The organism is Hyphobacterium sp. CCMP332, assembly GCA_014323545.1.
GTDB lineage: Bacteria > Bacteroidota > Bacteroidia > Cytophagales > CCMP332 > CCMP332.
The window spans coordinates 1,130,527-1,245,869 of sequence record CP058647.1 but is presented as its reverse complement, the minus strand read 5'-3'; the positions used below and the strand labels follow the sequence as shown (position 1 = coordinate 1,245,869).

The 115,343-nt window shown below is 37.5% G+C and carries 99 protein-coding genes and 1 tRNA gene (2 of these 100 only partly in view); 48 read left to right on the top strand and 52 right to left on the bottom strand.

Annotated elements, in window-relative coordinates; all coding sequences use genetic code 11:
• Window positions 1-706 carry the 3' portion of an HTTM domain-containing protein gene (locus tag HZR84_05415; protein QNL21396.1) on the top strand. The gene continues 662 nt to the left of window position 1, outside the view, so the window shows 706 of its 1,368 coding nt (coding positions 663-1,368); the start codon falls outside the window, past its left edge; it ends in the stop codon at window positions 704-706.
• On the opposite strand, the gene HZR84_05410 is transcribed toward HZR84_05415, so the two are convergent.
• The 5 genes from HZR84_05410 to gldJ form a co-directional block, all read right to left on the bottom strand.
• Entirely contained in the window at window positions 695-1,159 is a 465-nt protein-coding gene (locus HZR84_05410) for an AsnC family transcriptional regulator (GenBank protein QNL21395.1), read from the bottom strand. The two genes, HZR84_05415 and HZR84_05410, sit on opposite strands and share 12 nt — an antisense overlap.
• A gap of 278 nt (window positions 1,160-1,437) precedes the next feature.
• Window positions 1,438-2,964, bottom strand: a complete 1,527-nt coding sequence (locus tag HZR84_05405; GenBank protein ID QNL21394.1) for a sodium:proton antiporter — start codon at window positions 2,962-2,964, stop codon at window positions 1,438-1,440.
• Between the two features lie 107 nt (window positions 2,965-3,071).
• The gene (locus tag HZR84_05400; protein QNL21393.1) at window positions 3,072-4,298 is read right to left on the bottom strand and encodes an amino acid dehydrogenase; all 1,227 of its coding nucleotides are present in this window, start codon (window positions 4,296-4,298) and stop codon (window positions 3,072-3,074) included.
• A 1-nt stretch (window position 4,299) separates the two neighbouring features.
• Window positions 4,300-5,385 carry an anhydro-N-acetylmuramic acid kinase gene (locus tag HZR84_05395; protein ID QNL21392.1) on the bottom strand — a complete coding sequence of 362 codons (1,086 nt, stop codon included), beginning with the start codon at window positions 5,383-5,385 and terminating at the stop codon, window positions 4,300-4,302.
• 51 nt (window positions 5,386-5,436) lie between these two features.
• The gene (gene gldJ / locus HZR84_05390; GenBank protein ID QNL21391.1) at window positions 5,437-6,621 is read right to left on the bottom strand and encodes a gliding motility lipoprotein GldJ; all 1,185 of its coding nucleotides are present in this window, start codon (window positions 6,619-6,621) and stop codon (window positions 5,437-5,439) included.
• Between the two features lie 185 nt (window positions 6,622-6,806).
• On the opposite strand from gldJ, the gene recG reads away from it, so the two are divergent.
• Complete coding sequence (gene recG / locus HZR84_05385) at window positions 6,807-8,900, top strand: ATP-dependent DNA helicase RecG (protein QNL21390.1); 2,094 nt, start codon at window positions 6,807-6,809, stop codon at window positions 8,898-8,900.
• Window positions 8,901-8,930: 30 nt separating this feature from the next.
• Here recG and HZR84_05380 read toward each other — a convergent pair whose 3' ends face one another.
• The 14 genes from HZR84_05380 to HZR84_05315 all read right to left on the bottom strand — a co-directional run bounded on the left by HZR84_05380 (window position 8,931) and on the right by HZR84_05315 (window position 30,902).
• The gene (locus HZR84_05380; GenBank protein QNL21389.1) at window positions 8,931-9,467 is read right to left on the bottom strand and encodes a YceI family protein; all 537 of its coding nucleotides are present in this window, start codon (window positions 9,465-9,467) and stop codon (window positions 8,931-8,933) included.
• An 80-nt stretch (window positions 9,468-9,547) separates the two neighbouring features.
• Window positions 9,548-10,111, bottom strand: a complete 564-nt coding sequence (gene yjjX, locus HZR84_05375) for an inosine/xanthosine triphosphatase (protein QNL23199.1) — start codon at window positions 10,109-10,111, stop codon at window positions 9,548-9,550.
• Window positions 10,086-12,626, bottom strand: a complete 2,541-nt coding sequence (locus tag HZR84_05370) for a S9 family peptidase (protein QNL21388.1) — start codon at window positions 12,624-12,626, stop codon at window positions 10,086-10,088. The genes yjjX and HZR84_05370 overlap by 26 nt, the downstream gene beginning before the upstream one ends.
• Window positions 12,627-12,629: 3 nt before the next feature.
• Window positions 12,630-14,846: a copper-translocating P-type ATPase gene (locus tag HZR84_05365; GenBank protein QNL21387.1), complete on the bottom strand. Its 2,217-nt coding sequence runs from the start codon at window positions 14,844-14,846 to the stop codon at window positions 12,630-12,632.
• Window positions 14,843-16,993: a thioredoxin family protein gene (locus tag HZR84_05360; GenBank protein ID QNL23198.1), complete on the bottom strand. Its 2,151-nt coding sequence runs from the start codon at window positions 16,991-16,993 to the stop codon at window positions 14,843-14,845. Before HZR84_05360 ends, HZR84_05365 begins: the two co-directional genes overlap by 4 nt.
• An 89-nt stretch (window positions 16,994-17,082) precedes the next feature.
• Window positions 17,083-18,444 carry a dipeptidase gene (locus tag HZR84_05355; protein QNL21386.1) on the bottom strand — a complete coding sequence of 454 codons (1,362 nt, stop codon included), beginning with the start codon at window positions 18,442-18,444 and terminating at the stop codon, window positions 17,083-17,085.
• 170 nt (window positions 18,445-18,614) lie between these two features.
• Window positions 18,615-20,507, bottom strand: a complete 1,893-nt coding sequence (locus tag HZR84_05350) for a glycosyltransferase family 39 protein (GenBank protein ID QNL21385.1) — start codon at window positions 20,505-20,507, stop codon at window positions 18,615-18,617.
• 24 nt (window positions 20,508-20,531) lie between these two features.
• Window positions 20,532-21,029, bottom strand: a complete 498-nt coding sequence (locus HZR84_05345; GenBank protein QNL21384.1) for a methyltransferase domain-containing protein — start codon at window positions 21,027-21,029, stop codon at window positions 20,532-20,534.
• 10 nt (window positions 21,030-21,039) lie between these two features.
• On the bottom strand, window positions 21,040-21,753 hold the full coding sequence (locus HZR84_05340) for a glycosyltransferase family 2 protein (protein ID QNL21383.1): 714 nt from the start codon (window positions 21,751-21,753) through the stop codon (window positions 21,040-21,042).
• A 2-nt stretch (window positions 21,754-21,755) separates the two neighbouring features.
• The gene (plsY, locus tag HZR84_05335) at window positions 21,756-22,418 is read right to left on the bottom strand and encodes a glycerol-3-phosphate 1-O-acyltransferase PlsY (GenBank protein QNL21382.1); all 663 of its coding nucleotides are present in this window, start codon (window positions 22,416-22,418) and stop codon (window positions 21,756-21,758) included.
• Between the two features lie 76 nt (window positions 22,419-22,494).
• Complete coding sequence (locus HZR84_05330) at window positions 22,495-28,965, bottom strand: hypothetical protein (GenBank protein ID QNL21381.1); 6,471 nt, start codon at window positions 28,963-28,965, stop codon at window positions 22,495-22,497.
• Entirely contained in the window at window positions 28,962-29,804 is an 843-nt protein-coding gene (gene prmA / locus HZR84_05325) for a 50S ribosomal protein L11 methyltransferase (protein ID QNL21380.1), read from the bottom strand. Before prmA ends, HZR84_05330 begins: the two co-directional genes overlap by 4 nt.
• A gap of 1 nt (window position 29,805) precedes the next feature.
• Window positions 29,806-30,141 carry a hypothetical protein gene (locus tag HZR84_05320; GenBank protein QNL21379.1) on the bottom strand — a complete coding sequence of 112 codons (336 nt, stop codon included), beginning with the start codon at window positions 30,139-30,141 and terminating at the stop codon, window positions 29,806-29,808.
• Window positions 30,141-30,902 (bottom strand): triose-phosphate isomerase, encoded by a 762-nt coding sequence (locus HZR84_05315; protein ID QNL21378.1) that lies wholly within the window; start codon window positions 30,900-30,902, stop codon window positions 30,141-30,143. The genes HZR84_05320 and HZR84_05315 overlap by 1 nt, the downstream gene beginning before the upstream one ends.
• A gap of 78 nt (window positions 30,903-30,980) precedes the next feature.
• On the opposite strand from HZR84_05315, the gene hflX reads away from it, so the two are divergent.
• On the top strand, window positions 30,981-32,165 hold the full coding sequence (hflX, locus tag HZR84_05310; GenBank protein ID QNL23197.1) for a GTPase HflX: 1,185 nt from the start codon (window positions 30,981-30,983) through the stop codon (window positions 32,163-32,165).
• Window positions 32,166-32,199: 34 nt separating this feature from the next.
• On the opposite strand, the gene HZR84_05305 is transcribed toward hflX, so the two are convergent.
• Window positions 32,200-32,562 carry a four helix bundle protein gene (locus HZR84_05305; GenBank protein QNL21377.1) on the bottom strand — a complete coding sequence of 121 codons (363 nt, stop codon included), beginning with the start codon at window positions 32,560-32,562 and terminating at the stop codon, window positions 32,200-32,202.
• Between the two features lie 151 nt (window positions 32,563-32,713).
• Window positions 32,714-32,944 (bottom strand): hypothetical protein, encoded by a 231-nt coding sequence (locus HZR84_05300; GenBank protein ID QNL21376.1) that lies wholly within the window; start codon window positions 32,942-32,944, stop codon window positions 32,714-32,716.
• Window positions 32,945-33,061: 117 nt separating this feature from the next.
• Here HZR84_05300 and HZR84_05295 point away from each other — a divergent pair, with 117 nt between their 5' ends.
• Complete coding sequence (locus tag HZR84_05295) at window positions 33,062-33,343, top strand: rhodanese-like domain-containing protein (GenBank protein QNL21375.1); 282 nt, start codon at window positions 33,062-33,064, stop codon at window positions 33,341-33,343.
• A 1-nt stretch (window position 33,344) separates the two neighbouring features.
• Window positions 33,345-33,647, top strand: coding sequence for a thioredoxin (gene trxA, locus HZR84_05290; protein QNL21374.1), 303 nt, complete (start codon window positions 33,345-33,347; stop codon window positions 33,645-33,647).
• Between the two features lie 21 nt (window positions 33,648-33,668).
• Here trxA and HZR84_05285 read toward each other — a convergent pair whose 3' ends face one another.
• On the bottom strand, window positions 33,669-34,502 hold the full coding sequence (locus tag HZR84_05285) for a helix-turn-helix transcriptional regulator (GenBank protein ID QNL23196.1): 834 nt from the start codon (window positions 34,500-34,502) through the stop codon (window positions 33,669-33,671).
• 219 nt (window positions 34,503-34,721) lie between these two features.
• Here HZR84_05285 and HZR84_05280 point away from each other — a divergent pair, with 219 nt between their 5' ends.
• Window positions 34,722-35,297 (top strand): hypothetical protein, encoded by a 576-nt coding sequence (locus HZR84_05280; protein QNL21373.1) that lies wholly within the window; start codon window positions 34,722-34,724, stop codon window positions 35,295-35,297.
• A 57-nt stretch (window positions 35,298-35,354) separates the two neighbouring features.
• Here HZR84_05280 and HZR84_05275 read toward each other — a convergent pair whose 3' ends face one another.
• Window positions 35,355-35,984: a Crp/Fnr family transcriptional regulator gene (locus HZR84_05275; GenBank protein ID QNL21372.1), complete on the bottom strand. Its 630-nt coding sequence runs from the start codon at window positions 35,982-35,984 to the stop codon at window positions 35,355-35,357.
• A gap of 442 nt (window positions 35,985-36,426) precedes the next feature.
• Here HZR84_05275 and HZR84_05270 point away from each other — a divergent pair.
• Window positions 36,427-36,498, top strand: a tRNA-Arg gene (locus HZR84_05270).
• Window positions 36,499-36,584: 86 nt separating this feature from the next.
• Here HZR84_05270 and HZR84_05265 read toward each other — a convergent pair.
• On the bottom strand, window positions 36,585-37,310 hold the full coding sequence (locus HZR84_05265; GenBank protein ID QNL21371.1) for a hypothetical protein: 726 nt from the start codon (window positions 37,308-37,310) through the stop codon (window positions 36,585-36,587).
• Between the two features lie 135 nt (window positions 37,311-37,445).
• Between HZR84_05265 and HZR84_05260 the strand changes: the two genes are divergently transcribed.
• On the top strand, window positions 37,446-38,285 hold the full coding sequence (locus tag HZR84_05260; GenBank protein ID QNL21370.1) for a hypothetical protein: 840 nt from the start codon (window positions 37,446-37,448) through the stop codon (window positions 38,283-38,285).
• Between the two features lie 26 nt (window positions 38,286-38,311).
• Here HZR84_05260 and HZR84_05255 read toward each other — a convergent pair whose 3' ends face one another.
• The 3 genes from HZR84_05255 to HZR84_05245 are packed head-to-tail and all read right to left on the bottom strand — an operon-like array spanning window position 38,312 to window position 41,455.
• Window positions 38,312-39,733 (bottom strand): DASH family cryptochrome, encoded by a 1,422-nt coding sequence (locus HZR84_05255; protein QNL21369.1) that lies wholly within the window; start codon window positions 39,731-39,733, stop codon window positions 38,312-38,314.
• Complete coding sequence (locus HZR84_05250; GenBank protein ID QNL21368.1) at window positions 39,726-39,896, bottom strand: DUF2256 domain-containing protein; 171 nt, start codon at window positions 39,894-39,896, stop codon at window positions 39,726-39,728. Before HZR84_05250 ends, HZR84_05255 begins: the two co-directional genes overlap by 8 nt.
• 32 nt (window positions 39,897-39,928) lie before the next feature.
• Entirely contained in the window at window positions 39,929-41,455 is a 1,527-nt protein-coding gene (locus HZR84_05245) for a cryptochrome/photolyase family protein (protein ID QNL21367.1), read from the bottom strand.
• 52 nt (window positions 41,456-41,507) lie between these two features.
• Between HZR84_05245 and HZR84_05240 the strand changes: the two genes are divergently transcribed.
• From HZR84_05240 to HZR84_05230, 3 genes are read left to right on the top strand one after another with little or no spacing between them, the layout of a single operon-like run.
• On the top strand, window positions 41,508-41,942 hold the full coding sequence (locus HZR84_05240) for a hypothetical protein (protein ID QNL21366.1): 435 nt from the start codon (window positions 41,508-41,510) through the stop codon (window positions 41,940-41,942).
• Entirely contained in the window at window positions 41,939-42,349 is a 411-nt protein-coding gene (locus HZR84_05235; GenBank protein QNL21365.1) for an alkyl hydroperoxide reductase, read from the top strand. The genes HZR84_05240 and HZR84_05235 overlap by 4 nt, the downstream gene beginning before the upstream one ends.
• Window positions 42,336-42,833: a redoxin domain-containing protein gene (locus HZR84_05230; GenBank protein ID QNL21364.1), complete on the top strand. Its 498-nt coding sequence runs from the start codon at window positions 42,336-42,338 to the stop codon at window positions 42,831-42,833. The genes HZR84_05235 and HZR84_05230 overlap by 14 nt, the downstream gene beginning before the upstream one ends.
• A 5-nt stretch (window positions 42,834-42,838) precedes the next feature.
• Here HZR84_05230 and HZR84_05225 read toward each other — a convergent pair whose 3' ends face one another.
• The 3 genes from HZR84_05225 to HZR84_05215 all read right to left on the bottom strand — a co-directional run bounded on the left by HZR84_05225 (window position 42,839) and on the right by HZR84_05215 (window position 49,022).
• A complete protein-coding gene (locus tag HZR84_05225; protein QNL21363.1) occupies window positions 42,839-43,690 on the bottom strand; it encodes a methyltransferase domain-containing protein in 852 nt (283 codons plus the stop codon).
• 76 nt (window positions 43,691-43,766) lie between these two features.
• Window positions 43,767-46,169 (bottom strand): ABC transporter permease, encoded by a 2,403-nt coding sequence (locus tag HZR84_05220; GenBank protein QNL21362.1) that lies wholly within the window; start codon window positions 46,167-46,169, stop codon window positions 43,767-43,769.
• 135 nt (window positions 46,170-46,304) lie between these two features.
• On the bottom strand, window positions 46,305-49,022 hold the full coding sequence (locus HZR84_05215; protein ID QNL21361.1) for a T9SS type A sorting domain-containing protein: 2,718 nt from the start codon (window positions 49,020-49,022) through the stop codon (window positions 46,305-46,307).
• A gap of 163 nt (window positions 49,023-49,185) precedes the next feature.
• On the opposite strand from HZR84_05215, the gene HZR84_05210 reads away from it, so the two are divergent.
• A complete protein-coding gene (locus HZR84_05210) occupies window positions 49,186-49,665 on the top strand; it encodes a hypothetical protein (protein QNL21360.1) in 480 nt (159 codons plus the stop codon).
• A 50-nt stretch (window positions 49,666-49,715) separates the two neighbouring features.
• Complete coding sequence (locus tag HZR84_05205; GenBank protein ID QNL21359.1) at window positions 49,716-50,045, top strand: winged helix-turn-helix transcriptional regulator; 330 nt, start codon at window positions 49,716-49,718, stop codon at window positions 50,043-50,045.
• A gap of 149 nt (window positions 50,046-50,194) precedes the next feature.
• Here HZR84_05205 and HZR84_05200 read toward each other — a convergent pair whose 3' ends face one another.
• Entirely contained in the window at window positions 50,195-50,536 is a 342-nt protein-coding gene (locus HZR84_05200) for a redoxin domain-containing protein (protein QNL21358.1), read from the bottom strand.
• Window positions 50,537-50,610: 74 nt separating this feature from the next.
• On the opposite strand from HZR84_05200, the gene HZR84_05195 reads away from it, so the two are divergent.
• The 4 genes from HZR84_05195 to HZR84_05180 are packed head-to-tail and all read left to right on the top strand — an operon-like array spanning window position 50,611 to window position 54,802.
• Window positions 50,611-51,726 carry an FAD-binding oxidoreductase gene (locus HZR84_05195; GenBank protein QNL21357.1) on the top strand — a complete coding sequence of 372 codons (1,116 nt, stop codon included), beginning with the start codon at window positions 50,611-50,613 and terminating at the stop codon, window positions 51,724-51,726.
• Between the two features lie 4 nt (window positions 51,727-51,730).
• Window positions 51,731-53,698: a Na+/H+ antiporter NhaC family protein gene (locus HZR84_05190; protein ID QNL21356.1), complete on the top strand. Its 1,968-nt coding sequence runs from the start codon at window positions 51,731-51,733 to the stop codon at window positions 53,696-53,698.
• 28 nt (window positions 53,699-53,726) lie between these two features.
• Complete coding sequence (locus HZR84_05185) at window positions 53,727-54,110, top strand: RidA family protein (GenBank protein ID QNL21355.1); 384 nt, start codon at window positions 53,727-53,729, stop codon at window positions 54,108-54,110.
• Window positions 54,107-54,802 carry a DUF554 domain-containing protein gene (locus HZR84_05180; protein ID QNL21354.1) on the top strand — a complete coding sequence of 232 codons (696 nt, stop codon included), beginning with the start codon at window positions 54,107-54,109 and terminating at the stop codon, window positions 54,800-54,802. Before HZR84_05185 ends, HZR84_05180 begins: the two co-directional genes overlap by 4 nt.
• On the opposite strand, the gene HZR84_05175 is transcribed toward HZR84_05180, so the two are convergent.
• The gene (locus tag HZR84_05175) at window positions 54,791-55,402 is read right to left on the bottom strand and encodes a YigZ family protein (GenBank protein QNL21353.1); all 612 of its coding nucleotides are present in this window, start codon (window positions 55,400-55,402) and stop codon (window positions 54,791-54,793) included. The genes HZR84_05180 and HZR84_05175 overlap by 12 nt on opposite strands.
• A complete protein-coding gene (locus HZR84_05170) occupies window positions 55,392-56,303 on the bottom strand; it encodes a hypothetical protein (GenBank protein ID QNL21352.1) in 912 nt (303 codons plus the stop codon). The genes HZR84_05175 and HZR84_05170 overlap by 11 nt, the downstream gene beginning before the upstream one ends.
• A 62-nt stretch (window positions 56,304-56,365) precedes the next feature.
• Between HZR84_05170 and HZR84_05165 the strand changes: the two genes are divergently transcribed.
• The 4 genes from HZR84_05165 (at window position 56,366) to HZR84_05150 (ending at window position 59,595) form a co-directional block, all read left to right on the top strand.
• Window positions 56,366-57,304 (top strand): GNAT family N-acetyltransferase, encoded by a 939-nt coding sequence (locus HZR84_05165; GenBank protein QNL21351.1) that lies wholly within the window; start codon window positions 56,366-56,368, stop codon window positions 57,302-57,304.
• Window positions 57,301-58,383, top strand: a complete 1,083-nt coding sequence (locus HZR84_05160) for a DegT/DnrJ/EryC1/StrS family aminotransferase (GenBank protein ID QNL21350.1) — start codon at window positions 57,301-57,303, stop codon at window positions 58,381-58,383. Before HZR84_05165 ends, HZR84_05160 begins: the two co-directional genes overlap by 4 nt.
• Before the next feature lie 171 nt (window positions 58,384-58,554).
• Window positions 58,555-59,325, top strand: coding sequence for an enoyl-CoA hydratase/isomerase family protein (locus HZR84_05155; protein QNL21349.1), 771 nt, complete (start codon window positions 58,555-58,557; stop codon window positions 59,323-59,325).
• A gap of 114 nt (window positions 59,326-59,439) precedes the next feature.
• The gene (locus HZR84_05150) at window positions 59,440-59,595 is read left to right on the top strand and encodes a hypothetical protein (GenBank protein QNL21348.1); all 156 of its coding nucleotides are present in this window, start codon (window positions 59,440-59,442) and stop codon (window positions 59,593-59,595) included.
• Here HZR84_05150 and nhaD read toward each other — a convergent pair.
• Window positions 59,592-60,866, bottom strand: coding sequence for a sodium:proton antiporter NhaD (gene nhaD / locus HZR84_05145; GenBank protein ID QNL23195.1), 1,275 nt, complete (start codon window positions 60,864-60,866; stop codon window positions 59,592-59,594). The two genes, HZR84_05150 and nhaD, sit on opposite strands and share 4 nt — an antisense overlap.
• 247 nt (window positions 60,867-61,113) lie before the next feature.
• Between nhaD and HZR84_05140 the strand changes: the two genes are divergently transcribed.
• A complete protein-coding gene (locus HZR84_05140; protein QNL21347.1) occupies window positions 61,114-62,352 on the top strand; it encodes a 3-deoxy-D-manno-octulosonic acid transferase in 1,239 nt (412 codons plus the stop codon).
• A complete protein-coding gene (gene rsgA / locus HZR84_05135; GenBank protein QNL21346.1) occupies window positions 62,345-63,289 on the top strand; it encodes a ribosome small subunit-dependent GTPase A in 945 nt (314 codons plus the stop codon). The genes HZR84_05140 and rsgA overlap by 8 nt, the downstream gene beginning before the upstream one ends.
• Here rsgA and HZR84_05130 read toward each other — a convergent pair.
• Genes HZR84_05130 through HZR84_05115 form a run of 4 tightly spaced genes read right to left on the bottom strand, consistent with a single transcriptional unit; the run spans window position 63,280 to window position 67,862 of the window.
• Window positions 63,280-64,227: a glycosyltransferase gene (locus HZR84_05130; GenBank protein QNL21345.1), complete on the bottom strand. Its 948-nt coding sequence runs from the start codon at window positions 64,225-64,227 to the stop codon at window positions 63,280-63,282. The genes rsgA and HZR84_05130 overlap by 10 nt on opposite strands.
• Before the next feature lie 16 nt (window positions 64,228-64,243).
• Window positions 64,244-65,401 (bottom strand): glycosyltransferase, encoded by a 1,158-nt coding sequence (locus HZR84_05125; protein ID QNL21344.1) that lies wholly within the window; start codon window positions 65,399-65,401, stop codon window positions 64,244-64,246.
• A complete protein-coding gene (locus HZR84_05120) occupies window positions 65,394-66,620 on the bottom strand; it encodes an oligosaccharide flippase family protein (protein ID QNL21343.1) in 1,227 nt (408 codons plus the stop codon). Before HZR84_05120 ends, HZR84_05125 begins: the two co-directional genes overlap by 8 nt.
• On the bottom strand, window positions 66,621-67,862 hold the full coding sequence (locus HZR84_05115; GenBank protein ID QNL21342.1) for an oligosaccharide flippase family protein: 1,242 nt from the start codon (window positions 67,860-67,862) through the stop codon (window positions 66,621-66,623).
• Window positions 67,863-68,098: 236 nt separating this feature from the next.
• Between HZR84_05115 and HZR84_05110 the strand changes: the two genes are divergently transcribed.
• Complete coding sequence (locus tag HZR84_05110; GenBank protein QNL21341.1) at window positions 68,099-68,764, top strand: ABC transporter ATP-binding protein; 666 nt, start codon at window positions 68,099-68,101, stop codon at window positions 68,762-68,764.
• Between the two features lie 14 nt (window positions 68,765-68,778).
• On the opposite strand, the gene HZR84_05105 is transcribed toward HZR84_05110, so the two are convergent.
• The 3 genes from HZR84_05105 to rsfS are packed head-to-tail and all read right to left on the bottom strand — an operon-like array spanning window position 68,779 to window position 72,186.
• A complete protein-coding gene (locus tag HZR84_05105) occupies window positions 68,779-69,606 on the bottom strand; it encodes a UDP-2,3-diacylglucosamine diphosphatase (protein QNL21340.1) in 828 nt (275 codons plus the stop codon).
• Window positions 69,606-71,771, bottom strand: coding sequence for an ATP-dependent zinc metalloprotease FtsH (gene hflB / locus HZR84_05100; protein QNL21339.1), 2,166 nt, complete (start codon window positions 71,769-71,771; stop codon window positions 69,606-69,608). Before hflB ends, HZR84_05105 begins: the two co-directional genes overlap by 1 nt.
• Window positions 71,772-71,784: 13 nt before the next feature.
• Window positions 71,785-72,186 carry a ribosome silencing factor gene (rsfS, locus tag HZR84_05095; GenBank protein ID QNL21338.1) on the bottom strand — a complete coding sequence of 134 codons (402 nt, stop codon included), beginning with the start codon at window positions 72,184-72,186 and terminating at the stop codon, window positions 71,785-71,787.
• A 44-nt stretch (window positions 72,187-72,230) separates the two neighbouring features.
• Here rsfS and HZR84_05090 point away from each other — a divergent pair, with 44 nt between their 5' ends.
• The 11 genes from HZR84_05090 (at window position 72,231) to HZR84_05040 (ending at window position 83,979) form a co-directional block, all read left to right on the top strand.
• Window positions 72,231-72,977, top strand: a complete 747-nt coding sequence (locus tag HZR84_05090) for a biotin--[acetyl-CoA-carboxylase] ligase (protein ID QNL21337.1) — start codon at window positions 72,231-72,233, stop codon at window positions 72,975-72,977.
• 41 nt (window positions 72,978-73,018) lie between these two features.
• A complete protein-coding gene (locus HZR84_05085; GenBank protein QNL21336.1) occupies window positions 73,019-74,098 on the top strand; it encodes an NADH-quinone oxidoreductase subunit H in 1,080 nt (359 codons plus the stop codon).
• Between the two features lie 17 nt (window positions 74,099-74,115).
• Window positions 74,116-74,790, top strand: a complete 675-nt coding sequence (locus tag HZR84_05080) for a 4Fe-4S binding protein (protein QNL23194.1) — start codon at window positions 74,116-74,118, stop codon at window positions 74,788-74,790.
• On the top strand, window positions 74,787-75,275 hold the full coding sequence (locus HZR84_05075) for an NADH-quinone oxidoreductase subunit J (protein ID QNL21335.1): 489 nt from the start codon (window positions 74,787-74,789) through the stop codon (window positions 75,273-75,275). The genes HZR84_05080 and HZR84_05075 overlap by 4 nt, the downstream gene beginning before the upstream one ends.
• Window positions 75,272-75,907, top strand: a complete 636-nt coding sequence (locus HZR84_05070; GenBank protein QNL21334.1) for a hypothetical protein — start codon at window positions 75,272-75,274, stop codon at window positions 75,905-75,907. The genes HZR84_05075 and HZR84_05070 overlap by 4 nt, the downstream gene beginning before the upstream one ends.
• Window positions 75,908-76,213 (top strand): NADH-quinone oxidoreductase subunit NuoK, encoded by a 306-nt coding sequence (gene nuoK, locus HZR84_05065; protein ID QNL21333.1) that lies wholly within the window; start codon window positions 75,908-75,910, stop codon window positions 76,211-76,213.
• A 3-nt stretch (window positions 76,214-76,216) separates the two neighbouring features.
• Window positions 76,217-78,142, top strand: a complete 1,926-nt coding sequence (locus tag HZR84_05060) for a hypothetical protein (protein ID QNL21332.1) — start codon at window positions 76,217-76,219, stop codon at window positions 78,140-78,142.
• Window position 78,143: 1 nt separating this feature from the next.
• On the top strand, window positions 78,144-78,872 hold the full coding sequence (locus HZR84_05055) for a metallophosphoesterase (protein QNL21331.1): 729 nt from the start codon (window positions 78,144-78,146) through the stop codon (window positions 78,870-78,872).
• A gap of 29 nt (window positions 78,873-78,901) precedes the next feature.
• Window positions 78,902-80,536, top strand: coding sequence for an NADH-quinone oxidoreductase subunit M (locus HZR84_05050; GenBank protein ID QNL21330.1), 1,635 nt, complete (start codon window positions 78,902-78,904; stop codon window positions 80,534-80,536).
• 5 nt (window positions 80,537-80,541) lie between these two features.
• Window positions 80,542-82,011 (top strand): NADH-quinone oxidoreductase subunit N, encoded by a 1,470-nt coding sequence (locus tag HZR84_05045; protein ID QNL21329.1) that lies wholly within the window; start codon window positions 80,542-80,544, stop codon window positions 82,009-82,011.
• Window positions 82,012-82,086: 75 nt separating this feature from the next.
• Entirely contained in the window at window positions 82,087-83,979 is a 1,893-nt protein-coding gene (locus HZR84_05040) for an amidophosphoribosyltransferase (GenBank protein ID QNL21328.1), read from the top strand.
• 27 nt (window positions 83,980-84,006) lie between these two features.
• Here HZR84_05040 and HZR84_05035 read toward each other — a convergent pair whose 3' ends face one another.
• From HZR84_05035 to HZR84_05025, 3 genes are all read right to left on the bottom strand, one after another.
• Window positions 84,007-85,920, bottom strand: coding sequence for a T9SS type A sorting domain-containing protein (locus HZR84_05035; GenBank protein QNL21327.1), 1,914 nt, complete (start codon window positions 85,918-85,920; stop codon window positions 84,007-84,009).
• A 103-nt stretch (window positions 85,921-86,023) separates the two neighbouring features.
• On the bottom strand, window positions 86,024-86,350 hold the full coding sequence (locus HZR84_05030) for an iron-sulfur cluster assembly accessory protein (protein QNL21326.1): 327 nt from the start codon (window positions 86,348-86,350) through the stop codon (window positions 86,024-86,026).
• Between the two features lie 9 nt (window positions 86,351-86,359).
• Window positions 86,360-86,767, bottom strand: coding sequence for a hypothetical protein (locus tag HZR84_05025; protein ID QNL21325.1), 408 nt, complete (start codon window positions 86,765-86,767; stop codon window positions 86,360-86,362).
• Between the two features lie 75 nt (window positions 86,768-86,842).
• On the opposite strand from HZR84_05025, the gene mce reads away from it, so the two are divergent.
• Both mce and thiL read left to right on the top strand, forming a co-directional pair.
• Window positions 86,843-87,247, top strand: coding sequence for a methylmalonyl-CoA epimerase (mce, locus tag HZR84_05020; GenBank protein ID QNL21324.1), 405 nt, complete (start codon window positions 86,843-86,845; stop codon window positions 87,245-87,247).
• Between the two features lie 169 nt (window positions 87,248-87,416).
• Window positions 87,417-88,448, top strand: a complete 1,032-nt coding sequence (gene thiL / locus HZR84_05015) for a thiamine-phosphate kinase (GenBank protein QNL21323.1) — start codon at window positions 87,417-87,419, stop codon at window positions 88,446-88,448.
• Window positions 88,449-88,542: 94 nt separating this feature from the next.
• On the opposite strand, the gene HZR84_05010 is transcribed toward thiL, so the two are convergent.
• Together HZR84_05010 and rlmD are read right to left on the bottom strand one after the other, a co-directional pair.
• Window positions 88,543-88,917, bottom strand: a complete 375-nt coding sequence (locus tag HZR84_05010; GenBank protein QNL21322.1) for a hypothetical protein — start codon at window positions 88,915-88,917, stop codon at window positions 88,543-88,545.
• A 1-nt stretch (window position 88,918) separates the two neighbouring features.
• Window positions 88,919-90,310, bottom strand: coding sequence for a 23S rRNA (uracil(1939)-C(5))-methyltransferase RlmD (rlmD, locus tag HZR84_05005; GenBank protein ID QNL23193.1), 1,392 nt, complete (start codon window positions 90,308-90,310; stop codon window positions 88,919-88,921).
• A 185-nt stretch (window positions 90,311-90,495) separates the two neighbouring features.
• Here rlmD and HZR84_05000 point away from each other — a divergent pair, with 185 nt between their 5' ends.
• The 4 genes from HZR84_05000 (at window position 90,496) to HZR84_04985 (ending at window position 99,778) form a co-directional block, all read left to right on the top strand.
• Entirely contained in the window at window positions 90,496-93,507 is a 3,012-nt protein-coding gene (locus HZR84_05000; GenBank protein ID QNL21321.1) for a gliding motility-associated C-terminal domain-containing protein, read from the top strand.
• Window positions 93,508-93,623: 116 nt separating this feature from the next.
• The gene (locus HZR84_04995) at window positions 93,624-96,140 is read left to right on the top strand and encodes a gliding motility-associated C-terminal domain-containing protein (protein ID QNL21320.1); all 2,517 of its coding nucleotides are present in this window, start codon (window positions 93,624-93,626) and stop codon (window positions 96,138-96,140) included.
• 4 nt (window positions 96,141-96,144) lie between these two features.
• A complete protein-coding gene (locus tag HZR84_04990; protein ID QNL21319.1) occupies window positions 96,145-97,965 on the top strand; it encodes a gliding motility-associated C-terminal domain-containing protein in 1,821 nt (606 codons plus the stop codon).
• Window positions 97,922-99,778 carry a gliding motility-associated C-terminal domain-containing protein gene (locus tag HZR84_04985; protein ID QNL21318.1) on the top strand — a complete coding sequence of 619 codons (1,857 nt, stop codon included), beginning with the start codon at window positions 97,922-97,924 and terminating at the stop codon, window positions 99,776-99,778. The genes HZR84_04990 and HZR84_04985 overlap by 44 nt, the downstream gene beginning before the upstream one ends.
• On the opposite strand, the gene HZR84_04980 is transcribed toward HZR84_04985, so the two are convergent.
• Together HZR84_04980 and HZR84_04975 are read right to left on the bottom strand one after the other, a co-directional pair.
• Window positions 99,750-100,358 (bottom strand): DUF479 domain-containing protein, encoded by a 609-nt coding sequence (locus HZR84_04980; protein ID QNL21317.1) that lies wholly within the window; start codon window positions 100,356-100,358, stop codon window positions 99,750-99,752. The two genes, HZR84_04985 and HZR84_04980, sit on opposite strands and share 29 nt — an antisense overlap.
• Window positions 100,355-101,914, bottom strand: coding sequence for an AbgT family transporter (locus HZR84_04975; protein ID QNL21316.1), 1,560 nt, complete (start codon window positions 101,912-101,914; stop codon window positions 100,355-100,357). Before HZR84_04975 ends, HZR84_04980 begins: the two co-directional genes overlap by 4 nt.
• Window positions 101,915-102,301: 387 nt before the next feature.
• Between HZR84_04975 and HZR84_04970 the strand changes: the two genes are divergently transcribed.
• Both HZR84_04970 and HZR84_04965 read left to right on the top strand, forming a co-directional pair.
• Window positions 102,302-102,568, top strand: a complete 267-nt coding sequence (locus HZR84_04970) for a helix-turn-helix transcriptional regulator (GenBank protein QNL23192.1) — start codon at window positions 102,302-102,304, stop codon at window positions 102,566-102,568.
• Between the two features lie 47 nt (window positions 102,569-102,615).
• On the top strand, window positions 102,616-103,062 hold the full coding sequence (locus HZR84_04965; protein QNL21315.1) for a peroxiredoxin: 447 nt from the start codon (window positions 102,616-102,618) through the stop codon (window positions 103,060-103,062).
• Here the strand turns inward: HZR84_04965 and HZR84_04960 are convergent.
• Window positions 103,059-103,343 carry a hypothetical protein gene (locus HZR84_04960; protein QNL21314.1) on the bottom strand — a complete coding sequence of 95 codons (285 nt, stop codon included), beginning with the start codon at window positions 103,341-103,343 and terminating at the stop codon, window positions 103,059-103,061. The genes HZR84_04965 and HZR84_04960 overlap by 4 nt on opposite strands.
• 68 nt (window positions 103,344-103,411) lie before the next feature.
• Here HZR84_04960 and murI point away from each other — a divergent pair, with 68 nt between their 5' ends.
• On the top strand, window positions 103,412-104,218 hold the full coding sequence (gene murI, locus HZR84_04955) for a glutamate racemase (GenBank protein QNL21313.1): 807 nt from the start codon (window positions 103,412-103,414) through the stop codon (window positions 104,216-104,218).
• Here the strand turns inward: murI and HZR84_04950 are convergent.
• On the bottom strand, window positions 104,215-105,537 hold the full coding sequence (locus HZR84_04950) for an alkaline phosphatase family protein (GenBank protein ID QNL21312.1): 1,323 nt from the start codon (window positions 105,535-105,537) through the stop codon (window positions 104,215-104,217). The genes murI and HZR84_04950 overlap by 4 nt on opposite strands.
• Before the next feature lie 149 nt (window positions 105,538-105,686).
• On the opposite strand from HZR84_04950, the gene HZR84_04945 reads away from it, so the two are divergent.
• Window positions 105,687-106,661 carry a polyprenyl synthetase family protein gene (locus tag HZR84_04945; GenBank protein ID QNL21311.1) on the top strand — a complete coding sequence of 325 codons (975 nt, stop codon included), beginning with the start codon at window positions 105,687-105,689 and terminating at the stop codon, window positions 106,659-106,661.
• Here HZR84_04945 and HZR84_04940 read toward each other — a convergent pair whose 3' ends face one another.
• The gene (locus HZR84_04940) at window positions 106,662-107,150 is read right to left on the bottom strand and encodes a hypothetical protein (GenBank protein ID QNL21310.1); all 489 of its coding nucleotides are present in this window, start codon (window positions 107,148-107,150) and stop codon (window positions 106,662-106,664) included. It lies immediately after the preceding gene.
• Window positions 107,151-107,185: 35 nt separating this feature from the next.
• A complete protein-coding gene (locus HZR84_04935; protein ID QNL21309.1) occupies window positions 107,186-108,400 on the bottom strand; it encodes a TlpA family protein disulfide reductase in 1,215 nt (404 codons plus the stop codon).
• 332 nt (window positions 108,401-108,732) lie between these two features.
• Here HZR84_04935 and HZR84_04930 point away from each other — a divergent pair, with 332 nt between their 5' ends.
• The 3 genes in view from HZR84_04930 to HZR84_04920 are tightly spaced (at most 33 nt apart) and all read left to right on the top strand, a layout consistent with a single transcriptional unit that may run on beyond the window.
• Complete coding sequence (locus HZR84_04930; protein ID QNL21308.1) at window positions 108,733-114,204, top strand: PKD domain-containing protein; 5,472 nt, start codon at window positions 108,733-108,735, stop codon at window positions 114,202-114,204.
• A 1-nt stretch (window position 114,205) separates the two neighbouring features.
• The gene (locus HZR84_04925) at window positions 114,206-115,228 is read left to right on the top strand and encodes a type IX secretion system membrane protein PorP/SprF (GenBank protein ID QNL21307.1); all 1,023 of its coding nucleotides are present in this window, start codon (window positions 114,206-114,208) and stop codon (window positions 115,226-115,228) included.
• A gap of 33 nt (window positions 115,229-115,261) precedes the next feature.
• Window positions 115,262-115,343, top strand: partial view of a patatin-like phospholipase family protein gene (locus tag HZR84_04920; GenBank protein ID QNL21306.1) — the beginning only. Its footprint extends 683 nt past the window's final position; the window shows 82 of its 765 coding nt (coding positions 1-82); its start codon is at window positions 115,262-115,264; the stop codon falls past the right edge of the window.

Here is a 115,343-nt window from a genome sequence, read left to right as displayed (position 1 = left end):
TGTTGTTCCCGCTTTACTCTGGAGAAAAACTCGAAAATACGCTGTATTTGTAGCTTTCTTTTTTCATTTGTTTAACTCCGTTGTTTTTCAAATTGGCGTTTTTCCATACATGGCTTTGGCCTTATTGCTATTTTTCTATAATGGCCGGGAACTTCGCACATTTTTGAATCGAAGGCGAAATATTTACCCCAAATTTGAACAAAGCAATAACCTGCATATAAGTACTTCCAATCAAAGATTGATTTTAATGTCATTCACCCTTTGGTTCGCAATTCAATTGATTTTGCCTATACGTCATCATTTTATTGAAGGGGATGTCAACTGGACCGAAGAAGGGCATAGAATGTCTTGGAGAATGATGTTGAGAACCAAACAGGGAAGAATGCATATCAACGTAATTGACAATGAATCCGGCCAGCGAAAAGTAGTACAACCCTTGGATTATTTAACACCAAAACAATATGTTCGCGTTGCGACCCACCCGGATATGATGTGGCAGTTTGTTCAGATTATAAAAAAAGAATATTCCGGCCAGGACATCAGTATATTTATTCGGGGATGGGTCACCTTAAATGGAGGTAAAGCATATCCCTTATTTAAGTCTGATTACGATATGGCGCATGTAGATTGGGATCATTTCAGACATGCAGAATGGATATGGCCCTATCCGGGAGCAAACATTGAAGATATGCGTTCAGCGAAGTAAATATGGCCTGGATATACTTTCTTCCAAACTGATCATTGTTTCTGTTCTCTGAATACCTTTTATAGACTGAATTTTGTCCTGTACAATTTCCCGGAGATGGGCCGTGTCCCTGCATCGGATTAAAGCGAGTAATCCGTAAATACCCGTGGTGTAAAATAGATTGGTGATTTCCTCGACTTTTTCAAGATCGTTTTTAACATTCTTAAATAAAGCGCTTTTTTCAAGATGGATACCGATAAAAGAAGTAATATCTATACCCAATTTGGCATAGTCAATAAAGAGCTTTGAGTCCTTTACGATTCCCGCTTCTTCCATTTTGTGCATCCTCACATGAACTGTTCCTGGAGAAACATGGACGAGCCTGGCTATTTCACTGTAGGGTTTGCGGGCATCCTTCATAAGAATATTCAAAATAGCCTTATCCGTATTATCGATTCTGTAAAAATCATCCATAATTAATTAAAGAATTATATAATTAGTAAATTAATACAATTAAATTTAAATATACTGTATATATTACGCTAATAAGATAAATAATATATAATTAGTTTGTGTATTTATTACTTTTACATTCATACTGTGGGGTGATGAAATAGGCAGACATGCCCTCCTGTCTCGGGGGTGAAGAGTTTCGGATAAACTCCGTAAGATCAATTTAAGATCTTTTAAGATGCTAAATTGAGCTTCGGGGCTAACGACTTCTTGGAGGTTCGAATCCTCCCCCTACAGCTTTAAGCGAATGCAAAAAATATCAACCATACCAAAAGGAGGAGAGGTATGAGAATCGGAATCGAAAACCTAAGTATATAACCAAAAAATGAGGGCATTTTAATTCCGATTTGTTCTGAAATGGATTTTACCATAAAATTTGGACCATTTCCTATATATGTTAAGGCACCAAAAAATACTGCCGCTATAGAAATTGCCTTAAGTTGAAGCGTGGAATCTGTAAATCCATTGCGGGCAAATTCAACTACCGCATCGAAATCAGATATACTCGCTCCTTTAGAGGCCATTGCTGCTGCCAGGAAATTTAAATAAGTGGGGGCATTATCCAGAAATCCCGAAAGAAATCCCGTACCCCAATACAGAGTATTTGATGTAATAAGTTTTGCACCGGCAGGACTTTGAGCAAACTCACCAACCATTTGAAGGGCCGGCATCATGGTGGCAAAAATCCCAATGAAAATGAAAGCAACTTCCCTTATTGGTTCAAAGTCAAAATCATTTTCTTTCAAAAGTTCGGTATTTCCAAATTTATAGCTGAAGAAGGCGCATGAAAGCATTATCGTTTCTCTGACAAAAGAGAAGGTTGCTCCGTTTATCTCAACCCCGGGGACCCATTCAAAACCGGGCAAATTGGGATCGAGAAATACAGCAATAATTATAATTGCTAACCAAATAAAATTCTTTTTTCCCCTTATACTCAGTTTACCAGTATAGCTAATTTCCTCATCGGGAAAGTAATTCGAGGTATTGCGCCGATCGTACAAATAGAATAATATCAAAAGTAAACCAATTCCAAAAGCCCAGGGAAGAATATTATGAATTACTGTCCACTGGAAGGGTACACCCTTCAAGAAACCGAGAAATAGTGGAGGATCTCCAATAGGGGTCAATGATCCACCAATATTGCTGACAATAAATATGAAGAAAACGATATGATAGGGTTTGACCCGATTTCTGTTTAGTCGAATATAGGGTCTTATCAAAAGCATTGAAGCTCCCGTAGTCCCAATAAGATTGGCTATTACCGCACCGATCAGCAATAAGATAACATTGGTCAAAGGTTTACCTTCTTTATCGATATTGATTAAAATCCCACCTGAAGCAATAAACAGGGCAGAAAGTAAGCTGATAAATTGAAAATATTCGAAAAAAGCATGAACCGGTTCATGGGTATTGCCTAAAAACAGTAAATAATAGGCCAGAACTATTGCTGCCAGCGCTACTGCTACTTTGGGATAATTTTTATGCCAGAAATGTTCAAAGAGGAGCGGGCCTATTGCGATTAATGATAAAAGAAGCACAAATGGTATAACTGCCCAGCCTGCCGGTTCAAGAGCGCTGTGATGGGCATCTTCACCATGTTCGGATAATTCTTCGTGGACTTGTAATTCATTGCTCTCAGAATGCTCAGGATTATCCATAACCATTTCCTCGGCACTGATTTCATTCAAAGCACAAGCTTCGTTTATATCAGAAAAAAGAAATACGGATATCAGGAAAACAAACCCGAAAAGTGTTTTTAAATGCATTCTATGCTAATCAGGCTTTAAAAATAGATTTTGCCTTATCATTTATCAAAATAATGACTGTTAAATATAAAATATTGAGTTATTATATCGCTGTTGATGCGATTTTATTATATCAATTGTCTAAGAGAAATCTCAAATGCTTTCTCCGCCAGTTTGGTTCGATTACTGTTTTCGTCGTGAACCGCCGACAATGCTTTGTGAATTACTTTTCTGGTATCGTTAAATATCGACTGATCGGTAATCTCCTTGTTGGTTTCCATTAAATAGGCAAAAACCCGTGCCATACCACAATTTGCTATGAAATCGGGGATTAAAGCCAGATTCTGATCGGCGTATTTTCCAATTGGCCCCATAAAAATTTCCGGATCTGCAAAGGGAACATTGGCACCACTGGAAATAACTTCGAGGCCATTTTCAATCATTTTTTGCAATTCTTCCTGTTTGATCAATCTGGAACCGGCAGCCGGTATGAAAATGTCAGCTTTTTGATTCCAAATGATTTCATTAGCTTTTTCAAAAGGAATGAGGTTTTCGCCGATCAAAGTATTCCCAATTTTATTGACAAAGAGTTGCTTAATCTCCTCATAACTTAATCCATCACTTTTTATCACTCCACCCGCCTTGTCAATAATTCCAACTACGGATACACCCCATTTGGCAAGAAAATAGGCCGCAGCTGAGCCCACATTTCCCCAGCCCTGAATAATTGCTTTCTTATTTTGTAGTTCCCCTCCCCATATTTCGTAATAGCTTCTCACCGCCTGGGCTACGCCATACCCCGTGATCATATCTGCAACGTGGTATTTTTTATTTCCCGATGGAATAAATTCAGGATCTTCTATTACCTTGGATACCCCTTGTCTGAGCTGGCCGATTTTCCTGATTTTTTCAGGTTCGTTTGGATTAAAATAACCATTTACAACACCTTCCTGAGGATGCCATAGTCCCAGGTCTTCTGTTATTGGAATTACTTCGTGAATTTCGTCAACATTAAGATCGCCACCGGTACCATAATAATTTTTTAATAGAGGAATAACTGCTTTATACCATCTTTCGAGCACACCCTGTTTTCTTGGATCGTGCGGATCAAAATTGATTCCCGATTTCGCCCCTCCAATTTGCGGTCCGGAAATGGTAAATTTAATTTCCATGGTTTTAGCGAGGGATTCCACTTCTCTTCTGTCAAGCCCCGGTCGCATACGTGTGCCACCACCTGCAGCTCCATTTCTAAGGGAATTGATGACTACCCAGCCTACAGCTTCGGTTTCGTTGTCGTTCCACTCAAAAACGATTTCAGCCTGTTTATTTTCAAATTTCTTAAGAAGATCCCACATGTTAATTCTTATTAAAGTTACAGTTTCCAAAAAGCATCCCGCCAATGCTATCTCTTTTTGCCCCGGTTACTTGAGCAATACAATTGGGCATTCCCAAAGCCTTTAGCAATGCCAGGTAGGCAAAGATAATGGCTTCTTTATTATCTGCGATTGAGGCATCGGGAATAATTAAATTTGACTTAATCTTTGATTTTAGCAGCTCTGTAAAAAAGCCATTATGAGCTCCTCCGCCGCTAATCAGGACTTTTTCTTCTTTATTCAAATATTGGTTTAAAACAGCGGAGATTTGAATGGCCTGATGATTGTTCACAGTGTGAATGATGTCTTCAAGCTTATAATCATTATAAAAACGTTTAATAATTGGTTGAAATGTATTTTCATACCAGACCCTGTCTATACTTTTTGGTTTAATACTTTTATAGTATTCGATGGCGTTCAGTTCTTCGAGTAATGGCACAATAACTGAACCTTGTGAAGCCAAATTACCATCCTTATCGTATTCATATCCCTTTTTCTGAGCTAGTTCATTCAAAGCCAGATTAAAAGGACAAATGTCAAAGCCTATTATTGATTGCTCCTTTGTTTTGACACTAAAATTTGAAATTCCTCCTAGGTTTAAGAATCCTTTATAATCGGGGAAAAGATCCAAATCACCTTTAGGTGATAACGGAGCACCCTGTCCTCCGGCTTTGATATCGGCATTTCTAAAATCAGTAACAAGAGGCACTCCAACGATGGAATGAATGATCCGGCCATCACCCAGCTGAAGTGAAAACCCTTCATTGGGTTTGTGAAATACAGTATGCCCATGAATGCCTATTAGGGAAATTTCTGATCGTCCTTTTATAAATTGCTCCAATTTATCAGCGATCCATTCACTGTATTCGATGTCAAGTAATTTTAAATCTTTAGAGGATATTTGAGCTGCTTCCAATAAAGCACCTTGCAATTCTTTTGGGTAGGCTAAAGTAAGCGCGGTATTGATTTCAAATTTTACCTTTTCAGGATTGATCTTGAAAGTACAATCGGCAACATCTATTCCGTCAAGCGAAGAACCGGACATTAAACCCAAAACTCGAACTTCCATAAACAAAAAAAGCTGCCTTTTACAGCAGCTTTTAATTAATAATAATTTTAACTATCGGTTTCTACCTGCACTGATCATGGCACATCTAAATCCAAGTGTTGCCAATGCAGTATCCTGTTCCAGGTATCTTCTAGTACCTGGAGACATGAAATAAGCAGGATCATGCCATGAACCACCTTTATATACCCTTACTTCATTGCCGATAAGACTATTGGTAGGGTCGTAACGATCAGACTCATCTTTCCATCCGTTTCTTCTGATAGGGTTAAGATCATCCACCTGTTGAAAAGATAGTGGTCGGTATACATCCCATACCCATTCTGATACATTACCGGCCATATTATAGAGACCGTAATCATTTGGAGGATTAGCATATACATGATCGGTAATCATTGCGCCGTCATTTAACCTTCCGGCGATACCTGCATAATCACCTCTACCTCTTTTAAAGTTGGCAAGGAATGTACCCATTTCGGCACCATAAGGATTTCTCAATGCATGGCCATCCCATGGATAAATTCTTTTGTGAGATTGGTTTTCATCAAGGTATTGAGTTCCAATCAAAGCTATGGCTGCATATTCCCATTCGGCCTCGGTTGGTAATCTGAAACTTGGAACAACCACACCAGATTCCAAAGGAATTCTACCTTCGTATTGAATATCTTCTATTCCGCTTTCTTCTGCCAATTTTTGGTTTACCACTTTTGTTCTCCAAACACAGTAATCACTGGCTTGCTCCCATGTTACACCAACTACAGGGAAATATCTGAATCCAGGATATCTCAAATAGTGATCAACATATGGATCATTAAATGACAGCTCACTTTCCCAAACAAGTGTATCGGGTAAAGAGGCAACATAAACTTCTTCAGATGAATCTCTTTTGAGATAAAACAAATACTCCAACCAGTGAATATTTGCAATTTCGGTCATATCCATAAAAAAGGAGGCAACCGTAACGGTTCTCTCCACATTGTCATGACGATTAAGTATATCTTCTTCAGACGAACCCAAGGTTGTTCTACCACCTTGAATGAAGACCATATTTGGCGCTTCGGGTTGTCCGTTATAATCATTTACTTCAAATCCACCTTCTTCATTATAGCCCAAACCGGTTACAGAACTGTTGGAACCCGGATTACTCGCATCCCTGTATGCGCCTCCGCCTCCGCAGGCGTAAAGGAAAGATGATGCTACTATGGCCACTATTGCTTTAAAAGCAGTTGACTTTTTCATACCCTGATAATAAAATTCAAATGTGCACAAAATATTAAGTCGCTAATATATGTTTAATTGTAAATATCTACAAGACACACGTACCGCGGCTTAAAATTATAAAAATTAATTATTTCTATTGCTTTCGAACGAGAATAGAACGGCCAAGGTTGTAAAAAATTGCGAATTTTTCTTTGATTAGGCCAATGGGAGTGAATTTTGGCACGGAAATAAAATTTTTAAAGGGGATTGGACCCAAAAGGGCAGAATTGTTTCAAAAAGAGCTTGAATTATTCACTTTCGGCGATTTAATAACACATTACCCCTATAGATACGAGGATAGAACCCGTGTTTATAAGATTTCTGAATTACAGGGAAATGAGGAAATAATTCAATTAAGAGGACATTTAAGAAATTTTAAAACAGCAGGTCACGGAAGAAAAACACGTTTGATCGCTGATTTTAATGACAAAAGTGGAAACATCGAATTGGTGTGGTTTAAGGGCGTAAACTGGGTGTTAAATAAATTTAAGGTTGGTCAGGAAGTTATCTTATTTGGCAAACCAACCCTTTATGGTAATAAATTAAATATCGCACACCCGGAAATGGAATTGGCAAAAAATTATAATTCCGGAAAAGGCCAAAAACTAACGTCCCTGTATTCAAGTACAGAAAAATTGCGAAGAAATTACCTCGACAGCCGTGCCATTGAGAACATAATTGAACAAAATCTTGAGCAAATTGAATTGAATATTGAAATTCTTCCTGAGACTTTAATAAAAAAGTTTAAACTGATCCCGAGAAGAAAAGCGCTCATCGCCATTCACAAACCGCAAAGTTTTAAGGAAGCAGAAGAGGCCAGAAGACGATTAAAATTTGAAGAATTATTTCTCATTCAATTGAGAATACTTTTTCAGAAATCTGAAAACAAAGAAATTTTCCCAGGTCAGGTTTTCAAAAAACTGGACAAGCTCAATACATTTTATCGAGACCATCTTCCTTTTCAGCTGACAAATTCACAGAAAAAGGTGATAAAAGAAATCAGAAGCGATTTAATTTCAGGTTATCAGATGAACAGGTTATTACAGGGAGATGTGGGAAGTGGAAAAACAATGGTTGCCTTCTTATGCTCGTTAATGGCCCGCGATAATAAAGCACAAACCTGTATTATGGCCCCTACGGAAATACTGGCAGAGCAACACTATAACGGATTATCAGATTACAGTAGGTATTTGGGAATCAGAATTGCAAAACTCAGCGGATCTACTAAAAGCGCTTCTAGAAAAGAAATCTTAAAAAATCTCGAAGAGGGAAATATTGACATTATCATAGGTACACATGCCCTTATTGAAGACCGCGTGAAATTTAAAAATTTAGGTTTATGTGTCATTGATGAACAACATCGATTTGGAGTGGCACAAAGGGCCAAACTTTGGCAAAAAAATGAAAGTCATTTCCCACATATTCTTGTCATGACGGCCACCCCCATACCGAGAACTTTGGCCATGACCTTGTACGGCGATCTCGATATTTCAGTCATTGATGAATTGCCACCCGGGCGAAAAGAAATAAAAACAGTGCATCGCACAGATGCACATCGATTAAGCGTTTTTAAATTTTTAAAAGATGAAATATCAAAAGGGAGGCAGGTATATATTGTCTACCCGCTTATTGAAGAATCAAAGAAATTTGATTATAAAGACCTTATGGATGGTTTTGAGAGCATCAGCAGGGCTTTTCCTAAATATCCTTTAAGCATTCTTCACGGGAGAATGAAAGCGGCCGATAAGGATTATGAAATGCAGAGGTTTGTGAAAAATGAAACCAAAATTCTGGTATCGACAACCGTAATTGAAGTGGGAGTCAATGTTCCCAATGCTTCGGTGATGGTGATAGAAAATTCGGAAAAATTCGGACTGTCTCAATTGCATCAGTTACGCGGAAGGGTTGGGAGAGGGGCGGAGCAGTCCTTCTGTATTTTGATGACGGGTAATAAAGTGAGCAAAGATGCCAGGGTAAGGTTAGAGACCATGGTAAGAACTCAAAATGGGTTTGAAATAGCCGATGTAGATTTAAAATTACGAGGTCCAGGAGATTTGGCCGGAACACAGCAAAGCGGTGTTTTAAATCTTAAAATAGCTGATTTGGCTCAGGATTCGGGAATATTAATTGCTGCACGCGATTCGGTCAAAGCGATATTGGAAAAAGACCCGGGTTTAAATTCCTCTGCGCATAGACGTTTGAAATCATTAATACAAAGAAAAAACAGCAATGATCTGGACTGGAAGTTGATAAGTTAAGCCCGACAAGAAATGCCGGGCTTTTATGATTTAAGATTGTACTACCTGCACATTTAACTGCAATTTAACATCATCACCTACGACAACACCTCCTGCTTCTGTCACCATGCTCCAGGTTAATCCGAATTCCTTTCTATTAATTACACCAGCGACTTCAAAACCGGCTTTATTCTGACCATAGCCATCAACCATTGTTCCGCCCAACTCTACACTCAATTCCACTTCTTTGGTTGTTTCTCTAATTGTTAAAGGACCAGTCAATTTGTATGCATTGCCTGATACCTTAGCCAATATACCTTCAAAACTTATATTGGGATATTTCTCAGCAGCAAAGAAATCATCGCTCTTCAAATGCGCATCTCTGTCATCCACATTTGTGTCAATACTATTTACATCAAGAGTAAATGAGGCTTTAGCGCCGTCAAAATCTTCATTTTCAGATTCTAATTTACCTTCAAATTTGTTGAAAGTCCCTGTAACTGTTGAAATTACAAGATGTTTTACTTTGAACTGCACTTCAGAGTGCGTAGGATCAATATTCCAGATTGTTTTTGTAATTGTTTCCATAATTATTTATTTATATGTAATAACATTAACTGTATATACATATAATAGTTCAGAAATGATAAAATATTTTTTGCACAGTTTTAAAAATTAAGATTGGGGTTTAAAAAGGGGATTAAGGCAAGAAGTACAGCCTGCTCATAATAATCAGTTCTGTTTAAAAGTCCATTGGTAAGGATGCCTACAGAACCCAAGCTTTGTTTTGAATTTGATTTTCCAAAAATCATATCATCGGCATGTCCCAGTTCATGGCCTTCTCTCACAAGTTTTGAAACTTCTTTGGGAATATAAAAATTGGCTGTTTTAGCCTTGCCCTTTAAATTCAGGGACTTTATATAAACCCAGGCAAAAGCTTCCATATCCTCTTCTTCATCGATTTCAATGCCGCCTTCAATTCCAACCCAGTAATCTGCATTTGGATGTTTTTTAAAAATATACTCTGCGCGATTTACAGCTCCATGGAAAGTTTCCGAATCACCAACAGGTTGATCGGGAACTCCTGATTCTGAGTTAACCCCTTCCACTTCGAATGCAACAGTTGAGAAAGCCTTGGAAAAAGCCTGTTTTACAGAATTGATTTTTACCGGGTTTTTTGAACCTACAAGAATTTTCACAACAGCATTACTTATAAAGGTTATTCCACCAATCGTCTTTCTTCTTGAGGTGTTTATCAAACCAGCCGATTATAGAATATTTCCATTCAATGTATTGTTCATAATCCACCACCCAGTGATTTTGGCCAGGCACTTCAAGCATTTCCACTTCTTTTCCCAAAATCTTGAGGGCCGTATAGAATTGATAGCTTTCTCCCGGCGGTACATTTGTATCAGAGGTTCCGTGGGTTAATAATATTGGTGTATTTACTTTGTCCGCTTGAAAAAGAGGACTTTGATCGACGTAAATATCTTTGCGATTCCAGGGGAAAGCTGCCTCGGAAGCCACAGCAGAATAAGCATAGCCCCAAAAGCCTTCTCCCCAATAACTCGAGAGCGCCGATATCCCCGCATGGGAAACTGCGGCAGAAAATATGTTGGTTTGAGTTGTAAGATACATAGTCATAAAACCACCATAGGAGGCGCCAATACAACCAATTGCCGAAGTATCTATGAATGGATGTGATTTTGTAAACTTTTTCGTACCCATGATGATATCCTTGGCCGTGGTTTTCCCCCAATTGTTAACATGCTCAGCAGAAAAAGACTGCCCGTAACCGATGCTGCCTCGTGGTTGTAAAATATAAACTACATAACCCTGAGCTGCATACCAGTTGTAGGGATATCTACCGCCAAATGTGCGGCTAACTGGTGTAGTTCCACCATAATAATAGACGATCAGGGGATAGCTCTTTGTAGAATCAAAATCTGGTGGCAAATAAAAGCGCCCGTCTATAACATCGCCGTTTTCATTTTCAAATGTCCAGGATTTGATTTCCCCAAACTTCTTGTCTTTCAGGATTGAGTACGATGGATCATGGAGCGTCTCAAGCTTCATTTTTCTTGGGTCAAACAGGTACACAGCATTGTCCCCCTGTGCATTGGAAGCTATGATCAGACCTTTTTTAGTATCGCGGTTTAGATCAAGGGAACGGATTAAATCGGGAGCATCCATTAATTTTTCATAGCTCTTTTCTTCCAGGGTATATTTGTAAAGCGTTCTATAGTCTTTATCGGTGCAGATCAGAAATACCTCTTCACCATTGCTGGATATATCCATTGAATTGATCGATGGATCAAATTCTTTACTGACGGCAAGCACTTCTTTACTTTCCAAATCAAATACATAGGCCTGTCCGTCATAGCCATTGGGCTTTTGACCTTCTCGAACGTTTTCACCTATTCCTTCAAAAAGTGATGGCCCGCCACTGATCAATAATTTTTTTCCATCGGGAAAATATTCACAGCCGCCGCCCCAGTATAAAGTGAATAAGGAATCCGTATCGCCGTTGTTTAAATCCATTTCCCAATAGGTTGAATAGGAATAGGGCAATTGCAAATAATCTTCATCACCGGTAGTGAAAATAATTTTTGAACCATCCGGGGATATGTCGTTTAATGTAGTGCTGTTCCCCCCATAAGTTAGCTGAGTGATTTTTCCTGAGTTTATATCGAGTTTGTGCAGGTAGGAATAATTGTCATAACCCGGAAGGCGCGATGCCATTCCATCAAGAAGATTGGTTTTTTTATCTTTTTTATCGGGTATTTGTCTAATGGTATAAATGATAAATTCTCCATTGTCTGACCATTGATAGGAAGAAATATTTTCAATTTCCCCCAAAATAATATAGGGCTCGGCATTTAAAGGATGAATCCATATGGATTTCTTTTTGTCATTGGAACGCACATAGGAAATAGCCTCCTTGCCTGGCACCCAATCAATACTGGTCATTTCGGACAAACCCCTATAAGAACGGATAATTTTTTTTGCCTTTAAATCCCAAAACTCGAGCCAGGATTCAGATTTGCCTTTTGGTGAGGATTTTTTTGAAATTGTAATGGCCGCTTTGGTTCCTTCTGGATTAATACTGGCTGAGGAGACCCCTGTCATATTTGCTAAAGAGTAAAGATCGATACTGGGTTTTATTGTTTCGGGATGAAATACAACTTCGCTTAAAGCACTGTCCTTTTCAACCGTTAGTTTAAACTGAATTTCGCTTTGCTCAGCCGCACTCATTAATTTAATAGTTAAAGGATGAAATCCTTTGAGCATTTCTTTGTCGACTTCTTTTGAAACTGAACTATCGGGGAGATTGAGATTTTCCAAAAGGCTTTGGCCATTTTCAGAAATTCGAAAGATCGCATTGGAATTTACCTTTAGTTTCAGTTTGGAGAAATCAGGGTTTTCCAGATATACATTTTGAACAAAGACATGATAATTTTGACTGTCCGGGTTTTGGATGAGCAATCCTTTTTCTTTTTCAAATTTTGCTTTATAGCCTGAGAACTTATATTTAGGGAAGGCATTAAAATTATAAGCCTCTTCATCTATAGAGATATTATCCAAAAAACTACTCAGCTCAAAGCTTTTGTTTTCAGGACTTTTTTCTTCGCCGGCATATGGTTTGAAGAAAGAAAATGGCCCGTAAAATGATGTATTCTCCAGCACTGTTTGAGCGTAGCCACTCATTGAGAGAAGCAATAAAATTGTAGTCAGGATATGTTTCATAGTCTAAATAAATTTTCGATAATAAAGGTAGAGGCTGTTGAGTACAACAGATATGGAACTCAATGCCATTGCCGCTGCCGCAATCATTGGATTTAAGAAAATACCGGTGATAAAATATAATAGGCCTGCTGCAATAGGGATGCTTATAATGTTATAAATAAATGCCAGAAATAGATTGCTGCGGATGGCTGACATTGTAGCCTTGGACAAGACAAGGGCTTGAGCAATTTTTCGCAAATCCCCATTGACCAGTGTCACCGTGGCACTTTGAATGGCGATGTCCGTGCCCGTACCCAAAGCGATTCCAACATCTGCCTGAGAGAGAGCCGGTGCATCATTGATTCCATCACCGGCCATTGCTACTTTCTTTCCTTCTCTTTGGATTTCTTTTACTTTATCTTGCTTCTGATGCGGTTTTACATCGTAATACAGTTCTTCAATTCCAAGCTGGTGACAAAGTGGTTCCGCGGCCTGCTGTGAATCTCCGGTCATCATTATTACATCGATATCGAGATTGGATAATTTTCTAATGGCTTCATCTGCTCCAACGCGAATGGCGTCATATACTGAAATAATTCCCGCAACAATGCCTTCAAAAGCAAAATATATCAATGTTTTACCTTCATCTCTAAGTTCTCTTGCCCTTTGAGAAATGAATTTGCTTATCATAACATCCTCTTCCTGCATAAACCGATTATTGCCAACTAAAAAAATGCTGTTTTCGTATTCACATCGAATCCCTCTGGCCAGCACTACTTCAAAATGATTTATTTTGGAATCAAATACTTCGTCATATTCAGATTTCAAATGCTTGCATACGGCAAAAGCCAGAGGATGATCAGTCCTTTTTTCAACATGAAAAAGCAATTTTTTTAAAAAACTGTGATCGGATAAATTGTTTTCCCAGACAAAGTCAAATACTTCGGGTTCACCATTGGTTATGGTCCCTGTTTTATCCGTAATGAGGGCATTTATTTCACCCAGAGTTTGAAGGCTTTCTGCATTTTTAAACAAGACACCCAATTTGGCACCTTTTCCAATGCCGGCAATTACAGCGGTAGGAGTCGCCAAACCAAGCGCACATGGACAGGCAATTATCAATACTGAAATAGCAGGTGTCAAAGCAAACTGAAATGTTCCACCAGGGTTAATGAACCACCAATAGCAAAGTGTGAGAATTGAAATCAGTAATACGGCAGGAACGAATACAGAAGAAATTTTATCTGTGATTTTTTGAACCGGTGCCTTGCTGCCCTGAGCAACTCTTACCATTTCGATGATTTGAGCCAAAAGGGTTTGACCCTCTGCAACTTCTACCTTCATCTTAAATGAACCGGTCTTGTTGATTGTACCCGCATATACTTTCTCACCATTAAACTTTTCTACAGGAATAAACTCTCCGGTAATCATGGATTCATCGACATAACTATGCCCGCTTGTGATCATGCCATCGAGAGGTACTCTTTCGGCGCTTTTAATTAAAAGTATATCTCCGGGCTTTGCTTCTTCTATACCTATCGTAATTTCTTTTCCATTTTCGATTTTAACTGCATGCCGGGGTTGAAGTTCGATTAATTTTTCTATGGCCTCGCCGGTTCTTTTTTTTGCTCGCTCTTCAATGTATTTTCCAATTAAAATGAAGGTGACGATCATAGCGGCTGATTCAAAATAGACATATCCTTCTATTTCTATTTCAAAAAGATAATAACGCAGGGTTTTTGTCAAACTGAAAATAAAAGCAGCACCCGAGCCCAAGGCGATTAAGGTGTCCATGTTTGCTTTGAATATTAAGGCCTGACGAAATGCTGAAGTAAAAAAATTCAATCCGGCGTAAAATAATACAGGTATAGTCAGTAGAAGTAGTATCAGTTCAGAATTTGCAATTCGGACCCAGCCCATGCTGATTGTCATTATTATACTGCTTAGAATTAGTGCGATCAGCAGTTTGGTAAGTGTAATTTGTGGTTTGGATTCTGAGGCATCTTCCACAATATCATAGCCGGCTTTTCGGATTGATTTTCGAATCTCTTTGTAGGAGGTTTTATCAGCATCAAAATCAACAAAGAGTGTTGAAGCGGCATAATTTACATTGGCTTCATTTATGCCTTTAATGCTTTTTGCTGTGGATTCGATCGTCTGAGCACATGCCGCACAGGTCATACCATTGACATGGTAGGTTTTTAGTTTTTTGGATTTTTCTTTTGCAATGGTATCGCTCATTCGCGATTATTATAGATTTCTACGCCTGAATTTAGAAAATCAATAAAATTCTGAATATTTAAATCATAGGCTTTTGGCTGAGCCAAAAGTTCGGCATTTTCATCCAGGAGGCAATAATATGGTTGAGCATTATTGTTAAATCTCACGATTTGTAAATCGGCGTTTTGCTTGCCAATTGTCTTTTTCATTTTATTATCGTATTCCGATCTGTACCATTGATTTTCAGGTAATTCTGTTTTGTCATCCACATAGAGTGCCAGAATTACATACTTCTCTCTAAGTATTTGCAGAACCCTTGGGTCGGACCAGACATTGGCTTCCATTTCCCTGCAATTCACACAGCCATGACCTGTAAAATCCAAAAAAATTGGTTTCTGCAATTGTTGAGAACATTCCTGTGCTTGTTTCAAATCAAAATATCCTACAAGCCCATGTGGTAAATGCAGGAGTTCGGCATGTTTGGGTACGTCGCAAAGATTACCGACCATCTCATTTCCGGCTGAACCGGAACCACCACCATTTTGTCTGATGATTTTAGCCAAATCAAAATCATGCCCATTTTGCGGTGGCAAATACCCTGAAAGTCCTTTTAGGGGCGCACCAAACATTCCAGGTATCAGATATATTACAAAGGCGAATGTCAATAAGGATAAAAGCAATCGGGTAACACTAATTTTTTGACCTTCGTTATCGTGTGGCAATTTGATTTTACCCAATAAATAAAGACCGAGAAAGAAAAAGGTTACAATCCATATTGCTAAAAACACATCGCGGTCTAATATCCCCCAATGATAGGTTTGATCAGCAATACTTAAAAATTTAAAGGCGAAGGCCACCTCAAGGAATCCAAGCACCACTTTCACTGAATTGAGCCAACCGCCGGAAGAAGGCAGGCCTCTCAACCAGGAAGGGAAGGCAGCAAATAAGGTAAATGGGATGGCAAATGCCGTTGAAAATCCGGCCATTCCCACCAATGGCATCATTACTTCGCCTGAAGCAGAAGCTACCAAAATACTTCCGACTATAGGACCAGTACATGAAAATGATACCAATGCCAAAGTGAAGGCCATAAAAAATACTCCTATATATCCTCCTTTATCGGCTTGCTTGTCAATTTTATTTACAAATGAACTCGGAAGGGTAATTTCAAATGCACCAAAAAAAGAAATCGCGAAAATGATGAAAATTAGAAAGAAAGCAACGTTCGGAATCCAGTGGGTACTTAAGAAATTTGCTATTTCAGGTCCGAAAATTAACGAGGTAATAAATCCCAGAAGTATGTAGATCAGTATGATTGAAAAGCCGAAAACCATACTCATTGAGAAAGACTCGGATTTGGATTTACTTCCGTGTGAAAAGAATGAGACCGTCATTGGAATCATTGGAAATACACATGGTGTAAGCAAAGCGATCAAACCAGAACCAAAGGCAATAAAAAAGAATAAGAGTAAATCTTCTTTAGCCTCCTTTTTGTAATCAATGTCTTTTTCTTCAATTGTTCTCGGAAGTTTTTTATCTGTTTCGGCAAGTTCTGAATCAGTACTGTCAAGTGCTTCAGTATCTTCCAAAGTATCAATGCTTACAGGCATTTCATCGAGCTGCTCTTCTCCAAGATCTGCGACTTTGTCCTCTACTAGAGGTTCTTTTTTAGTTATTTCCTCTTTTACATTATCAGAAATCACTTTGACCTTTATCTGATCAAATAAGAAATCCTCTGAAAAGGGAATGCACTTGCCATCAATATCCGTACATACCTGGTAGGAATATTCACCCTCAATTAGGGGCTTAGCCTTAAGGATTTTAACGGTTTGCCGGAACTCGCCCTTTTTCTTAAAATAAGTATAATCCCCTTCCCAGATATCATCATATTTTTTTGAAGGATTGATTGGCCTTATCCCCCCAATGAGTTTATAAGTATTGTTTTCCTTGAAAAAAAACTCTGTAACCTGTGGGCCCAGATTCGGATCGAAATCGGAAGAATACAAATACCAATCGGGGTCGATGGTAGCTTTGAAGATTAATTCAATTTCATCGCCAATTTTCACATTGTTTGCACTTACTTCGGTAGTCCATTTGGCAGGTTCCAGAATTTGGGAAAAACCCGCAATGGCACTAAACAGAAAAAGGAAAAACAAGCTTTGGCGCATTAATTTTCTATGCATAATTGTCAAAACAGAGCCCGAAATTACGAAATCTTAGGACTATATAATGTCTTTAAATAATCAAAGGTTCAATATCAGCTTTTGATCGAAGCAAATGCTTTGTGAAATTCAACAATGGTTTCTATCCCAATGTAATAATTGAATAGGCCATAACTCTCATTTGGCGAATGTATGGCATCTTCATCAAGGCCAAAACCCATCATTACTGTATTTAAACCCAGTTCTTTTTTAAACATAGCCACAATTGGAATACTTCCACCACTTCTCAAAGGAATTGGTTTTTTCCCGAACGTTTTTTCATAAGCCATGCTTGCCGCCTTATAGGCCTCGGAGTCTATAGGCGTAACTGCCGGTTCCCCACCGTGATGTGGTGTGACTTTTACACGAATGCCCTTAGGAGCAATAGACTTAAAATGATTGCTAAAGAGCTCGGTAATTTTTTTTGAATCCTGATGAGGCACAAGCCGCATGGAAATTTTAGCATAGGCTTTTGAAGGAATAACCGTTTTGGCGCCTTCTCCGGTATAGCCTCCCCAAATCCCGTTGACGTCGAGCGCCGGTCTAATGCTGGTTCTTTCAAGTGTGGAATAACCTTTCTCTCCCACGAGATCATCGATTTTTAAATCGTTTTTCATTTTATTGTCGTCGAAAGGAGCTTTTCCCATTTCCTCTCTTTCAAGCGCACTGGCTTCATCGACATCATCGTAGAATCCCGGAATATTTATATGATTGTTTTCATCCTTGAGGGAGTCAATCATTTTGCAAAGGGCATTTATTGGATTGGCGACAGCTCCTCCATAGAGTCCGGAATGCAGATCCCTCGAAGGGCCGGTGAGCTCAACTTCCAAGTAGGAGAGCCCTCTCAAACCTGTGGTAATTGAAGGATTATCATTGGATAGCATGCTGGTATCGGAAATTAAAATAACATCGGCGTCGAGCTTATCCCTGTATTTCTGCACAAACCACTGTAGGTGCTCGGAACCGATTTCTTCTTCACCTTCGAGCATGATCTTAATATTGCAGGGTAGATCACCTTCTTTATTTAAAATCTCAAGTGCTTTTACATGCATGTACATTTGACCTTTATCATCGCATGCGCCTCGAGCATAAATTCTTTCATTTTTAATCACCGGCTCAAAGGGGGGTGAATCCCAAAGCTCAACCGGATCGGGAGGCTGCACATCGTAATGGCCATAAACCAATACGGTTGGTTTGCCGGAGCCCGCTTTTTTCTCAGCATACACGATCGGATTTCCGGGGGTCTCGACTATTTCCACAGAATCGACACCCGCAGCAGTGAGTTTTGCTTTAAGGTATTCTGCGGCTTTTTGAATATCGCCCTTATAGTCTTTGTCCGTGCTTACGGATGGTATCCTTAATAATTCAAGTAATTCTTCTAGAAATCTGTCTTTGTTTTGTTCGATGTAATCGTTCATTCGTATTCGTTTAGGTGCTTAAAAATAAAAAAACCGCTCTGGAAATCCAGTGCGGTTTTAAAATTGGAGGTCAAATTAAACTTAAAAAGTTTGCGTAATGCAAAAACTGTTGCTAAAGGTATGAAAATATTTTTAATTCGAAATCCACAATCTTGGAAATGTGCAAAAAGTTATTCTTTAGAATATAATTTACCCAGTTTATTATGCAAGATTAAATGATATTCATTTTCATTATAGATTATCGCATTTTTTAAGTTGTAGGAAGAAAAAATGATATTTGGCTCAAATTCCCTCATAAGCTTTGCAGACTCATATTTTACACTAATTTGGTTGAATTTCTTTTTCTCATCCCATAGGTAATACCAAAAAGGATATTCCCAATCGTCAAATTTTAATTCCAGGCCTATGAATTTAGGATTAGTTTTTCTAATGATTTTTTCCATTTCAAGGAAATCATTTAAAAGCTCTTTTTTTGGAACAAAAAGCATTTCTTTCTCAGTCAAACTAAAAATGTATCTATCATCATTAGGCAGCAATGATCGTTTTCCATGATCTATTAATGGATTAATAGAAAAAATAATTAAAGAAAGGCCAATTCCCCAAATAAGGTATTTAGATTTGCTAAACATCAAAGAAAATGCAATACCGGCAAGTGCTATAAGCCCCATTAATTGTCTGTTATGCCATGGCTGCCATTTTAAAAGTATTGAAAAGAGTAAATAGGCGCTAATTGTAATTGCAAGTAAAGTCCATATTTCATTCGTCTTATCAATTTTTGGGTGAAATAATAATAATATCATCATTATTATGATAGTGATATGCAAAGGATTGCTTTGAAAATCTTCTGAACTATTGCTATGATGATATTTTGATTGCCACCAAAAGGTGTTTTGCCAGGATTTATTAGGATTATCGGCCTTCCAATTGAATGCCTCATGAATGTCATAAACAAAATGCCTTAATTGATAATTAAATTTTTCAAACCGTTCAATTTTCAAATTCAGATAATTTTCAGTCAACATTAAGTTTTGAGATGAATTCTTAACTACTCCTGAAAAAACAGTGCTTATCGACGGTTTTTCAACAAAAAATCCTTTGCCACCAAAAGGGCTGTCAAAAACCAGGTAGTTTCGAGCCCAATAGCCAATATTGAGAAAAACAATAAGTCCGATAATGATAAAGAACTGTTTATTAGGTATTTCTTCTTTCCATTTTTTTATCATCGTATAGGCAAGATAAATCGCAAATGGAATTAAGAATATATAATTAGTGCCTTTTGTTAAAACTGCAAACCCAATTGATAAACCAAGAAAAATACTACTTGAAATACTATAATTAACACGGAATTTTTCTAAGAAATAAAATGAACAAATTAAGAAAAATGCCGCAACCAGGTCATTTTGTGTAGAACTTGTTTGAAGGATAAGCATCGGCATAGTAGCTGAAAATAATACAGCGAGCCATTTAGCATTTCCCTTTGGACTGTAGATTTTTGTTATTCTAAATACGGCGATTAGAAATCCTATTGAAAATAGCCATTGGACCAAATTGAATCCGAAATCATCACCGCTTAAAAGGTAAAAATGCATTCCCACATATTCCGCATAAGGCGTCATGTAAATTTGTCTGGTATTTGTTGTGGCGAAATGATTTAAGGAATCATTTTGGATCCATTGAAAAATCCTGGGCAAATGGTAAGTCATCGAATCCCAGTTATAAGGAGGGGTATAGGCTACGATAATTAATGTCACTGAATAAAGCAATATAATCCAAACTATGACCAGATATGGGAAAGCGGATTTAGGGAAATTGACTTTAATTTTTAAATCTTTCCAGTATTTATTTTTAAATATTAAAACAAGCAGGAATATATCAATGCATAGCCATAAAAGCTTTATGCTGGTTTTGTTAATAAAATGTATCGCAGACAATAATTCCGAGCCAAGATATAAGGAAAGAGAAACGATCAGAATTGATTCTAATACCGGATATTCATTGGTATTTCTTGATTTCAGGATGAGGAAAACAGAAATCAATGCAATGAAAAATAGAACTATTGACATCTCTGAATTGATTAAATAGGCTTTTTAAGCCGGTTTCCTCATTAATGCATATTGATTCATACCAAGTTGAAATTTCTGATATTTTATCATTTCAAATCCATTTTTTTCAGCAAGCTCTGTAATTTCCTTTTTATTCCAGTAATGTTTGTGCTCCTCTATATTCTGCTTTTCCAGAATTCCGATATTGGCTAGTAATTCCAATAGTGGCTTTGAAGCAGGTGTCGGAGTCGTTAAAAAAATCGTCCCACCATTTCTCAATTTTGTTTGAAATTTTTCAAATATTTTGAAAACTTCATCATAATCTATATGCTCAATAACTGCAAGACTAATTATTGAATCAAAGGTTTTGCCCTCCATGGGACTGTGATCGTAGTTTACGATTGTATATTCACCTTTGACGAATGGTTTTAATTCACCTTCATTCCCTCCAAAATCAAGCACATCACCTTTTATATATCGCTTCGCTTTACTAAACCTCATGTTTTGCAAAAGCTTTTCAAAAGGATTTTTTGTATTAATCATATCACCTTGATTATTTGAATAAATTATATTTAAGCATACAATACAGGGCCCGAATTGCGTCTTTCATGCCTATTTTCTTTCCTTCCTCATAGGTTCTTCCATAATAAGAAATACCTACTTCGTAAATCCGGATTCCTTTTAATTTGGCAATTTTTGCCGTGACTTCCGGTTCAAAACCAAATCTTTTTTCTTTTAGGTCTATGGTTTTAATTATTTCAGCCTTGAATAGTTTATAGCAGGTTTCCATATCTGTGAGATTCAGATTGGAAAGCATATTGGATATTGTAGTCAGTACTTTATTGCCGATGGAATGCCAAAAGAATAGAATTCGATGTGGATTATTACCCATAAATCGGGAGCCATAGACGACATCAGCAAAACCCTCAAGCACGGGTTTTAATAATTGATTATACTCCCTTGGATCATACTCAAGATCTGCATCCTGAATTATAATATAATCTCCACTGGCTTTTTCTATTCCCGTATGTAAAGCAGCTCCTTTTCCTTGATTTTTTTCGTGTTTGTAAAGCTGAATATCAAGTTTTGAACTTTTTTGGTACTCCTGAATTTTTTGTAAAGTATCATCGCTTGAGCAGTCATCTACAATAATGAGCTCTTTTCCAATATTGGCCTCAAGTTGAACTTCGCCGATTTTATCCAGTATCAAATGAATTGTGGGCCCTTCATTGTATGCCGGAATTACAATTGAAAGTTTTTTTTCCAATACTATTCTCTTTTTCTCAATCTTATATTCGCCTTACTCTCCTCACCTTTCAAAATCCTTCTGAGATTTTTTTGGTGGGTGAGCATAACGATGGCGAACATCGCAAAGCCAAAAATAATGAGTGCCGGCTCTTCGGGGTTAAATCTCGGCAACATTAGCAATACGGGAAAGGCAAGAGTGCCAATCATTGAGCCTAGGGAAACATATTTGGAAAGAATTAATACAAGAATAAAGATTCCTACACATAGTAATGCCACATTGAGTTGAATGGCCAACACCATCCCAAATAGTGTTGCAACGCCTTTTCCGCCTTTGAAATTGGCATATATAGGAAACACATGGCCTAATACGGCCGCCACTCCATGTAATAATTGATAAAGAATCAGGTCATCGGCAGGAATTATATCCCAGATCACCAGAAACCAAGGAAGAGAACTTGCCGTCCAGCCTTTCAAAATATCTATGGCCATTACTATGGAGCCTGCCCTTTTGCCCAAAACTCTAAAAGTATTGGTGGCCCCGGCATTGCCGCTTCCATAATCGCGGACATCAATGCCAAAAAAGGCTTGTCCATACCAAACCGCCGATGGAATCGAACCCAGTAAATAGGCTGCGATTATCGTCAGAATAACAAAAAACAGGGAATCCAATAGTTCGATATTCACGAAAGTAATTAGCGTTTAGTTTCTCAGCGAAGTGCAATAATACGGATTTTGAGCATGTTTTCCCAAAATCACAAAATTAAAAACCGTCCCAATCATCCTCTTCATCGCTTTCAAATGGGTCGGCTTCTTCCTTTTTCTTTTTAGCCTCTTCTTCTTTTTTCTTCTTCTCTTCTTCCTCTTTCTTTTTCTTTTCTTCTTCTTCTTTGGCTTTCAATTCTTCCGCTTCTTTCTTTTTTCTTTCTTCCTCTTCCTTAGCTTTTAATTCCTCTGCTTCTTTTTTCTTCAGCGCTTCTTCCTCTTTTTCTTTTTTATCATTGATAATCTCAACAGATTCATCATCTCCACCAAAACCCCAACCGGAATCATCATCTTCATCTTCGATTACAATTTTTTTCTTTTCTTCTTCTTCCCGGGCTTTTTGCTCAGCAGCTTCTCTTTCCTTTTGCTCTTGCTCTTCCCGCACTTTTCGGTCAGCTTCTTCTATGGCTTTGCGTTCTGCCTCTTCTCTTGCCTTTTTCTCTGCTTCTTCTTGCTTTCTGAGTTCTTCAGCTTCTTTTGCCTTTTTCTCTTCTTCTTCTTTTAATTTTCTTTCTTCTTCCTTTTTGGCTTTTAATGCCTCGGCTTCTTTTAGTCTTTGTGCTTCAGCCTCCTGTTCTTTTTTATCATTGACAATCTCTACTGACTCATCATCATCATCAAATCCCCATCCTAAATCATCATCCTCTTCTTCAACTACTATTTTCTTCTGCGCTTCTTCCTTGGCCTTTTTCTCGGCTTCTTCCCGTGCTTTTTTCTCAGCCTCTTCTCTGGCTATACGGTCTGCTTCTTCTTTGGCTTTGCGCTCAGCCTCTTCTCTTGCTTTGCGTTCTTTTTCTTCTCTTGCTTTTCTTTCGGCCTCTTCTTTTGCCTTGCGCTCTTCTTCTTCCTTATCCTTTACAATTTCTACCGAATCATCATCTCCACCAAAACCCCAACCGGAATCATCATCCTCTTCTTCAACAACAATTTTTTTCTCTTCTACTTTCTTGTCATCCTTCGACTTAATTTCTATGCTTTCTTCTTCATCATCGCCAAATCCCCAACCGGAATCCTCCTCCTCTTCCACAATAATCTTTTTCTCTTCCGGCTCTTTATCCTTTTTAGACTTTATCTCTACTTTTTCTTCCTCATCACCAAATCCCCATCCCAGATCATCATCTTCTTCTTCAACTACAATTTTGTCTTCTTTTTCTTTTTTATCTGATACTATTACCGGTTTTTCTTCCTTTTCACTTCCAAAACCCCATCCATCATCATCTTCTTTTGGCTCATCACCAAATCCCCAGCCGCTATCCTGTTCTTCTTCTTTTGGTTCATCAACAAGAATCGGTTCTTTTTTAGATCGTTTTTCTTTTACTCTTTTTTCTTTTTTCCTCTTCTCTTCTTTAGGCGGAGCTCCGATTATGTTGGATTCCTGCGATTCATCCCCCCAGCCCCAATCTTCGTCTTCTTCTTCCTCAGGCTCAGATCCACCAAATGGGACTGATTCAATGTTTTCTTCCTCCTGCCCGGTTTCTGATGGTACAATCTGATCTGAATTGTCTTTTTCTTCTTCTATTGGCACGCCCCAACCATCATCGTATTCCTCTTCTGTGCCCCATCCCGACTCTTCTTCAATGGGATCTTCTTCCCATCCTGACTCGGAACCGCTGTCATTGAATTCTTTTCCACCCACGTATTTGTCTTCAACTTCGGGTTTGCTCACTTTTAAGTTTATATCCTGATCGCTTAGCATTCTACCCAAATAGGTTTCATTGTAGTATTTGATGTAATCGCTCACTTCGTATAAATCAGCAGAAGCCAGATATATTTCACCTTGTGAGGTACCACTTTCAGGTGTCTTGGATTTTGATTCTATTATTTCATTATAAACATGGTTAGATGAAAATGTTGACAATCTTCCGTCGTCATATGAAAAGTAATACCAGCAGCCAGGCATCAATTCAATAAAAAGATTTACTATTTCATCTTCATAAATTTTCTTTATTTCATAATAACCCCTGATTCGCCCGTTAATATCGTTTTTACCGATACTCGAAATACCTACCGTATCTCCTGAGTACAAGGCGCCTTCTTCTTTATGCCATTTTAAATCGAGATCGGAAAATAAAATACTTTTATTGAATTTGCCGGAAACAGCATGAAGTGGGATGTATTCTAAATACAATTGCTCATTGTAATTTTCAGCAGCTTTTTCACCTATCATTTGACTCAGTTTGTAAATCACTTCATAGCTGCTTTTCGAAGCTTCTTTAAGATTGTCAACATATTGTGTGCTTTCCGACATGTCCTTACCCATAGCATTGAGTGCCGGTCCGGGAATTGGAAAATTCAAATAGGTCAGGGTATTAAAAGTGTAATTTCCACTATCGATATTAACACGGCCTTTTCCATATGATTTGGCGCTTATCTCAATTGGCATATAGCCATAGAGATTAAATTCGCCTTCAAATTTTACAATAGAAGAGGAATCGTTAAATGAAAATAAATTCCCGCTATTGGTTTCTCCTGAAAGTTTTTCCTTGCTTCCCACTTCGAAAACACCGGTTTCAGCATCGATGGCCAACAAGCCGGTTACTTTGAAAATATCGGGGTCTTCATCCATTCTTTTGCTCGACAGCAAGGTATAATACATTTGAGATTCTCCGCCATCGACATGGATACCTGTGGTAAGCATTGGTTCGTCTTCCTCCAATTCTCTTTCATCCTTAAGCTCAATTTGAATGTCATAAGGATCGCCGTTGTAAACAAAAGGCAGCCAGTCGTTAAATTCATCTGAATGGGTCAAATCCAACCTTATCTCGCCGTTAAAATTCAGATATGGCTGATTGGCATATACAGCAACATCTCCCTGGTAAAGAATTTTAGGAGCGATATAAAAATTGGCATCTTCTTCAATATAACTTTCGGCAGAAGTGACTGAATCGGATTTGCGTTTTCCTTCTTCTGCAGGAATCTGAAACATTCCTTCAAAAAGAATATTCATGGTGTCTTTGGCACTATTAACATAAACATAGCTAGCATCGGCATCAAATTTTGTGCGTGTATAAATATCTACTTCCGCATTATTCAAATAGTGATATTTTTCATGGGCATCCATTACAATACTCGCATTGCTGAGCGGTTGAATCAGGGTGCTTTCGTCAATAATGATGGTACTATCACCGGGAGTAATAAAAGCATCGGCCACATAAACACCCGGAACACCTTTAACCGTCAACATTGAGGCCACAGCATCATAAACTGCTGATTCTCCACTGAAAGCCAGAGAGTCCTGATCTTCGAGTGTAGAATAGAAATATGAATTTTCGATGTCCACATAGTCCGGTTTCACCATGGTAAATGTTTGTTTATCCAAATCCCAGGTTCCTACAGGTATGGAGGTTTTATAGGCCATCAATGGCAAGGATATGACCGCATCCCCTTCTTTTTCAGGTTCCAGACGGGCCGTATTTTTATCAAAATCGAAAAAAAGCTTGGCATCGTGAGCGGTGAGGGCAAAGGTATCCTGGTCATAGGCTTCGATAAAGAAATCTGCATCTCTTGCAGTAAAGCTGTTTTTTGAAAATCTGAAATTCTGCGATCGCGAGTCGGTTCCCTGAGTACGCACATCTCCAATTCCAAACATTCCTTTTTTTGAGATCATGGCGGCACCTTCCAATTGGGCTTTGCCATTGTACAAATCCACCATTTCGCGGCCTTTGGAGTTTATAATATATCTTTCATTTGAAGCCATCAAAACAGCTCTGGCATCAGCACTTTTTGCATCCGGGTAATCACCGTATTCTGTTTCTCCTGCTTTTACATCCACAACCGCATCCTGCACAACCATTGAATCCTGATAGAAAATGACATTTTTAGCATCTGTTGTAGAGGTGAGATAATTGAATGTGCCATCGCCATTTAGTCCTTTGGTATTCATTTTCACCTCATTGTAATAGCGCGCTTCTTCGTTGCCAAAAACAGGATAGCCTTCCTCGGGCAATTGATAGGTAAAACCAAGTGACAGGTCCTTATTTACAATTAATTCTGTTTCAAAATCAGGTATGATTCCTCCCGAATGAAATGTTCCCTTAACATTAATCACACTTGGGTTATCACTTGCGAGGGTGTCAATTTTAAACTTGGGGATTTCAAAGTATACTTTCCTGTCATAAGACCCTCCCAAAATATCCGGGTCATCAAAATAGACATAAGAAGGCTTGGTAACATCCAGTATGGGGTATTGAGGCAAGTCATGTCTTCCTGACTTATTGTTCGGTTCGTTGAGATAAAACATTCCACCTGTATTTTCTACTTCACCACCTAGAATTTTTCTTTCCGAAGATTCCCCGGTCGAATCATTGGATAAATTGAATCGAATAGAATCAATCTGGTTGAGATTCATGGTGAAATCATCATAATTGAAATCAAAATTCTTTCCTTTTACACTGTAATTACCGGCTCTTATTTCCCCGTTAAATGTAAAATTTCGGTTTTCTTTCAACACAACTTCTCCACTGTCGGGTTTGTAATAAACTTTCAATGCCTTACTTACAATTTCTCGTTCAACCCCTCTAATTATCAATGCATTAGAATCCAATTGAAGAGTAATATTCTGACCTGTTGGAGAAATTGAATACCACTCCATATTATCGTAATCCTCTTTTTTGAAATTAGAATTGTAAGCGTGTTTTGTTTTAGAATTTATTCTTATCAAACCGGTATGCTCATCAAATTCCAGATAGCCTTTCCCGGCTGCCCTTTTTACAGCCGATTTCATTATTTCCGGTTTAATTTTATAAGCTTCGGCCAGTTCAAAAAAGGAGAATTCCTCCATTCTTTTCTTCAAGGAAAAGTAAGCCGCAACCTGCACCGGATGAAATTGATTTATTCCTTTCACTCTGAGGTATTCCTGATCATCAAAATTATCCAGCGATCGCACCACTGCCGGTACGTCTGACCTGCCGTTTATTATTCCAAAATTTATTTCCTGTGAGTTCAGATCCCAGCTGAGTTTATCGGCTTTGATGTCCACATTGTGATAGGAATCGATCATGGGCCTGTCCTGGAATGTTCCTTTTTCCCAATAGAGCGTCAAAAATGAATTGGACATGTCATAATTAAGTTCCATGGAAGGATGCATGAGTGAGTCCCTGTTTTGATATATTACCAAATCCACTTTATGTGATTTAAGTAAAGTATCGCGCACATAAAATCGAGGCGAGCTTCCTTTTAATACAAGTTCATTATCTCTTTCTATTTCAATATAGTTTTTACCGAGGTCAAGACCCTGCGTATTAATCTTGTCTCCAAGCAAGGTAAAACCACCAATGAGTTTTACACCCTCTCCAATATTTTTGTATTCGTAATTACTTTTATAGGATCTGAAAACGGGGTATTTCCTTCCGGGTGCTTCGGGAGCTTTACTTTTAACAGTAAATGAACCACTTATATCTTCATCGAAAAGATCAGAAAAGGAGAGCAGTGCATTTTCAGCCGATATTGACGGTGAAATCGTATTAAATGCAAATTTGCTAAATGTGATTTCAGCTTCAGATTCGTAATCACCCAATGGAATAATTATTGCCATTGAACCGGTGTCACCTACAAAATTTCTGCTTCCGAAGACATAAGTACCGCTCACATTTTGCAATTCAAATGTGTCATAGGGACTGAAAAACTCAAAATCGGCGTTTTCTATTTTTATAGTTGCACCTTCTATTGCAGGCAAATCAGCTGCCGGTGCGGGAGAAGCAAATGGATCCTCAAAGGCTCCGTAATTATCCAGGTTTTCGTCATCATCAAAATTGGCCAGCGATTCATCTTTGTCATCCCAGGAATCATCGTCCCAGCTGTCATCGTCCCAGGAATCATCATCCCAGCTATCATCGCTCCAATCATTATCGCTCCAGTCATCCTCTGACCATTCTTCTTCGCTTTCTCCGGTTTCGCTAAGGCCCTCATCAAAATCATCTTTTAATGCTTCTTCAACTTCTTGCGGAATAATAGGATCAATAAAGGAAGGAGCATCTACGTATTCAAAAACGAAATTACTTCCTTCGGGAATGGATAAAACATTGTATTGATGGTAGTAAAGTGCTCCGTGTTGGAAAAGGTTTCTGGAAGTTATAAAATAGCGAAGCAGGTCTTTTGGGTCTTCTGCATTTTCAACAAGTTTTTGGGCCACGTCAAGGAATTCACTCAGATTTATTTTCTCAGCAAATTCACCATATACGCCATTGTAAAGCGCATTATAAAAAACAACGAAAAATGGATTTACAGGGTATTTTCTGTCTCTAAACGTTTTGGAAATAGTTATGACCTTATCCTGATCCTCGGAGTTCAGATCAAACCAAACCGAGGCGAAATTATTGGATGTTGAGTCACCAATATTACCCCATTGCTTTAATAGTGAGTCTGCCTGCTCTACAAACAAAGATGGATCCTCCGATAAGTAAATGTATTGTGATTTTGCACTTATCGAGACCAAAACGAAAATTATCGATATGATCAGGGATTTTTTCACCTTATTTTATGAAGCTCCAAAGCTGCCCAGTTATTTTTAGTTTTCGTTTTTATGACCTCTAATCCAAGATTTTTAGAAAAATATTGCATTTCCGGAATATCTTCCTCAAAAAATCCACTAATCATTAAAGTACCACCCGGTCGTAAACAGTTCAAATATACGGGAATATCTTCTTTTAAGATATTTTTAGTGATATTGGCCAGTATCAAATCATAGTCCTTTTGATCATAAGGCAATTTTTGGGCATCACCTTTAAAAACGTTTGTTTTTGTACAATTATTCAATTTCAGATTTTCAAGACTATTATTGAAAGCCCATTCTTCCACATCGAAACCGCTTACTTTTTTGGCACCCAGTTTTTCTGCAAGGATCGATAAAAGCCCGGTACCACAACCCGCATCCAATACATATTGATCTTCTATATGCTTTTGGAGCATTAATTGTGCCATTTGATAGGTCGTAGCATGGTGTCCTGTTCCAAATGACATTTTAGGTTCAATTATTATTTCAATATCAAATTTATCTGAAGTAGGGTGAAATGGGGCTCTGATTCTTAGTTTGTTATCAATTTCTATTGCTTCAAAAGAGGATTCCCAGGTTTCATTCCAGTTCTTTTCTTCAACTTTTGAAATATTTACCTGAATGCCCTCATCATTTGTAAACTCCTTTAGAAAATCAGATATAATATCCTTTTTAAAATGCTCAGATCTGATAAAAGCTTCTATTTCATTATCGGAATGTTCGATTATGCCTTCAAAACCGTAATTATCAAGAAGGATACTTAAATATTCGGGGAGAGGATTATCTGATTTAATCCTGAGGCTATAAAATTCGGGCATCTTATTGACAGCCTGCAAAAGATGCAGTTTCAGTGAAATAAATACTGAAATCAGCCATTCCGGCTTCTTTTTCGAAATATATGCTAAAGTCAGCCATGCCCCGATTGTTTACAAAATACCACAAACCCGCCTTATCAGCATAGGTGCGGCTGTATTCTTCATAAATCAGCATTTGTGCAAATGCCTCTGATTCCTCCTCGTAAACTGTGTAATGCGCAAGATTGCGGTCTTCCCTTTCGATATACACGGCACCTTTTAATTCGCAAAAGGTCTGAGTTTTTTGATGTAGTATTTCTGTCGAAAAAAAATTATGCAATATGAGAAGGTATATAAACATTAAAATGATTTTGCTATATCCACAAAGCCCCTTGATTTCAAAGAAGCGCCGCCGACCAGTCCACCATCTACATCTTCACATGCAAAGAGCTCCCTGGCATTGTCAGGTTTTACACTTCCTCCGTAAAGGATGCTAATATTCTGAGCAGTTTCTATGCCATATTTTTTAGCGATCATTGAACGAATTTCGCGATGCATTTCCTGGGCTTGCATGGGACTTGCCGTCAATCCGGTTCCTATAGCCCAAATTGGTTCATAGGCAATGATTATTTTTTCGAAGTCCAGTTTAGATAAATGAAAGAGGCTCTCCTCAATTTGAGAAGACACATAGACATTTTGCGTCCCTTTTTCCCTAATTCCAAGAGGCTCTCCACAACAGAAAATTGGCCTCAGATTGTGCTTTAAGACCGCATCTACCTTTTTTTTGATGGTTTCGTTGCTTTCATTAAAAATTTCTCTTCTCTCGCTGTGTCCCAATACCACATGACTGAGATTTATCCCCTTGAGCATAACAGGAGAAACTTCCCCGGTAAATGCACCAGAATCTTCAAAGTGGCAATTTTGGGCACCAACATAAATATTTTTATTTCCGGTGGCCAGTTTCTGTACTTCAAAGGCATGGGTAAAAGGAGGAATTAATATAATATCGACATCGGAATTTAATTCTGAAGCCGCCATATTAATAATTTCAGAGCTGAGTTTATTTCCCTCTTCTCTATTGGTATTCATTTTCCAGTTTCCTGCAACAGTGTTTCTTCTCATAATTAATTAATAAGGCATCAAATTTAGTAATTTTGTGTTCTGACTAACAGAAGAAATTCAAAACAGAGCGTTAATTTGATAGAAACACTGGCAATAAAAGATAAGAAGGAGGAAAAGGCAGTCCTGGTATCTTTAATCGTACGAAATGAAACGGAACTTCAGGCAGAAGAATATTTGGAAGAACTTGCTTTTTTGGCGAAAACAGCAGGCATTTCAACTTACAAAAAATTTACTCAAAAAGCAGACCTGCCACACGTTTCTACCTATGTTGGTAAAGGAAAACTGGAAGAAATCAATGAGTATATTATTTCCAATGATATAGATACGGCAATTTTTGATGATGAATTGACACCATCCCAGGTACGGAACCTCGAAAATAAATTGAAAATCAAGATCTACGACAGGAGTTTGTTAATTCTTGACATTTTTATGCTGAGGGCCAAGACAGCGCAAGCTAAAACCCAAGTAAAACTAGCGAGATACGAATACCTGATGCCACGCCTTACACGCATGTGGACTCACCTTGAAAGACAAAGAGGAGGAACCGGAACGAGGGGAGGGGCCGGTGAAAAGGAAATTGAAACCGATAGAAGGATTATTCGAAACCAGATTAGTCTATTAAAGAAAAAGCTTGAAAAAATAGAACAACAGGGGATTACACAAAGAAAAAGCCGGCAAAATATGGTTCGTGTGGCTTTGGTAGGTTATACCAATGTGGGCAAATCGACCTTAATGCGAATTTTGTCTAAGGAAAATGTTTTTGCAGAGGACAAACTCTTTGCGACAGTTGATTCAACAGTTAGAAAAGTTGTTTTGGATAAAGTTCCTTTTTTACTAACCGATACCGTAGGATTTATAAGAAAACTTCCCACCTCTTTGATTGAGTCATTTAAGTCCACACTAGATGAAGTAAAAGAGGCGGATATATTGCTCCATGTAGTGGATATTTCGCATCCGGGTTTTGAAGAACAGATGGAAGTGGTAGATAAAACGCTACAGGAAATAGGAGCGGGCGATAAGAAAACCATTTTGGTTTTTAACAAGATCGATAATTATACATACGATCCTGAGGACCGTCCTTTTGACGAAAACACACCTGTACCATTGGAAGAGCTGAAAGAAAGCTATCTCAGTAAATCTCACAAAGAGGCTATTTTTATTTCAGCAGCTAAAAAACAAAATATCAAAGAGTTGAGGGAGATCTTAGCAGATAATGTTAAGGAGAGGCATTATATGATCTTTCCTAATTACGCGGGAAGTTAAAAGTTAGAAGTATAAAGTTAAAAGTTGCAAATATTCAGTTTGAAGCTTTTGCCATATTCTTTTTAGATGATTTAATTATTGCAATTAGCATATAAATAATCTGTTTATTTTGGCTTTTCAACTCAGTATATTGACACTTTTCCAAATAATCAGCACATTTTAATAAATCTAACCAATATATAGTTTCATTTGCTTCCTTAAGAGCAATTGCAAGTTTATGAATAAAGTCTTTTTTACTTTCCGCAAATTCCGATTCTCGGATTAATGCGCCAATGCTAGTACTACTACGTAAAAACTGTTTTGAAATAATATATTCCTTGTTACTTTGAAGCTTCTTGAAAGTCTTTAATGAATTTAAAGCGAAGTCAAAACTTTTTTCTTTTATCTTTTGCGGCATTTTTTATCTAATGACACATTTTTTAATTCAAAGTGTAAAGACTAATGTGTGGACTTACGAAATTAATTAGCGTTAGTGGAATTTCATTTAGTAAAATCTTTAATCTTTAAACTTTTCACTTTTCACTTTTCTCTTTAATTCTCCATAGAAGTTAATTTCTAAATTTTGTAGCGATCTTTTCAATTAATGCATACATAAGAAACCCCCAAGGTGCAGCATGAAATAAGAAATCAAAATAATCTTGAGCTTGCATGCCTACGGCGCCACCCATAATCCATTTGATCTTGCCCCAGATATGCGGTTCGGGTGTAAAAGGTGCCAGGCCTAATGTAAGAGAAGAAAGTAAGCCGATTAAAATTTTGGAATTATTTTTTTGAATCATTCATTTATAATTTGGAACAATTTTAATTCAAAAGTATTTCAATGAAGTAACAAAGGTTACATTTGAGATGCTGAAAGATGAAGACTTTTGCATCAATAATTTAAAAATCGAAATCAAATGAGCATAGAAAAAGCAATACAAGAAGGAGGCGCATTAATTGATGTACGGACATCCATGGAATTTCAGTCGGGAAGTGTTGCAGGTGCAATCAATATTCCGCTCAACGAGGTGCCGCATAGACTTGAAGAATTAAAGGAAATGAATCAACCCCTGATTTTATTCTGTAGAAGCGGAGCGAGAAGCGAACAGGCCAGAGGTTATCTTTCTGCTCAGGGTTTAGACTGCTATAACGGCGGTTCATGGACAAATGTGAATCACATGATCTCAAATTTGAATTAGAATGGCAGGTAAAAGTTTTTCAGAACTGGTGAGTTCGGACAAACCCACTTTGATTGATTTTTCAGCTGAGTGGTGTGGGCCCTGTAAAATGCTGGCGCCGATCTTGCAGGAATTAAAAAAAGACATTGGAGATACGGCAAGTATTATAAAAATAGACGTTGATAAAAACCCGCAATTGGCCTCAAAATTTCAAATTCAGGGTGTCCCCACTCTGATGATATTTAAGAATGGGGAAATGAAATGGAGACAATCGGGAGTAATTCCTGCCTATCAACTCAAAAATCTTTTGGCCCAGTATCAATAAAACCCTGGATATAATTTTAGATTAAAGTACTTTCTGTATCGTTTTTCGATATCCGGAAGGGCTTTTCCCGGTAAATTTTTTGAATTGATTTACAAAGTGCGAGTAATTATTAAAACCACTTTCAAAACTGACCTCAGTTATTCCAATCTCTTTTTCTGTCAATAGTTTTGAGGCGTGAACCAAGCGGTATTCATTTAAGAATTGTGTAAATGTTTTATCTGTGATTTTTTTGAAATAACGGCAAAAAGAGGGCACTGTCATGCTAACCAAATCAGCTATTTCATTTAATGTTATAGGTTTTTGGAAATTTTCCTTTACGTAATTCAAAACTTTGTTTAAACGGTCATTATCCTGAGGTGATGATACAAGTAAAAAGCCATTGGCATTGAGTATTTTGTAATTCCTTGAATTGGATAAATCTCTTAAAATCTCGAGAAGCAAGAGGATTTGTTCAAATTTATCTTTGTTCACCAATTGCAGGATCTTCTCTCCAATAATGTTTTTGTCCTCTTCACCAAAAGATAGTCCTTTTTTGGAGCGCTCAAATAGATTGTTGATTCCTTTCATTTCGGGGATGTTAAAAAAATCATCGCCCAAAAAGTTGGGAAGCATTTGAATCACAGTTTCACTTTCACTACCACTCAAGCGATTGGTAAAACCCTGGTGAGGCAAGTTCGAACCAATCAATACCAACTCGCCTCCATTAAAATAGGACAGATGACTTCCTATATGTCTTTTACCACTACCTTCTTTGACATAAACCAATTCCAATTCCGGATGATAATGCCAAAATGGCCTTGTATTTCTGTTAAATTTATCAAAATGTCGCACGAGCATCGAGCCTTCATGGGGCATTACTACTTTTTCGAGCTGTGGATTGGTCAATTTTGTATTTATCATATTCATTTTATACACAAATAGCCTGTTTATAATGCAATATTAATCATATTATATGTTATTTATTCTATATTATGTTAATATACCATATAAATTGGTGAATTGTCTTGTATTTAGGCTCTATAAGGCTTACTACCTTTGAAGAGTCAATTAAACTTATATACTATGAAAAATGCGATGAAAATTCTATCGATCTTATTGCTGGCAGGATCGCTTACTTTATCGAATGCAAAAGCCAACAATAAAATTAATGTAAACATAAAAGATCAAACCAAGGTCCAGGTCGAGTTGACGGAATTTGGTGATAACTATTCAATTGAAATCAGAAATTCCATTGGAGAAAGTATTTATGAATCTCACAACCTGAGCATTGTAAATCTGAAATTTTCCGTGGATCTTTTAAATCAGGAAAAAGGTTTGTACCATTTGATTGTGAAAAATGATGTTCGGATGAAAAAGGTCCCAATACTTATTGGTGATCAGCATGTATCAATAAATACGAATCAAATTAAAACCACTTTTTTCCCTCAACTCGAAAAGAATGGCAATTCGGTTCTTGTAAAAGTAATCTCCAATGGAGAGAGCGATTTGCAAATGGACATTTCGAATGACCTGGGAATAAATCTTTATCATACACAAATTGGAGGTCAAAATGGTATGATAGGAAAGAAGTTCTGGTTTGAGCCCGGTGATTATATTGTCACTTTCAACAGCAACGACTACCAATTCCAGAAGGAATTGAACATTAAGTAAGTTTGTTTTTTATCATGATTGCGAAAAGCCTTTTCATTTTTGGAGGGGCTTTTTTTGTTATAATACCTCAATTCTATTTCTGTATTGTTCAATTTTCCCTTCTCTTTCCAATTGCTTTAACAATCTGGAAATGACGACCCTTGAGGTGTTGAGTTCATTGGCAATTTGTTCATGTGTTTTATGGATTTGGTACGAACCACTGGCCTGTTTACTATCCAAAAGAAATTTGTACAAACGCTGATCCATCTTCATAAATACCATTGAATCAATGGCGTTTAGTAATTCATCAAAACGGAGCTGATAGGCTTTAAAAATGAACTTCTTAAAATTTGGATATTTAATAAGCCAATCATCAAGATATTGCATAGGCACCATCCAAAGCACAGAATCTTCTTCTGCAACAGCTGAAAAATTACTTTTTTTTCCTTCTATACAGCAGGTTATGGACATGGCACAGGTTTCACCACCTTCCAGATAGTACAAAAACATTTCATGCCCATCGTTATCATTTCTGCTGATTCTAAGATTCCCGGAAATCACAAAAGGTACATCTTTTGTTTCGGAACCCTGATGAATTAAAATCTGTCCTGCCTGCACTTTTTTTTGTCGACCTACAGATTTTATTTCTTCGATCAGCGCTTCACTAAAACCTGAATATTTAAATATTTTATCGATGTCTTTTGTCATAAATGGGTATGAATGAAGTTCAAAAATAGGCTTATTATGAATTTACACTTAATATTTAGAAATTTTGTTCTGCCCGTATGAGAATTGGCCTCATTTTCAATTGATACCTACATAAACCAAATGGTACATACAGACAGGCAGGGACGTTTCCTCGCCATGAATTGAACGAAGTTCTAATTCAAGGCAAAACTTTAGATACAGGTTCCCCTCCTACATCACTTGGTGATTCCGGTCGGCAGGGATTCCTGGTGAGGCCACTTTGGCGAGCAGGGAACTTTCCTTGCCATACATAGAATAAAGTTCTACTTCATGGCTAAACTTTAGATACAGGTACCCACCCTATAACAATTCGTGTTTCCGGTCGGCAGAGATTCCCTCCCTTATCATTTCAAATAACAAGTTGTCTGAAGCACTCTTTTTGCTAATTTTGACGGATTAATATGGCCCCGTAGTTCAATGGATAGAATAGAAGTTTCCTAAACTTTTGATACAGGTTCGATTCCTGTCGGGGCTACAAAAAAACCTAAACTTTAGATACAGGTTCCCCACCTTCATCAATTGTGATTCCGGTCGGCAGGGACTCCTGGTGAGGCTACATTTCTATTCATCCTTTTCCCGTTTTCGCTGCTCGAGCAAATCGATAAATTCTATGGCATTTAACCTGATATTGCTTAAGAAGGGTATATAATTCTGATAAATCATAATGTACTGATAGGCTACCCTGTTTTTGTAATCGTTGCTCGTTTTAATATAGTCGTAGTACTCCTGATTTGGATTTCCTGTTTGAATGGTATAAAACCATTCATAATTATCACGCCAGTGTTTTAGCACGTCAAAAATGTCATCCTCTATACTTGATCTTATCAAGGGAAGTGTTCTGTCTATCACACTGTAAAATTCCAATAGCTGGCTGATCACCGTGTCGGATTTCACATAGTCTAAGTCATTGTATTCCATTAATCGATAATATCCTCTTTGACTCACTTTAAATAACCTGAAATTTGTAATCAAGCGGCAGCCCGGGCAAGGCAATGAATCGCTTAATAAACTATCAAATAAAATATGATTAAAGCGTTTTTCTTTCCTTGCATATACAGCCAAAATATTATTTAAACTCGCGGTATCTGATTTTAATTCTTCAAGCACTATTTCCAATGAATTCTCAACCGCCTGTTGTTCTTTGAGGCTTTCATTCCAGTTATTTAGCGATACAGCTACCAAAATTCCGCAAACCACCAGTGCAATTTCGCCAATGGCATAACGCAAAATTTTTAGTACCCCCGATCCGGGTTTTAGAGAACGCAATAGATAGCCGGATTTGAACATGAATAATTAAAATGAGATTCCAAATAAATCAATTTTATTTATTACACCATTTTTGACTGAAAGATTTTCTTAATATGAGATGAATATGCTATAGAATTTGTTTTACAAAAAAGGCTAAAGTAAAAATTAATACCCATGAGAACTTATTTATTAATAATCACATCTGTTTTCCTGTTTCTTTCATCATGCCAGACTAAAACCAAGAAAGAAAATCTTGAGCTCAAAGAAAGAATAACTGTATTAGAACAGGAAAACGAGGCTTACAGAAAAAAAGAAATCAAGCTAAATACTTCAATTAAAGATTATAGGAAATTTTTAAAAGATATAAATAATAACCTTAAGGAAATAGATATCAGCAGCTCTATTATTGGCAAACTTGATTCTGAAATAAATAAAGATGCCAATATTCAATCGGAAATTAAATCAAGACTTAAAGCGGTCGATGAACTAATAAGAAATTCCAAATTAAAAATATTTGCGCTGGACGCTCAGTTAAGCAGCTTAAGAAAAACATCAAAAGATAAAAGCGAGGAAATTCTTTCTCTTGAAGCGGAACTGGGAGAAGCGATTCTGGAACTTTTAAAAAGAGAAAACGAATATTTGGAATTAACCAATAGCCTCGACGAACAAATTGCTTTAACGAGGGATCTAAAGGCCATTTTAAACAGGGCTTTTTATTATATCGGTTATTCAAAAGAGTTAAAGGATAATGGTATAATCGAAAATGAAGGGGGCTTTATTGGAATTGGCAAGGTAAAAGTAATTAATGCCAATGCTCCGGATTCATTATTTACCCAAATTAGAAAAGATGAGATGGACTCTTTATTATTCAGTGCAAAAAAAATTGAATTGGTGACGCCTCATCCTGAAAACAGTTATATCATAAAATCAAAGAATTACCAACACGCCCTTGTGATTACTGATAAAGAAAAATTTTGGGGAACGGGAAATTATCTGATCATTCAGAAATATTAATAAGGCTCACTTAAATATCTTCGAATTTAAGAGATATAATTTTTGAATGCCTGAGGAATGTAATGTGCGGAGGGATAATTCAGCCCCAAATCCTTTTTTTCTTTGTCGCTCAATACAAAGGCTCTATGTAAATAATGATCGGATAAAGGACTTAATTCTGGAATCCATTTTCTTATATAATTTCCTTTTTGATCGTAAGTCAGAGATTGTTTCAGAACATTGAAATACCGATCTTCTCTCGGATCTGCACCAACACCAGCTACATATTGCCAATTGCCATAATTACTACAAACATCATGATCAATGAGCATTGACTCGAAATATTGAGCGCCCCAAAGCCAATTGAAATTCAAATCTTTAGTCAAAAAACTGGCCACATTTTGGCGGCCTCTATTCGACATGAATCCCGTATTTTTTAGTTCTAACATGTTGGCATCGATGAAGGGTATTCCCGTCATACCGTTCTTCCACATTTCAAACAACCCTTCATCAGTTTGCCAACTTTTTTGTAGCTCCTTGGCGCCCTCCAATTTGAAAAGTCTGCTACCAAGTTTTTGAGCTTGTATATTGAAAAAATCTCTCCAGATTAATTCAAAAACCAGCCAATAGGTGGATTTGTTTTTAATTTTTTGAGATTCGTATTTTTTTATTTCCTGAAATATTACCCTGGGACTCAAAGAACCGTTGGCTAGCCATGGAGAAAACTTTGAAGAATAGTCAGTGCCTATAAGTCCGTTCCTTGTTTCTTTATAAGTTTTGATCAGCTCTTTATCCCAGATGTATGAATTGAGATGTCTCATTCCTGCACTTTCACCACCTTCAAATGGAAATGCTGTTCTGGTATCTTCCGGGGTTTCTTCTAATCCTAATTGAAATAAAGAAGGTAGCTCTGTTTCAGGTTGTGTATTTATGCTATTTAATCGCCGAGGTTCAGGAAATACTGCGCGTACCTCTACTTCTTTTTCCAATTGTTTTCTAAATGATGAAAAAACATCAGGACACTGATTAACAGGAAAGGGGAGATCATCTTTATGGAAAAGCGTTGAACCCCAATATTTGTGTGTATTTATATTGTAAGAGAAGAGTATATTTTCAAGACTTTCAGCGATTTGTAGTTCTTCTGTTCCGGACTCTTCATGAAAATAGACATCCTGGATTTTAAAAATTTTGCAAAGTTTGGGAATGATGTCTTCAGGTTTTTCATGAACTACACAAAGTTCACCGCCTTTAGAATTAATTGATGCTTTAAGATCGAAAACACTTTGAATTAAAAAATTGGCTCTGAAACTCCCAGTGCGTTTTAAACCGATAGAGTCATTTTCAAAATTTCTCGGATCAAAGCAATAAAGGCACAACAATTCATCGTGCTTTGCCGAGGCTTTGTACAGAGCCTCGTTGTCGGATATACGCAGATCATTTCTAAACCAAACTAAAGCTCTCTTATTCATGCTTTGCATTCAACTTATTCCTTTTACATCGTTCACTACAGTATTTTACCTTTTCCCAGTTATTTCTCCATTTTTTTCTCCAGACAAAGGGTTTTTTGCAAACCGGGCAAATTTTTTCAGGTAATTTCTCCTTTTTATGCAATTCAAAATGGTCTAAATACATAATGCCATTAAAGGCCTTTTGTTCTTTTGGGATTAAAGATTATCTCTGTTTTTTAAATAATAATTGGCTTGCTCAATAATTTTCGATTTCTCTTCATTATCCATTTTATTGAGAAGATTATACATCATTCCCATGCGCGGATTTCCTTTGAGTTTATCTTTTTGGTTGTCGAGGAAATTCCAATACAATGAATTAAAGGGACATGCATTTTCACCGTACTTTTTCTTGTGATCGTATTTGCAGTTTCCGCAATAGGCGCTCATTTTATTGATGTAATTGGCGCTGGAGATATAAGGCTTTGAAGAAAGCAATCCACCATCAGCATATTGACTCATGCCACGTGTATTGGTTATTTCCACCCATTGAATGGCATCGATATATACCCCCAAATACCAGGCGTCCACTTCATTGGGATCGCATTCCATGAGCAAAGCAAAATTACCTGTGACCATTAATCGCTGAATATGATGCGCATAGGCAAAGTCCAGCGATTGGCCGATGGAATGTTCGAGGCATTTCAAGTTTGTTTTTCCCGTCCAGAAAAATTTGGGCAGCGAATTGCTAAAACCAAAATAATTCTCCTTTTCATAAGACGGCATTTTCGCCCAGTAGATTCCACGCATATATTCACGCCATCCTAAAATCTGCCGGATAAATCCTTCAACGGAAGATAAATGTTCTTCATGCAATTCCTCGTAGGCCTCTTCAATTCTTTCGATAACTTCTTTTGGAGAGATCATTTTTAAATTCAGGGCAAAGGATAATCGGGAATGAAAATTGGACCAGCTTTTTTCTCCCATGGCATCCTGATAAGGGCCAAATTTTTTAAGATTATTTGCGATAAATTCCCTTAAGAGCTTTAGGCCATCTCTTCTGTTAATTGGCCATATGAAATTCTTTTCATCTACATTTCCAAAATAATCCAATCCTGCATTGTCTATCTCCTCTTTCATCAATGACAAATCGTATTGAAAAGTATATGGCTCCGGAATTTCCATGCCTTTTGGAATTTTTTTTCGATTTTGCTGATCGTAATTCCAGGAGCCACCTTCAGGTTTGGCACCGTCCATGAGAATATTGTGTTTTTTTCTCATGTATCGGTAAAAGCTTTCCATCAAATACTCTTTTTTTCCAAAAAAATCGGCTACTTCATTGCGTTCTGAAATGAAATGTTCGGAACTAAATGCCAGGGATTCAATATTTAATTTTCCTGACAAGGACTTTAATAAATGATCAAGCCGGTATTCATCCGCTTCCTGATATTCCAGCTTTTTTATGTTGTGTTTTTTGATTAGAGATTTAATATTTTTCTCAAAGCTGTGTTGATTGTCTTTGTCAGAAATTTTAAAATATTTCACCCGATGGCCATCCGCTTCAATTTTTTCACTGAAACTTCGCATCGCAGCAAAAAATCCAAGCAATTTCTGAATATGATGTTTTACATAGTTTGATTCCGCTTTAATCTCCATGAGAACATAGAGCACAGAATCATCTTTTTCTGCAAACCAGGAATGTCTTTCATTGAGTTGATCGCCGAGTATGAGTCTGAGTGTCTGCAAATTTTTAATTTATTGATAAACAATTATCGGGCATTCATGTTTTTGAATTTGTATGGCATACACCCTAATCCTATTTATGCATCTTTTGAGCACAGCTATAATGTTCGGTGTCATTTGGTTTGTTCAAATTATACATTATCCACTATTTGCTTTGGTAGAGGAGAAAAATTTTGCCAGTTATGAAAAAGAACACGTAAGACTAACTTCTTTTTTAATTATGCCTGCAATGCTATTGGAGCTTTGCACTGCTGTAGTATTAATATTTTTTGCTTCCGCTCATGAATTGCCTTATTTCTGGTTAAATCTGATACTATTGACAGGGATATGGTTAAGTACTTTTTTTCTTCAGGTTCCATTACACACCAAACTCAGCAGAATAAAAACAGAACCGGAAATAAGAAAATTGGTCAAAACAAATTGGATAAGAACTGTTCTTTGGACTTTACGCTTTATCCTACTTTTTTGGGTATTAACTTTTTCAGCATGACAGAAACACAAGGGAAATTCATTTTAAGAATAGCGGGAATTTACAATATGCTTTTTGGATTGGTTACGATTATTTTTCCCAATTTATTTTTCGAAATGGCGGGAATGGATCTTCCGCTTTATCCCATGATCTGGCAATGCGTTGGAATGATAGTAGGCGTATATGGTTTGGGGTATTGGATAGCAGCAGGTGATCCCGGGCGGCATTGGCCAATTGTTTTAGTGGGCTTTCTGGGTAAACTTTTTGGTCCGATAGGATTCGCATGGTATTTAGCCCAAGGGGTATTTCCTTTTAAATGGGGACTTATAATAATGTTTAACGATATAATTTGGTGGCTTCCCTTTGGGATCCTATTATATGAAGCTTACAAAGCATCAAAAAATCAGTTAAGTTATGCAAGACGCTAAAACCAATAAAGGAATAACTATTTATGAATATTCACATGACTCACGTGTGATGTTGGTTTTTTTAAGACACTTCGGATGTACATTTTGCAGAGAAATGTTATCGGATATATCTAAGCTTAAAAATACCATAGAGCAAAAAGGAGTGATGATTGTGTTGGTGCATATGGTAGGCGAGGATGAGGCAAAAAAAGTACTTTCTGAATACAGACTAGAAGATCTACCAAGAATAAGCAATCCTGAAATGGATTTGTACAGCGCCTGGGGTTTAGAGCAGGGTTCCGTCAGTCAACTGTTTGGAATGAAGGTATGGTGGAGAGGTTTAACCGCCGGTGTCATCAAAGGGCATGGCATAGGCTGGCTAAAAGGCAACGGCTTTCAAATGCCGGGGATATTTCTCCTCGAAAATGAAATGATCATCGATCAATTTATTCATGATTCGGCTGCGGATCGCCCCAATTACTGGGAAATGGCTTGTTGTGAGTAAATAATCTATTTTTCAAAGACAAGCACGTCCTGGAAATACAAGCCCGGAATTTCCTTCCAGTTGCCGGGATAATACTTGTTTAACTTTAATCCCGATGTGGATAATAGTTTTTGGAAAGCCTCCTCATTGATTCCAATGGCATCTTCAGGTGTATCTACCCATTCCGGACAAAACCAATTCTTTGAATCGTAAGCGGCCTTATTAAAAATCCATTTTTTCTGTCCTGATGCATGATATCTACCTTTTTTATTTTCTCTAATCTCTAGAGATTTATTGTATTCATCATCCAGATAGAAGAAGGAAATCATAGCTTTTCCACCGGGTTTTAAAACTCTCTGAACTTCTTTAAAATAAAACAAAGAATCTTCTTCTCTTAAATGGGTCCAAACCGAAAGAGCACAAATCAAGTCTTTGCTGTCGGATTCTACAGGCCAGGGTTTTAGTTCATCGCTTTGTGTAGTGACATATGAGGGGTTAGAAAGATCAAAATGCACAAAAGAGAAATTATTTTGACTGTAATGTTTTTTGTTAAATTCAATCTCATATTTCATCACATCCAATCCGATGTAGGAGCCGCCTTCTTTTGTAAAAGGCTCAACAGCAATGCCAAGAAGTCCGGTTCCACAGCCAATATCCAATACCTGATTATTACTTTTTTTAGGTAAAATATGATAAAATAGTGTCTGAAAAATTCCAATGACATGGGCCCATTCAGCATAGGATAATTTACCTCCCCGCCGATTTGGAAAGCCGGGTATAAATTGAATATTTCTGGCTCTGCGTATGTGTTTTCTGTCTATTTTTCTAAACAGGTTATCCAGGTAGGTGAAATATCTGAAAAACAGCTTGTCGCGCATTGCAATGTCTATTGATTTGAAAACGCAAGTTAATAGCAATTAGCAATAAGCCATCAATACAGAAAACTAAAAATTTTTACTCATAAGAAATGCTATCGATAGGATTCAGCGTAGCGGCTTTATAGGCCTGAATACCTACAGTTGTAATGGCCACCAATAGCGCCACCAATCCGGCTATTGGAAATATCCACCATTGTATGTCTACGCGATAGGCAAAATCATTTAACCATACGTTTAATCCATACCAGGATATTGGGATTGAAATGGCAACAGCCACAATGACAAGTGTAACAAATTCTTTACTTAATAGAACTATGATATTTTCTTCTGTTGCTCCTAAGACCTTTCTGATTCCTAATTCTTTGGTTCTCTGTTCAGCGGCAAAGGCGGTCAGACCGAGGAGACCCATACAGGCAACGACAATGGCAAATATTGAAAATGTCGTTATTACTTTACTCATGATATTCTCGGTTTCATACAAACGGTCGAGGTTATCTTCGAGAAAGAAATATTCATATGGTGTATGGGGAAAAAATTCAGACAATACTTTTTTAGTATGACTCTTCACGCCTTCAAAATCTTTGCCGTCAAAGCGAACAGTCAAATAATTGGCGCCCATTCCAAATCGCGTTACTCTTGGGCCTTCAACAACGATTGGAGTAACATCGTGATGCAAGGAAGCAAAATGAAAGTTCTTTGTGACTCCAACAATTTTGACAGTTCTACCCTGCGTTTTATATAATTTTTTATTGATGGCATCTTCCGGAGATTTTAAACCGAGTTTTTGAACAAAAGCCTCATTGACGATACCGGGTGTATACAATGTATCTCCTCTAAACTCTTTGAGAAAATCCCGGCCTGCTAATAACTCTACACCAAAGGTGCCGGCAAAATTTTCTGAATAATTGATAAATGCGATTTGAAGATTTTCCTGTGAGCCTTCAAAACGATAAGAATCGGTTTGATGACCACTTCCCATAACATGAGAAGTTCCACTCATATTGCTAATACTCGGATGATCCACAAACTCCTGGTACATGGCATCCCATCTGGCAATTGGAAGGCCATTGTTAAAAGGAACGACCAAAACTTTTTCTTCATCAAAGCCCAGATTTGCTTTTTGCAGATATCTCAACTGCTGAAAAGCCACGATGGTACCGACAATTAAAATAATCGAAATGGAAAATTGCAAAACAACCAAAACCTGTCTGAACCCAAATTTTCGCATACTCAGGCTTATACCTCCTTTCAAAACTTTTGAAGGTCTGAAACTCGATAAATAAAATGCGGGGTAAATGCCTGAAATTATTCCTGTGATAAGGCCAATACCAATAAAACTAAATATCATGAAAGGCTCCAGCACAAAATCGTGATTAAAACTTTTACCTGAAAAACTGTTAAAGGTATTTAGCAAAAGTTCGGCGAATATTATACCGATCAAAAGTGCGACAAAACTTTGGAAGATGGTTTCGCCTAAAAACTGACTTACCAATTGACCTTTATGTGCGCCCATTACTTTACGCATACCCACTTCTTTTGATCTGTTGGCCGTTCTTGCAGTGGCCAGATTGATAAAATTGGTACATGAAATGACCAATACCAGAAAAGCGATTACCGCAAAAATATAGACATAGGTAATATCGCTGTTGGGGTGCATTTCAAAATCCAGATTGGATTTTAAATGGATATCGTCGAGTGGCATCAAATACATTGTAGATACATCTATAATGTGATCGGGAAAATATTTTTTAACCAGCTCAGGAAAACGGGACTCAAGTTCTTTAGGATCAACCCCATCTTTTAGAACGATGTAGGTCCATGCGGGATTCCAGTAATAATTATTAAGTGTCCATTCTCTTAGGGCCGGGTAAATTGGCACCAATACATTAAAATCGAGATGCGTATTTATGCCACTGGGGTCGATCACGGCTCTCACGGTAGAACTTTGATCCTGTCCCTGTCCGCGCATTTCTTTTCCTATAGGATCCTGATCTCCAAAATATTTTTTTGCAGCTTCTACTGTCAGTACAACACTAAATGGATCTGACAAGGCCTTGTCAAGGTTTCCTTTTACAACGGGGTAATCAAAAATTTCAAAAAAGGAAGAATCGACAAAGAATAGTTTTTTTTCTATATATGTTTCGTCTTCAATTTCGAGCACAAACTTGGAAGACTGAAAATTAAAGAGCCGAACTGCATTTTCAATAAGATCGGGGTAATCGTTTAATAGTGTCCTTTTCATTGGAATAGGGACACTGGCTGAATTTTCACCGCCACCAGGAGAAGCGATTATTTCGCAAACCCGGTAGGTTTTATCGTGCTTTGAGAATTTCTTTTCATAAGACAATTCGTCTCTGATAAACAAGAGAATCAGAATAAAACAAGTAATGCCTATGGCTAGCCCAAAAATGTTTAAGAAAGTATAGAATTTATCTTTCCAAATATGACGAATCGCAACGAGTATATAATTCCTGAGCATAGTTCTGGATTTTTATTCTATAGATTGCATCAATAGAAGTGCCATAATAAATAAGCCCCTGAAATTCAGAGGCTTAATCTATTTAAATATAATTTTTATTGTTCAATTTTTAATTGAAATGTTCTATATCGGACATTATGGTTCGACAATAATTTTAATAACTTCTGAGGCATGGCCCTTTTTAAAACGCAGATACAATAAACCATTGATCCCCTTTTGGTCGAGACTAAGGGGAAGTGTGCTTACTCCTTTTTGAATTTTTCTTACCTCAATCCTTCTTCCCATCACATCCACAATTTCCATTTCAATTTCAGAGTCCAAAGCCTTATTAAAATTCAATGTAAAATCTCCGGAGTTTGGATTTGGGTATGCTTTAATTTCCAATGAATTTAACAAAGTCTTAGCTTCCAGAGCCACCGGTGATTGACTGGCCAAATCGCTCAGCCAAATACCTCTACCAAATGTTGCAGCGTATAATTTTTGATTTATATAATCAATCTCAAGATCGCTGACAATTACATTGGGAAGGTTAGTACTGAATAATTCCCAGCTGCCCAGCGTATCATTGGAATAGTATACCCCGACATCTGTTCCAACATAAATTGTATTTAAAGGTGATGATTCCTGGTGGACAATGACATTTATAGGAACATTTGGCAAATTATGGGAAATGTTTTGCCAGTTAATACCATCGTTTGTAGTTAGGTAGACTTTTTCTCCATCTTCAAAACCACCAAGAGTAACATAAACAGCATCACTGCTACCACTTGCACACTCTACACTTGTAAAAAAAAGGCTATCAGGTAATCCATTCGTCCTATTATTCCAATTTGTTCCTCCATTGCTTGATACCCAAAATTTACTGAGGGTACTTCTTGAAAAATACAACCTGGAAGCTACATATATTTTATTGTCATTAGGAAAATCAAGATCAAAATCCGAGATGGGAGGTGCAACGTTCGAGCCGCTCATATTGGGAAAGTTGGAAATAGCAGTCCAGTTATCCCCTCTGTCTGTACTTTTCCATAAATCTCCGTAGCCCAAATAAACGTTGGTCGGATTACTGATATTGACCTCAATTGGTGTGGTCCAACCACCTTCATCACTGTTCGAAGGCGTATTGCTGATATAATTAAAATTTTGCCCCCCGTCATCGGAACGATAGAAATTTCCGTATTGAGAAGATCCGTAAACGATATCGGGATTTATTGGATCCATGGCACAATCCATGCCATCACCGCCAATTACATTCAACCAGGAACTGGGTGTTTTTACTGTTGTAGAATTATCCTGAGATCCTGCTACTAAATAACCCGGATTAGCGATGCTCAGTCCAAGGCGATAATAAGAAGTGATCTGCATATCGCTCAAATCGGTCCATACCGTTGGCCATGTGGCACCATTGTTTATGTTGGTCCATGTTTCAAAGCCCACCTGATAGGTTTTTGAAAGGCCACCATCATGACACATATAATAGGCTTGATTCAATGGATTATAGGCAAAGAAATGATGATCGGCATGCACGCTGGGACCGTAAAAACCGAGCCAGTAACTGGCGCCTTTCCAGCTTCCACCGGCATCGTCTGAACCCCAGATATTAATGCCTCCGGTCATAATTCTAAATTTATTTCCGGCATCAACCAGGAGGGAAAGATCATATGTACCCTGGCCACCGGATCCACTTCCACTGCCCCAGTGCAGGATGTTAGGTGCGTTTGAACTGTTGGATTGTTGATTCCAGGTAGCACCGGCATCATCTGAAAAATACAGGGCATAATAACCTCTGCTCATACCACATGTAAGTGCATAAATGGCATTATTATCACTTGGTGCTATGGCTAGTTTAATCCGTTGAACAGCATTTTTTCCGGGAATCCCGGTATTTAAAGTGCTCCAGCTTTGGCCGAAATCTACAGATTTTAATATTCCCGCCGTTCCGATATTTCTATTGGCTAAATAGCCTGTGGCTGCATAGATGACATTGGGGTTTACAGGGTCCTGAACCAAATCCCAGATCAGGGAATCATTAATTTGAATCCAGTTGGCACCGGCATCGGTCGATCGGTAGATGCCATTGACACCTCCCGCGACCAAATTTTGAGTATTATTCGGATCGATAAGCACTCTTCGTGTCAAGGAAACATCCAATTGTGTTTGGTTGAATGTCAATCCGGTTGGAGCCCATGTATTTCCTCCATCTGTCGTCTTATATACACCCATGCCGTAATGCGTGTGACGTTTGCGATCATCCGTATCCAGTGCAACGCCGATATAGGCATAATCACCCACACATACATACAAAACATTTGGATTGACGGGATCCACGGCAATGTCACTGATTCTTATAATGGGCAAATTGTCTGAAATCGGATTCCAGTTTTGTCCGCCGTCAATTGTTTTCCATACTCCGCCCTGTGCAACTCCGACCCAGAAAATATTTGAATCCGACGGATGGAAGGCAATTGTATTAATTCTTCCCATTCCGTGCTGTCGGTCGGGAAAATTGGAAGGATATAAAAAGTCGGGGCCTACCGGCGACCAATTACTTGATTTTTGAGAGCTTGAATTTTTCTTTAATTGATTGACATTAATAGCCTCCTGAAGAAAAATATCCGGGTTACTCATGCTACCATCGGTATTTAAGCGCTTCGATTGAAAGTCAAGCCATCGCGCCTGCCATTTCCAAGCTTTGACATTATCCAGATCGTTTTGATTTCTGAATTGATCGTATTCCTTTTCTAATTTAGAAAAATTTGATTCCTGCATTTTAGATTGTGCAGATACAGCACAATGCAAAAAAATGAAGGCAAAAACCAAGGCCGACTGGAGTAAATACTTTTGTGTTTTAATCATAATTGTTAATCAGTAATTTTAAAAGAAGAATAATCAAAGATAAGTTCGGAATAATAAAAATTTACAAGTTTTGAATTTATTGGCAATATCTCTTTTTGTGGTTAGCGATATTTTATAAAAATAAAACCTCTTGAACGTATTATTGTTCCAAAAATAAAAGTACATGGCAAAGGCAAATCCGGAATTAATAGCTGCGATGAGACGAGCAGCTGACAGAATAGAAAAAGAAAAAAATTATCAGTGGGGCCATATGGGGCATTGCAATTGCGGATATCTGGCTCAGGAACTAACCAGTTTGAAGCCGGCAGAAATTCACCGGATTGCATTGCAAAGAAGTGGGGACTGGAACGATCAATGTGAGGATTATTGTGATAATAGTCGTATGCCCATTGATCTGCTGATTTCAGAATTGCTGAGTAAAGGCCTGAGTATAGAAGATTTGATGAAACTCGAAAAATTAAGTGATAGATTTGTATTGTCAAGGCTTCCAAAGGATCAAAAATATCTGGAAAGAAATAATAATCAACACGTTGCCATTTATCTCAATACCTGGGCCAATTTACTGGAAGAAGATTATTTAAATAATGTGGAAATTGAGAAATTTTCCATCGAGCTAAATGAACGTGAAATTATTGAGCTCTAATTTCAGTGATACTTAACTATAATGTAATATTGTGATCACACAAAATATAAATGGGAGTAAGCCGTACTGATTTATTTGATCTTGAGCAGAATGCCATTGCTCAATTGGCACGCATATTTTCACATCCAGCGAGAATTGCTATCCTTCAATATTTAGCTGAATCAAAGACTTGTATTAATAATGACCTGGTTACGCATCTTGGTCTTGCACAACCTACCGTTTCACAACATTTGCGTGAATTAAAATTAGCAGGTTTAATTAAGGGCAATATTGAAGGAAATTCCGTTTACTATTGTATTGACATCAACAATTGGAAAAATGCAAAATCTGTTTTTAATCAATTGTTTGAATTGATTAATGTAGATAAAGATCTCTGCTAAAAACACTATTAAACTGAACCTATTTTACGTTTATTCCAGACTTCATTGTTGTCAAAAACAACTAATATTTTGGGAGTGCCGCAAAGGTTTGATTTATCTGTCAAAGCATTTAAAAAGACAATAATCTCTTTGTTCCTAATCCCTTAGATTCAACTGATCACATGGCCGCATTTGATTGGGAACATAATATCCGAGGCTTTCAATTCTAGCTTTGAATTGATTTTACCAAGAAAAACGGCTATCATTTTTAATTGGGAAAATGCTTTTTGCAGTTTATTAATTGTCAAGCTGTAGTTCTGGCATAAAGGACATTCCTGTGAAAGAAAAAAGATTAAAAGGGCCTCACTCTTAAATTCTTCCAGTTTGATTTTCTTTCCTTTATGGGTTTTGTATGATTTTTGAAGTTCTTCTTTAGTCCATTTAATTTGTGCTTTCACATGAAAACCCATGCAGACGAGCAAAATGAAAATCAAACTCTGAAAAAACTTCATTTTGCAAAGCATGCGAAAAAGTGTTATTTCGATGATTATCCTGGATTATTTAACTGTTAAATTATCTCTTGTCAATGATCAGTTTTTGGGAGAATGTCTTTTACAAATCTGATATTATAATTGTAGGGGCCGGCATCAGCGGTTTGTCTTTGGCTAATGCTCTGATCGAAAAATCACCTAATCTATCTGTATCCGTCCTTGAAAAAGATGCCATGCCCTCCTCGGCCAGTACGAGAAATGCCGGTTTTGCATGTTTTGGTTCATTTACCGAATTAATCAGTGACAAAGCCGGTATGGGCAAGGATCAAATGCTGAAACTGGTAGAGCAACGATGGAAGGGTTTAGAACTTTTGAGAAAAAGGCTGGGAGATAAAAATATTGATTACAGAAATTATGGCGGATTCGAAATACTCAATCAAGAACAAATCCGACTTTTAGATAGACTGGAAGAAATCAATGATGATTTAAAAGGGATTTTTGGAATAAATGTATTTAGCGAAAAGATTAAATTGATTTCGAAATTCAATTTTAACCCGGATTGGTGTAAAGCGCTACTATTTAATCCCCTTGAAGGTCAATTGCATTCAGGTTTGATGATCAAAAGATTGAGGGAATTGGCAACGGAAAGAGGGGTTCAGATTTTTTCCGGAATTGAGATTAACAATTATAAAGATCTGGGAAAGGCTGTTGAACTTTATTCAGTGGAAGGACATCGATTTCTTGGCAAGAAAGTGGTTTTTTGTAATAATGCTTATTTAAAAAAATTAACTTCAGACCTTGATATTTATCCGGGCAGAGGCCTGGTCATGATCAGTGAAGAAATGGATTTGCCTTTTGAAGGAAGTTTCCATTTTGATGAGGGTTTTTATTATTTCAGAAATGTAGGCAGAAGATTTTTAATCGGTGGCGGAAGAAATGAAGATTTTAAAAAGGAGGAAACATTTGATAAAGAAATCAATGAAAACATCCAAAATGCAATCAGAGAAAAATCCAGCTTGATTTTAAATGGAAAAGAATTTAAAGAAGAAATGTGGTGGTCGGGAATAATGGCTTTTGGCAATTCGAAAAGCCCTATTGTAAAATCCCTATCGCAAAATGTAAAAATAGGGGTAAGATTAAGTGGTATGGGTGTAGCCCTTGCTTCACAAATTGCCGAGGAATTATCGCTAGAACTTGTTAATGAAATGTAATCCGATGAGACTATTTTTTTTAGCCCTTCTTTTTCTTTCAACATTTTCGATTTCACAGGCAGAAGCTATTATTAAAGTAAAAGCTCCGGATTATGTGGTGATGGAGGATTCAGTGACAATTGAATTAATTAAATCCGAAGCAGAAATTGGCAAGTCGCAAGGTGTAAACATCAAAGACAATAAAGGAAATCAGTACAGCTTTTCTCTGGATTATAAAGAAACCCTGATAAAAATTCCAATTCAGTCCTCCTCAACATTCGAAATAAGCAGCACAGGCTTTCAACAAACAATTCATATAAACAAGGTTCCGGGTTGGTTCAGTATTATTCCTCCTTTGGTAGCAATTGCTCTGGCACTTATTTTTAAAGAAGTAATTCTCTCACTCTTTGCCGGTATTTTTATTGGTGCCATAGGTGTATATGGTTTTTCTCTGTCGGGGATTTTAAAAGGCTTCTTTGCAATAATTGACAAGTACTTTTTTGTTGCGCTAGGTGATAGCGGGAATTTATCAGTTATAATATTTTCTGTAGGTATTGGTGGAATGGTTAGTGTGATTTCCAAAAATGGCGGAATGCATGGTATTGTAGAAAAACTCTCAAGATTCGCACGATCGGCCAGAAGCGCTCAACTGGTTACCTGGGCTATGGGAATAGCCATTTTTTTTGATGATTACGCCAATACCTTAATTGTCGGCAACACAATGCGCCCAGTTACTGATCGATTCAAAGTTTCAAGAGAGAAATTATCCTATATCGTAGACAGCACGGCAGCACCTATTGCGGCACTCGCTTTTATTACGACATGGATTGGTGCTGAGCTCGGCTATATTTCAAAGGCAAGTGAAAGTCTGGGAATAGATGAAGGGCCCTATTCCATGTTTTTAAATTCTTTGCAATATGCTTATTACCCTCTTTTGACTTTAATTTTTATGTTTATAATTCTTTGGCAGCAAAAAGATTACGGACCGATGTACCAGGCTGAAAAGGATGCGCGAGAAAGTAAAACTGAATACGACAAGGACGAGACGAATGATAATAACGATGAAGAACATTTTAAACCGGTAGATAAATCCAAAGCGAGATGGTACAATGGTTTCATCCCCGTTATGATGGTTATTGCAGTCACTATTTTTGGCCTGATGTATACAGGCTTGGATATCATCCGATCTTCCATGCTCGAATTGGAACTTATCACTAAAAGCGATGGATTTATAAAAGTCTGGAATTCTATTTCATTTAATAATAATACAGACTTGAGCACATTCAGAAAACTGGGAATTGTTATTGGTGAAGCCGATGCTTACATATCGCTTTTATGGGCAACTTTTAGTGGAATTGCCACTGCAGTGGCATTATCGGTGTCGCAAAAAATTATGTCCATTACCGAGACAATGAGCAGTTTAATTGAAGGCTTTAAAACTATGGTTCCGCCTATGTTAATATTGATCCTTGCCTGGAGCTTAACAGAGGTCACGCATGAACTCCAAACCGCCGAGTTCATTACTTCGGTATTTAAAGGAAATATCAATCCTATTTTTATGCCGGCCATCACCTTTTTACTGGCTGCCTTTATTGCATTTTCAACAGGTTCTTCCTGGGGAACTATGGCCATACTTTATCCACTTGCACTGCCTGCATCCTGGGTCCTATGTCAGGAAACAGGAATGGGAATGGAGGAATCCATGTCTATTTTTTATCATGTGATTGCTGTCGTACTGGCGGGAAGCGTACTCGGAGATCACTGCTCTCCAATTTCAGATACCACCATTTTAAGCTCGCTCGCTTCACAGTGTTATCATCTTGATCATGTTAGAACGCAAATGCCTTATGCCTTAACTGTGGGGTTCATCAGTTTTTTAATTTCTTTTCTGGCACATATTATCCCAATACACTGGTCTGTCTTGTATATTTTAGGAATTGCTCTGATCTATCTTGCAGTTCGTATATTTGGAAAGAAAGTCGAAATCGCTTGATAAAGTCAGCAATTTAAAGCACCGTCAAATGAGAAAAAACATCAGTTCCGGATCCATGTGGGAAAATCGATATGGCTACTCCAGGGTGGTGGTCACGAATAAAAGAGCCTATGTTGCAGGTACTGTTGCAGTAGATGAAACAGGAAGGATCATGGGAAAGGGTCATGCAGGTGAGCAGACAGCATATATTTTAAAAAAAATTAATAAATACATTCTCGAAGCGGGTTTTAAAAAGGAAGAAATTGTAAGAACAAGAATTTTCACAACCGATATTCGGTATTCTGAAGATATTGGTAAGGAACATGCATTGTTTTTTAAGGACATCTATCCTGTAACTTCAATGCTTGAAGTAAAGGCTCTTATCCATCAGGACATGCTTGTTGAAATAGAAGCTGACCTCGAGAAAATATGACGGGAACCATAATAAATGTCATACTCGTACTTTTGGGTTCTACAATTGGGTTGATCATTCACAGACGATTTCCCGAAAGGATACGGATAATAGTATTTCAGGCCATCGGGCTTTTTACAGTTGTTCTTGGAATATACCTCAGCTTAAAATCACAAGCTTTTTTGGTCATTATATTCAGCCTAATCTCGGGTGCGCTGATTGGTGAGGGCTTTTATTTACAGGAGAGGATTGAAAAAGGCGGAGATAATTTAAAGAATTGGCTGAAAGTCAAAAATGAAAATTTTACCGAAGGACTCATTACGGCATTTATGCTTTTCTGTATTGGATCATTTACCATTTTGGGTGCAATTGAAGAAGGTCTGACAGGAGATTTTACCCTTTTGCTTACCAAATCAGTGATGGATGGTTTTTCTTCTATTGCACTAGCTTCGGCCTTTGGTTTTGGGGTGATATTCTCAGTGATTCCCCTTTTCATTTATCAGGGCTCACTTACCATTTTTGCTTCCTACATCGCACCTTATCTCGATCCGGTACTGCAAAATGAAATTTCAGCGGTAGGTGGAATATTAATTATTGGCCTTGGCATTAGCATTTTAGAAATAAAAAAAATTCGAATATTAAATTTAACACCTGCTTTGATTACCCTTGTACCAATTCATTATCTGGAGGCATATATACGTTCATTCTTTTAAGGAAAACCGAATACCCAGATATTCCAATTGCCTCATTTTGGAAATAAAAAGCTCTGCTAAAGACCTGCGTAGTTCAACTTTCAAATAGCATTTTTCATCGTATTGCTGTTCAATTATGACAGCTTCAAAATCAGCGATCAGTTTCATCACATGCGAAGAATTGCTGTAATTAAAATATATCTTGCATTCTTCTGAAATGATGAATTCTTTTTTTTGGGCATTGTTTATCGCTTCCGATGCTGCTGTCTTATAAGCATGTTTCAAACCACCTACACCAAGTTTAGTACCACCGAAATAACGAACAACAAAAACTACCACATTTACTAATTCAGCAGCGATAATCTGACCAAATATAGGATCGGCTGCAGAATGCATGGGTTCGCCGTCATCACTCTTGGCAATAAATTCATTTTCAAAACCTATTCTTAAGGCGTAACAAACATGTCTTGCATCGTGATATTTTTGCCGTAGCTTTTCAATCTCCTCTTTGAATTCCTTTTCAGTATCGACCCTCATTGCATAGCCAATAAATTTGCTGCCTTTTTCTTTATAAAGGCCTTCGCCTTGCACTGATATGCTTCGGTAAACATCAGGTGCCATTTGAAAAATAATATAAGAATTCCTGGTAGGCTAATAGAAAAAGTGCAAGACATGACAAGATCAAGCCTGATAATCGTATTAAATTCAACTTTTCTTTAAATAGAATATAAGCCCCCAATGTGGCAATAACGATCGTTCCCAAATTGCTAAATGGGAAAATAAATGCGCCGTCCTGATTAAATATTTTAAGGGTGTCCAACAAAAAATAAAGAGAGAAAAAGTTTGGGATTCCAAGATATACACCACCAAGCACTGATTTTAGTTGTATTTTTCCGGGTATTGATTTGCTGGCCAGCGTGTATAGAAATCCAAATGTAGCAGCACTAAAAAACACGAGAACAGGAAAAAATATAAATGAGGGGTCATCTTCAAACAAAGCGTTAAAATAATTGAGACATGTGTCGATAATTCCGCTTAAAATGAATACGGAAAGTGGCAGTGCGATTCTTTGTAATAGTCTTTCCTGTTTTAAATTTTTCTCAGGCCAGGATGCCAATAAGAGGGCAGGAATGGTCAGGACAATCCCTGAATAATTTATAAAGTCATAGTCTTTCGCGCTTCGCTGAATTATTAATAGTGAAAATAAAACGGGGATGACCAAGGCGAGTTTGCTTGCCATACTTGAAGCAGAAACACTTATTTCCTGCGCGGTGCGTGACATTCTTAAAAAAGTGAGTATGAACAAAAAACCCAGTGCCACACCAAGAAAATGCCAAAGTTTGAAACCACTGGATTCAATTAAATAATGCATATCCTCGCTTAGAAAAATAAGTCCGGCAATTACACAAACAAGGTAATTCACGATGATAGCATGCAGAGAGTTCATGCCAAATACCTTAAAGGATTTAAAGGCAAGAAAAAGACAGGCTGTGGCAATTATCGTGAGCAATAAAGATAACATCTGTGCAAGGTTTGGATTATCTTAATAAATTGCTGCAAATATGAAGAAAGCAAATCGATTTATTGGCTGCTAAAATTTCATACCGCAAGGAAAAATGGCCTTTTGGTGTCATCAATACCACCTGTATTTTCAATTATACGGAATATTTGGATTGTACTCTGGACGATCATTCCGGACTCAGAAAAATGGCCATGTTAAAAGATGATGTGGAAATAATTTCACTTATCTATTTTATTCAAAATGATCAGGCCATCATCGGTCATCGGGCATCATTTGGCTATCCTGAAATTGTGGAAGGCACATCTTTCGAAAAAGTCCAGACTTTTATGGATGCGCTCTATCAGGATATTTATAATGAAAAAGTAAAAATTATTCGATGGCAGCATTATCCAGAAATTTATAATTCTTATTACAATTCTATCATTACGCAAAGCTTGTTAAACCTGGGTTTTGTAATCGAGGATAGTTTTATCAATCATCATTTGCACGCAGATGAAGATTTCGAAAAGGGCCTGAAAGAGGACACAAAAAGAAGATTAAAAAAACTCTCGAAATCTGATTTTTCTACCGAAGTAAGAGAGGAATTTAACAGTTCTCTTTTTTATGATAAAATCATTAAATGGAGAGAAAAAAAAGGTTTTCCGATTAGCATCGAAAGCAAAGTTTTGGATGATTTAATTGAGCGTTTTGATTGTAAATACGTTCTCTTTACTATGCGTAGTTCCGGGGGCATTATCGCAAGTTGTCTGGGAATAAAAGTAAATGAAAAGACGCTTTATTATTTCATACCTGCACATGATCCAAAATTTGATGAATACAGCCCGGCAATAGGACTGATTAAAAGTATGCACAATTACGCAAAGGAAAACAATATGGATTTCCTTGATCTTGGCACCAGTAGGGCGAAGAATGAAGCTGAAAATTTTGGACTGATAAGGTTTAAGGAAAAATTGGGCGCAAAAACCGGCATTAAATTTAGCCTGGTAAAAGAGATAAGATGAACATACCATTTTTTGATATTCGATTTTCCAAAGAGGATAGATTAGCCTTAGATCGCGCTTATAATCGGGTGATCAAAAGTGGAAATTTTGTCAAAGGCGAAGAACAACAAAATCTGGAAAAGGAGATTTCCGAATTTTTGAAATCTCCATTTGTATTGGCCGTAGGAAATGGCTACGATGCGCTCTATGTTATTTTAAAACTGATTTCCGATCAAAGCTTAAATGTGCTGCTTCAGGCCAATGCTTTTCCCGCAACAGTCAATGCTGTTTTAAATGCTGGCCATCAGGTCGTATTTGCGGATATTGACTTTTTAGGTGATGGCTTTAAGGATTTGAATGATGACTTTTATACCGCGAACAGGATCGATCTTGTTATGGCCATACATTATTTCGGTTCGGTAAATAAAATCATTGATAATTTACCGGATTCAATTGCTCTGATCGAAGATTTTTCACAGGCATTTGGTACCACTATTAAAAATAAACAGTTGGGCACTTTTGGCATAGCTGCTGCCGCAAGTCTTTACCCAACAAAAAATTTGGGGGCTTTAGGCGATGCGGGGATAATTTGTACTTCTGATAAGAGATTATTTGAAAAAGCAAAGATGTATTGCAATTACGGCCAATCAGAATACAATAACATGCATTTTTCCGGGGTAAATTCGCGGATGGATGAAATTCAGTCTGCTTTTCTCAGGGAAGCCCTCCATAATATTTCACAAAAACTCAATGAACAAAGGAAAATCGCCATTTCCTATTTTGAAGGATTAAAAGATATTCCGGAACTTATTTTGCCGCTTTCAGGACCAGGGGAAAGTACTTTTCATCAGTTTACCATTAAAACTGAAAAAAGGGATGAGTTGAAAGCGTATTTGAGTAAAAATGGTATTTCTACCAAAATTCACTATCCAAACCCACTATTTGATCAGAAAGCCTATCAAAAACTCAATTTTTCCACCATTGACAAACAAAATACCCGGAAATGGCATGATTCAATCCTTTCTTTGCCTTCTTTTCCCGGATTAATGCCATCAGAGCTGGATTTTATAGTAGAAAAGATAAAATCTTTCTACTCCTAGAAATTTTCGGTTACCTTTTTGATTTTCAGTGTATATACCATTGTATACGAAAAGAATATTTTCATACACCTGTTTAATTTATTCAAAAAGCACTTGTGGAAAGCCTCTCAATTTTTGGGGGGCTTTCTTTGTTTTCCTAAAATTGAAGAAATTCTTAGTTAAATTTGAAAAATGGGTTTCATTAAAAAAGAAGTATTCAATGGCAATATTGCTGTTCTTCAATTAAATCGGCCAAAAGAGCTAAATGCCTTAAATCTCGAGCTCATGCAGGAGCTCAAGCAAAATCTAATCGAAATTGACTCAGACGATGCCATTCGCGTTATAATTTTAACAGGAAATGAGAGGGCATTTGCTGCGGGTGCAGATATCAAACAAATGTCAGGTAAATCGGCCATAGATATGTTGAATGTGGACCAGTTTTCTACCTGGGATCAAATAAGAAAGACCAAAAAACCAATTATAGCTGCTGTTTCGGGATTTGCCCTTGGCGGCGGATGTGAACTATCAATGCTTTGCGATATGATTATCGCTTCGGAAACTGCAAAATTTGGACAACCCGAAATAAAAATAGGAGTGATGCCCGGTGCGGGAGGTACTCAAAGGCTGACACGTGCTATTGGAAAAGCCAAATCCATGGAATTGGTTTTAACAGGGCGGTTTTTAAGTGCAGAAGAGGCAATGTCTTACGGACTTATTAATAAAGTTGTTCCTGTTGAAATGTACATGGAAGAAGCCATTGAACTGGCCACTGAAATAGCGAATATGAGCCCGGTAGCGGTAAAGTTGGCGAAAGAGTCAGTGAACAGGGCCTTTGAGACACATTTGGATGAAGGTTTACATTTTGAAAGAAAAAATTTCTATTTAACATTTGCCTCTGAAGACCAAAAAGAAGGAATGCAGGCCTTTATTGAGAAAAGAAAACCTGATTTTAAGGGTAAATAAGGTGTTCAGGCTTATTTCAGTGCTATTTTGTCTTTGAATTATTCAAATTTGTTTTAAAATCGACTCAAATTTTGTTCTTTTGTATAGTTGAGAATTAATTCTCACAGATTAACCTTGCCAAAGTCTAAGAAAAATACGAAAGCCAAGAAAGAAGTCATCGAATACTCGGTGATACCCAAAAAGAAATCTGAAGAGCTTAATGGACTTTTGGAAGTGATTGTTGACACCCTCAATGGAATGGGAAGCGACAATAAAAAAGCCCCCGTCTAGAATAAATACTCCATCCCTAAAAATGTAAATGCACCGGCGAAATAGCCAATAATGGCCAAAAGGCTAACCTTGCGGATGTACCAGAAAAAATCAATTTTTTCCATACCCATAATTGTCACCCCAGCAGCCGATCCGATAATTAGAATACTTCCACCTGTACCTGCACAGTAAGCCATAAATTCCCAGAAACGATGATCAGTCGGAAACATTTCCAGCGAATACATTCCCATGGAAGCTGCCACCAGTGGAACATTATCCACAATGGCACTTAAAACGCCTATGCTCATTACAATTACATTCAAATTGCCAATTTCCTGATCCAGAAATGTACTTAAATGATGAAGTATTTCGGTGGACTCAAGACATGAAATAGCCGCTAGAATACCAAAGAAGAACAATACGCTTGAGAGATCTATTTTTGATAAAGCAGATGATACCATATACTGCTTTTTGCTTTCGAAATTTTTTCTTCTGTGGATTAATTCAGTTGCCACCCAAATGACTCCCAAACTAAAAAGCATTCCCATAAAGGGAGGAAGATGGGTTGTAGTTTTGAAAATCGGCACAAATACCAAACCTGCGATTCCCAGTGTTAAAATCGACCTCCTTTCGAATCTTGTGGTTCTAAGATCGCCGCTGTGTCTGCTTTTATAATCTGGGAAATTGCCTTTGATTTTGTTTGAAATGACTAGTAAGGGCACAATCATACACACTAAACTGGGTAGAATCAGCTTTAACATGATATTAACTGTTGTGATTTGTCCTCCGATCCAAAGCATGGTTGTTGTTACATCGCCAATGGGTGTCCACGCGCCACCCGCATTAGCCGCTATAATGATCATGCCGGCAAAAAACCAACGCTCTCTTTTAGGCCGGATTATTTTGCGCAAAAGAGAAATCATGATGATCGAGGTGGTCAGGTTATCCAATGTCGCCGACAGAAAAAAGCTAACAAAAGAGAGTATCCATAAAAGTTTTAGCTTATTGGTTGTTTTAATCCTGTTCATGATGGCATTGAATCCCTCATGCGCATCTATTAATTCAACAATTGCCATTGCTCCCATAAGAAAAAAGAGTATGGAAGAAATATCGCTTAAATGCTCAAACAACTGACTGTTTACCAGCTCTTTATTACTAAAGCCAATTATGTATAAGGTCCAGCAAAGTATGCCCGTCAAAAGGGCCGAAGCAGTTTTATCAACATGGATTACATGCTCCAATACGATTCCCGTATAACCTACTACAAATACAAATATCAGTAGGTAGTCCAAACTAAAATCCATATGAAAAATTTATGGGATTGTCTTAAAAAAGGCTGCAAAACTAAAACAGTTTGAATAGGGTCAAAAAGATTAATAGAAAATATTTTTTAAGAATGAATTTTAAGGCTCTGAAATCGAATTTGTATTGTTTCATTTTAATTGTAGCAGAAGAAATTGAATATATTTCCACTATTTTTTTGAATTATTTTTTATTGAGTCAGTCTTATTGCTGCTCTTTTTATTTCTTTGACTCAGAATGCGAATTCTTTACGATTTTTTCATCTTCATTTATAGATTAGCGATACATCTGGTAGCATTGCGTTCTCCTAAAGCGCGATCTTTTGTGGAAGGAAGAAAAAACTGGAGAAAAAAACTCAATGTTGAAATCGAACTTTCAACTAATAATATTTGGGTTCATGTCGCGAGCCTTGGTGAATTTGAACAATCCCTACCTGTCCTTGATAAGATCAATAAATTTTATCCGAACTATAATATTGTACTAACTTTTTTCTCCCCATCCGGATACGAGAATGCAAAAATTCCGGAATACATCTGGTATGTTTATTACCTGCCACTCGATACGGCTTCAAACGCCAGGTATTTTCTGGACAACGTCAAGCCCAAACTTATTCTCTTTGTTAAATATGACATTTGGTATCACTATTTGAATGAGGCCAATAAGAGGGGCATTAAGACCATTCTATTTTCTTCCTTGTTCAGAAAAGACCAGATATATTTCAGGTTTTACGGTTCGCTCATGCGAAAGGCGCTTAAAACTTTTGATAAAATTTATGTCCAAAACTCGGATTCTCAAAAAATTCTTAAAAGCATAGGATTGAATTCTGAGGTTAGCGGCGATACACGTTTTGACCGTGTGAAATTCCGAATGAGAAAAAATAGAATGCATCCAACCATTGCGAAATTTGCTAGAGCTGAAAGGATATTTGTCCTGGGCTCAACCTGGCAGGATGATTTGAATGTAATTCTGGATACTGTCAATCATATTAATGATTTTAAGATCATCATTGCTCCACATAATATCGGAAAAGAGGAGATTGAAGTCACAAGAAAAAGAATCCGCTTGAAATCCATATTGTTTTCAGAAACGAATGAGCGTATGGATTTAAAAAATTACAGAGTGCTGATTATTGATAATATTGGTATGCTCGCTTCGGTTTATGCCATGGGAAAACTGGCCTATGTAGGCGGTGCTTTTCACGGCAGTTTGCACAATATCCTGGAACCGGCCGTTTTTGGCATTCCAATTATATTTGGCCCGAATTACAAAAAATTTCCAGAGGCGCAGGCCATGATCGATGCGGGAGCGGCTTTTTCCATTCACGATAAAGAAGGTTTCGAAAAAACATTAAAGATTTTGAGCAATGAAGACTACCGTAAAAAGTGCGGAAAAAATGCCTATCAATACATCTCCGGAAATTTAGGAGCATCCAATAAGGTGCTGGATGGAATTAAAAGCATTTTAAACGATGGTTAGCACCGGTATTAAAGCAGAAGTATATAAATCAACCGGCTCCTGGTATACGGTCAAATCTGAAAGAGGCGATTATTTTCAATGCAGATTGCGTGGGAAATTTAAACTCGCTGATAAAAAAGTTACCAATCCAATTGCAGTAGGGGATAGGGTCATTATCGATCTTGAAAAAAATCACGAAGGGCCCAATGCTGCTAATATTGTCGAAATTCTTCCGAGAGAGAATTATATGATCCGCAAATCACCGCGGAAAACCGCACATTCTCATATTGTGGCTTCAAATCTCGATTTGGCTGTTTTACTTTTTACAATCAAAGAACCCAGGACGTCAAGGGGATTTCTGGATCGCTATCTCTTAGCGGCAGAAGCATTTGGAATTAATGCCACAGTATTGATTAATAAAATTGATTTGCTCCGCGAAAAGGATTTGATGAAGCTCGAAGAAATAGAACTCATTTACAGGGCCATTGGATATCCTGTATATTCATTTTCCTTAAAAAGCGGGGAAGGTTTGGCGCAGGTTGATGCTGTTTTTAAGGGAAAGAAATCATTAATTTCAGGGCATTCCGGCTCGGGTAAGTCAAGTTTGTTAAATTATCTCAAGCCCGACCTTGATTTGCGAACCGCGGAGATTTCAAAATTTAGCAATAAAGGAAAGCATACGACTACTTTTGCTACCATGTATGACCTCGGAGAACAAACTAAAATTATAGACACGCCCGGAATAAAAGAATTTGGCATCGAGGATCTGGAAGCCTATGAAATTTCAATGTTTTTCCCCGATCTCAAAGATTTTGCTCTTGAATGCCGTTTTAATACCTGCACGCATGTGCATGAACCCGGTTGTGCGGTTATTGATGCGCTTGAAAATGCGCGAATTGATCCGGACAGATATAAAAGTTATTTAAGTATCATTCTGGATGAGGAAACTCATCGATGATCGCTGATGTACATTTTGTAAAAAGGGTAAACCGGCCACTGCAATAAGGCAAGCCCGAGAAAAATTCTGTCTATTAAAAATGGCTTCCCGATGGATTTGATCAATGCATAATACTTTTTGCCCAAACGAAAATGTTCGGTAAGCACAGCATGCCTCATATGATAGGAGCATCGTTTGTGAAGTGCCATATTTTCTTCATCTGTGCGGTTGAGCTCCTTTGCTTTAAGACAAACTTTAAAAGTGGACCACATCATTTCCTTTTGATTTTTTTTATAGAAATTGCTTCCGAGACTTCCTCCATGTCGGCGAACTTTTACGCCAATACTATCCAGGTATTTGTATTTCCAATTTCTACTGCTTCGTATCCAAAAATCAAAGTCTTCATAATACAATGACTCATCGTAGCCGCCCAATTCGTTTAAAACCTCTTTTTTAAATATCATTCCCGGTGAAGAAATAATATGTTTTTCAAGCAGATTTTTATAAATAAAACCACTAGGCGCTTGAAACTGATATTTTGAATCGCCCTTCTTGCCAAAATGGTATTTCAAATGTTTGCCCTCTTTGTCAATGTATTCCACATTACTATAGAAAACACCGTATTCTGCCGAAAGTGAATTGGATTCTGCCAGAACTTTTAATGCAAATTCCGGTGTAAGAACATCATCACCTGAAAGATCAATAATAAACTGGCCTTTGGCTTTTTTAAAGGCCAAATTAAAAGCCTGACAATAGTTAAGCTTTTTATCCGGTAAAATTAATTCAATGAAGGGATGTGTCTCTTTTATTTTAATAAGTAGTTCCCTGCTTGAATCCTCACTTCCATTATCAATGACAATTATTTGCTTCTCTTGTATTTTTTGATGAATCGCTGAATTAATTGCTTCTTCAAGATAATTTTCGTGATTATAACAGGTAACAATAATTGTAAGGATCATTAATTTTGTTTCAACTTCATGAAATTAAATAATCGCCATAGAATTTTAAAAGCTTTTTTTCTTCTGCCTTCCAAATAAATTCATGTTGATTGGTCCGAATATTTTCGGTGTATAAATTCCGATCCCTGTCTAATTTTAGTATTTCGTTCACAAAATTTTCAACAGAGGCTGATTTAAGAACTTTTCCAACCTGATATTTTTGAATAATCCTGGAAGTTTCAGGTATATCCAGCGCTAAGACAGGAATTCCTGCTGCTATGTAGTTAAATAATTTATTCGGAGGACCTGCGAGGTAGTTATTGCTTTCATAAATGGAGGCGATTATTCCCAAATTGTACCGTTCAAGAGCTGAGGGTAAGTCCTCATAATTTAAATTGCCTTTTAAATTGATGTATTGATCAAGTTTATGTGTTTTTTGATATTGTTTAATAAAGGCCAATTCCTTGGAAGGAATATATCCTAAAAAGTCCCATTCAAAATCAATACCTTTTGATTTTAATATTTTGATGCCCTTGAGCATCATTTTTAATCCTCGATTAAATTTAAGCGTTCCTTCATGAACAATTCTGAAAGTAGAGGAATTATCACTTTTAGTTTCTACATCTTTTTGAAAAATGGCTGCATTATATATGACTTCAGATTTTATTCCGTAGTTCAAATTGAGTAAATACCCACGTGTCAGTTGATTAGCTGATATAAGGTATTTAAGTTTTGGAATGATTTTATTTTTTACATATCTGGACTTAAAACCCAATTTGACCCAGGATTCATGTGCATCTAAAACCAGCTTACCTTTAGATAGTCTTTTGCAAATTTTGTAGCCCAAATACAATGATTCTGGTTCATGACAATGATATATGTCTGCATTTAAATCTATACCGGTTTTTATAATTTCTTTTTGAAAAGAAGAAAGAAATATTTTGTTCAAATATTTGTCTAAAATATTAGATTTTCGTTTTACCAGAATCACCCGTATATCGTTTATATAAAAATCATGGTGACCATCGGGATTTAAAATTTTGCCACTCATATCTCTTGCAAATCCATCAGAATTTACAAGAAATAACATATTTACTTCATAACCGGCGCTTTGCAATGAAAGAGCCTCTTTAAAAAAGATCCTGTCATCTTTTACAGAATGACCGGTTGAAAGCATGCATACTTTTTTAGACATTACTTTTACTGATTTCTTTTATATAAAGACGATAATAATACCATTTCATTCCGAAATGAACCATTCGGGCGCATAATGTTGTAATTAAAGCTCCGTATAAACCAATAATTGGAATAAGGACAAAATTACCTGAAAGATTTACCCCGGATTCTATAAGCGCAGTATTTCTAACGACTTTGCCTTTACCCTTGGCAGTTAAAAAATTGAAAGGCTGATAAAGAGCCATAAATAAAAAAGCTAATGAAAAAAGGAATATGTAATTATTTACCTCAGCGTATTCATTTCCAAATATTTCATTTACAATGAAATCAGAAATGACATTTATAATTATCAATCCTGAAAGCCCGAAACCTGCATTTATAATAAATATTTTGCCCGGAATTCTATCGTACTTGCTGTAATCCCTGAACAAAGCATTATTCAATGCACTGGATGCCAATCCTATCGGCGAGCATAATAATCGCGCAAGTGCGTAAAAACCCAATTGAATGGGTGAAACGAAAGCGGAAATTAAAAGGTCATCAATTTTAAATGTACTTTGATTGGTAATAGACCCTAAATAGTAGTCTTTGCCAAATTTTCTTTGCATGTCCTTTACTTTTTCCCATGATGTTTTCAAATCTTGAAAACTTGGTTTAAGAATTAGAAAGAACAAAAGAATAGAGAAAATATTAGAAAGAGTGCTGAGGATAATTACTTTAAATACGCTCATTTCTCCAATTATGAAAAAGTAGTATAGGATTAATGCAAATACACCTCTTGAAGCTAATTCAAAGTATATTCCAATACTCGGTTTCCCTTTTCCAATTCCCACAGCATTAAAAAAGTGGACAAATAAAAATGAAAAAAACAAAGGCGAACAAAGCAGAAATATTTCTGAAACTTTTGTGTTAAAAATATCATCTACAAAAAAAGAGGATAATAATATGAATTGACTAAAAATGATTCCAAGAACCATCGTTATAATAAATCCTATACCGAGAGTTTTTTTCTGGGCTTCTGGACTTTCATTGCTAATAATCAACTTCAAGCTGGGAATAAATCCCATTTGAAAAAATAGGACTGTAAATCCAATGAATGAAGTTATAAATGTATAATTTCCAAAATCCTCAGTGCTAAGACCATTGGTTTGTAGATACTTAAGTACAAAGCCTATTAATAGTATAGCCATTGTACCAAGTATGTAAATGAATGTTTCCTTGGTAATTCTTTTATTCAATCAGGAAATCATTTTTCTGTAAACGTAAATTACAAAAATTAAGTACAATGCTTGTTTAAAAGCATAAGCCATAGGGAATCCCTCAATTCCGAATATGCCGATCAAGTAATAGGTTACAGACAATAGAATTATCGCAAAAACAAATTGCGAGCTTACAAAAAGTCTGGTTCTCGATTGCGCTAGAATTAAAAAAGCCAAAATCCAACTAGCCATCTTGAAAAAGTCACCCAACAATTGATAGGGAAATAACCAGGCGGCATCGGTAAATCCTTTATTAAAAAAAAGAATTAAAAATTCACTCCTGAATAAATAAACAATAATTAGAAAGGGAATGGAAAGCGCACTGGCCTTCCAAAAGAAAGCTTTAACAAAGGCCTTCAACTCATCTTCTTTGTTGATGATAGAACTAACTCTAGGATAGTACACCATGCTCAAAACAGCTACGAATGCCATCAAATATAAATCCGAAATTCTTACTACAGATTGCCAATGGCCCGTATCAATGGTATTAAAATTGGAAATGGCGTATTGACGGATGATAAAATCGACCGATTTACTAAAAATGACAATACTCAGTGCCATCAGAATAAAATCGCTTAATTTCCTGAGATAAGCGAGGGAGGGAAGAATAAACAACTTGAAGATCGAAAGCTTTTCTTTTCTAAGCAGATAAATAAAAGTAAATACCAAACTAATTGCGGGTCCTGAAGCCCAGCCCAAAAGCGCTTCCTGAAAGCTGGCCATTTCAATTAAAACCCAGACCATTAGCAGCGAAATTACATTTCCAACAACCTGCAGAATTACAAATGGCTGAAGTTTTTCTTTGGCCAGTAAAATACTCAGACCGAGCAGGTTTATCAATTGCAATAATGCCAGAAAAAATACCAGTATTAGCCAAAGCGTATTTGTGCCTGTAAATGGATTTTCAAAATTTCCTTTTAAGAGAAAAATACCAATTACACATATTAGAAAAATGGACAAATTGAGTACCAGGCCTGCATTCAGAATTGGATAATAATTTTTTTCATCCAGAGTAGAATCAGCGGCATATTTAATGACCCCTTTATTGACACCGTCATTAGGAACGGTAAGAAATATGCTCAGTAGATTTTGAAAATGGGCTAAAAGCGTAATCCCTTGTGGTCCGTAATTGGCGGCAAATAGTTTATTGACGATAAAGATTATGACAGAGCGTATTCCTACCGAAGCAACCGACCAAATGGATGATTTTAAAATTTTCAAATAATTAATGCTTTGCGCAAATGACGTTTTTAAAGATAGATTTTCAAATTTATGATGGTTGAAAGAATTGGACTTTGATGAAGATGGCCTATTTAAGAGAATTAAATTGTATTCAATTCAAAAATGAGAAATAATAATTCTCTGTGAAATTTATTTTAAACCATGGATAAGAGCCGTTTATCAAGTAAAGCCGATTAATTCTTCGATTTAAAATAAATTTGAATAAAACATTTGATATGATTCGACTAGAGGGAATCGAGAAATATTATTCCAATGCTTTTAACAAAACATATGTTCTCAGAAATATAAATCTGCAATTTAATGAAGGTGATTTTGTATCGATTATGGGACCATCTGGAGCGGGGAAATCTACTTTACTTCACATTCTTGGAATGTTAGATGTTCCTTCAGCGGGTTCTTATTATTTTCTCGAGGAGGCAGTTCACCAATTGAAGGATAGAAAGAAGTCAGAGCTTCATAAAAATTTTATCGGATTTGTATTTCAAAGCTATCATCTCATCGATGAACTCACTGTATACGAGAACATTGAAACGCCCTTGATCTATCAGAATGTGCCTTCTAGAGAAAGAAAAAGCAGGGTAGCCGATGTTCTCGACCGCTTTAATATTGTGGCCAAAAAAGACTTGTTTCCCGATCAGCTCTCAGGAGGACAACAACAACTTGTAGGAGTAGCGCGTGCGATCGTTGGGAAACCCAAATTGATTCTTGCCGATGAACCCACAGGAAATCTTAATTCAACACAGGGTGAGGAAATTATGAATTTGTTCAAAACACTTAATCGGGAAGATGGAGTTACCATTATTCAGGTAACTCATTCGGAAAAAAATGCAGAATACGGTTCGAGAATTATAAACTTAGTGGACGGTTGGCTAAGTAATTAATTCTAGGGATTAATTTACCTCTGACTGAAGTCCTTTCGAATGATTAAATCGTTTTTCCCAGCATAGGATTTGAGCTCCATTTCAATTCCATCAAAAGTGGCAAATGTGAAATGATTCACCCATTCACCGAGATTTATATATCGAGATTCATCTGAAATTTTCAAATCAAGAGGAAGATGCCGATGACCAAAAACGAAATAGTCAAATTGATTTTTTTTCAAGGTGTTTATACAATAGTGCAAAAGGCGTTCATCTTCTTCATGAAAAGATTCATCGTTTTTTGAATTTGCTAATCTGCTCCTTCCACTCCAAAATTTTCCCAGAGCCATTCCAAGATTTGGGTGGATCCATTCAAACAGAAACTGACAGATTTTATTGGCGAAAAAAGCTTTTAAAAATTTATAGAAACGATCACCTGGTCCGAGTCCGTCGCCGTGGCCAATGAGCAATTTTTTATCGGCGACTTTTAGGATTTGATTTTTTCTTAACACAGGGATGCCGTATTCTTTTGGGAAATAATCAAACATCCACATGTCGTGATTTCCGGTAAAGAAATAAATGGGAATACCGGCTTCCCGAAGCTCGGTTATTTTTGCTTTGAATAGATGAAAACCCTTGGGAATGCAGTGTTTGTATTCAAACCAGAAATCAAATATATCACCGAGTAAAAAAATGTGTGAAGCTTGAGATTTGATATCTTCGAGCCATTTTACAATGAGTTTTTCCCTTTCCAGGCTCGATTTTTCATTAGGTGTCCCTAAATGAAAATCGGAGGCAAAAAATATTTTTTTACCTCCGTCAAGATTTTCAAGCTCCAGGAGCAGTGGAAAATTAGAGTTCATTATTCCTTGTTTCTATCAGTATTATGGTCCTCTGAACCAGAATTTTCTGAAAGTTCGGAATCTTCATCTTCCTTTTTTTCTCGTTTTACAGCGCCGTTGGCTGAGGATGAAGTTTCGGAAATTGGACTGTTTGGCTCCTTGGCTTCCTTGTTTTCTCCGGATTCTTCAGGAGAGACATGCTTTTTTTCTTCTACTTTTTTATCCTGTTTATTAATAAACTCCTCGTAAGTGGTTGGCTGAGCAAATGGCCTTTTTCCTATGAGTTTTTCAAGATCAGACTGAAATATTATTTCTTTTTCAAGAAGTTCTTCGGCAAGCTTACCGAGTTCCTCTTTTTTCTCTGTCAATAATTGCTTGGTTCTTTCATAGGCCTTGGTGACAATTTTTCGCACTTCTTCATCAATTGTTTCAGCAGTTGATTCTGAATAGGGTTTTGAAAAATTGTATTCGCTCTGCTTGGAATCATAAAATGAAATATTACCGATTTTATCGTTCATACCGTAAATGGTAACCATTCCGTATGCCATTTTGGTTATTCTTTCCAGATCGCTGAGTGCGCCCGTGGAGATTTTACCAAAAGTCAACTCCTCAGCAGCTCTTCCACCCAGAGCCATACACATCTCATCAAACAATTGTTCGGTAGTATGTAAAAACTGCTCTTTGGGCAGATATTGGGCATAACCAAGTGCTGCAATACCACGCGGTACGATACTTACCTTAACTAAAGGATCGGCATGCTCGAGATACCATCCTGCAACGGCATGACCTGCTTCGTGAAAAGCGACAATTCTTTTTTCATCTGGAGAAATGATTTTGGTCTTTTTTTCCAATCCACCAATTACCCTGTCAATGGCATCGTGGAAATCGTCCATATGCACTTCAGTTCTTGATTTTCTTGCGGCAATCAGAGCTGCTTCATTACAGACATTGGCAATTTCTGCCCCTGCAAAACCGGGAGTTTGCGCCGCCAGTTTCTTTGGATCAATTTCCGAATGCAGTTTTAAAGGTTTTGTATGAACTTTAAATATGGCTTCTCTTCCGGCGATATCGGGTTTGTCAATGCTTATCTGACGGTCAAACCTTCCCGGTCGCAATAAAGCCGAATCCAGGACATCCGGACGGTTGGTGGCTGCAAGAATAATTACACCTGAGTCAGTAGCAAAACCATCCATCTCAACTAAAAGGGAATTCAAAGTGTTTTCTCTTTCATCATTGGAACCAGGCATTTGTCCTCTTCCCCGGCTTCTGCCAATTGCATCGATCTCATCTATAAAAATGATAGCTGGAGCTTTTTCTTTGGCCTGTTTAAAGAGATCTCTTACTCTGGCTGCACCAACACCTACAAACATTTCCACGAAGTCAGAACCCGACAATGAAAAGAAAGGAACACCGGCTTCTCCTGCAACAGCTTTTGCAAGAAGGGTTTTACCTGTTCCGGGAGCACCCACAAGCAATGCGCCTTTTGGTATTTTACCACCCAATTTGGTGAATTTGCCCGGGTCTTTTAAAAACTCCACGATTTCCTTGACTTCCTCTTTTGCTTCCTCAACTCCGGCCACATCTTTAAATGTGATCTTTACTTTGTTCTCAGCATCAAAAAGGGCTGCTTTAGATTTTCCGATATTAAAGATTTGTCCTCCCGGGCCACCTGCGCCCGTCATTCTCCGCATTAAAATCCAGAACACAAAGAGGATTAAAAACAAAAAGCCCCAGTTAAACACCAAAGAGGTGAAATCTGAACGCGTATCGGTCTTATATCCAATTCGATCTTCTTCGGGTAGTTTATCCATGATTTCATTGAAATCATCATGAAAAATTTCGACAGAAGTAATTTGAAATTGATAATGCGGTCCCGAGGTATTGCTTAATACTCCGCGGTTTTCAAGCTCTTTCCTGTATTTCTCATTGCTTACGGATTCCGGTTTTAAGGTGACCTCGACTAAATCCTGATTTTTTATAAGCACTACTTCTTTGACGTCATTGGAAACGAGCATTTCGTGAAAACGTTTTTCAGTTATCGTAATGGTCGAACCCGCTTTGCTTAAATAGGTTACGAGGATTACCATGAGCAAAAGAGCACCAATTACATAAATCTGTATATTGGGCTGCTTGCCATTTCCTCCCGGCATTAATTTTTTATTATTTGGTTTTTTTTGATCTGCCATTCCTTATGGATGATTAATTATTTAATTCTTTTAGTTCAGCCTCATCTTCGAAAACTGTGATTTTGCCATCGCCCCATAGTTCTTCAAGAGCATAAAATTCTCTCATTTTATCAGTGAACACATGGGCAACAACATTTATATAGTCTAATATTACCCACTCAAAATTGTTCTTTCCTTCCGTTCTCCAGGGCTCTTCTTTTTCGTTTAAAAAAGTAAATTTTTCAATGGATTCCGAAATTGCATCAACCTGTTTGTCCGAAGTACCGGAACAGATAACAAAATAATCGGCAAGTGGATTTGAAATTTTTCTGAGGTCGATTAAAACAATCTTTTTGGCCTTTTTCTCCTGCATACCTGCGATAATTGCGTTTACAATTTCATTGGCATTATCGTTGGTAGATTTCTTTTTTGTCAATGTTTATAATTTTATACTAAAGTAACAATTAAAATTGCATTAGTTTGACTCCAAAGAGCCATATAGGTATAGAAACAATTTTTCTTGATGAATGCATATCCACCAATGATTATGCCAAATCGCTTATAAAAAGTGATAAGGTGAAAAATGGTCAGGTAATCCAGACCGATTATCAGTCGGGAGGCCGAGGCAGGTCGGGAAAATATTGGGAATCCGAACCCGGATCGAACCTGCTCATGTCAATAATATTAATACCCGAAAATCTTCCAATTACCAATCAGTTTTTTTTGAACCTTGTGTTCTCCCTGGCTATTTTAAAAACGCTGATTGAAGTCACGCATTTAAAAAACTTCAAAGTGAAGTGGCCTAATGATGTTTATTTCTCTGACAGAAAGATTTCGGGCATTTTGATTGAAAATTTTCTTTCCCCCAAAAAAATTGACGAAGCTGTAATTGGCATTGGTTTAAATGTGAACCAACACTTTTTTAAAACTGAAAATGCCACATCTTTATTTCAGATTACAAGAATTCACTACAATCTTGCAGAGCTTAGGGAAATCCTTTTCAAAAACATAAATAAAGAATATAATAGATTGATAAACAATGATTTAGAGGAAATCAGAAAAGAATACAACAATGCACTTTATTGGAAAAATGAAAAACATATCTTTCAAAGTGTAAGTCAATGGGAAGGAATAATTCGCGAAGCAGATGAAGCAGGACGTCTGGTGATTGAAAAAAATGGTAATGAAAAACATTTTGTCATAAATGAAATTAAATTTATCCGATAGCTGAGAAAAAATTTTAATTACAGTCTCTTTACCTTTGCCCGATGATTGCCTTAATCATAATTCTTTTGCTAATACCGCTTTTTGCACTGGCAGCTGTTTATCTGGAGCGAAAAATATCAGCTTTTATTCAGGATAGAATGGGACCAAATAAAACCGGTCCTTATGGACTTTTACAAACCCTGGCTGATATCCTGAAACTTCTTCAAAAAGAAAATATCGTTCCGACTTCCTCCGACAGAGTTTTATTTCTAATTGCGCCACTTTTCGTATTTGCTGCTATTTTGACAGGTTATGCCACATTGCCATTAAGCCCTACACTTTTGGCAGCACCCATCTCCACCGGAGTACTGTTTCTCATGGGTATCGTTTCACTGGATATCATAGGTTTAATAATGGCTGGTTGGGGCTCAAATAACAAATACAGTATGCTTGGTGCAATGAGGACGGTTGCACAAATTATATCCTACGAAATCCCATTGGGAATTTCGATTTTGACTGTAATAATGATAAGCGGAACATTCGATCTAGCCGAAATAGCTTTACAGCAGGGGAATAATACGGAATATTCAAATCCTTTATTTGGGATTTCAGCAATTGATGTGAACATTAATGCCGTCGGTGGATTTTTGGCCTGGAATATTTTTCGGATGCCCGTTCTACTATTCGCCTTTGTAATCTTTTTTATAGCATCATTGGCAGAATGCAACAGGGCACCCTTTGATCTTCCCGAAGGAGAATCTGAACTGATTGGCGGCTTTCATACGGAATACGGAGGATTCAGATTTGCATTGCTATTTTTATCCGAATACGGCATGATGCTATTGGTCAGTATTCTCGCGGTGATATTATTTTTAGGTGCATGGCATTCTCCTTTACCAAATATTGGTTCTTTAAAATTAGCTGAATGGAGCAATGGAAAAGCCGGAAGTCTCGGGGGCAATTTATTGGGTATATTTTGGTTGTTTTCAAAGACGATGCTCCTGATTTTACTTCAAATGATCATTCGCTGGACCTATCCACGTTTGAGAATTGATCAGATGATGAGCCTAAGTTGGAAATACCTGACACCCGCAGCTTTGGTCATTGTTTTTATCGTAGGACTCTGGAAAATTGCTATTTGATAGATTATTTTAAAAATATTGTCAATACCATAAAAACACTTATCGTTGGAATAAGACTTACTGGTAGGCATTTATTTCAGGCCAGAAAACGCAGAAATGAATCCTATGTCGATCAGAAAGACTATTTTCTTCAGGATACCGGCCGTGTAACTTTGGATTATCCCAATGAAAAACTAGAAGTCCCGGAAGTTGGCAGGTACAAATTGCACAATGAAATTGACGATTGCATTGTATGTGATAAATGTGCAAAAATATGCCCTGTCAATTGTATCGATATTGAAGCGATCAAGTCACCGGAAGTCATTGGCACAACCTCGGATGATACACCCAAACGCCTCTATGCTGCCAAATTTGATATTGATATGGCAAAATGTTGTTTTTGCGGACTTTGCACGACCGTCTGCCCAACCGAATGCCTAACTATGACGGAGGATTATGACTTTTCCGTTTTTGATATCAGTAAACACAATTTTGGTTTTGGAAATATGAGCGAGGAAGAAATAATCGAAAAGAAAAAAATTGCAGAATTGGCAGAGGCTCAAAAAGTAGCCACAAAAAAATCAGAAGAAAAAGAAAGCGAGGATTCAGGCTCAGCCAAAGTAGTTCAAAAACCTGTGTTCCGTCCAAAATTTATCAAACCACTAATTAAAAAACCACCGCGAAAAGATTCGGACAAGGATAGTACTGAATGACATTTTATATAATTATATCATTAATAAGTCTGGCAGCTTTGGGCTTAATTTTAAGCAAGCAATTATTGCATAGTGCCCTCTTTTTATTGGTAATCCTTTTGGTGGTAGCGGCTATTTTTATTCTGGCGGGGGCAGAATTTCTCGGTGTGGCGCAGTTGATAATCTATGTGGGAGGCATATTAATTTTGATACTGTTTGGAATCATCGTTACTCAGAAAAAAAAAGTTCAGGATTATAGTTTTATCGCGGAAATTCCGGCCCTGATATTAATATCCGTGTTGGCCTATTTCTTTTATCAGGGTATATCAAAATTAAGAAATATAGAGGAGCCGCTGATAACTGAAACGACATCGAATTTATCTAATTCAGAACAGATTGGCATATCATTAATGACCAATCATCTTGTGGCTCTTGAATTTATGGCATTATTTTTACTCATTACACTTATAGGCGCCGTTATTATTGGAGGTAGAAATACTAAATGATGCAAAAATTCTTTTCCTTGTTTTTCCTTTTTATATCTGCTGTTCCGGTTTTTGGTCAATCCGGTCTTGAAGGATCCGAAAACTATGCTGTCAATGATTTTGGAGATACGATTAGGGGATTCATAGAGGAAATTGGTGAATCGAGAATTACAATTGCCTCAATTGTGAATAATCAATATAAGGTACGCCGATTAAGTACAAAAACGGTGACAGAGTATCATTTAAATGATACAGTGTACAAAAGAGTCTCAATAAATCTCAAAACACCTGAGGATACAGAGGCCTTGATAGCTCTGGCTCAAACATCCAAAGTCTTTCTAAAAGTAAAAATTGATGGCCCCGCTTCTTTATTTGAAAGAAACGTAAAAAGAATAAAATTAATGGACCCGGATATAAATTCGGATGCAAAAGGATTCCTCAACAAAGTTCCAGAATCTCAATTGTTTTTACATTTTAATCCAAAACTTCCGGCGGTCTTGATCAATGACAAAAATTTCTACGAAATTTCAATTCGCGCACTCGGGGATAAAAAACGTGTAAGAGATCGTCTTAATTCGGGCTATTATACCTTTGAAAATTTAGAACAAATGCTGCTTGATTATAATTATCTTGTCGAAAATAATCTCGAATAAATGAGCGCCTTTGAATATTTAATGATCGGATGTCTGCTATTTTCCATTGGCTTGTTCATTGTTCTCACAAGAAAAAATGTAATTCTTATACTGATGGGTTTGGAATTAATTTTTAACGGGGCAAATGTCAATTTAATAGGTGTTTCAGCTAAAACTGATTTGGCCATACAAGGACAAATGTTTTCAATGTTTGTTATGGTTGTTGCAGCTTGCGAGCTGGCCATCGCCCTGGCCTTGATTTATAAGTTGTATTTTCATTTTAGAGAAAACGATCCGGATGTTTTTCAGGATTTAGGAGAAAGCTAAATAATGGATACAAGTCTCATACTCGTACTTTTATTATCACCACTCATTCCTTTTCTCCTCTATTTGGTCGATAAAGGAAGGCTTTCAACAATTTTAGTTTCAATTTCAGGAATATTAGAATTGGGCCTTTCGGTAGTAATTCTTATCCAAAATTGGGGGAGTGAAAGCCTTATCAATTGGCAACTTTTGAGCATTGCCAATAAAAACATACTTGAATTCGGAATTTGGATTAACAATTACAGTTTGGTGTTTTTGTTGGTGGTTTCCACTGTCTCTTTAATGGTTCGACTCTATTCCTCGGGCTATCTCAAAAATGATAATAGAAAATCCTGGTTTTTAGTACTTATCGGATTTTTCACTTTTGCCATGTACGGCATCGTACTGTCATCTAATCTCCTTGGAATTTTCTTTTTCTGGGAATGGGTAGGCCTGGCTTCGTATCTAATGATTGGATTTTGGTATAGCAAAACACAGGCAGCAGAAGCAGCCAGAAAAGCTTTTATGTATAATAAATTGGGTGATTTGGGATTCTTATTGGCGCTGGGCATTTTCTATTTTCACTTTGAGAGTTTCAATATTCCTTTTATCATACAGAATTCCACCGATGCGGTTAATAGTTTACATATCCTTTTCAGCATAGGAATTTTAATTGCGGCATTCGCCAAATCAGCTCAACTGCCTTTTTCAAATTGGCTGGCCGATGCCATGGAGGGTCCCACGCCGGCCTCGGCATTAATTCATTCTGCGACAATGGTTACAGCTGGTATTTTCTTACTGATCCGTTGTTTTCCGTTTTTAGATACGCATGTTTTAGAAATCTGCATGTATATCGCAATTCTAACTGTCATTTGGGCAGGCATTACTGCATTTAAACAAAATGATATAAAAAAAATATTGGCCTTTTCTACTGTCTCTCAACTTGGATTTATGTTTTTGGGGATTGCCAGTGGTAATATACAGGCTGCATTTTTTCACCTTGTGACCCATGCTTTTTTCAAATCTTCCCTTTTCCTTTCCGCCGGATTAATAATAAATCAGCAAACAAAATACTTAAGGTCTCAGGATTCCAATGAATCACCCGGTGATATTCGTTTTATGAATAACTTCTGGAATAAATCTCCTGTGTTAAGCTTATTGGTGATAATGGGCGCAATGGCTTTGTCCGCATTGCCATTATTCTCCGGTTTTCTTTCTAAAGAGGCAATCATTGCAGGATTGGAAGGGAATAATTTAATTTTCAGCTTCGCACTTATTGCCACTTTGATTACAGCGCTTTACACAGGAAGAATGGTGTTTCATCTCTTAAAACCGACTGAGAAAGAATTTCTAAAAATTACTTTGAATTCAGACTTTCGGTTGAACTTTAGCGCCTATATCCCTATAATCATACTTGTCATACTCTCATTATCAATCGTTTACTCTATAAATCCTATTGATTATTCCAATTCATGGTTTTACAAGGGGCTGCATCCAAATGCATTAGATATTAAAGGCTCAAGTCTCTTGCTGGTTCTATCGGTATTTTTAACATTGGGAGGATTATTGTTATCCTATGTATTTATAATTCAAAGTAATAAGGATTTTGATTTTACAAAACCTGTAGATGAGGCGATTCAAAATGGCTTTTATATCGACAAGTTTATCACTTCTTCTTTTAGTGGCTTGAAAAACTCGGGAACAAGCATCGTTTTATTTGTTGAAAATAGCATCATAGATAAAACAATAGGCTTTCTGACTTATTCTTTTGTAATGATGGCAATGATTTTCCGTCTTTTTGATACCAATGTTGTGGATGGTCTGGTAAAAGCTATGGCAGGCACTGCAACATTTATAGGTGAAATAACCAGGCAATTTCAGGGAGGCAAACTCAGGAATTATTTGTTCTGGCTAATACTTTTTATCATAATAGCTTTTCTGCTCATTTTCTAATATGTCAAAGCAATTTCCAAAATCAATTGCACTGGAATACAACGTACATGGGAAAGATTGGATAATTACAGATATCCATGCTTGTTTTAATACACTCAGAAGACTATTAAAAAAAATCGAACTCTCAAAAAAGGATCGCCTTTTTCTTTTGGGAGACCTTGTAAATAAAGGCCCGCGGAGCTCTGAAACTTTGGATTACCTTATTGATTTGGAAAAACAGGGCTTTATCATTTTCAAAGTAATGGGAAATCACGATTTGATTTGGCTGGATTTATTGCAAGGAAAAATACAAGCCGATGATATAAAGATCATGAATCAACAAAATCTTAAACCTGCACAAGTTAAAAATGAAGAATACATTGATTTTTTAAGGCGCTCCTATTATTACATTCTTTTATCTGATAATTACCTTGTGCATGCCGGATTTAATTTTCAATCAGATTCGCCATTTGAAGAATATGTTGACATGACAAACATTAGGGAATGGGAATTGGATGATCGCTATTTGGAGGGTAAGAGAGTGATTCACGGACATATTGCCCATCCTTTTGTAAAGATTTTTGAAGCGGTAGAAAAGAAAGCACAAAGAATACCCCTCGACAACGGTTGTGTCTATATTGGAGAACGGCCGGGAACGGGTAGATTACTGGCATTGGAGGCAAAAAGTTTTGAGCTGATTTCTCAAAAAAATACAGATCAGAATCCAAATTCTATTTTTGATGAATTTTAAGTTTATTTTGAGGCTTAATAAAGATATTCGTGGCTAATCACCTTTTAAGTTCTTTAATTTTAATCCCACTGATCGGGAGTCTTTTATTTCTGATTTTACCTTTGAAACAGGAAAGGATAATTCAATGGCTTAATCTCGGATTTTCAATCTTACTTTTTATTCTAATTGCATTTATTGGCATAAGAGAATATCAAAATCTTCAGGGACTTAGTAATTACGGAGATGTACTTTTAATTGAAAAGTGGGAATGGTTTCGGTTTTCGATCGGATCATTTGGTGAGGTTTCTATTGATTATTTTCTTGGGCTTGATGGTATAAACTTTCCACTGATAATCCTGAGTGGAGTTATTTTGGTCATCGGCGCCATTTTTTCTTTTGAAATAAAAAACCAGGTCAAAGGTTATATGGCTTTATACCAGTTGATAAGTGCTGCGATTATCGGCAGTTTTCTCGCTCTGGACTTCTTCCTTTTTTATTTGTTTTTCGAGTTCATGCTCTTGCCAATGTTTTTTTTGATTGGAATTTGGGGTGGTCCCAGAAGAGAATACGCATCCATCAAATTTTTCATTTATACGCTTTTTGGTTCGCTGTTCATTTTAGCTGTGATGATCGTATTAAATATTTCGACCTTCGATATGGGGAAAACAGCATTGGAGTCTGCTTCATTTTTGGAAGAGGGACTCATTCACGGTTTTAATCTTTTTGAGTATTCCGATCAGAACAGCATTTTAAAAAACAGTCCACTTGATGCGGAATCTGCTTATGGTTTTTGGTCTGAATCTATTCGTTTTTGGGCATTTTGGGCTTTAATTTTTGGATTTATGATTAAACTTCCGGCGGTCCCATTGCACACCTGGCTCCCGGATGCGCACGTTGAAGCACCCACCCCTGTTTCAATTATTCTTGCTGCTTTGTTATTGAAAATCGGAGCTTATGGAATTATTAGAATAGCCCTTCCAGTATTCCCGGATATTTTCATGAATAGTCTGACAGCACTGGGGATTATCGGGGTGATTTCCATTGTATATGGCGGGATGAATGCCCTGGCCATGAAGGACCTTAAGAAAATGATTGCTTATTCTTCGGTCTCACACATGGGTTTTGTTTTATTGGGATTGGCAGCATTCAATATTGAAGGCTTAATCGGCGCCAATTATCAATTGTTGTCACACGGATTGATCTCTGCCATGCTATTTATTTTAGCCGGTGTGATTTACCGAAGAACGGGAAGCAGGGATATCAGTCATTACAGCGGTTTAAATGCTAAAATGCCGGTTTATGCAAGTTTCACCTTACTGGCCTTTTTAGCCGGCATGGGCTTACCCGGTTTTTCGGGATTCATTGCTGAAGTGCTGGTCCTTATTGGGGCCTTTGGAGCCTCAATGCAAAATGGTATTTCTATTTGGCTTCCGATTCTTGGTTTACTTGGGATATTTATTTCGGCGGCTTATTTTCTATGGACAATGCAAAGAATGTTTTTTGGTAAGTTTTCGCTCATTAATTCATCCTGGGGAGAGAAAATAAAAGATCTTGAAAATTATGAGAAATTTTCACTTATGGCATTGGTTTTATTCGCATTGCTTATAGGTATTTTTCCTTCATTAATAATTGATATATCAGAAATTTCCATTCAGAACCTTATCAATCAGATACAATTGAAATAGAATTGATGGCAGAAAACATTCAGTTATACCTATCTGAATTTAAATACATAATTCCCGAATTGATTATTGCATTGGGGATTATTGTCTTGATTGCCCTTGACCTGATATTTTTTAATAAAAGGGCTTTGTTAAAAACCACATTAGCTCTAATCATTGTATTATCAAGTGCTTGTACGCTTTTGTATCTGGAGCACAGTCACTCGCCTGTATTTTACAATTCCCTTTTTCCCAATCAGCCCAGCGTATTTTTCAGACTACTGGCTGATTTTACCATGCTGGTCGTATTGATTTTTTGGAAAACAACAGAAACAGATAAAAGGAAAGATACAACTGAGCTACCATTTTTGTGGCTTTCTGTACTTTTTGCAGCTCATTTTCTCTGCATTAGTAATAATTGGTTGATGGTATTTCTATCCATTGAAATGCTTTCCATCAGTTCATATATTCTTTTGGGAATTGGCTTTAAAAAGAAAAACATAGAAGCTGCTTTCAAATACCTTGTTTTTGGTGCTTTGTCTTCCGGAATAATGGTATTCGGGATATCGCTCATACTTGCAGACGTTCAAAACCTCTATTTCTCAGGTTTTGAATTTTCATATCATGCCGTTTTTGAAGGTCTCGATTTAGTGAGCATAGGCTTGCTGATGGCTTTTGCCGGAATATTTTTTAAACTCTCATTGTTCCCATTTCATTTCTGGGTTCCCGATGTGTATCAGGGCAGCTCCTTACCATTCATGCTAATGGTATCTTCCATACCAAAAATCGCAGCTTTTGGATTTTTCTGTTCCCAATTTTTAATTATCTGGCCCGCGGCCGTGGAGTTTACCCAATTCTCTAATATAATCGCCATTCTTGGCACGATAAGCATTATTTGGGGGAACCTATCTGCACTCCGGCAGGATAATTTTGCACGGCTCTTTGCTTATAGCGGTATCGCTCAAGCAGGTTTTATGATTTTGGCCCTGGTGAATGGCTTTGATGGTATTTTAAAATTGGAGATTTTTTTAAGTCTATATGTTTTCATGAATATCATTGTGTTTTTATCGGCAAATCAAATTGATAAAAAAGCCTCAGATTTGAAAATCTCCGATTTTGCCGGTTTGGGAGCGAAAAATATATTCTTTGGGCTTGCATTTTTAATAGCGATGTTGGCTTTAATCGGATTGCCTCCCACCGGAGGATTTACAGTCAAGTTTATAATTCTTTCCGGACTTTTTGAATGGTACAGTTCGGTTGAAATGAATTTCAGATTAGTCATTTTTATTCTGGCAATTATCAATGTGGTTATCTCCCTTTTCTACTATTTGAAAATACCATATTTCATGTTTTTTAAGAGCAGTCAAATGTCTTTTAAAGCATCTCTGTCAATTAATTTTATTCTGATTTTCATTTCCGCGGCAGTACTCATTTTGTCATTTTTATTCTTTAGCAGTTTTAAGGAATTAATCATTGATATAGGAGCTGACATAATATGAAAACTAATTTTTAGATTTTTGTGTATTAATCATATCAAGATAATTTGAGTAAATTCGATATTATAAAATCGCCCAATGAGTGAGCAAATAAAGCATGAGTGTGGCATAGCCCACATACGTCTTAAAAAGTCTTTGCAATTCTATATTGACAAATACGAGACGCCTTTATACGGTTTAAACAAGCTTTATCTCTTGATGGAAAAGCAGCATAACAGAGGGCAGGATGGAGCGGGAATTGCCAGCATTAAGCTCAATGCAGAACCGGGCATCAAATATATAGACAGAACACGGTCCATTGCAAAACAGCCCATTCAGGATATTTTTGGGAAAGTTCAGCAAAATTTTCGGGTCGCTTTCAATGAGAATAAAAGCAATTTTTACAATGAAAAATGGCTCAAAAAGAACATTCCATTTTCAGGGGAATCACTTCTGGGACATTTGAGATATGGTACACATGGTGATAATTCCATAGCCGTTTGTCATCCCATGCTCAGAGAAAATAATTGGAGAAGCCGAAACCTGGTGGTTGCCGGAAATTTCAACCTTACCAATGTCGATGAGCTCTTCGATTTTATGATGAGCATTGGTCAACATCCGCGTGAAAAGGCAGATACTGTAACCGTGATGGAAAAAATTGGTCATTTTCTCGATATGGCGAATCAGGAAATCTTTGACGCTAAAAAGGATAAATTCAATCATCAGGAAATTTCGAGGATCATAGAAAATGAACTGGATTTAACAAAAGTACTGACCAAGGCCGCCCGGGATTTTGACGGTGGTTACGTCATGGCAGGAATCACAGGATATGGCGCCTCATTTGTAGCCAGGGATCCTTCGGGTATACGACCGGCATATTTTTATGAAGATGATGAGATAATTGTTGTCACTTCAGAAAAACCACCGATTAAAACAGCCTTCAATGTAGATTTTGACAAAATTCAGGAGTTACCACCCGCCCATGCGCTCGTCATCGACAAATATGGCAACTCAAAACTGGATCGTTTCACAGAACAACGCGAAAAAAGATCTTGCAGTTTTGAAAGAATTTATTTTTCAAGAGGAACGGATCCCGATATTTATCAGGAAAGGAAATCACTCGGAAAACTTCTGGTTCCAGAGATACTAAAGTCCATAGATCTAGATTTTGAAAATACAGTATTCTCCTATATTCCCAATACCGCTGAGACGGCATTTTTAGGAATGACTCAGGAAATTGATGATCATATCGTTTCCAGAAAGAGGAAAATTATTGAAGAGGGCAAAATTAAAGGAAAAGAACTCGATAAGGTTCTTAAGTCGAAAATGCGCGTTGAAAAACTGGTTTTAAAAGATGTTAAAATGAGAACTTTTATTACCAAGGATGAAGAGCGCGATGATATGGTGGCGCACGTATACGATACCACCTATGAACTGGTTAAAAAAGGAATTGATACTATTGTAGTAATCGATGACTCTATTGTTAGAGGTACAACCCTTGAAAAGAGCATCATTAAAATGCTAGATAGACTAGGTCCCAAGAAAATTATAATTGTTTCCTCAGCCCCACAAATACGTTTTCCTGATTGCTATGGAATTAACATGTCCAGAATGCAGGAATTCATTGCATTCAGAGCGGCTTGTCAATTACTAAAAGAGGCTGGCAAAGAGAATAAAATGGATGATGTGATGGAAAAATGCATTAACTCTATGGATAAACCGGTTGAAGAGATAGAAAATTATGTAAAGGAGCTCTATGAAGAGTTTTCCTATGAGGAAATTTCAAACAAAATTGCGGAAATAATTACCACCGATGATGTGAATGCTGAAGTTCAGGTAATTTACCAAACGGTTGAAAATTTAAATAAAGCCATCCCAAAACATTTGGGCGACTGGTATTTTACAGGAAATTACCCTACTCCCGGAGGCAATAGAGTGGTTAACCGTTCCTTTATAAACTTCATGAAAGGAAGTCTGGAAAGAGCTTATTAAAAAAGCCCCGATTAAGGGGCTGTTTTATTAATTCTTAATGATTTTCTTGGTAATAAATTCATTTCCGTCAGGAATTTTTAATAAATAAATCCCTTTTTCAAGATGCCTAATGTCGAGCTCCAAAATATTTTGAGTCTTCATATTTTTGCGTCCGACATCCATTGCACTTCCGATTAGATTATATACTTCAATAGCATCAATAGAATTAGTCAATTCTTGGTCAAACTCTAAATTGACGATACCCGAACTCGGATTGGGATAAACTGCAATGCCATTCGAAAAATTATACCGGCTTTTCAATGACGATAAATTTCTAAAATATTGAATGTCGATAGGATAATAAACGATATCGTTAAAAGCAATGGAATGCATATCACCGGCTACATGCATACCTGCTTGTGCATCGGTTTGAAAAATCATATGCAATTTATCATCATTTCCCACCCTTTTTATGGTTGAAGGAAATACTTCCTCTTCTGCTAATGTGCCACCACTAAAGCCATCATCGGCAATTTCAAGTGCGGCTATACTCACAGGACCGTTCCAGGATAATCCCGCATCAAATGAATATGCAAAGAAAAGGTCTCTGTAATTGTCGGGTAACAAGTCCTCTGAAGTTTCGGCCACCTGAGACCAAACAATGAATATTCCACTGTCCTGATCAATCGAAATGTTTGTATGACCCGCAAGACCGCTATTGTATTGTCCTATATCATTCGCGTTTGATTTAATGTCATAATTACCATCTCCGGTGTAATCATAAAAATAACTTATCGGATAAAGCACATTTCCAGTAGGGGTATCTGTACTAATGAATTCATTATAAATATGATTTATGCTACCCATATTTTCATTCCAGTAATAAGCACCAAGACTTGTTAATGGGTTGTATTGACGAATTCCGGAAGAATTCTGCGGCTTGTCTTCGCCAAAATACCAATTAATGGAAAGGCCGGTAGTAGAAACATGAGTTTGTCCATTTTTATCTATTACCACTGACATTTCACTACTAAGCGAGGGCACTACATGTCTGTTGTTACTTATATCTGTGAATCCATTACTAGAATCCGGTGTATATATAATTGTTTTGATCCACGAACCGCTTTCACCATAATTGTCTGATTTATATAATACAAGAGGATCCCAGGCGCCACCAATAACAATGGAAACATAGTTTTTGTATGCATCGATGGCATAGGCATCGGCACTTATCTCCGAAAACCAAAAGGTACTGTTATCATAGGATGGGAAATTTACAAATGAAGAAATGGTCCAGCTTTGGCCTGCATTGTCAGAGCGGTAGTACTTTAAAGGGTTATTAATTCCATTGTGGGCAGCACTCTGATTGTCTATAGCAATCATGTGAATAGTATCTCCAACATTAACGGCTCTCGGCCAGACAGCATCAAAGGAGAGTCCCTGGCTTATTCCCCAGAATCCCTGACCAATGGTATCGCGACTGTTGACAACAATATTTGAGACACTAAAGTCATGTTGGATTGTGTATTCTTTAGAACCGAGGTTTAACAATTGCGGCCAGCCGGTTCGCACAGTATTTAGACCATACCAACCTGTTTCACCTGTATCCCAGCTCTGACTAATGGGGTCTAAAATATTATATCCTGTTCCCCTGTCACCATGCCCGCCGAATAAATTAAGCGATTGCATCCAAACGGCTGCAACACTGCCATCCGGATATTGCTGAATTCTCGTTGTACCTGTTCCAAAATTACTTTGAAGATCATAGGTAGTTTGGCCTATAACTGTTCCGTAAGATGTAGTAGAGCTTCCGGAATAAATTTCCGGATCATTTTGCAATAAATAATTTTCTGAAAGATTTAATTTTTGTTTTTGATTTTGGATGGACATTTTCTCAATATCCTGAGAATGCACCCAAAGGCCGGAGCATAATAATGCCGTGGCCATGTAGATTTTTTTCATGACTAATACGTTTAATTTGACAACCGAACTTAAGGTAGAATCAAATTTTAATTAGTCTTAACTAAAATTTACGAGAGGGGTAATTTACATTTAAACGGGTTTTTTAGACTGCGAAGCTTTCACCGCAACCACAGGTTCTTGTGGCATTTGGATTGATAAACTGAAAACCTTTTCCATTTAGGCCATCGGAAAAATCAAGTGTAGTACCAAGCAGGTAAAGCAGACTTTTTTTGTCCACTAAAATTTTCACACCCTTATCTTCAAATATTTCATCGCTTTCGTCAAGCTTATTATCAAATATCAGATCGTACATTAAGCCCGAACATCCACCTCCTTTAACCAATACTCTTACATTGTGATCTTTTGAATGACCTTCTTCCGATCTAAGTTCGAGAATTTTGCTTTTTGCGTTATCTGTAATTGTGATCATGATACAAAATTAAGAAACAGGATTTAAAACTATACTAAATACACTGATGGTATTCATATCTCTTCCAAAATACAATTTATCCAAAGCCTCGTACATATTTTTTGCTTTGAAATAAGACGTGTGCAATTCTTTGTCCCCATCTGCAATCCATTGGATGGTATAGGAGTAATTATTTTGATTGTGGAGCCTAACATAATCCCACATTTTTTTTGCAGCATCTACTTTATCCGTTCCTGAAATGCTGTGAAATAAAAACGATTGATTATGCCTTGGATTGATGGTAATCAGATTTAGTATGATCTGGTTATCATTCATTTTATAATCAAATACCAAATTTTCAGATCTTAATCCCAAATGATTCTTAATCTGTTTTTGGATTTTGGCGAGTTCTACGTGATTATCGACTTCGGTGGTCATAATTTAAAAAATTGCAACTTTGCATCGTGATAACTAATTAAGTGTAAAAATAGTTTGTCTGCAATTTGAATAAAAATGAAGAAAGTAGAACATATCGGAATTGCTGTAAAAAATATTGAAGACGCCTCTCAGGTTTTTGATAAAATTTTTGGTAAATCAGCCTATAAGGATGAAAGAGTGGAGTCGGAACATGTGACCACGCGCTTTTATAAAATGGGTGAGACAAAAATAGAATTACTTGATTCGGATAATAAGGATTCGGCTATTTCTAAATTTATAGATAAAAAAGGAGGGGGAATGCACCACATAGCATTTCATGTTGAAGATATCTATGAAGAAATCAAAAGACTAAAAGAATTGGGTTTCACCATTTTGAATGAAGAACCAAAAGAAGGCGCTGATAATAAACTCATATCTTTTTTACACCCTAGAAGTACAGCAGGTGTATTGATAGAACTATGTCAGGAAAAAAACGACTAGCGGTATTGAATACTGTTGTAGTATTTCTTTTTGGCCATACCTTTTCTCGTGCTACATTCTTTTTGAGGACGACAAGAAGCAAATATGAATGCTAAGGCTAAAACTATTAAAAGGACTTTTTTCACAGTGTGAAATTATAAATAAATATTTACCCAAATAAGTTCCAAAGATGACAAAAAGAACAGAAATAAGTGAATTAGGGGAATTTGGTTTAATAGACCGCATAACTAAGGATTTTCCGGTCGCAAATAAAAATACAATAAAGTCTGTTGGCGATGACTGTGCCGTTTTAAATGCCGGTGACCGGCAAATGCTACTTTCAACTGATTTGTTGATTGAAGGCGTGCATTTTGATCTTACATATATGCCTCTTAAACATTTGGGCTACAAAGCTGCAGTAGTTAATTTTTCTGATATCTGTGCAATGAATGCAGTACCAAGTCAGATTATGGTGAGCTTTGGATTGAGTAATCGCTTTTCGGTGGAAGCAGTAGATGAATTAATGGATGGCATAAGGGAGGCATGTAAAAATTATAAAGTGGATCTGATTGGAGGTGATATATCATCTTCTGTCAGTGGGCTTGTTATTTCAATAACGGCAATTGGATATGGGGAAAAAGAAAATATAAGCTACCGATCAGGCGCAAAAGACAAGGATGTTATATGTGTTACGGGTGATTTGGGTGCGGCCTATATGGGCCTACATGTTTTAGAAAGGGAAAAACAGGAATTTAAAGCCAATCCGGAAATGCAACCGGACATTCAGGATAAAAGTTATGTAATTCAAAGACAGCTTAGGCCTGAAGCCAGGGCGGATTTTATTCATTCTTTAAAAGAATTGGAGGTAAGGCCGAATTGCATGATTGACATTTCCGACGGTCTGGCTTCAGAATTATTTCACTTGCATTTCCAATCGAAAATGGGAATGAAAATTTATGAAGACAAATTGCCTTTGGACGAACAGACCAGGGAAACTTCTTTGGAATTTCACATTGACCCAAGTACGAGTATTTTAAATGGTGGAGAAGACTATGAATTATTATTCACCGTGAGCCTTGAAGATTTTGAAAAACTTAAAAACCATCCGGATGTAAGTTCTATTGGATATGTCACGGCTTTTGAAGAAGGGGTAAAAATGGTATTTCGTTCCGGCAATCTAAAAGACCTTGAGGCCCAGGGCTGGCAACACTTCAAAATCTAAAAATTGTAGATCAATAATTGAAGACGGAAAATTGAAAAACGAAGATTGATTCGGAGATAGCGCTATCAATTATGTCTTTGCCAGATGATTACAATTAATCTACAGGATAAGGGATGTAGAGGAAATTCATAAACTCCTTATCGATAACCAGCAAGCAGGCAAATTCTTCCGGGTCCTTGTAAGTTTTTAAGAATTCATCTACTTTATTTTCATGAATGATTTCATGCGAGATAAGATTTTCCAGGAACGAAAAATTGATGTTCCATTTCAGCTCAGCTTCTTTTTGCCCTAGCAGTAACTGTCCGATTTTCATCGGATTTTTACTTATAGGAAAAATCGGGTATTCGCTGATTTTTCTGACCTTTAATTGATAAGCCGCTTCTTTTAACGTGTCAGAAACTTTTATGAAATCCGATGTAATAGTGCCTAAATATTTACCGTCCAGTTCCGGATCATTGCTTAAATCCATTTCAACGTAAATTTAATTGTAATATATTCTCTACATGATGGGTTTGTGGAAACATATCCACAGGTTGAATTTTACCCACATCGTATTTTTCAGATAGCAAAGATAGATCTCTGGCTTGAGTGCTTGGCTTGCAACTGATATAAATTATTCTTTTGGCTTCAATTTGTAATAAAACTTCAATGATGTCCTTGTGCATTCCATCTCTCGGCGGATCGCAAATTATAAGATCGGGGAATCCATTTTTTTTACAAAATTCTATTGTAAGCAATTCACGCATATCGCCACAGAAAAACTCCACATTTGAAATTTTATTTTGAGCTGCATTGAAATTGGCATCCTCTATGGCTTGGTCAACAGATTCTATACCAATTACTTTTTGGGCCTGTTTTGCCATGATTAAAGCAATGGTTCCTGTACCGGTATAAAGGTCATAAACTGTTTTTCCCCTAAGTTCACCACACATTTCAATGGCTTTGGAATACAATTTTTCAGCCTGATCAGGATTGGTTTGAAAAAAGGATTTGGGCCTTATTCTGAAATTCAAATCCTGAATTTTTTCGCTTATCGTTGCCTGGCCCTGGAATAAAATGGTCTCCTGATCGAGGAAAGTGTCGTTGACTTTTTTGTTAATCACAAAAAATATGGAATTAATCTGGGGGAACTCACGCTTCAAAGCTTCCAATAATTTTTCCAGTTTTTCATTTAGTTCGGTACCAAACTGAATAATTAGCATCCATTCGCCCGCCCTGGTATTTCGGATGGTCAAACTGCGCAGTTCGCCTTGCTTTTTTCTCAAAAAATAAAAGCTAATGCCATGGCTAAGCGCGTAATCTCTGAACCAGTTTCTGATTGTATTTGAAAAATCTTCCTGAAGATGGCATTTGTTAATGTCAAGGACTTTATCAAAATGCCCGCTGATATGAAAACCTAAACCGGGACTTTTTTTTACATCAGCTTGATTGAGTTCTTCCGGTGTTAACCAGCGCTGCGATGCAAACGAAAATTCCAGTTTATTTCGATATGCCACCTGATTATCACAGGCTATAATTTCTTCAACTTGTGGATCTTCCAAAGCGCCAATTCTCATTAATTGCTGTCTGACCTGATCTTCTTTGAACTTGAGTTGTTCGGTATAGGGAACATGTTGCCATTGACAGCCTCCGCAATAATTGTAATGTTCGCAAAAAGGCTCTGATCTAAGTTCTGATTTTCTGTGAAAATGGATCGCTCGCCCTTCTGAATAGCCTTTTCTTTTTCGGGTGATGAGAATATCCACATTGTCACCGGGCGCTGTATTTTTTGTAAACACCACCTTATCCCCCTGTTTTGAAATGCATTTTCCTTCTGCGGCGAAATCAAGAACCTCAATATTCTTTATAATCTTCTTCAAAATATTCTTAAAATTGCCTCAAACTTAAGCCAAAGCGAGTTAAGAAAGCATTTTTTTTAGAATTTCAAAAAGCCGAAATAGCCTTTAATCGATACACTTATTAAAAAAAGCTCCCGTTTGTTAAACGGCCTTATCAGGAAGAAATATTATTCATACTTTTACATTCGATATTAAATTAAAAAAGAACCATGAAGAAATTATTGCTACTCCCATTATTTGCACTACTATTTGTTTGGGGTAAAGTTGAGGCCTCACACATTGTTGGTGGTGAAATAATAATCACACATGTTCAGGGATTCCAGTATGTCATGACGATGAACCTTTATCGTGATGCCAGTGGTATTTCTGCGCCGGCAACTGCTGCAATAACAGCCTATCAAAGGTCGAATCAGCAGACGGTAGGAAACTGGACCTTGCCAAAGATATCTTTTAATGTGGTACCACCTCAGATTGCAGGTTGTGCCGGTCAGCAATTGACGATTGAAAGACATTTTTATCAGGATACGGTTCAATTGCCTCCGACCACTTTCAATCATGCAAGTGGCTATCTATTTACATGGACTTCATGTTGTAGAAATGCCGGAGTAATTAATCTTCAGAATTCCGGTGGACAGGGCCAAACAACAGCGACTTTATTTCCACCCGTTGTAGATGGTGCAGGAAATCAAATTGTAAACAGTACACCTCAGTTATTTCCTCCATTGGCAGATTACGGTTGTGTAGGGCAATTGTATTATCAACCGTTTGGTGGTATTGATCCCGATGGTGATTCATTAAGCTATGTGCTTTATACCCCATTTGACCAGCCCGGCGCTCCCGGTCCCGGTTTGGTCAATCCAATTTCAGCCCCTTACCCTGATCCAAGTACTCAATTTACTCCGGGTCTTTGGGCCAATTGCTATAATCAGGATAATCAGATCAATGGATTTAGTAATCCGGCTTGTGGCTCTTTAACGGAACCTGACAGATTAAAAGTAGATGTAAATACGGGTTTTGTAACCGTTACACCTTCTGTAGGAAATGCTTATTTTGTTATTGGAGTTTGGGCACAGGAATGGAGAGATATAGACAATGATGGTCAGAAAGATCTGATTGGTAGCGTATTTAGAGATTTTCAGCTACAAGTTTCACCGGCTTCTTCATGTTCGCCACAAATTCCTGTAGATCCACCTGTACCAGTTGACTCAAGCATTACCATTACCGATACCGTATTTGTACCGGGTATCGTAGGACAGAGATGTGTTCAATATAAAGTTTCAGATCCGGGAGCAGGTTCTGCTATTCCAAATGGTACAAGTAATGTTGAAATAATTGTTGATGCAGTGAATTTCCCTGATTCAACAATCAATTTAACTCCGGCGAATCTTGCTTTAAACAATCCATCGGATACATTCCTTATTGATTTGTGTTTTGGCGATTGTGCATTTTCTGTAAATGGTGAGCCATTGGAGCTGAACATTATTTATAAAAAAGAACACTGTCCGCAGCCATTCTTTGATACCATAAGGTTGTTTTTCCTTGTTCAGGAAATACCAAGTCCGGAAGCAAAAGTTGAAACTAGGAATGTGGATTTCCCTTCACAATTCTTTGTAGAAACAGCAGATGCAAACAATAATATCTCTGAGGTTGAATTTTTTATTCGACCAAATTGGGAAATAGAATTTAGCTTGGGTGTCATTGACAGTACCTATGATTCTCTGTTTCAATACATTGTATATAACAATGATACCTTGGATTATCTGGATTATGGTATGGAATTTTTCCAATATACCGCTGATTCTCTGTTACCTGCAGATTCTATCGTTCAAACAGATACAATTAAGGGTCTTGGTGAAATGGAAACTGTCTTTAGATGGGTGCCTGACTGTTCATTGTTCAATGCTGGTCAGGTCTTTAGAGATACCATTTATTTAATTACGGAAGATAGGTATTGTGGTCAAAACATATCTTCAAAACGAATGATATTTAACATCCTGAATACCAATGAAAGACCTACATTGTTGACAGGTTTAGGCGAAGAGACAACAGAAACTCCTGCTACAATTCAAGGTACGCAGCTTAACGATTCAACCTTTTTCTACAGCTTTACTCAAAGAGTAGGTACAGATAGATCCATAGGTGGTAGCGGTAAGAAAAAAGGAGAAAGTCTGATTTTTGATGTAGTAGGTAGAGATGCAGATTTGGATGAGCTCTTTACCGAATATTATATCTTTGATAATGACCGAGGTGAATACCTAGACCTATTGGAATCGAGAGACAGAATATCTGAATTGGGAATAAGCACAGGTAGAAGTAATAATAATATTGGAGATTCTGTATTAGCTTCGACTTTCTTCTGGGAAAACAGATTTATTACCTGTGAGGCTCTGGAGTATGCGCCAATTATGTTAAGAGCTGTAACCACAGATTCAAGTTGTTTTGCAGCCCAGGCTGTTGCCGAAATAGAAATTTTACTTGATAACGGTACGCCTCCACAGTTAGAATTATATCAGGATCTTGATGGTGGAACAGAGTTAATCCCAAGAGATGCAGATGGAAATGTGGAAATCACATTCTCTTCTAAAGATCTTTCATTCTACGTTACAGGTTTTGACCTGGACACCGTTGAAATAGATTCAGCTGAATTTGAAAACGATAAAGTAAGATTAGGCCTTACCCTTGAAGATCTCGATATCAATGATACCGAAGATGTATTCCAGGCCAAGAAGATTGAGGCTACTTATAGAAACCCGCTGCAATACGTAGAGAAGAATGACACTATTTTCTTCTTCTGGGATCCGGCTTGTGAAGACAGAGAGACACCACTTGACAGATTGAATTTCAGAGTAAGGGATAATGCTTGTCCAGTTGATCCGGATGATACCGAACTAGGTTTAATAGATGATATGTTTGTTAATATCGTTCCGGTTGGTGAGTTCAACGCAATCAATGTTATCACACCAAATGGTGACGGTTACAACGATCGATTGGAGCTATACGCTTTCGGTGGTTTCGATGAAGAAGGAAGAAACCTTATCGTTGAGCCCATGCAATGCGGATTTGAAAGCATTAAAGTGTATAACAGATACGGGCAATTGGTATTCGAGTCTGAAGAAAAAGACTTCAGCTGGGATGCTGCCAATGTACCTTCGGGTGACTACTTCTATCAAATGAAGTTTGGAAACCGAACTTACAAGAGTTATATCAAAGTGCTTAAATAAAATAGCATTTGAATGATTGAAGAGGGGATGCATTATGTATCCCCTTTTTTTTTCTTCGGTCAGATATGTGACTGAATGGAGACTATTTTTATCCGATATGTGTTAAATTAGTTGTAATGAAATGGAAACACCTCTTAATACCTTTCATCTTATTTCAAACAAACTTTTCATTTTCCACTCATATTGTTGGCGGTGAAATAGAGCTTGTTCACGATACCGGATACTTCTATACGGTGAACCTAATCATGTACTTTGATGAGTTCAACGGAAATCCCCAGGCTAAAGACAATTTTTTAAGGATTGGCATTTTCAGACAGCTGGATGATGTCTTTATGGATTCGGTATTCCTTCCAAAGGTTTCCGAGGCGAGTGTTCCTTATTCTTTTCCGGATTGTTCTATTGCTGAATTAAATACGAGTAGAATAATTTATAGCGCACAACTTGAATTAGATCCCAATATTTATACCGATATCAATGGTTATTACATGGTTTGGGATCGCTGTTGCAGAAACAATAACATATCAAATTTATTATCTCCCGGTGCCCAGGGTCAGGCTTTTTATCTTGAATTCCCCCCAGTAAATATTGGAGGTACACCATTTATAAATTCTTCTCCGGTATTATTCCCGCCAGTTAGTGATTACGCATGTTTGAATGAGTTTTTTTATTTTGATTTTAGTGGTACTGATCCGGACGGTGATTCACTGGTGTATTCAATGGCCGAACCCATTCGCGGATGGAGTTCCGTGAATAATCCTAGCCCCTTTCTACCTTTCCCCGGACCTTATCCCACGGTGATCTGGCAGAGCGGTTTTGATGTGGATTCCATGATTCCCGGAAATCCACCATTAAATATATCCCCTACAGGATTTCTTACAGTAAGGCCCAATACAAATGGCTTATTTGTGTTTTCAGTTAAATGCGAGGAATACCGAAACGGAGTAAAAATCGGTGAAATTCGAAGAGATTTCCAGATAATTGTTCGCACCTGTCCGAATAATCAAAGTCCGGTAGTATCAGTTCAAGATCCCGTAGACAGCACAAATTTTAACAGGGATGATACAATGTATATCGATCTGAATAATCGCTGTTTTGATATTTTTTTAAAGGACCCCGACCCCAACACAGCCTTTAATGTGGAGATAAATGCATTAAATTTTGATCCTACATTTATATCTGTAAGTCCTGCAAATGGATTGATTCCGGGTTCCGGAGATTCATTAAAAGCTACCGTTTGTTTTAATAAATGTGCTAATTCTACAGTCAACGAACCCTATCTCTTTGAAATTATTATGGCCGATGACGGATGTAGTCTACCAAAAAAAGACACATTTTTAATAACAGCAATTGTGGATGCGATCACGGATAATCCACCGATGATAAACAGCAGTTTTATTGGTGATAGCATTATTCTTGAAGTAGGAGATACCCTTATTATGAATGTTAACGGTTTTGATACCGACAACGATACCATAATTCTTTATTACGGGGATATGGAATTCAATCCGCAGACATATGGCATGCAGTTTTCCAGATCCACAGGTGTCGCTCAACTAAGCAATGAATTTTTCTGGGTGCCTGATTGCAATGCCCTGGATTTAAATGGAAAGGATCTGGTATTCCGCGTTTCGGATTTTTTCTGTTCTAATTATGAGGACTTTCTGACTTTCCCCTTAAAAATTACCACGGATAATAAAAAACCCGTACTGGAAAGCGATTTAGGGAGCAATGATGTAGATATAAATATCAGAGATGTATTTTCTTTTAACTTATCTGCTATAGATACAAATACAAATGATATTTTATTGATAAGGCCAAAATTTTTTAACCCCGATGGCAGCCCAATACAGAATCTGAACTATACTTTAACGCCTACAAGCGCCAGAGGACAATTGCAAAGTACATTTACCTGGCAAGCCGACTGCAGTTTTTTAAATACCGAAGAAATATTATTTCAGTTTGAACTACTGGATAATGGATGTGAGAAAAAATCGGACACAATTTCTTTTAATGCGGAGCTTTTTTATGAAAATGAAAGCCCCGATTTAAGTATAGTTTCAGGTATTATTAATGGCAAAAAAAGCTTCACGATCAACACCTTCACCGATTCCGTTATTGCTCTCGAATTTGCCGGGGAAGATGTTGATCTTGATCTTCTCAACATGCGCTGGGAATGGCAAGATTCATCAAGTTTATTTTTGCCTATCAGTTTTAGCAGTAGTGATGGAATAGGAAATTCAGAAGGGGAAATGATAATAGGACCGGCATTATGTTCCGAGCTGGAAATTTATCAAACCAAGATTAATGTAATTCTTAAGGAGGAATCCTGTCTGAATCTTGAAGATACCATCGAGTTGAGTATAAATGTGGAAGAGTTTTACAAAGAGATAAAAGTACCTGATGTATTCACACCAAATGGAGATGGATACAATGATTATTTCTACCCACAACAATTGCCAAAACAATGTCAGTTTGCTGATATTACCATATATAACCGATGGGGCCGGGAAGTTTATCGCAGCGAAAATGCCGATTTTAAATGGGATGCTGCAAATGTTCCTGCGGGTGATTATTTTTTCCAAATACGTTTTGATGGAGCGAGCTACAAAGGCCCGATAAAAGTAATAAAATAGCCCGATGCGCTTTAAATCATTATTTTTACTCTTTTTGGTATCCTGCATTTGCTCATTTTCGCAGGCTTCGCACATTGTGGGTGGGGAGATGCAAATGATTCATCAAAGAGGAGAGATTTATTTGCTTCGCTTGATACTTTATTATGATCAGGCCAATGCAGAATTTAACCTGGTGGATCGCAATATAGAAATCGGTATTTTCAGAAAATCCAACAACACGCGGATAGATGATAGAATTCTGGATGTAAAAACCAGTACAATTGTAGATTATGCGAATCCCTATTGTCTTGAAGATTCCCTAAAGACAATTAAAATTACATACGAGGGGCTACATCGTTTTTCTTCTGAGCGCTACTATGAAGATCAGGGCTATTATTTTACCTGGGAAAGATGTTGTCGCAATAATATCATTTCAAATGTATTTCAACCCGGCAGGCAGGGTATGGTATTTTTATTGGAATTCCCCGATATGGACGATTTTCCCTTGAACTCAAGGCCACTGTTTAAAGAAATTCAAGGCGAATACATTTGCCGGGATCGTTATGTTGAACTCGATTACAGCGCCATTGATATCGACAGCGACAGCCTTTCCTATAGCTTGGCCACACCCATTGCCGGATTTACAACGCCCGATGATCCTATATCTGCTTTGATTCCCGGACCTTATCCCTTTGTTGAAAACTATTTTTTAATGCCCGGTACGCCAAATTTAAAAATCGATAGTCGTACAGGGATTTTGAGTGCAAGGCCAAGTCAAAATGGACTTTATGTATTCAGAGTGATTTGCAATGAGTTCAGAGATGGTAAAAAAATCGGTGCCGTGCATCGCGACTTTCAAATTCTGGTTGATCAGTGTGTGGATAATACAAGCCCACAAAGCCAATTATATAATCAGAATTCCGTACCCTATAATGAAAATGATACCCTGGTTATTTCATCCAGAGATGAACTGTGTTTTGATATTAAAATAACAGACAGCGATAATGAAAGTAGAATCAATTATGAAATTGTTCCGGTAAATTTTGAGTCAAAAGCGGTGAGCTTTAGTCCGGAGAACGGAGCACTCAGCGGTGAGTCCGATACTTTAAATGTAAAAATGTGCTGGCCGGATTGCATTGAACCTATAAATGAGGATTTGTTTGAATTTTGGCTTTTGGTTAAGGATAATGCCTGTCCGATGCCCAATGTCGATTCCACAAAAATTATTTTAAAGGTTGAAGAAGAAAGTAATTCCAAACCTATTATTGAATCGGAATATAAAAACACAGAATGGCCAGTTGGAAATCCCTTCAATATGTGGTTGGGTGGATATGACAGTGATTTAAATGATTCCTTAAGTTTTAGTTTTAAATTAAAAGAAGGGGCTTTGATCCCGACAATAAGGCAAGATAATTTCGGCAACGATATTGAAGGTAATTTTTCATTTCTTGCGAAATGCTCAGACTACAGGGAAGAAGCCTATGAATACAGCATATATGTAAAGGATAACAGCTGTGCATCCAATAATACTGATAGTTTATTTTTCATTGCAAAAATCAACGACTATATCCCCTATGAGCAAAACGTTATACCTCCAACAAACGTAATCACACCAAACGGGGATGGATTAAATGAATATTTTTATTTTCCTCAACCCTTAGCGCAGTCTTGTGAATTTCAGAATTTTGAATTTGTTGCTATTTATAACAGATGGGGGAGAGAGGTTTTTAAATCCAATGACCGGGAATTTAAATGGCAGGCGGAAAACTTAAATTCCGGTCAGTATTTTTATTTAATACAGTTTGACAAGAGTTTTTATAAAGGATTTATACATGTTATTAAATAAGTCACATCTTATAACGGCCTTTTTTGTGATTTGCTATGTACAATTATTTGCATCGCATATCATTGGCGGAGAAATGACGATGAAGCATGTTGTAGCATCCCGCTATGAAGTAAACCTCAAGCTTTTTTACGATGTAGCGGATGGGCAGGACGTAGTGGAGGACTCCATTATCATTTCCAGTTTCCGGAAGACGGACAATCAGAAAATTGAGGATTATTATATGACCAGGAGCCTTAATTATGTAAATGCGGAATTGACCAATACTTTATGCTCAGATGGTTTGAATATTCGAATTTATACTTATACAACAAGCGTTTTTATCGACGAAAACCTATATAGCTCTACAGGTGGTTATTATTTTTCATGGCAAAGATGTTGTAGGGCAAATAATATCTCCAATATTGCAGGATCAGGTACTACAGGTTTTGTGTTTTATTTGGAATTTCCTTCACCAAAAAACTTCACAGTCAATTCATCTCCACAGTTTAGTTCTATTTCCGGTGATTATTATTGTGTAGGTGAAGACGTGCAAATTGATTTTGGAGCAATGGATCCTGATAATGATGATTTGATCTATTCTTTGATTACACCTATTGCCGGATTTTCAAGGCCCGATGATAATGTAATCATAGGTCAATCAGGGCCTTACCCTCTGGTCAATGGATATTTTGATGTTTCCCCAGTCAACGGAGTTCAATTATCTTCAACTGGAATTTTGTCATTTACCCCGGCACAAAGTGGATTGTATACCGTAGCTGTTTTATGTGAAGAATTTAGAAATGGAGAAAAAATAGGAGAGGTAATACGTGATTTGGCCATTTTGATAAGGAATTGTGAAGACAATCAAAGACCGGAAATTATTTTTTATCCTTATGGCGAAAGTCAGCCTTATGTTTCCGGCGATACTGTACTTATTCGAAGTCAAAATGATTTATGTCATTTAATTGAAACCAGGGACCCCGACAGTAATTCACCAAATGGTGAGGTAAATTATGTATCCTATGACCTTTTGGGTCATAGTGTATTGGCTCCAGAAATTAGTATAAACCAAAGTGCTGCAATTCCCCAATGGGAAATGTGTTTTCCAAATTGCGAAAGTCCGGAGCAGAATTTTTTCACTATAAGACTTAATGTAGTCGACGATCATTGTCCGGTTCCAGAAGAGAATTTTATAGATGTAAATTTTAGAATTATAGAATCAGAGGATGTGCCACCGGTTATTAGCACAAACTATATTCCGGAAATACACCAAATAGGAGAACCAATTAATTTTCAGGTCCGGGTCAGTGATGTGGATTCTTCGGGAATTGATATTCTTTTTAAGGGAGATGGATTTAATCCGGAGATGCTTGGCATGGAGTTTAATTATAATTTGGAAAACTGCTGTGAAGCTAATGGAGATTTTGCCTGGCTGCCGCAATGTTCAAATATTCTGGAAATCGACAAATACAAATTGTACTTTACCGCCAGTGGAGAAAATTGTGGAATAAGCGGAAAAGACAGTCTAAGTCTTGAAATTTTTATTGAAACCCCTCAGGGTGAATTTGCTGAGGAGCTTATATTTCCAAATGTGATAACACCTAATGGAGATGGCATTAACGATTCATTTTATTTTCCAATTCTTGATGAAAATTTATGCCTTGAACGCTCATTCAGAGAGATAATCATTTATAACCGATGGGGAAGGGAAGTGTTCCATTCGAATGAAAGTGATTTTGACTGGAAAGCTCAAAATGTGGCAGCCGGACAATATTTTTACCAGGTGTCATTCGAAGAAAGAACCTTTAAAGGTTTTCTTCATATTTTGAATTAGCATTTAAAAGTATTGAACTCTTATTTGAAATAATATCTGCAATAAATATTTCAAAGGCGGATTTTAAATATTCGTATTCCCTTAATAAAACTTCTTTACCTTTTTCAAGGCCGGAATCAAAATTTGTTCTGCTCGAAATACCTTTAAGAGAACGTCCCACTGCTTCGGGATATTGATAATTAAACAACCAATCATCTCTTTTCATGTACCTGAGCATATGCAGTGCGCGTGCCGGGCACTTTTCCTTGTTTGCCCCCACAATTTCATAGGTTGAGCGCGTATATTCATTTAATGGAATTTTTGAATATTCAGACCAGTTTTTACTTAGAAAATGATCGAAATATACATCTAAAGCGACTCCGGCGTATTTCCCAAAATCATTTCTCAACAAAGAAGTACTTTCACGGGTAATGCTGTGATTATCGGTGAACCAATCGATTTCTCTATGATAAAGAATTCCCAATTGTATATCTTTTTCATAATTGAGATATTTCTTTCCTTTTACGAAATCGGCAATAAAATTTCCAAATCTCAGGGATTCATTTTCCCCTGATAAATATTGATGAGCTAGAAAATTCAATTGCTGAGAAATAATTCTGCACCCGGGCCAATTGGTATGCCGAGCGCAATCCAGATAATCAATAATATAATCCAGACAAAGAGAAAAAAGAAGGTATAGGGCAACATGGTTGAAATGATCGTACCTATCCCAGCATTTTTATCATAACGCTGCATAAATGCCACAATGAGCGCAAAGTAGGACATCATTGGAGAAATAATATTTGAGGCACTGTCTCCGATTCTATAGGCCACTTGCGTAAATTCAGGTGTAAATCCCAGCAACATATACATAGGAATAAAAACCGGTGCCATAATAGCCCATTTTGCAGAAGCACTGCCCATGACAAGATTAATCAGAGCAGCTACAACAATAAAGGGCACTATAACTACAATAGCCTGCAATAGTTGATTTTCAATACCAACCAGATCTATAAAAGCTTTTAATCCATTGGCCCCTTTCACAGCTGTTATCAAACCAATATTGGTCCATTTAAAATAGGCCACAAATTGAGCAGCAAAAAATACAAGCACAATATAAAGGCCAAGTGTTTCCATGGATTTCCCCATGCCATTCATTACATCTTCATCGCTTTTGATGGATTTGGCACCCATGCCGTAGGCCACACCACAAATGCCTGCGGCCAAAAATATAAACGCTACTATGCCCTTAAAAAATGGGGATTTCAAAACATCAGGATTATTCGGGTCTCTTAAAAAACCATCGACAGGCAAAAGGCCCCATAATACAAGAGCAGTAAGAATTAAAGCAGCTATTAAGGCCCATTTCAAGCCCTTTTTCTCTTCCTTGCTTAATCTTTTAATTTCTTCGGGTTGGGCATCACCTTTGTATTCACCCAATCTCGGCGATACAATTTTCTCGGTAACCCATGTCCCTACTGCGGCAATAAAAAAGGTAGAGACAAACATAAAATAGTAATTACAGGTGGGGTTGATTATGTATTCCGGGTCGATAATGCGGGCAGCTTCCTGTGAAAGATCAGAAAGTAATGGATCGATAGTACCCAAAAGTAAATTGGCACTATATCCCCCTGAGACGCCGGCAAAAGCTGCGGCCATACCTGTAATCGGATGTCTTCCGGCAGCTAAAAAGATGATAGCGGCCAGAGGTACAAGCAAAACATATCCAACCTCACTGGCCGTATTAGATAGTATGCCGGAAAATACGATGACAAAGGTCAATAATCTTTCCGGTGCTTTTAAAACCAAAAGTCTTAATCCCGTTCCAATCAAACCACTGCTTTCAGCTATACCAATTCCCAGCATAGCTACCAGAACAGTTCCTAATGGAGCGAAACCGGTAAAATTAGTCACCATTTCCGTTAGTATTCTGTGCAGACCTGTTTCGGACATCAGGTTAATTGGATGGATGGATTCACCGGTACCGGGATGCTGAACAGTAATATCCATCAGGCTGAAAACCCATGATAAAAAGACGACAAGAATGGCAAATAATGCGAATAAGGTGGCAGGATGAGGAAGGGCATTGCCCGTTTTTTCAACAATAGTCAGAAATTTCTCAATCGTTCCGTTTTTCTTTTGGTTTTCTTCAGTCATAGCATTTGTTAAAGCCTCGAATTAACACAAAAGCATTCATTTCTGAAATTATTTTTTTCAAGATGACATTCAAACAATTTAACCGGGGTTCTATTTATCTTTAAAACAGGTCGAATAATTGGATTAAGCTGATTGTCTTAAGATTATCTAGATGAAATGTATTACGCAAGACAAATATTTTTTAGCCAAATCAAACTAAAATATATAGATGGGCGTTAAGATGTTGATAGTTAATTATTTATTTAGTTCACTATTTGGAAGGTCAGGCCAAAGTTAAAATACTATACCAAAAAATTAACTCAGGTTGACTTAAAATTCGGTATTAATCATTAATGTAAATTAGAAACGATGGAAGTTCTTGTAAAAAACAATCACAACGAAGAAGAACTGGAAAAGACAGCCACATTCTTGAAAGCAATAGCGCATCCGATGCGTCTGGCTATATTGGACCTCTTGAGCGATGGTTCGAGCAAATCAGTTACACAAATTTATCAACGTCTAGGCCTTGAGCAGGCTGTGGCATCTCATCATTTGGGATTATTAAAAACCAAAGGTGTGTTGAATTCAAAAAGAGTAGGTAAGAATATTTATTATTCACTTGGCACTGAAAAATTAGTTGATTTATTAAAAGTAGCAGAGTCGTGTCTGGCTTAATCCAATTCTAATTCAAACAAAACGTCCTGCGGGGCGTTTTTTTTTGCATGAGCTTAAGAAAAGGAAGTAAAGCACCGCTATTTTCAGTTCCCTCCACTTCGGGACAAGATTTTAATTTGGCAGACCGCAAAGGAAAAATCACAATTCTGTATTTCTATCCTAAGGATTTTACCTATGGATGTACAAAAGAAGCCTGTTCTTTCAGGGATGAGTTTGAAAGTTTCAGAGAATTAGATATTGATGTCTTCGGGATTAATAAGGATAAAATTTCCACTCACAATAAATTTAGAGAAGAGCTCAATTTACCCTTTCATCTACTGAGCGATGAAAAAGCAAAAGTGGCTAAAAAATACGATGCCGTTCTGCCGCTAATTGGTATGATAAAGAGAATCACTTATTTAATCGATGAGGAATTGAGAATTATAGGAAAATTTGAAAGCCTTACGGGTTTTGATAAACACGTCAGAAAAATACTTGCACTCCACAAAGATTAACCTCCCTTTTTTTGGCCAAAGGTCTTGTCGAAAGCACTTTCTAAGTCCTCAGCGACTTTTTTAATATTGCCCTTAAACTTATCGATGGTTTCCTGATTATTGTCAACGAATCCTTCTACATCGTCTTCAACTTCTTTCATTTTTCTTTTGAGAGACTGAAAGGCTTGATTGATCTCACCGTCTTCTTCCGTGGCATCTTTTTTTAACTCATTAAATAAGTCTTCAAATTTCCCTCCGATTTCCGAGAGAATTTTCTTAATGTTCTCTGATCTTTCCGACATTTAGCATTTAAAAATGGTTTATATTTTCAATTTAATGATTTTTGAATAAAAATTTGACAAACTAATCCGTGAAAAAAGAAGATCCCATTGGAATTTTTGATAGTGGAATTGGTGGACTAACCGTAGCCAGAACAGTAAAGGATGTGCTTCCCAATGAGCAATTGATTTATTTTGGTGATACAGAACATCTACCATATGGGGACAAATCAACCGCAGCTATACAGGCATTTTCTGTCAAAATATGTGATCTTTTGCTACAAAAAGGTTGCAAGGTCATCCTTATCGCTTGTAACTCGGCATCTGTTGCCGCTTATGACTTGATTAAAGAATACGTAGCTTCAAAAGCATTGGTAATCAATGTCATAGATCCCATGGTAAATTATGCTGCAGAACATTTAAAGGATCAAAATATTGGATTGATTGGAACAAGACAAACCGTGGCCTCCGGTGTTTATCAGGAAAAAATTTCCGAAAAAATGAATGGCCTCAAACTTCAGGCATTGGCCACACCATTGCTCGTTCCAATGATTGAAGAGGGTTTTGTTTTTAACAATATCAGCCACGATATCATTTCCAATTATCTATCCATGCCTGAGCTCAAGGATATTGATGCTCTGCTATTGGCATGTACGCATTATCCTTTGATCCAAAATGAAATAAATGAATTCTATCAATCCAAAGTCAAGGTGGTCAATTCTGCAGATCCCGTAGCCTTATCCTTAAAAAATTTACTTGAATCAAAATCATTATTAAATGAATCACCTGCCGATGAGGATTCTTTTTATGTTTCGGATTACACGGCTTCCTTTGAGCGATCCACTAAACTTTTTTTTGGTGAAAAAATTAAGTTGGAAAGCTATAGACTCTGGTCTTAATTGAGGTCCTCTGCTTTAATTTCAAAATTCCAGAGTTCTTCACCATCTTTATTAAATAACTTCAGTTTGAGCAATCTTTCTTTGTAAGCGCCGGTTACTTCTATTGTTCCAAAACATCGTTCGCCAAAACTGCTACCGGGTATTAGCAGTGTATTTCCTTCATCCTCGATTTCGTAGGCTGTGGCCGTTAAAGGGCTTACAGTCCAGTCGTAAATTGGATATTGATCTTTTCTATCCAGTTTTGATAATTCGGAATGGTGGCGATCACCACTAAGGAAAATGACACCCTTTATATTTTCTTCACTGATAAGGTTTATGATTTCCTGTCTTTCTTCGGGAGCGAGATTTATATGGTTTTCATGAACTGCAGCATTGCTGATAAACTGCCCGCCGATTACAATAAATTTAAACCTGGCCGGACTCGATTTTAAAGCATTGATCAACCAATCAATTTGCGCATTACCCAAAATCTCCTTATCTCCGGTTTTACGTCCATTGGCAGTTCTGAAATAGCGGTTATCCAGCATAAAAAACTGGCAATCGTTCCAAAAAAAAGTTCCGGTTATTCCCCCATTCCCTGTTAAATTGTAATTGGGATTCATCCAGAAATCTTTGAATGCTTTTTCGGTTATTTTTTTATTCCAAAATGATTTATCCGAGTTATTGGGACCATAATCATGATCGTCCCAAATGGCAAAATGATGTGATCTTGCGAGCAAGGCCTGCATTTCTGAAACATCCCTGCTGTGCGAATAGCGATGATAAATGCCCGTTTTGCTGTTCCAATCCACTTCCCGCAGATAAGCGTTGTCACCCATCCAAAGCATAAAATCGGGATTTTCATTGTTTATTGAAGAAAACACCTCATAATTCCCTCCATAAGCCTTGCCAGGCCGGTCTACTTCGGGTTCGTTAATGTAAACACAACTACCAAGCGCAAATTTAACATCGGGAGGATCAGAACGGTGTTGCCATAAGGATTGCGATTGAAATTCTAGAGGATAGTCAAAGGCAATCTCTTTTTTATTTACAATGATGGCATAATTGTATTTTACTCCCGGATTTACTACTGCTATTAGATGACAAATAAATGAATTTTCACTTTGGCTTTTTACCATTGCAGTTTCCTTTTTTTCCTTCTCATTTGTGGCAGGCCAATATCTGACTTTAACATCGGCTTCTTTTTCGAGCTGAATCCAAATACCAACTTCTTTCATACTCGAATAACCCAGCATGGGGCCCGATCGCACAAGAGCGTTTTGAGCAAAAGCAATACTTGATAAATACAAAAAAAGGATAAAGAGAAAAGGCCTTTTCATTTATAAGTTTTTATTGAATAAAAGTATTAAAACTTTTTTATCGCACCTTGCTTAATTCTTAATGAAATGATATAGCATGGATTATTTGAAAGCAATCTAATTGGCTTTTTGCTTGCTAATGCAAGAGAACTTAATATTGCAATACCCAAATGAAAACCTCAATTAAAACTATACAAGCGCCAATCAAAGAGGAGATGAAAATTTTTGAAAAAAAGTTTCAATCTTCTATGAAAACCAAAGTCGCGCTTTTAGACCGGATCATGGGTTTTATCGTTAGCAGAAAGGGAAAGCAAATGCGTCCGATGTTTGTTTTACTTATGGCGCAAATGAATGGCGGTATTCGCGAAGAAACCTACAGGGGAGCCGCTTTAATTGAGCTACTTCACACCGCTACATTGGTGCATGATGATGTCGTTGATGACTCCAATTACCGCCGGGGGTTTTTTAGTATCAATGCGCTTTGGAAAAATAAAATAGCTGTATTGGTTGGAGATTACCTGCTATCGCGTGGTTTACTTCTGGCCATCGATAACGGCGATTTTAAATTGTTGAAAATCGTTTCCGATGCCGTTAAGGAAATGAGCGAAGGTGAATTGCTTCAAATTGAAAAAGCAAGGAAACTCAATATTTCTGAAGAGGTCTACTTTGAGATTATTAAACAGAAAACGGCATCGCTCATCGCTTCCTGTTGTGCGGTTGGAGCGGCCTCGACTAACTCAAGTGATGAAACCGTTCTCAAGGCCAGAGAGTTTGGTGAAAAAGTGGGGATGGCCTTTCAAATTAAGGATGATCTATTTGATTACGGAGCCGATGATATCGGAAAACCACGTGGCATAGATATCAAAGAAAAGAAACTAACCCTGCCTTTGATTTACACCCTGCAAAAAGTGAATTATTCACAGAGAAGAAAAATTATCAACACGGTGAAAAATCATTCTACCGACAGCAAACGGGTGCAGGAAGTCATCAAAATTGTAAAAGACTGCGGTGGTTTGGATTATGCAAAAAAAATAATGCATCAGTATAAGGACGAAGCACTTTCACTTTTAAAAGAATACCCCGATTCGGAAAGCAGAAGCTCAATTGAAGCCCTGGTCACCTATACGATTGAACGGAAAAAATAATTAATGTTCTTCGGCCTCTTGTTGAATGCTATGATCGCTGTCATGCATTTCTTGTCTTAGATCCGGCCGCCTGATTTTCCCGCCTTCATGTGCCACATTGGCCATTAGTGCAAAATTACAAATGGCAAGTACCAAAACAGAAATAGAGGCAATTCTCGCTCTGGGATGTGATTTAATCTGAAAATACAAGGCGAATGCCGCTAAAACACCCATAACCAAGCTGACCGGCATAGCGGATTCAGCCAATTCTTCGTGTTCATGGATCTGATCATGTGAAACACCCGGATACTCTTCCACCACATGCTCTGCTTCCTCACCGCTTTTGCTAACCGGAATGGCAGAAACGCCAGAAACAATCAGAATAATCAAGGCGGTATTAATCATAGATGAGTTTGTTTTCCAAAGTGCAAAAGCCAGAATCACAATTCCGGTTAATGTACCCAAAATTGGGAGGTGATTTAAAGCAAGATGAATAAGCGTAGCGTTCATGGTTTAAATTTTATATCGACAATATTAGAATATATTTATTTTTCTTCCAGCAATTCTTCGCTGAGTATTTCGAATTCTTTCACAAATTTTTCGTAGTACAAACCGGTTCCCGGCCCTGAAAATCCTGTATGGATTTTTTGCACAATCCCATTTCTGTCTATAAAAATCAAAGTAGGGAAAGACATGACCTGATTGAGCATAGGGAAAGCTTCAGAAGCCGCTTGTTTGTCAGACGGCCCGCCAAAAAGAAAGGTGTAATTGGCTCCGAGCTTATCCTTCACTTTTTGAACTCTTTCTGCTGCGTAGTCGAGATCATTTTTTCTTTCGAATGCCACAGCAAGAATTTCAAGGCCTCTATCTTTATTTTTTTTATACCAATCCGCGAGAAATTTGGTTTCATCCATACAATTGGGACACCATGTTCCAAATATTTGCACAAGCACAACCTTGCCTTTCAATTGCGGATTAGGGAACTTCACCGTATCACCATTCATATCTGGAAAGGCAAAATAAATGCTGTCATAGCCTTCCTTTAAATAGGTCAATTGATAAGCATCTTTTAATTCAACAGAATTATTGCGCTGCGCTGTCCAGGTTTCATTCCAGCTAATTCCCGATTTGAAATAACCACTTAACTCATCATTTTCCCCCAATCTTGCTTTAAAAAGAAAAGCGTGTTCACCATCGAAACAGGATAATTTTAATTGGTTTCCATCAACTTCACCATCGAGAAAACGATAGTCACCGGTTATTGTGAGAAAAGTTCCTTCTACTTTGCTTCCATTTTGTGAAAATTTTCCAAGGGCCAAAGTTGAATCTTCTGCTTCGGATTCAAATTGAACGGCCCATTTACCGCTTATATCCAAATTGGTTTTTGGATCTTCACTAAAGCGGTATTTAATCCCTTTTTGAGCAGAAAAAGAAAGCACATAGCCTTGAGCATACTTTTTTTCGAAAACACCCTTCATTGAATTGCCGATAATTTTGGCTCTCAATTCCGTATCGAAAATATGCATTTGGGCTTTTATTGAATCCTTTTCAATGAGTACGTCTTCTACTAATATTTTTTCATTACCATTGATCAACCACAACTTTAATTCAGCAGAATCCTCAATTATAAAATTAAAAGGAAGGGTATCATTTTGAAGGTAGAGTTCTGCCCGCCAGTTGCCGGAGGGTCCGGAGTTGTTTTCCTGGCAGGAGTAAAAGGCCATTACAATAGCTAAGTTCAGAATAGATTTTAAACTCATTATTCAAACTTAAGATGAATTACAGTTATTCAGTAATTATTTCATTGAATTGCCATTTCATTTTTAAAAATTGAATCAAAATTTGGGACTTCAGAAAATATTTATAAAAATCTATAAATAGAATTTTTTTAAAATTTTAGCAGAAAACCATGATGCAATATGGCTGAAAACCCTTAGCGGCGAATAATGATTTTCGTCAAATATGCCTTTAAAGCAAAACACAGGGCTTAAAGATGCGTAAATTTTCAGACGCTCTATTAAGCCTTACCATGAAAAATTGCATTAGGTGCATATTATTTATTAGTCTAATTTCATTGTTGCCTTTCCAATCAATGGCACAGTGTCCGGATGTCCTTGGGAGTTTCGGTACGGTCATCACACCATCGCAAAACCCTGTATGGATAGGATGTGGATCCGGGCCATTTACGGTCAATTTTCAAATGACCGGAGACATCACCGGTGCCTTTACCATTGACTGGGGCGATGGTAATTCCAGCAGTGGCAATGGATTATTGAGTACTGCATTTATTTCTCATACATATGCCGCGACCGTAGATACATTTAATGTGACCTTCAGCAATGCCTGTGGAACAATATCGGGTTTGGTGGTTATGGAAGAAGCAGTGATTGCTTCGGTTAAAACCGGATTTGGCGGTGTCACTAAATCATGTGCGCCTGCCACCCTGTTTTTTACAAACCAGAGTGTCCATAACTCACCAAATACCACTTATACCTGGGATTGGGGCGATGGAAGCCCAATAGAATTTTATGGTCCTGCAAATCATGGAGACACTCTTGCCCATACTTATTTAAAAGGGACAGTGGATTGCGAAACCGAAGTGACATTAACCGCCGAAAATTTCTGTACGGCGGGAAATCCATCTCAGAATATTTTAAGGCCAATACAGATATGGGACATTGACTCAGCCATTATAAATGCATCGCAAACGTTGCTTTGTTATCCGGATACGGTAGTCACATTTACAAATGTTTCAGATTTAAATTGTGCTACACCTGCACTGGGCAACACCAAACAAAGATATGAGCAATGGACATTTTTTGACCTCTACGGGCCGGGTCAGGATTCTGTGATTGGCTGGGGACCTTTTCCGGTTTCGATTCCAAGAACCATAGCTTTTCCGGGACCGGGTACATATACCATTCAATTGCTTGACAGTAATCAGTGTGGAATAGCCACCGAAATAATGCAGATCGTAATTACAAGTCCGCCATCGGCAAATTTTTCATCACCGGATACCGTATGTCAGGGCGATCTTATCAATTTTACAAACCTTTCGGGCAATGGAGCCAATGCATTTCAATGGAATTTTGGAGACGGAAATTTTAGTACTAATACAAACCCTACATATAGCTATGATACTTCGGGTTTACAGACTGTAAGTCTTAGTTCAAGTATCGCGGGTGGCTCTGCTTCTTGTTTGGATGTTTTTACCAAAAATATTTTTGTTTTAAAGGCGCCCGATGCCTCTCTCCTTTTGAGTGATGACAGAGGTTGTGACTCTTTAAGTGTGAATTTTCAGGATAATTCAAGTCCTGATGTAAGCATTTGGAACTGGAATTTTGGAAATGGCCAAAATTCAAATGCTCAGAATCCGGGAACAATTTTTTTTGACAGCATAGGATCTTATGAAATAACCCTTCAGGTTCAATCAGCCAAAGGATGCATTGATTTAACCAGCGATACGGTTGATGTCTTTATGTCGCCAATTGTCAATATCTCTCCCAATGCGGTTTGTCAGGGTATAAATACTCAATTTATAGATCAAAGCATTTATTCTCTGGGCGATTCCATATTGAGCTGGAACTGGGATTTCGGGGATGGCACCAATTCAGCATTGCAAAACCCCAATCATATTTACCTAAATGCGGATACCTTTGATATTGTCCTTTCCATCAATACCAATGAATGTACCGGAATAGATACGGTCAGCATAATCGTGGAACCTGTCCCACAGTCGATTTTTACATTGGATTCAATTGAGGCTTGCTCTCCTTATCTTTTTACTACGAATAATCAAAGCGATAGCATGGGCACGCCTAGTCTGCAATATTTCTGGTACGTCGATAATACTGTCTATTCAGGCTCAAAGGATACTCTCATTTTATTACAGAACAATGCTGTTCAGGATAGCATATACAGTATTAGTCTGATAGCGGAAACCACTTTTGGCTGTAAGGATTCATCAGCAATTGACGTTACCCTATTCCCCGAGGTCATGGCTTCATTTACACATACGTCGATTGACCTTTGTAATCCCGATTCGATACAATTCAACACCATACTGAGTGGAAATGTAAACAACGTTTTTTGGGATTTTGGTGATGGCAGCACAAGTAATGTCTTTAATCCATCGCATTTATTTACCAATGACTCACTGACCATTCTGGAATTCCCTGTATTGTTAAGTGCAAGCTCTTCAAAAGGCTGTGTAGATAGTCATAGGGATACCATTTCGATTGGTCCGAACCCCTACTTTGATTTTACATTCAGCCCTTCGATATCATGTTCTCCGCTTAATGCCACCTTTAGTGCAGAACCGGGGGCTGTTTCTTATAACTGGGATTTTGGTAATGGCCAACCGGGCATTGGACAATTTACCCAAATGACCTACACTAGCACCGTTGATACGGCATTTAATGTCACTTTGCGTACTTTAAATGCATTCGGTTGTCGCGATACAATTCAAAAATCTTTAACCGTTCTGGGTGGTGCAAAAGCTGACTTTAATTCATCCGTCAATACATCCGTTTGCGCGCCGGTTCAAGTTGAATTTTACGACAGTTCTGTAAATGCTCAAAACCTTTACTGGGATTTTGGAGATGGCACTCAAGGCACAGGAAATCAGGTCAATCATACTTATAACAATGATTCTTCATTTACACTCGTTTTTCCGGTTCAGCTAATTGCTGAATCTTCATCCGGTTGCAGAGACACGCTGGTCAAGGATGTATTAATAAAACCCGAATTGAAACTCAGCTTCAATTTTACGCCCGATAGTTTTTGCGGCCCTCAGATGGTTGCTTTTAACGCCATCGGAGTGGCAAGTGCTTACTCCTGGGATTTTGGAGATGGATCGAATTCTGTTGGTCAAAATACAAGCCATACCTATTTATCAAATGCCGATTCCTCATATCTCATAAGATTAACAGGTCTCTCATCATTCAATTGCCGGGATACGGTTTACGATACGCTGAACTCAAAATTGCAGGCAAATGCCCAAATAGGGCCGCTTGTTATTCCCGCAGGCTGTAGTCCGGCATTGAGTACATTTCAAAACCTCTCAAGCGATGGCGATGAATTTTACTGGGATTTTGGGGACGGTTCCTCAATCCTAAACAGCAGTGATACAATAGTCAATCACATTTTTGTCAACAATGGATCTCAAAACCAAACATTTACCATTGAGCTTATTGCAAGTAAATTGAATGGTTGCTCGGATACAGCATTGAAAAATATTGTTGTTTATCCGAAGGTTGATGTGGCCATCAGCGCTCTGCAGGATAGCATTTGCAGTGGCAGTCTTGCTCAGTTTATAGTTGATAATAACATATCAAACGCCGATATATACAATTGGGATTTTGGCAATAATTCCTTTGGAACGGGATTCACCGGTAATTCAAGCTATATAAGTTCTGTGGATTCCATATTTCAAATTGTTTTGCAAGGACAGTCTTTTCAGGGATGTACAGATTCTGATACGGTTGATCTCCTGGTAATTCGACAGCCCAATGCCAACTTTAACACAGTTTATCCAAACCCGGCCTGCACACCATTGAATGTTTCATTTAACAGTTCCTCTGATTCGAGTTTTAATTATATCTGGGATCTGGATAATGGTACGGTGATTAACAATCAATTCAACGGAATTCAAACCACTTATATCAATACTGATTCGATGCCAAAAATATTTCTGCCCATCTTAATTCTCTCACCCGGTGGAATGTGTGCCGATACATTTATACAGTCCATTAGTGTAAATCCTGTAACAAGCTACGACTTTGTCGGCACGCCGTTGAACGGCTGTTCACCCCTGTCAGTAGATTTTAATGCGGAATCAGGCGCAATTCTTTATGAGTGGAATTTCGGGAATGGCAATAATGGAATCGGGCAAAATACGAATCAGGTATTTACTACGAATCTGGATACATCTTTTAATGTGCGCTTAATCAGTACCAATACCTATCAATGCAAGGATACCACAGTTAAAACCATAGACATTTACCCAAGTGCCAATGCACATTTCACTACGGTAAATACGCCCATTTGTACTCCGGCAACAATTAATTTTTTTAATCTATCCGATACAAGCAAAGCAATTTCATATAAATGGGACTTCGGAGACGGAAATATTAATATTTCGTCAGCTTCAAATGTGAGCAATACCTATGTCAATACCACTGGGAATCCGGTAAACTATTTAGTCGAGCTGATAGCTTTTGCCAATTATGGCTGTAATGATACTGCTACAAAAACAATAACAATTTTACCACAGCCAAATATCAATATTGGGGTGGATACCATTGAAGGTTGTAGTCCATTGGAAATAGAATTCACTGCTCTTGGCAATGCGAGCAACTATTTCTGGGAATTTGAAAATGGAAACAGCGATGCCGGCGTACTCAGTCGTCAGGTGTTTGTAAATGATTCTGATAATGACTCAATTTTCTCTGCCAGACTTATTGGGCAATCTTCCGAAGGCTGTGCGGATACCATATACAGTGACATAAATGTATTGGTCAAACCCATTGCTCAGTTTTCTGTAGACAATCCAATTAAAAACCTTCCCGATAAGACCTTTCAATTATTTCAGGAATCGCAAAAGGCAAATGAATTTTATTGGAATTTTGGAGATGGCTCTCCACAGATCCCGGGAAATCCTGTGGACTATACCTATCAGGAACATGGCCAATACCTGATTACTATGATTGCCCAAAACAGAAGCTGTTTTGATAGTGCTGAAGTAATCGTACTTATCAAACCCGTCGCTCCTATACCTGATTTTGATGCCTATGGTGTGGGCTGTGCACCCCTGAAGGTTGATTTTCAGAATTTTTCGGATTATGCAAAAAGCTACGAATGGGATTTTGGAGATGGTATTAAATCCAATGCTGAAAACCCGGTGCACACTTATGTAAGTCCGGGAATCTATCAGGTAAAATTAACGGCGATGAATGAATTGGATTCCATAAGTGTAGAATACGATTCAATTGCTGTGGTCTTTGAAAACCCCGAGGCAAGATTTTCGCTGAGCAAACCGGGTGATTCTGTAATTTTTATTCCTCGAAAAACCATTGCCTTTAGAAATTACTCCAAAGGGGCTATCAATTATTTGTGGGATTTCGGCGATGGAAGCATTTCTATCGTAGAAAATCCGGAAAAGGAGTACAATCAATTGGGAGAATATCTTATTTCATTGATAGCAGAAAATGAATTTCAATGTAAAGACACCGCTTTTCTCAGCATCAGGGCTAAAGAAGGGGGGGCAGCGAGTATCCCAAATGCATTTACACCCAATCCCAATTTCTCCAATGGGGGACAAATAAATTCTTCAGGAGTTAATGATGTATTTTTTCCGGTCACCGATGGTGCTACCGGAATGCACATGCAAATATTTAACCGCTGGGGGGAATTGATATTTGAGAGCAAGCGATTGGATATAGGCTGGGATGGTTACTATCGTGGAAAACTGTGCAAGCAAGATGTGTATGTCTATCGCATTGCTCTAGATTTTATCGATGGGCAAAAAAGAGTGGAAATTGGGGATGTAACATTATTAAGGTAAAATGATGAAAGCGAAAATTGCAATAGGAATTATAGGCTTGTTTTTAGTGTTTGAGATTAAGGCACAGGATCCTCAATTCACCCAATTCTTTTCATCAACTGTAAGTCTAAATCCGGCTTTTGCCGGGGCCACCGAAGATTTTAGATTTCAAAGTACCTATAGAAATCAATGGCCGGGAATTCCCGCTAATTATGTTTCGACGGCATTTACATTGGACAAGAATTTGTCGCACGTAAATAGCGGCGCTGCATTTATTTTTTCAACAGATAAGGCGGGTACAGCAGGTCTTTCCAATAATGAATTGGGTTTTGCCTATGCTTACAAATTGAATTTATCCAGAAAATGGGGAATTAGGGTAGGTTCACAACTTTCTTTGCACTCATTGAATTTTGATTTTTCCAAGCTGACCTTCGGCGATCAGCTGGACTCAAGGGGAAAGATTTTTTCAAGTACCAGCGACGATGCCATAAATAATGGGATCAATTATTTCTCATTTAGCACAGGCGCATTACTTTACTCAAAAAAGTTCTGGGTTGGAATAACAGGAAGAAACCTGAATGAACCCGATCAGTCGCTCTACGGAGAAGAGCCCAGTACTGTGCCGCCTTATTTTAGTATTCACGGTGGATTGGAAATTCCGCTAACCAGAAGAATGTGGAAGAATCAGCAGCAGGTAAAAATGGTGCCGGTTTTTCATTACAAGAGCCAGGGAAGATTTGATCAACTCGATTTTGGAGGCTATTTACAATACCAGAACACAGCATTCGGTTTGATGTACCGAGGCCTACCTTTAAAAAGATATGACCGAACAGAGGGAAATCACGATGCACTCGCGCTCTTTATGGGTTTTCGGGTTTATACTTTAAAAATTGGATACAGCTATGATCTTACAGTATCTAAGCTCAGAGCCGGTACCGGTGGAGCACATGAGCTCAGCTTAGTGTATGAATTTCAATTCCCACCCGGAAAAAGCAGGGTTAAACCAAAGAAAAAAACTTTAAGTTGCCCTGATTTCCTCAAATAATATAAATTCACGTTTTAATTATTTCGATTTTGTATGACCGGAAAATCTGTATCGCTTTGCCTGAGTGGAGGAGGGGCAAGGGGATTGGCACATATTGGTGTCATAAAAGCCATTG

What these genes read in the sequence shown, in the direction of transcription:
- HZR84_04960 (QNL21314.1), bottom strand. Translation starts at nt 103,343, where the DNA reads ATGTCGGAAAGATCAGAGAACATTAAGAAAATTCTCTCGGAAATCGGA.
- HZR84_04930 (QNL21308.1), top strand. Translation starts at nt 108,733, where the DNA reads ATGGCACAGTGTCCGGATGTCCTTGGGAGTTTCGGTACGGTCATCACA.
- HZR84_05180 (QNL21354.1), top strand. Translation starts at nt 54,107, where the DNA reads ATGACGGGAACCATAATAAATGTCATACTCGTACTTTTGGGTTCTACA.
- HZR84_05000 (QNL21321.1), top strand. Translation starts at nt 90,496, where the DNA reads ATGAAGAAATTATTGCTACTCCCATTATTTGCACTACTATTTGTTTGG.
- HZR84_04995 (QNL21320.1), top strand. Translation starts at nt 93,624, where the DNA reads ATGAAATGGAAACACCTCTTAATACCTTTCATCTTATTTCAAACAAAC.
- HZR84_04965 (QNL21315.1), top strand. Translation starts at nt 102,616, where the DNA reads ATGAGCTTAAGAAAAGGAAGTAAAGCACCGCTATTTTCAGTTCCCTCC.
- HZR84_05190 (QNL21356.1), top strand. Translation starts at nt 51,731, where the DNA reads ATGAGACTATTTTTTTTAGCCCTTCTTTTTCTTTCAACATTTTCGATT.
- HZR84_05105 (QNL21340.1), bottom strand. Translation starts at nt 69,606, where the DNA reads ATGAACTCTAATTTTCCACTGCTCCTGGAGCTTGAAAATCTTGACGGA.
- rsgA (QNL21346.1), top strand. Translation starts at nt 62,345, where the DNA reads ATGGTTAGCACCGGTATTAAAGCAGAAGTATATAAATCAACCGGCTCC.
- HZR84_05110 (QNL21341.1), top strand. Translation starts at nt 68,099, where the DNA reads ATGATTCGACTAGAGGGAATCGAGAAATATTATTCCAATGCTTTTAAC.
- HZR84_05055 (QNL21331.1), top strand. Translation starts at nt 78,144, where the DNA reads ATGTCAAAGCAATTTCCAAAATCAATTGCACTGGAATACAACGTACAT.
- HZR84_04950 (QNL21312.1), bottom strand. Translation starts at nt 105,537, where the DNA reads ATGAAAAGGCCTTTTCTCTTTATCCTTTTTTTGTATTTATCAAGTATT.
- HZR84_05370 (QNL21388.1), bottom strand. Translation starts at nt 12,626, where the DNA reads ATGAAACATATCCTGACTACAATTTTATTGCTTCTCTCAATGAGTGGC.
- HZR84_05085 (QNL21336.1), top strand. Translation starts at nt 73,019, where the DNA reads ATGATTGCCTTAATCATAATTCTTTTGCTAATACCGCTTTTTGCACTG.
- HZR84_05250 (QNL21368.1), bottom strand. Translation starts at nt 39,896, where the DNA reads ATGTATTTAGACCATTTTGAATTGCATAAAAAGGAGAAATTACCTGAA.
- HZR84_05315 (QNL21378.1), bottom strand. Translation starts at nt 30,902, where the DNA reads ATGAGAAGAAACACTGTTGCAGGAAACTGGAAAATGAATACCAATAGA.
- HZR84_05235 (QNL21365.1), top strand. Translation starts at nt 41,939, where the DNA reads ATGACAGAAACACAAGGGAAATTCATTTTAAGAATAGCGGGAATTTAC.
- HZR84_05070 (QNL21334.1), top strand. Translation starts at nt 75,272, where the DNA reads ATGATGCAAAAATTCTTTTCCTTGTTTTTCCTTTTTATATCTGCTGTT.
- HZR84_05380 (QNL21389.1), bottom strand. Translation starts at nt 9,467, where the DNA reads ATGGAAACAATTACAAAAACAATCTGGAATATTGATCCTACGCACTCT.
- HZR84_05220 (QNL21362.1), bottom strand. Translation starts at nt 46,169, where the DNA reads ATGCTCAGGAATTATATACTCGTTGCGATTCGTCATATTTGGAAAGAT.
- HZR84_05010 (QNL21322.1), bottom strand. Translation starts at nt 88,917, where the DNA reads ATGGATTTAAGCAATGATCCGGAACTGGACGGTAAATATTTAGGCACT.
- HZR84_05355 (QNL21386.1), bottom strand. Translation starts at nt 18,444, where the DNA reads ATGAACGATTACATCGAACAAAACAAAGACAGATTTCTAGAAGAATTA.
- HZR84_05030 (QNL21326.1), bottom strand. Translation starts at nt 86,350, where the DNA reads ATGATCACAATTACAGATAACGCAAAAAGCAAAATTCTCGAACTTAGA.
- HZR84_05255 (QNL21369.1), bottom strand. Translation starts at nt 39,733, where the DNA reads ATGAATAAGAGAGCTTTAGTTTGGTTTAGAAATGATCTGCGTATATCC.
- HZR84_04945 (QNL21311.1), top strand. Translation starts at nt 105,687, where the DNA reads ATGAAAACCTCAATTAAAACTATACAAGCGCCAATCAAAGAGGAGATG.
- HZR84_05230 (QNL21364.1), top strand. Translation starts at nt 42,336, where the DNA reads ATGCAAGACGCTAAAACCAATAAAGGAATAACTATTTATGAATATTCA.
- HZR84_05295 (QNL21375.1), top strand. Translation starts at nt 33,062, where the DNA reads ATGAGCATAGAAAAAGCAATACAAGAAGGAGGCGCATTAATTGATGTA.
- thiL (QNL21323.1), top strand. Translation starts at nt 87,417, where the DNA reads ATGACAAAAAGAACAGAAATAAGTGAATTAGGGGAATTTGGTTTAATA.
- HZR84_05275 (QNL21372.1), bottom strand. Translation starts at nt 35,984, where the DNA reads ATGACAAAAGACATCGATAAAATATTTAAATATTCAGGTTTTAGTGAA.
- HZR84_05300 (QNL21376.1), bottom strand. Translation starts at nt 32,944, where the DNA reads ATGATTCAAAAAAATAATTCCAAAATTTTAATCGGCTTACTTTCTTCT.
- HZR84_05225 (QNL21363.1), bottom strand. Translation starts at nt 43,690, where the DNA reads ATGCGCGACAAGCTGTTTTTCAGATATTTCACCTACCTGGATAACCTG.
- trxA (QNL21374.1), top strand. Translation starts at nt 33,345, where the DNA reads ATGGCAGGTAAAAGTTTTTCAGAACTGGTGAGTTCGGACAAACCCACT.
- HZR84_05060 (QNL21332.1), top strand. Translation starts at nt 76,217, where the DNA reads ATGGATACAAGTCTCATACTCGTACTTTTATTATCACCACTCATTCCT.
- HZR84_04935 (QNL21309.1), bottom strand. Translation starts at nt 108,400, where the DNA reads ATGAGTTTAAAATCTATTCTGAACTTAGCTATTGTAATGGCCTTTTAC.
- HZR84_05205 (QNL21359.1), top strand. Translation starts at nt 49,716, where the DNA reads ATGGGAGTAAGCCGTACTGATTTATTTGATCTTGAGCAGAATGCCATT.
- HZR84_05240 (QNL21366.1), top strand. Translation starts at nt 41,508, where the DNA reads ATGGCATACACCCTAATCCTATTTATGCATCTTTTGAGCACAGCTATA.
- HZR84_05345 (QNL21384.1), bottom strand. Translation starts at nt 21,029, where the DNA reads ATGATTAATACAAAAAATCCTTTTGAAAAGCTTTTGCAAAACATGAGG.
- HZR84_05155 (QNL21349.1), top strand. Translation starts at nt 58,555, where the DNA reads ATGGGTTTCATTAAAAAAGAAGTATTCAATGGCAATATTGCTGTTCTT.
- HZR84_05410 (QNL21395.1), bottom strand. Translation starts at nt 1,159, where the DNA reads ATGGATGATTTTTACAGAATCGATAATACGGATAAGGCTATTTTGAAT.
- HZR84_05215 (QNL21361.1), bottom strand. Translation starts at nt 49,022, where the DNA reads ATGATTAAAACACAAAAGTATTTACTCCAGTCGGCCTTGGTTTTTGCC.
- HZR84_05210 (QNL21360.1), top strand. Translation starts at nt 49,186, where the DNA reads ATGGCAAAGGCAAATCCGGAATTAATAGCTGCGATGAGACGAGCAGCT.
- mce (QNL21324.1), top strand. Translation starts at nt 86,843, where the DNA reads ATGAAGAAAGTAGAACATATCGGAATTGCTGTAAAAAATATTGAAGAC.
- prmA (QNL21380.1), bottom strand. Translation starts at nt 29,804, where the DNA reads ATGCCCGAATTTTATAGCCTCAGGATTAAATCAGATAATCCTCTCCCC.
- hflB (QNL21339.1), bottom strand. Translation starts at nt 71,771, where the DNA reads ATGGCAGATCAAAAAAAACCAAATAATAAAAAATTAATGCCGGGAGGA.
- HZR84_05185 (QNL21355.1), top strand. Translation starts at nt 53,727, where the DNA reads ATGAGAAAAAACATCAGTTCCGGATCCATGTGGGAAAATCGATATGGC.
- HZR84_05025 (QNL21325.1), bottom strand. Translation starts at nt 86,767, where the DNA reads ATGACCACCGAAGTCGATAATCACGTAGAACTCGCCAAAATCCAAAAA.
- recG (QNL21390.1), top strand. Translation starts at nt 6,807, where the DNA reads ATGGGAGTGAATTTTGGCACGGAAATAAAATTTTTAAAGGGGATTGGA.
- HZR84_05280 (QNL21373.1), top strand. Translation starts at nt 34,722, where the DNA reads ATGAAAATTCTATCGATCTTATTGCTGGCAGGATCGCTTACTTTATCG.
- HZR84_04990 (QNL21319.1), top strand. Translation starts at nt 96,145, where the DNA reads ATGCGCTTTAAATCATTATTTTTACTCTTTTTGGTATCCTGCATTTGC.
- HZR84_04975 (QNL21316.1), bottom strand. Translation starts at nt 101,914, where the DNA reads ATGACTGAAGAAAACCAAAAGAAAAACGGAACGATTGAGAAATTTCTG.
- HZR84_05365 (QNL21387.1), bottom strand. Translation starts at nt 14,846, where the DNA reads ATGAGCGATACCATTGCAAAAGAAAAATCCAAAAAACTAAAAACCTAC.
- HZR84_05175 (QNL21353.1), bottom strand. Translation starts at nt 55,402, where the DNA reads ATGGCACCTGATGTTTACCGAAGCATATCAGTGCAAGGCGAAGGCCTT.
- HZR84_05285 (QNL23196.1), bottom strand. Translation starts at nt 34,502, where the DNA reads ATGCCCCATGAAGGCTCGATGCTCGTGCGACATTTTGATAAATTTAAC.
- HZR84_05195 (QNL21357.1), top strand. Translation starts at nt 50,611, where the DNA reads ATGATCAGTTTTTGGGAGAATGTCTTTTACAAATCTGATATTATAATT.
- HZR84_05130 (QNL21345.1), bottom strand. Translation starts at nt 64,227, where the DNA reads ATGATCCTTACAATTATTGTTACCTGTTATAATCACGAAAATTATCTT.
- HZR84_04925 (QNL21307.1), top strand. Translation starts at nt 114,206, where the DNA reads ATGATGAAAGCGAAAATTGCAATAGGAATTATAGGCTTGTTTTTAGTG.
- HZR84_04940 (QNL21310.1), bottom strand. Translation starts at nt 107,150, where the DNA reads ATGAACGCTACGCTTATTCATCTTGCTTTAAATCACCTCCCAATTTTG.
- HZR84_05350 (QNL21385.1), bottom strand. Translation starts at nt 20,507, where the DNA reads ATGTCAATAGTTCTATTTTTCATTGCATTGATTTCTGTTTTCCTCATC.
- HZR84_05045 (QNL21329.1), top strand. Translation starts at nt 80,542, where the DNA reads ATGGCAGAAAACATTCAGTTATACCTATCTGAATTTAAATACATAATT.
- nuoK (QNL21333.1), top strand. Translation starts at nt 75,908, where the DNA reads ATGAGCGCCTTTGAATATTTAATGATCGGATGTCTGCTATTTTCCATT.
- HZR84_05170 (QNL21352.1), bottom strand. Translation starts at nt 56,303, where the DNA reads ATGTTATCTTTATTGCTCACGATAATTGCCACAGCCTGTCTTTTTCTT.
- HZR84_05035 (QNL21327.1), bottom strand. Translation starts at nt 85,920, where the DNA reads ATGAAAAAAATCTACATGGCCACGGCATTATTATGCTCCGGCCTTTGG.
- HZR84_05405 (QNL21394.1), bottom strand. Translation starts at nt 2,964, where the DNA reads ATGCATTTAAAAACACTTTTCGGGTTTGTTTTCCTGATATCCGTATTT.
- HZR84_05160 (QNL21350.1), top strand. Translation starts at nt 57,301, where the DNA reads ATGAACATACCATTTTTTGATATTCGATTTTCCAAAGAGGATAGATTA.
- HZR84_05125 (QNL21344.1), bottom strand. Translation starts at nt 65,401, where the DNA reads ATGTCTAAAAAAGTATGCATGCTTTCAACCGGTCATTCTGTAAAAGAT.
- HZR84_05260 (QNL21370.1), top strand. Translation starts at nt 37,446, where the DNA reads ATGAGAACTTATTTATTAATAATCACATCTGTTTTCCTGTTTCTTTCA.
- gldJ (QNL21391.1), bottom strand. Translation starts at nt 6,621, where the DNA reads ATGAAAAAGTCAACTGCTTTTAAAGCAATAGTGGCCATAGTAGCATCA.
- HZR84_05200 (QNL21358.1), bottom strand. Translation starts at nt 50,536, where the DNA reads ATGAAGTTTTTTCAGAGTTTGATTTTCATTTTGCTCGTCTGCATGGGT.
- HZR84_05395 (QNL21392.1), bottom strand. Translation starts at nt 5,385, where the DNA reads ATGGAAGTTCGAGTTTTGGGTTTAATGTCCGGTTCTTCGCTTGACGGA.
- HZR84_05400 (QNL21393.1), bottom strand. Translation starts at nt 4,298, where the DNA reads ATGTGGGATCTTCTTAAGAAATTTGAAAATAAACAGGCTGAAATCGTT.
- HZR84_05040 (QNL21328.1), top strand. Translation starts at nt 82,087, where the DNA reads ATGAGTGAGCAAATAAAGCATGAGTGTGGCATAGCCCACATACGTCTT.
- HZR84_05265 (QNL21371.1), bottom strand. Translation starts at nt 37,310, where the DNA reads ATGTTCAAATCCGGCTATCTATTGCGTTCTCTAAAACCCGGATCGGGG.
- HZR84_05360 (QNL23198.1), bottom strand. Translation starts at nt 16,993, where the DNA reads ATGCGCCAAAGCTTGTTTTTCCTTTTTCTGTTTAGTGCCATTGCGGGT.
- HZR84_05320 (QNL21379.1), bottom strand. Translation starts at nt 30,141, where the DNA reads ATGTTTATATACCTTCTCATATTGCATAATTTTTTTTCGACAGAAATA.
- HZR84_05140 (QNL21347.1), top strand. Translation starts at nt 61,114, where the DNA reads ATGCGAATTCTTTACGATTTTTTCATCTTCATTTATAGATTAGCGATA.
- HZR84_05075 (QNL21335.1), top strand. Translation starts at nt 74,787, where the DNA reads ATGACATTTTATATAATTATATCATTAATAAGTCTGGCAGCTTTGGGC.
- HZR84_05305 (QNL21377.1), bottom strand. Translation starts at nt 32,562, where the DNA reads ATGCCGCAAAAGATAAAAGAAAAAAGTTTTGACTTCGCTTTAAATTCA.